Source organism: Sporomusa malonica (genome assembly GCF_900176355.1).
GTDB lineage: Bacteria > Bacillota > Negativicutes > Sporomusales > Sporomusaceae > Sporomusa > Sporomusa malonica.
The window spans coordinates 1-115,343 of the sequence record NZ_FWXI01000015.1 but is presented as its reverse complement, the minus strand read 5'-3'; the positions used below and the strand labels follow the sequence as shown (position 1 = coordinate 115,343).

Here is a 115,343-nt window from a genome sequence, read left to right as displayed (position 1 = left end):
AAACTGGTTATCCCGAAATAAGGTTAATTGTCTCCTTATAGATTTCGTCCCAGACACTGATAATTTTCCCTGACGCAGCATAGGCTTGCTGATACCGGGCAAAATTACTTGTCTCTTCATTCTCAGATACCCCAGATACGGAAGCGCGCCAGCCATCAACTGTTTTTATCATCCGGCCTTGTCTGTCGGCTGTATTTTGGGCATGAGAACTGTCGGTTGCCAGTGCCGCAATGATGGAGTTCATAAAATCTTCAGGGGTTCCTTTGTTGAACAAGTTACTATCCTTGCATAATTTAATTAACTGCTGGACATTTTCATTGTTGCCATTACCGCCGGTTGCTGAGGCGGCGGCAATCTTGTTAATATCATTTTCTACATCTGAAGATAGTGTCAGGCTTCCAGCCGTAATATGACTATATATTTCATCCTGATCACTACCGCTTGCCATTAGATCGGCAGATGACTCATGATTAAAGGAGAAAAAACGGATTTGTGTTGAACCGTCCAGTCCTTGTCCCCCTGCATGGCCTGGGTAAGCCGCAGTGCCGTCTTTAAGTACGCCTTCGTTAAATGCTTTGGCAAAGGTACGGGCAAATTCGTCAAGCTGGTTTTGGTAATAAGGAATTCCCTTAAATTGCGAACCAAGGCCTGATCCATCCCGCAATTCAAGATAGCTCTGCAATGAGCCGCCGCCTGGATCAAATTCATCGGCTGTGTCTTGCCAGCGGATACCATACATACCGTCCTTGCTGCCACCATCTGCTATTTGATAACACTCTAAACTCCGCGCCTTATTGTCGTTGACCAGGGTTGACCCATTGATACTAATTGACAGGGTTTTGAGTTCACTGCCGTCTGGCATCGTATCTGCTACTGTCACACTAACCTCAATTTTGGCGAGCTTTGAAAGTTTATCTATAAGGAGATCCCGTTGGTCTTCCAGGTCGTTGGCAGCAGCCCCTGCCAGTGTTGTTTGCCGGATACGCTGGTTGAGTTCGGCAATCTGTTTGCTATAGGAATTAATTTCATCAACTGCCACCCGTACTTCGCCGTTGGTATCCTGCCGCATTTGTTTAAAACGCTCGGCAGAGTTATTAAAATACTCACACAACGAAGAGGCGGCCTGACGAAAATTCGTTCGGGGCGAGGAATCCCCCGCAGCTTTCGATAAAGCTTCCATTGATGAATAAAACTGGTCAAAAGTTGTATTGAAGGCATTGCTGGAAGGTTCACCCAGAACCAGTTCGATTTCATTGAGTATCCCTTGCTTGGATTCCCATTCCCCCAGCGAGTCGTTCTCTTGCCAGTATTTCTGATCCAGCCGCAAATCCCGAATTCGTAACACTGTATCGACCTGGGTGCCAATACCCAGTCTGCTGCGCCCGTTATAAACGGCTGCCGGTCCTGCTGCCTGTTGCATAGGTGATTGCCGCGAATAGCCAGGTGTATTGACGTTGCTTAAATTATGGCTGGCTACTCCCAGGGAAGCTTGACTGGCATACAAACCGCGCGTAGCAATGGTCAGGCCCAGAAATGTTGACATCATGTTTGAATCACCTCCCGCCACCTATGTGATCTCAGCCTAGTTCACGTATCAAATCTCCCAACAGACTGTCAATGGTGTTTAAAACCTTGGCATTGGCACTGTAAATCCGCTGATACTGGATCATAGCCGCCGTTTCCTCGTCAATTGAAACCGAGGCGACAGACTGCCGCTGACTGTCAATTTGCTGCACTAGCTTATCCTGGGTATCAGCCGCGCCGTTGGCGTGTTCGCCTGTTGTTCCGAGCCAGGATACCATTGCCTGATAAAAGCTGTTTAAATCCAGGGATGTACCATCATACTTAAAACATTTTTCCTCAGTAAGCATTTTGTAGATGCTTTCGGCAGTTGTGCAGCCACCAGGTAAATCGCCGGCTGAGGCAGACGCTGCAATCTTATTAAGATCATCAAGGACCGGATTGACCTTAACGTTGCTGATACTCAGCGGCTTGGCTGGATCAGCGGCAACAAAGAAGTCTACACCGGTGCTGCCATCAAGCCCAAAGCCGGATTTGTGTAATGCGTTTATTTTGGCAACAACGGTGGTCAGCATGTCATTTAGCCCCTGACGTAAATCACTAATGGAATTGGTGGTTCCAGGTTTAAAGTCAAAAGGAATATTTACCGGGTCAAGGGCTTTGACCATGCCTTGGTCTGCATCCTGAATAAGGCCTAGCATGCTGCCGTTGGACAAAGCTACATCTTCGTTAGCCTCGACCCATTGTACTTTTAGCGGGCGCTGAGCAGAGCCATCGCCGACAGCTTGTAAACTATGTACTTGATCCCCGTTAATTAGCGAAACACCACCAATACTTACAGTAACTAAGTTGTTGGCTTGCTCGGTAACACTGATATCAGCCATGCCAGACATTTGATCAAGCAGTAGATTGCGCTGGTCTCTAAGGTCGCAAGCCTCCGCGCCTCCAAGCTCAGTTTGTAGAATCGCGGTATTGAGCTGTGCGACATTTTTGGCCATGTCATTAAGCTGTTCTACCGAATCCTGAAGGCGGTTGCAAGCATCTTGCTGCAGTTGTTTTAGTTGCTGATCAATATGGGTAAAGGTGTCAATCAAGGCTACGCCATATCCTCTTAAGGCACTGCGAGCGCTCTGGCTATCCGGATGTTTTTTAATTTCATCCCAGCCGTTGGCGAAACTTTGTAGCGATTGCTGCAGGCCGGCCTTTTTTGACCCATCATCAGAGACAAAATCGCCGAGTGTTTGCCCCATCTGCGCTAAGCTGGCGCTTTTTTGCTGCCAATATTCTACATTGGCATTCTGGCGCCGGTAAGTCTGATCAAGGAACTGGTTGCGCAATTGCCGTATTTCTGCCACGCCGACGCCCTTGCCGGTTGAAGTCTTCCCCATTTGCGGGATATTCCATTCCTCGCCGGTAATACGCTGGCGGGTAAACCCTGTAGTGTTTACATTAGAGATATTATGACTAGTCGACGCAAGTCCGGCCTGATTGACATACATGCCTGAAACGGCGACATTGTATAATCCAAAGAAGGAGCCCATATATTCACCACGTTCCCTTTCCTGGTTATTAGCTGCGCCAAGCGTGTTACCTTACCATACCGATTAAATCCTGCAGCAATTGATCAGAGGCTGTAATGATTTTGCTGTTTGCCTGAAACGCTCGTTGCGTGATCATCATTTCACTGAATTGTTCGGCTAAATCCACGTTAGACATCTCCAGATTACTGGAGCTTAACATACTCGCGCCACCTGTCCCTGGTTTGACACCGCCTTTATAATCACCTGAATTGACAGTAGGTACATACAAGTTACCGCCAATTTTTTCAAGGCCGGCCGGGTTGTCAAAGGTAGCTAACGCCAGCATTCCTAAAGGCTGTTTTTGTCCATTGCTATATACACCGGTAATGACACCGTCATCACCGATACTAATGTCATCCAGATCACCGGCAGCATAGCCGTCTACATCAGATGATTTGACTTCATTACTTCCGCTGCTGTTAAAAGTCGATACTCCGGAAAAGTCCAGGTTAACAGTAAACGGTGCGGCACCAGCGTTGGCTCCCTTCGGGGTTAGGGTGATTTGGGGTTTGGTGTTGAAATTAGTATCACCGCTCACGATTTTTCCGTTTTTGTCAAACTTGATGTAGCCACTGGCAGTTACATCAAGTTTTGCATCTGCAGATTTTGCTTCCCAATACCACGATGTGATTGGATTATCTGCGTCAGTGGAATCAACATAACATTTGGAGAATTTCGCCTGAACCTCATAACTATTGCCTAAAGCATCATATACTGTCATTGTGCCGGTATAATCTGCTGGTGAAGGCGGCGTACCGATAGCGTCCAGCGCCGTTCCTTTGGCGGTTTTAGCCGGGTCAAGGTTGCCAGATAGCGCACCCTTGGTCGTTGCCTTGGGGGAAATTATTCTCTTGTTGCCATTATAGGAGTCAGAAAACACGTTTATCGGTTCGGCCGGCTTTTGGGTGTCATATACATAAGAACCGTCAGGCTGCCGCTTACCGCCGTAATCCTGCCACCCGCAGACTTTCATTCCCCCAACTGTCAGATTACCGGCCTTATCTACCCCGAAGTTACCTGCCCGGGTAAACTGGTAATCCCCCCTTTGACCACCTTGAACAATAAAAAATCCACTGCCGCTGATGGAGAGGTCTAAGGGATTACCGGTAAACTGCGGGCCGCCGGGTGTCATGATCATATCTAGACTAGCCACCTGGGCGCCTAAGCCAACCTGTTTCGGGTTAACACCGCCGCGGTTCCCATCAGGCCCAGAGGCTCCGCTTAATACCTGACTAAATAGATCGCTAAAGGTGGCTCGCTGGGCTTTGTAGCCAACGGTGTTAACATTGGCAATATTGTTTCCAATAACATCCAGCTTGGTCTGTTGCGCTCTTAGGCCTGATACGGCTGAATACATTGACTTCATCATAAGGAATTACCTCCTGGTACAAAGTTTTATTTCCTCTATCAGTCAGAAATAAAAGTCAGCCTCCCACTTAGGGTCCAGCTGGGTAGTTTCAATTAAGGCTGGGAAACGCTATACAGCAGATTTGCCGGCACGTTTACGCCGTCAAGGACAACCTTGATTTTTCCATTTTCATTAGTTACTGACTCAACCTTCCCTTTGATGGTTGCTGTCTTGCCGCTCACCGGATCCTTGACAGTCATACTCACTTCTTGGCCTACATGGCTTTGCAGATATTCATACTTATCCTGGGAAGTAACATAATCTGTTGATTGAATTGAATCTACCTCGGCTGCCACATTATCCATAACAACATAGTCGCGGTCTGCATCTTTTCTCACAGATTTGACCACGCCGCCGACCGAAACAAACTCACCTGTCTTACTGTCCTGCACATAACCTTTGCCCTCAAGCCCAATCAGTTTTATTAGATCACCGATCGGTTTGGACGATGATTCTGCAACCTCTACGACATTGTCAAGACTGATGTCTTTACCGTTGATTGTTAGGTAGGACTGGCCATTTTTTGTATATACTGTCTGAACAGTCCCAAACTCTATTGTCTGTTTGCCACTATCATCGGTAGTTGTATAGCTTACGACTTTGCCGATCAGGCCATAGGCTCTGGTTGAATCCATGCTATTGCTGATGTCTTGTAATCGCTGCAGTGAATTAAACTGCGCCATTTGGGCAACAAATTCAGTATTACTTACCGGTTCAAGCGGATCCTGGTACTTCATTTGCGTCGCTAATAACTCTAAAAAGGAATTAGCATCAAGATCATTGCCTGTGCTGCGTTTCTTATCAGGAGTATTTGGGCTTTTCCACCAATCGACATCATTAACTGGGTTAGTACTCATTTCATTCATCCTTTCCTGGTTTCTTGTTAGAAGCTACTAAGATAGACAGGGACTAAATAAATACTAAACAAATATTTTGGAAATATTATGGGATAAATATGTTATTTTTGTGTGAGATTGTCGATTTTTAGTGTTTGCGTCAATTTAAATAAGGTTTATTCTAATAAAAAATACCTTGAACCCACTGCCGATAAAATTCGGCAGTGGGTTCAAGGCGCGTTTGGCTGAGTGTCTTACCGTCTGTGAGCAGGGAATAATATCAGATTAATGCCTCAACATCCCTAGTTCCCCGGCTAGCGGTTCAATAACAAATAAAAACCATTGTGCTATAATAATATAAGCGAACAATTGTCTAAGGGGTATTGTTAATGAGGTATTGGGAGAGTTACTGGCGAAAATATCGGATAAAATTTACTGGAGCAGTAGTTTTTGTGATATTGGAGGCGCTATGCGATTTATTGCAGCCGACCATTATGGCCAGTATTATTGATATAGGAGTGGCTGAACGGAATATTGATTATGTACTGTATATGGGCGGGGTTATGTTACTGGTTACGGCTGTAGGGGCCCTGGCGGCTACGGCCCGCAATATTATTTCCAGTACAGTCTCCCAGCAGGTGGGTACAGAACTGAGAAGCCAGGTATATGAAAAAATTCAGTCACTGCCATTTGCGGCTGTGGATAAGTTTGATCGGGCCGGGCTGGTAACCCGGCTGACTAATGATGTAACCCAGATTCAGTCACTGGTAAACGGGATGATGCGGATCTCCCTGAAAGCTCCGATCCTTGGTATTGGTGCACTAATTATGGCAGTGAGTTTAAATCCTCGCCTGGGCAGTGTGCTGGTTGTTGTCGTGCCGGTGGTGGGTGTGCTGATTTTTATCAATATGCGGGTAGGTTATCCCCGGTTTCTTCAGGTTCAGGCGGCGCTGGATCAGCTGAATCGGACGGTGCGTGAGGCGATTGCCGGAGTCAGGGTGGTAAGGGCATTTAATGGTTTTGTTTATGAGCAAACTAAGTTCAGGGACGTCAATGTCGGCTTTCAAGATAGGTCGGTCGCCGCTATGCGGACAATGACGGTTTTCGGGCCCAGTATTGCTCTGACCATGAATCTGGGAATTGTGGCTGTTCTCTGGCTTGGGGGCAATGGGGTACATAACGGTCAGATGCAGGTTGGTCATATTATTGCCTTTATAAATTATATGACCCAAATTTTGTTTGCCCTGGTCATAGTTTCTCTGGTGTTTAATGTATTTGTTAGAGCCCGGGTTTCTGTCCAGCGCATTGGTGAAGTATTGGCAGTGGAAGGTGTTCCTGATGAGCGGATAAACGTGGAAGATGATTGTTGTTTTCAGGGGAGGATTGATTTTGAGCGGGTTTCTTTCGCTTATGACAAGTCGAAACTGGTTCTCGACAATATTTCATTGACCTGCTTACCTGGAGAAACAATAGGGATTATCGGGCCGACAGGTGCGGGGAAAAGCAGTTTGGTTCAATTAATTCCCCGGATGTATGAGCCGACTGCCGGGAAGATAAAGCTGGATGGACAGGATATCAGCAGGATAAGCCCCTGGCGGCTGAGAGAAAAGATGGCGATTGTGCCCCAGAAAGCACTTTTGTTTTCTGGCAGTATTCGGGATAACCTTCACTGGGGCAAAGCCGAGGCGACCCAGGAAGAGATTGAAGAAGCCGCCCGCATTGCGCAGGCCCATGATTTTATCATGGAGTTTCCGGAAGGTTATGAAACCCGGATTGGCCAGGGCGGGGTAAATTTATCAGGCGGACAAAAACAACGACTGGCTATTGCCCGGGCGCTGGTACGCAAACCCGATATATTAATTCTTGATGATTCCACCAGTGCGGTGGATCTAGAGACGGAGGCCCGAATGAAACAAGCCTTGCAAGCCTACACGGCTGAATTGACTTGTTTCATTATTGCTCAGCGGATTACATCTGTAGTGGATGCAGATATGATTGTAGTACTGGATGGCGGAAGGCTGGTGGGGGCCGGGCGTCATGAGGAGCTGGTGGCAAGCTGCGCTGTTTACCGGGAAATCTGCCAATCCCAGTTAGGCAAGGAGGGCTGTTGATGGCAGATCAAAACCGGCAGGAGAATCCCAAGCAAAGTGCCTACAGCGGCTCCTTTCGCGGCGGTAAGAGACTGGGGTGGGGCAAGCGAGGAACTGTTGTCAAACCGCAGAATTTTTGGAAAACCATGGGCAGATTGTGGGGTTATCTGAGCCAAGAGAAAGGTCAGCTTGCTCTAATTTTTTGCCTGGTGCTGCTGGAGGCAGCGTTGGCATTATTAGGTCCGTATCTTATCGGTGTGGCAGTGGATGCAGTGGCCGCCTATGGTCGCGGTGAATTTCCAGGCCGGTTGGAGCAAGTTCTCTATCTGTTATTGGCTGTCTATACCGGTACGGCAGTGCTGGCCGCCGGTCAGGGCTGGCTCATTGTCGGCGTATCCCAGCGACTGGTGACTGGTTTGCGCCAGGAACTGTTTGCCAAACTGCAAAAAGTACCGCTGGTATATCTGGACACCCAGGGCCATGGCGAAGTCATGAGCCGGTTTACTAATGATATTGATCAAGTGAGCATGACTGTTTCTCATTCTTCCAGCCAGCTTATGGGCGGTTCCATTGCCATCATTGGCTCGCTGGTTATGATGCTGAGCCTTAGCCCGCTGCTAACACTGGCGGCCATGGTTACCGTGCCGCTCGTCATCTTGCTGACCAGGGTGATCTCCCAGCAAACCGGCCAGCTGTTTAAGGAGCAGCTGGCTGAGCTTGGTCGTTTAAATGCCCATGCTGAGGAGACTATCAGCGGCATTGAAGTGATTAAGGCCTATAATCATGAACCCAAAGCCATCGCGGAATTTAACCAGGTCAATGACCGGTTATGTCAGGTAGGTCTTAAGGCGCAAATCTGGTCCGGTTTTTTGATGCCGATCATGAATGTGATTAATAATGTTGGTTTTGCCGCCATCGCTATTGGCGGCGGCATCTTAGCCGTCTATCAGGGGATTACCGTCGGTATTATTGCCAGCTTTTTAGGGTATTCCCGCCAATTTGTCCGGCCGCTCAATGATCTGGGGAATACCTTTAATATGCTCCAGTCTGGGGTTGCCGGTGCAGAACGGGTGTTGGAACTGTTGGATATCGGTGAGGAACCGCCAGATCCGCCTCAGGCAGTAGTGCTAAACAAGCCCCGGGGACAGGTGCGCTTTGAAAAAGTTACTTTTGGCTATCGGCCAGATCAGCCGATTTTGCATGAGATCAGTTTTGTTGCCGAGGCTGGCAGCAGCGTTGCTCTCATCGGACCGACCGGTGCCGGCAAAACAACAATTGTCAACCTGTTAACCCGTTTTTATGATGTTACCGGTGGGGCTATTACCATTGACGGTCGCGATATCCGGGAATATACCAGGGACAGCGTGAGAAACTGCTTTGGTATTGTCCTGCAGGATACCTACCTGTTTTCCGGTACCATCAGGGATAACATCCGCTATGGCCGGCCGGAAGCATCAGATCAGGAAGTGGTGGCAGCGGCGGCAAAGGCGAATGCGGCAGGGTTTATTGAGCGCTTTCCCCAGGGATATGATACCGTGTTGATGGAAAATGGCAGCAATCTGAGCCAGGGTCAGAAGCAACTGCTAGCCATTGCCCGGGTGATACTAGCTGATCCTTCCATCCTGGTTTTGGATGAGGCTACCAGCAGTATTGACACCCGGACCGAGGGGCATATTCAGGCAGCCTTGCAGACGATTATGCAGGGGCGGACCACTTTTATTATCGCTCATCGGTTGAATACCATCAGGGATGTGGATATGGTACTGGAAATTCAAAACGGCAGGATTGTGAGAGGAGCGTGAAAAAAATTGGATATCTTATGCGAGCGCCGAACATATGAGGATAAGCCCATTGCTCACGCTCATTCATATGGTCAGTTGATTATACCGATCCACGGAACGTTGTCTATCTCTGTTGATCAGCGGACGGTAGAAAAACAGCAAAATATTGTATTTGTGCCGCCTGAGACAGCCCATTCCTTCTATGCTCATGCTTATAATCAGTTCTTTGTGTTTGATGCTCCGGTTTTTTACTTTCCTAGTGGGTTAGGCGGGGGGCTTAGATTTTATTCGCTCGACGGACGCTGGCAGGCGATACGGTGTTTATTGTCTGAAGAAGTGGGTAATAAACCTACTTCGGGCTATCGACTCACAGATTTGTTCCGCTATATCTCCGGCTTGTTGGCGCAAGATCAATATTCCTCTTCGATCGACTACATCAGACACAATTTTGATAAAGCGATTACGATTGATCAGCTAGCTGCCATGGAACATTTCAATCCAACCTATTATGCAGAATGGTTTAAACGAAAATATGGGGACTCGCCTATTTCTTATATAAGACATTTGCGTTTTGACAAGGCTAAAGAACTACTTGCGTCCACAGACTATACCATTATGCAGATTGCCCAACAAGTTGGTTACGAAAACCAATCAACATTGACAAAGCTTTTTCAGCAAGAAATGGGAATAACACCACGAGCGTATCGTGAAAAGAGCCGAAAGCGGGTTAAATAAAACACGAGTATTGGTCAAAACCGAGGATGCTTCTCCTGCTATACTGTTTTTCAATAGAATGTAGGAGGGTGTCAAATGCAGGCAAATTATAAAGGGGCACTTTATTTATCCACTGCAGCGAGCATTTGGGGAGGTATGTACGTTGCGAGTAAGTATGCCCTGGAAACAGTTCCTCCCTTTACGCTGCTCTTTATTCGTTACCTGATAGCTTCAGTAATTTTAGTGTTATGGTGCCGGTACAGCAAGGTTTCCATTATACCTAGAGAACATAAGTGGTTGATGTTCCAGATTGGCTTTTTCGGATATTTTTTATCTGTTGGCATGCAGTTTGTTGGCACAAGGCTTTCGAGTGCTCACTTGGGAGCGGCTATTACTACCCTCTCGCCAGTATTTCAGTCGATATTTGCTGTTTTTCTGCTTAAAAAGACAGCTTCAAGGCGCCAGCTTGCTTCAATTACCTTGTCTTTTATTGGTATACTTATCGTAACCGATGCGATTAACACCCTTAGAACAGATACGTTTAATGTAGGGAATCTATTTTTTTTGACGGCGGCAGCACTATGGGGCTACTATTCTGTTCTGTCTAAGAAAGTAGCTGATGCTCATCCAGTGCTGCGCATTACTACCTGGGGTATTTTGCTGGCGACCGTATTTGCTGCTTTTCCTGCCATGCTTGAATTGGGATCATGGGATACTGCTGTACTGGCTGACAGACTGGTCATGGTCAGCATTCTTTATCTTGCCGTAGTATCGACAGTGGTTGCTTATTATTGCTGGAATAAAGGATTAGCGCTGCTCAATCCTCATCAGGCTGGACTATTTATGTTCTTGCAGTCGATCGTGGGAAGCATCCTGGGGTATTTATTGCTGGGAGAAAGCTTGTCGAGTGCCTTTCTTGTCGGAACTGTGCTTATTTTAATAGCTGTTTATGTTAGTATTCGTTCGACCGAGTAAGTCAGTTGAAAACAAGTGGAAATTTTTTTATGTTTTGCCGATTTTTATGAATAGAGTGAGTTTAAACTGGCAATACTAGATATGTAATAGGTGTCCTCCGAGAATTGAGGGTTGCGAAAACATTGAATTGAATAACGCGCATACGTAAGCACCATATACCAAAACCCCTGCCAAGCTGGCAGGGGTTTTCTGCATATGCATCTGATAAAATACTTGACAAAGTCAAATAAAATACTTGATTTTGTCAAGTATTTTTACTATGATGTGTTTATAAGAAAGGTTGCTTACAGTGAATAGGAGGCGTTTCATGGATAAGGATTTGAAGTCGCGGGCAGTTACGATTAGGGATTTTAACCGGTTTTATACTAATTTTATTGGTCTGATTAATCAAAACATATTGGAAAGCCCGTATTCTTTGGCAGAGGCCAGGGTATTGCTGGAGATAGACAAGGCTGATCAATGTACTGCAAGTGATCTTACCAAGTTATTGCAAATTGATCCAGGCTATTTGAGCCGGATGCTTACCCGGCTTATTAGAGAGAAGTTGGTTATAAAATCAAGATCAGAGACAGATGGCAGGGCGCAGGAAATATCGCTAACTAACCTGGGAAAAGAAACCTTTAAGAATTTATCAGATACATCAACTCAGCAAATCGTTAATATACTGGAGACAATTCCAATAGAGCAGCAACAAGCGTTGATTAATTACATGGAAGGGATTCGGAACGTTTTATCCCATCAGAGCGGTAGCTCAATCACTATCCGTACAGGGAGACCGGGAGACTTGGGGTATATTGCTTACCGGCATAGTGTGCTATATCACCAGGAATATAATTTAGATCCAGTGGTGTTTGAGCGTTATGTACTGGGCAGTCTTTTAAAATACGCAGAAAATCAACAGGCTGGAGAAATATGGATAGCAGAGGTTAACGGTAAAATTGCCGGCTTCATTGGGATGGTTGCTTTAGACGAGGAAACGGCTCAGTTAAGATGGTTTCTAATAGAGCCCGAATTTCGAGGTATTGGTCTGGGACGGCGCTTGCTCAAAGTTGCTATGGCTTATTGCAATGAAAAAAAATATAAAAAAGTATTGTTATGGACATTCCAAGGTCTCGATGCTGCGTGTCATTTATATAAAAGCTTTGGCTTTACAGCAACCCAACAAGTTGAGAATAATACCTGGAAAAATGGTTTGTTAGAAGAACGGTGGGAGGTAACCTTATAAAGTAAGACTTAGCTTCAGGTGGGGTTTTAACCCCATCTGAAGTTTAGTCGACCTTATCCAGGGACTTAGCCGCTCTTAACTCCCACTTATAGAAGAGGGAGTCTTAGAGCGGCTTGGTCATCGGATAAAACGAAAATCCCAGCATATGCCGGGATCATCAGTTAGACGCTACTCCCTATATTTAATAAAAACCACATAGTAAGCCACTGCACAAGATATGACGGTTGTTATAAATGCAGGCAGCCAATTAACCAGGTTAACAGCTACGCTAATAATGCCGATGCTGACAAAGGATACAATTATTCCCCAGCGAGTAGAGTTGCGTCTATTAGCTATAATCTCGTGGCGTCTTTTTACATAGAGTGGTAGGTAAAGAGCTAAGCTGGTGATTACAATGCCATAATAGATATATTCATAAAAAGTTATATGCAAGCTGATTCATTCCTCCTTGGCTTCGTATTTCCTAATGTGAGGTATTAGGTGGTGCGGGTAGTTTATTCTTTTTTCTTACTATTCATATTCGTTACTACAAAAATAAAACCTGCCGAATTCGCATAAAATTCGGCAGGAAAGAAAAGAAGAGATTCGGATTAGGGCATTACATGCTGACGCAGCTTCTTTAACCAAGAGAATGCGGCAATCGGATGATACACTATCTTGTTTTGCGGATCGTAGTAAATAAGGTTATGTTTGAGTGCCCTGCTTACCAGCATTTTTACTAATTGCCCCCATTCCCGCTTTAATGGCAAAATGGCATAACAGTCTGATGTAGTGAAAGGGGCCTCCCAAGGGCATTTTTCCATATCGTCATTTTGCAGCTGTTCAAATGAGGGATACTTTTCCTGAAGTTCGCTGAGAAAAGTGGCAATATCGTTAGAGGGTTCCAAGTCTTCCAGATTGCCCTGTAATATTCTTTCATAAATTGTTGCGGCTTCCTGCTCATTCGGCATTTTCTTGCTGTGCCAGATGACTATATTATAGCTCGTGTCATGGATCATCATATACCTGCCTCCGTAGTTTTATTGCTTCCGCAGCACCTTAGCGTGTAATCCTATTGTAACATAGCGCGTAATACAACTGTGATATCTAAAAACCCCTTGGTTGTAGCCGTTGCGGTTAAACCAAGGGGTTTCTTTGGGATTCTGAAAGGAGTTCGACTTAATGAAGATAAGTGTCTTTATGCGGCCGTCTTTTCCTCGATAGTAGGCTTGAAGTTCCAGGTGAAAGCGAGGAAGCAAATTGCTATGACACTAGAGGCCATTAGCAGATAGAATCCAGCATTCCAGCCGTAAGCTTTTACCAGGTAGCCCATGCCGGAGCTAGCGCCTACTGTCCCCAGCAGATAACCAAACAAACCGGTAAAGCCGGCTGCAGTGCCTGAGGCTTTTTTGGGAACCATGTCTAGAGCGCTGACCCCGATTAGCATGACAGGTCCATAGATAAGGAAACCGATAGAGATCATACAGATGATATCAACAAGCGGGTTGCCTGCCGGATTTTGCCAGTAGATATAGGTGGCAATCAGCACACCTACCATAAAGATGATGCTGACAGGGGAGCGGCGTCCGTGGAAGAATTTGTCACTCATCCAACCAGCCAGCAAGGTTCCGGGGATACCAGCAAATTCATAAAGCAAATAGCCCCAGCCGCTATTTTTAAAGGACATAGCTTTGACCTGCATAAGATAGGTTGGCGACCAGTCGAGGATGCCGTAGCGAACACAGTATACGAAGGCATTAGCGATGGCAATCAGCCATACATATTTGTTGTTTAAAACGTACTTAAAGAGGATTTCTTTTACAGTCAGTTCTTTTTCAATGTCAACATCTTTAGCGACATAGGGATAATCGTTCTTATATTCCTCAATGGACGGCAAACCTACTGACTGTGGTGTATCCCGTAATGATACCATAATTCCAACACCCAGCAGGATGCAGATAAGGCCAGGTACATAAAATATTCCCTGCCAGCCATATGTGCTGAGAGCGAACAGCGCGATGGGGGCAATGAGACCGCCGCCGATATTATGTGCGCAGTTCCAGATGGCCATTTTGGTGCCACGTTCGCTTACTGAGAACCAATGAGTCATAGTACGGCCGCTTGGCGGCCAGCCCATGCCTTGGAACCAGCCATTCAGGAACATGAGCACCCACATCATGGAGACAGTAGTAGCCCAAGGAAAGAAAAAGTTTACAATGCCGGACATAATAAGACCGATAGCCATAAAGTACCGGGGATTGCATCGGTCAGACCAAGTAGCCATAACAAATTTACTTAGACCATAAGCCAGGCCAAGTGCAGCCCGTACGTTGCCGATATCGGCGACCGTAAATCCCAGATGTTTAATGAGATGAGGCGCGGCCAGGGGGAAATTACTGCGGGTTAGGTAATAGGCTGCATAGCCGAAAAAGATACTAAGAAATACCTGCAGTCGGTACTTGGGGTACTGCGAAGCAATTTCAGCGTCAGACAGCCGCTTGATATGAGGCGCCGGTTGCATAAAATCGAACATAATAATAGCTCCTTTTTTATCTTACTCTCCTGCGATAGTTACTCGCAGATTACTGGGAAAACTTTTTAAACATTCCCTCCTTTGTTGATGCGAATATGTTCACTCAAATTATCGCATAAACGCATTTTTCGCAGAAGCGGGAATAATCTGATTTATACGTAAGAAATAATCTGGGTTCATGTCTCAGAATTTTTCTTACTTCTATTTTTTTGAGTTAACTGCATGCAAGTATGCCCCAAGGGAACAATAGATCATAAAAACACCCAGGGGGCGAAGTGGTATGAGTCAGTATTACCGGCTTATCCGGCATAGCGGTAACCAGGATTTGTTTCGTGTGGTTGAGATGTCGGTGGCGGCGCTCTTAAGTGACCGCCCGTTTCATATTCAGGCTGAGGGTCTGCGCGGCACAGGCAAGACGACAATTATGCGAGCCGCACGGGAGCTGCTGCCCCCGATTAAACGCATAAAAAATTGTCTGTATAATTGCGATCCTGCGCAGCCGCATTGCCCGTTGCACCGTTTTTTGTCACCTGAGGAGGTTACGGCGATCGGTGTAGAGGAAGTTCCCCGCCCTTTTCTTGAAATATCGCAGGCCGCTAAAGTTGGCTCTGTTGTCGGCAGTATTGACCTTGCTAAGCTAACAGATCCGATTAACCCTTTGGCAGCTCTTTTACCGGGAACTATCCCGCAAGCGCACCGGGGTATTATATTTATTGACGAAATTAACCGGCTTGCAGATACGGCCCCCGAACTGGCCGATGTATTGCTCGATGTTATGGGTACAAGACAGGGGCGCATCCAAATTGAAGAACCTGGTCTACAAGTAGTTGAGCTGCCAGTCGCGGTAAGTATTTGGGCAGCTTCTAATCCGGATGAAGATCCAGGTCCGCTGAGCCGAATCAGGAAGCAGCTTGCGGACCGGTTTGATTTAACCGTGGTCATGGGGCGACCTGATGATTACCAGGCTGTAGTTGATATCTTGGCCGGTCAAAACAGCCGGATATCGCCTGAAGTCGCACCCGGGCAGAGGGGAGGTACTTTAGCTGACTGTATTGTGAGTCCAGACCTAAGACAGGCGTTAGCCCAAATCTATATTGATTTTGGCCTGGAGAGCTTACGCGGAGCTCAGGCTATGGAAATGGCAGCCTGCCTGAATGCCATACTGAGTCGGCGAAACATGGCTACGATTGCCGATTTGGTTCAGGTAGCACCATTGGCGCTGGCCCATCGGGCGAGCGGCGAAATCATTACGGCAATTATCGATTATCTCAATGGTTTACTACAAATCCCAGTTCAAGATCAGGCTCAAACAGCTGTTAGCAAGCGGCCGCTTGCCGCCCAAACGGGTTCTCGCTGGAAAGAATTTTGGAGAGTCTTTCATCGGTGGCTGGCAGCTGTGTTGGCGAAACGACCGCAGGTATCCTATAGCAGTAATACCGGGAGCGGTAGCCGGGGGCATGGAGCCGGCGCTCGTATTATAGACCCGCTGAACACAACCATCATTGCGCCGCCTAAGCCAGCTGCCCCAATTACCAGCCTGCCTGACGAGCAGCTTGTAACCAGGGATACAAACTCTCATGGCTAATAGTTTGATTTTTAGTCCTGACAACCTGCCGCTAATACGGCTGATAGAGCCGGCGGCCGTTGTCAGCCAGGCGCTTGCGCAAGGGCGTGGAGTACGGCTGGGACAAAGCGCTGTCCTTAGTACCAAAGTCCATGCCTTTAACGCTCACAGTCCTGAGCATGTTCAGATCATGGCCAATGCGGATGCTGGCCAGGTATTTTATCATCGGCAGGATTGCGGAGCTATCTATCATTTGGATACTTTCCACCAGTGCGGCAGCGTTGATCATAGGGTAGCGGCTAAGTATGTGTGTCAAGCTGTTGCACTTTATCATAAGCTAAGAGCTGAGCAGGCTGAACCCCTTTGTAGGGGGATGGTTAGTCCTGACTTGATCGATATCCAGACAGCATCAGGCGGTGGCAGAATAACAGGGCTGCTAACAGGCGGGCAAAAGCTATCTATGCGCCGGGTTCATGAAAATCATGTTCACCTGGCGCTATGTCTGCCGCCTGAACATGCAGTATGTCTATTTTATATTGTTGCTGCTGTGGAAGCAGCCATCCTTAACTCAGGCCTGGAGCTAAGGTGTAATGAAAGAATTTCTTGTGTTGATTCCACAGACAATCAGGTCGACCTTAGCCCCTATACCGATCATACAGATTCACTGCTTACTGGCCCGGAATCAAGTGAACAAACCTTTGAATTATCTAATGAATCAACCACTGGCAGTTCTCCGAAGGATGCTTCAGTGGCTTCTCCCTCTGACAACTCATTGCCTTCTACCAGCCGAAGGCGGGAAGAATGTGTTGGTAAAGGACAGACGCTTATCAGTGTTAAGGAAACAAACCTGAACTATAACAAGTCCGACAAAAAGGAGAGAAAGAGAGCGCCAGACGCAATAGCGCAGTATGGCAACTTCTATGCACCTGGCTTGTCGGAGAGCTTGAAGCAGGCCATGGTGGGCATAAAAAGTAAGCAATGTTTGTCAAGGAATAGTAGGAATATACAGAGTCAGTCTTCCTGTGGGAAGTTGAGTGTGGGAGACGACCGCTCTTTTACAGCTGGGCTGGATGTAGCTGCTACTGTCACGGCGGCAGCGTCACGCCTGTTAGCTGACGGTGGGGTAAGAAGCTTGCGGATTAGTCCTGCTGATATTCGGTTTATGACTCGCCGACCACGGCGTGGTTATGATGTTTGTCTTTTAACCGATAGCAGTGGCAGCATGGCCGGCCCCAGACTGGCAACCGCCAAGTATCTGGCAGGGGAAATCACGCGTAGTGGCTGTAACCAGGTTAGTGTGGTGACCTTTCAAGATAACCGGGCAGAGGTAGTTAAACCGTTTACACCCAGCAGGCAGGCAGCGCTTGGTACTTTTGATACGGTTATGCCTTACGGCGCCACACCACTGGCCTTGGGTATTCGGCGTTCGTTATCTTACATTAGGGAGCAGCAGACGGAAAAGTTGTTGCTGGTACTTATTACTGACGGCATACCCAGCCGTAAATATGAGGAAACAGCTAATCCGCTGACAGACGCGTTGGCCGCTGCTGCTGAGATCAAACAGTTACACTGCGGTTTCTTGTGTATTGGACTGGATACTGATGACGGATTTTTAAAAAAACTAACCACTGCGGCTGGCGGTGTACTCTATATGTTTACTGAGTATGAAAAGCAAGTTATGAGAGGATAAATAAATAGCCCAATATAGAAAAAAGACCTGCCAAGGAAAGTCGGCAGGTCTATATACAACGTGTTAAAGTTTTGCAGGCGGGTGGTGTGTTGGCAAAAGCGGAAGTCAAGCGCTAGCGGTGGAGCGTTGTCAATATACCACCCGCCTGCGCCTGCAAACTTCTTTAATGCAGAATATATAGCACAAAGTATATCGTTTGTTACAACCTTATTTTTACATTCATCTTAAGCGCGTCAGCCAGTTCACGGACAGGAACCATGATCTGACCGTTCTGTTTATAGGGGGCCTGAGGCAGTGGACGAGTTGCACCGTTAACGAACAGCTCTGTTTGCCCTACTGTAAGGGCTGCCTTATTTGAGCCATATGTAAAAGTAAGTTGGTTGCCTTGCTGACTAATTTCGGCCGACAGAGCATCAGCTGTAGAGATGGCTGGCAGAAAGAGGATTTGCGCTTTGCCTGATTTCGCAATTACCGCAGGTTCTGGCAGGAATAATTTGCGTTGGTTGACTGTGATAAAACTGGCATTTTTTTTGGCTTTTATCTGCTTGTGTTTATTAGTGTTTTTAGGGGCGAAGCTGTCAAATAGCGTTTCGGCGATGGCATTCTCCACACGGTAATATGGATTGGCATCTGTCAGCTTGGCACCATTCAGCATAAAAACTATACCAAATTTGCTGTCAGGGTCATAATAGGCATCACTTGACAGACCGTACGCCTCACCCGAGTGGCCGACCAGGCGTTTGCTTGGGACTAAGTCATCGGTGATGTGGAAGTTTAACCCCTTTTGTTTATAAAAGCCATCCATACTGTAGCCAAACCATTGCATACTATGCATAAGGTCGGAAGTATCAGCCTTGAGGATGCGGGTACGTTTATAGGCGCCGCCGTTCATGTGGGCCTGCATAAATTTGGAGAAGTCAGCCGTGCTGGAGCGTAATCCGCCTGCCGGAGAGCGGCCAAGGGCACTGCCTAGAGGGGCAGTGATTGCTGTTGGCTCAGGTTTGGTACCGTTGTAGGCATCTTTGGTTGGCCTGAAATTGGCTAGTTGTCGGTCTGGGCGATACAATACAGCAATGTTCTGCCAGTTTTTTATGTCTGCAGGCTCAAAGCTGGCATCCATATTGAGCGGCTTAAAGATGAATTTTGTGCAGTATTTGTCAAATGGCATGCCGGAAATTTTCTCAACAAGCGAGCCGGCAATCCCTGTGCCGAAGTTAGAATAACTGAACTGTGATCCAGGGGGATAATTGGCAAAGGTTGCTGATTGATAATATTGTCCTCCTGGAACAAGGATATCTTTAATATCTATGTCATGCAGCAGTGCTGGGTTTTCTGCGACGATACCATCATAGGCGCCGCAGTCGAGGATGCCTGAGGTATGGGTTAAGAGTTGCCGAAAGGTGATTTTTGTAGTGGGATAGTTGGGGTTTCTGACCTGATAGCCGAGATATTTGCTGATATCGTCATCAAGACCGAACTTGCCTTGGTCGTAAAGCTGCATAAGGGCGGTAGCGGTTACCATCTTAGAGAGTGAGGCCACTCTAAACAGCGTATCTGGTGTTACTGGGCGCTCAGTCTCAAGGTTAGCCCAGCCGTATCCACCGCTCCAGACAATTTTGTTATCGCGAAATACTGTGGCCGATAGACCGACCACCTTATATTCCTCCATGGCAGCCAGTAGTTTTTTATCAAGTGCTGTAGGTTTTGCAGGCACTTTATAGGGTTGTAAAGCAAAGCAACCTGGTGATGATTCAGGCTGGTTGGCCTGAGCTGGTTGGGTTAAAAAGCTTAATGCCAGTATTGTACCTGCCAATACCGCCGGTAAGTGTTTAGAGAAACTGGTAAAAGACATCAGAGATTCCTCCTTAGCGGGTAGCTAACAAGAACATCTTCGCTAAAAAGAATGCTCTTTCCTGCTTTTGGCAGATAGGCATTAAAGTCTTAAAAACAGGTGGTTATAATAAATGACATTATTTAAGACTGTGATCGGGAGCGGTCCAGCACCCAAATCACAAATCATTTGCCGGTTCTGTCCGGTTACGTTTATACGATATACGGCATGATTGGCCGAGGCATTGGTGTAGTAGATATTGCCGTTGGCAACAGTAATAAATCCTGCCTTGTCGTTAGCCAGTTTGACGCGATTCCGACCCTCTGTACTGATTGCATACAGCTTTTGGCTGTCATTATAGTTGCTATAATAGATGGTATTGCCGGCTGCTGCCATAAAAACTGCCTGGTCTTCGGCAATTTTGGTGCGGCCTGTACCGTCCAATTTTATTTTATATATTTTGTAGCCGTCAGAGGCGTTAAGATAATACACCCAATCGCCAATCACGCTAAGGTTTTCTGACTGGTCGCTGTTGATTTTTTGCGTTACCCTACCGTCCAGTGAGGTTTTATAAATATTATTGTCTTGTGCGGATTTGTTGTTAGTCCATTTAATATATACAAGCCAGTCGCCGGCTACAGTTACTTGGTTTGCGGGTTCGTCGGTTATTTTGATTTTTTCTGTGCCATCAAGATTCAATCTGTAGATGCGGTGTTTATCAGACCAATTGCTGTAGTAGAGGTATTTCCCGGAAATATTTAGGTTCCATGCCTCGTCGTCAGTGAGCATAGTTGGCGAATGTTCGTCTGGCTTAAGACGGTAGATTGCCTCACGGCCGCCAGCGTAGATGTCACCAGCTAAGTCCAGGTAGTAGCGGGTACCGGCTGGATCTGACACGGCAAGACTGTTGGTTGTTATCGTGGGAGGAGTAGCGGTTGCCAATGGAGCAGTATCACTGATTTTGAAGTATTTCTCGGTCGCCTGCACAATGGCTTGCGCAGCCTCGAGGCGGTAGACCCGCTGTGAGATCATCTTAGCGTCCTGGGGATGAGGCATCATGGCTACCTCGGCAATAACGGTGGGAACCCAGCTCGAATTGAGCACAACCAAACCTGGCCGGTCCTGTAGTGGGTATTGGTGGATTCGAAGTGTACCAGCCAGCTCATCAGCCAGTAGGGACGCCAGTTCTTTGCCTGGCTTGGGTGCAGACGAATTGTAGAGTGCGGTAGTGCCCCGGTATAATTTTTTTGCAGGGTCTGGCATATCCTCAGGCATCGAGTTGTTATGGATAGAGATGAGCGCGTCTGCGTTCAAGATGTTAGCCGTGTCAGCCCGGTCAAGCAAACTGGGATTGGAATCGTCAGTCCGGGTCATGATTACGTCATAGCCCAGATTTTGAAATAAATCGCGGGTTAACAGTGCAATGTCAAGATTGAGCTCTTTTTCAAAAAGAAAGTTACTGGTTGCGCCTAATGCTGCCCCGCCATGGCCTGGGTCAAGAACGATGGTTTTAGGCGGTGTGCCAGTTGTTGTGTCCTGTAAGAAAGTATAACTTTCTGTCTGGATAAGGGCAGCATCGGCTTTCGCTGTCGCCAAAGGCTCGGCGCAAGCCGTGCTTTCTTTATCAATAAAGCTTATAACAAGATATGTACGAAAGGTGATCGTATTATCTGGATTGGTTACACGCTTACGCTTAACTGTTGTTAACTGCGTTTTGGTGGTTTGGCTGTTATAAGCGGCGGTTATTTTAAGCTCATTTGTACTGGTTGCTGCCATTGTCAGCTGTCGTAAGCGAGGCGAGGCAAAGCTCTTGGTAAAGGTGATTTGCCCTGTTAACTCTGGGAGGAAAGGACGCGCTGCCAGGGTTATTTCTAATAAGTTGTCTTGCCGGTTTAGGTGGTATACCGGCTCAAGCTTATAGGCTAGCGGATCAGCTATGTCGGCTGCTGGTAACCGGGTTTCCGCAGCTATGGCAATAACATCTTTGTGTTCCAGGTGGAAGAGTTTCAGCTCAGTTGCCGCAGGTGTTTCTGATTTCGGCAGAAGCTCCGGCATGCTGGCAATCGCCGGTGCGGGGGAAAGTAACAATACAATAGCAACTAGCAGGGGGAACAAAGAAATAAATACTGGCATTGGTTACACCTCGCTGTTTTTAATGGAGCTAAGAAAGATTTCGCTTTCAAAATAAAAACCCCTGCTCAGTAATTTTATATTGACATATGTGCGTGTCCCTTGTTATGCTATATACAAAATATAAACAAATTGATCATCAATGACCAGGAAGAGTAAACATATGCAGGAAGCTGCAGCGAGCCAATGACAGTGAGAGTTTGGCGCCGTCCGGTATGTTGAATGGGCCTGGGAGATACAGTTCTGAGCCGCGTTGGCGGGGTAGGAGCTGTCGGGGTTCTTCCGCCGTTACCAGGAAGCGGGTATCGGATGTTTTATCCTGTACTTTGATAAGCCGGGTCATGTTAATCATGGCCAACGAGGGTGGCACCGCGGGTTATTCCCCGTCCCTTGAAGTATGCGAGAGCATTTCTTCAAGAGACGGGGTTTTTATATTTATTACTGCCATTTTATTTTAGAATTACAGATAAGCCGCCATCTGCGTTGTACCCGCAAGGGGTAGGCCGAAGTTCTAAGGCGCTAAAGCGCCAAGAACTTCGCACTCGCGTCTGCGGGCTTCACTCCAGCGTACCACCCCGTACGCTTGCGTTCCAGTCCTCGGCGCGCCTAGCAGCTGACGACTTCTCTGCAATTCCGGCGGTTCATTATTTTAAATTTGCGGGGAGGGTGTAACAATGGAAAACAAACAACCGGAAATGGTAACCATTACAACCGGGCAGGAGGGGCGGTTTCGCTGGGCGGCTGTCTCGGCTATGCTGCTGGCTATTGGGGCAATACTCAGGCTGGTTAGCCCAAGTATTGCGGGGGTTTCGCCTAACTGGATTATTGCTATGTATTGTCTGGCGATTGTACTGTTTCGGCCGTCTATTGGGCGGGCGATGAGCATTGGGCTGGTAGCTGGAGCGCTATGTTTAGCTACTTCTAAATCGGTTTTTCCTTACGGCAACCTGATCAGTGAGCCGATTGGCGCTTTAGTGTGTGCCCTTATTGTCAGCCTGCCGTTTAATATGAAAGTAGGACGTATGGATTTAAGGCCAGCGGTTGGGGCGCTTTGTGGAACTCTTGCTAGCGGCTTGACGTTTATAACACTGGCCAAACTTATTCTTGGGCTACCGCTTAAGGTATATCTTTACGGGATGATGCCTGTTGTATTTACCGTGGCGGCAGCCAATACTGTCATTGCTCAAGCGCTCTACTATCCGGTAACCGCGCTGCTGGGTGGGATGCATGGCAAATCTAAGGAAGAGGGAATTAGTAAATGACAATTTGGAATAAAGAAATAGAAACAATGCCAGTGGCAGCCATGCAAGAGCTGCAGCTCGGCCGGTTACAAGAGCTTGTGGCCAGGGTATATCGCAACGTTCCATTTTATCAGGAGAAAATGGACGCAGTGGGCGTCAAGCCAGCAGATATCAAGTCGCTTGCCGATATTACCAAACTACCGCTAATGACTAAACAAGATATGCGGGATAACTACCCCTACGGTCTGCTTGCCGTTCCTCTTAAGCAAATCGCCAGATTTCATTCATCAAGCGGCACTACCGGACGCCCTACCGCTGTGGCCTATACGAAAAACGATTTAGATATGTGGGCAGAATCGTTAGCTAGAACGCTGGTGGCAGGTGGCCTTGAGTCTGAGTCGGTATTTCAGGTTGCTGTTAACTATGGTATGTTTACCGGTGGTCTGGGGATGCATTATGCTGCTGAGAAAGCAGGTGCCGCTATTGTACCGGCTTCTTCAGGTAATCCTGTGCGCCAGGCCATGCTAATGCAGGATTTTGGTGTGACGGCCATTGTTGTTACACCATCTTACGCTTTACACTTGGCCGAAGCAATGCAGGCAAAGGGGATTGATCCCCGCGGTTTGTCATTAAAATCGATATTCTGTGGTGCTGAAGCCTGGTCAGATGGTATGCGGCTGGAGATTGAAAAAGCGTTTGGTGTTAACACCTATGATGTATATGGTTTAAGTGAGATTATTGGGCCAGGTGTAGCGACCGATTGCCGCTCTCAGGAGGGGCTCCATCTGCATGAAGATCTATTTTATCCGGAGATCATTGATCCAGAGACAGGAGAAACACTTCCTGACGGGCAGGTAGGAGAACTGGTGATTACCACTTTGACTAAAGAGGGGATGCCCATGCTGCGCTATCGCACCCGTGACCTTACCTCCATCGAGCGTAAGCCTTGTGCTTGTGGCCGTACCGGAATTACGATGAAACGGGTTACCGGGCGTAGTGACGACATGCTGATTATTCGCGGTGTTAACGTTTTTCCGTCCCAGATCGAGAGTGTGCTGCTGGAAATGGGGGCTACTGCACCTCATTATCAGTTGATCATTGAGCGGAAAAACAACCTGGATGAACTGACCGTTCTTGTGGAACCAACCGAAGAAGGTTATGCAGAATTGGGAGAAGCAGGGATGCGCAACCTGGAAAAAACAATCCAAAATCAGTTAAAGGCAGTGCTAAACATTAAAGCCAACGTCCGGATGGTGCTGCCTCGTACCATTGAACGGAGTGAAGGTAAGGCCAAACGAGTGGTGGATAATAGAAAGCTAGCATAGGTAAAAGGGCTATTCTGGAGTGATATCAATCACTTTCAGAACAGCCCTTTTTTCTTTTTCGGTGCTGCCGCCCAACTATTGTTTCTGGCCTTCTGTTCTTAGCTTGTTTAAATACGGATCATGTCTAAAGTTTCATCAGAAGACAGCAATTGCACTGGATCTAGAATAATGATCATTCGATCGTCCACTTTACCGATACCCTTTAGATAACTCAAGTTACCACGAGTAGATAAAGTGGGTGCCGGCTGTAAATCAGTTTCATCAAATCTGACGATATCTGTTACTTCATCAACAACACAACCAACTACCTGCGAACCTATATTGAGCATGACGAATTTGCTCTCATCAGCTAATTCTGCCTTTTTTAAGCCAAATTTGATTCGTAGATTATAAATATAATTTACATGACCTCGGAGATTTATCATACCTTCAATTACTTCTGAGACTCCGGGTATTTTTTGTACCGTAAATTTTTTTGACCGCAAAATTCCATTTACAGCCAAAGCATCAACTCCATACTCGCTGCCATTTATTTCAAAGACCACCAGCTGGATCGTTGCCACAAGGTTATTCCTCCTTTAATCCAGGTTATATCTCTCTTGCCAAAGCGCTTAACTGCTCAGTAATACTGGTTATTTCCTCCAAGCTGGCAGTTATTTCTTGAATAGCGGCAGCTTGCTGCTGAACTGTTGATGCCGTTTCGTTCCCCATTGAGACAGTCCGGTCGACGGAATCTCTAATAACATTTGTGAATTCTTTAATCTTTCCAACCGTAGCTTTAGAATCGGTGGATAACTTTCTGATTTCTTGAGCTACAACCCCGAAGCCCAGTCCTGCATCCCCAGCCCTAGCCGCTTCAATAGCAGCGTTTAAGCCTAAAAGACGAGTTTCGTCAGCGATTTCTTTGATTAAGTCCATAACGTCATTAATTTGGCCGGTAACCGAATTTACGTTACCAATCTCGCGGTTTAGATTCAACTGATTATCACTCACGGTTCCCGCTGACGCAGCTAACTGTTCCATGGTTGCAGAGATTTGGTGCAGACTATCATCAAGAACGTCTGCTACAACCCTAAGTTTTCTTTGTTGGTACGCGCTTTTAGACATGTTATTTGCAACAATAAACAAGACGTTTGCTGCCGCTTCTACAGCTTCCTTTGATAGTATTTTTGCTTCTTTAGTAGCTTCAACGTATTTATCTTCATCCACACCAATTTCTCTTGCAATTCTGCGATTTTTTTCTTCATCCATTGGTGAAAATAATACTTGTCCTCCCAGAATAGTTCCAATCAATTTTCCTTCCAATATAATAGGAGCTGCAAAATCGGTAAGTCCAGAATGACATTCAAAAACATATGGCTTACCCAATCTCACAGCTTCTTCTCCACCTTTTTTATGCGACGCCGCACATCTTTTGTCGCCACACTCGGTAGAATGAGTATAATTACACCTTTCAATGTAATAGCTAGGGTTGGTAATAGGGTTTCCCTCTGGGTCTACAGTTACGCTAGCTAAACCTACACCCTTGGCAAAATCATCCTGAAATTTTTGCAGAAAATTCAGATCAATCACATCTGTTAGCTTAATATTATCTAAATGTAATTCAGCAGTTTTTTTTATTTGATGTTGACTCATTTAACGTTCCTCCTAATTTCGTATGTAATCTAACGAACGATTACTTTACATCGATGACAATAGGGATAATTTAAGTGGCATAGTGAGTCAATTGTTAATAGAAGTTGTCTATTTAACTATACCTCCTTATGTTTAATTGATTTTGACATAGTGGAATGTTTTTCAAGAAAGTACAATCTTCTACAATGTTCTACATTTTTCGCACGATTCCTCTAAGAATTACAAATTATTACATTCACAATATACAGAGAATTCTACAGCTTTAGTCAGAATACCTCCTATTATCATAAAAATCAGACAATATAAATAAGCTGCCGAAAGATTACTCTTTCGGCAGCTTATTTATCCCGCTATAATGCTGTCAACAGACTCAATTAATTGGCATTGGCTAAATACTCCAGATTAACCAGGCGTTTAATAGAAATGTGTTTGGTAGCGGCGAGATCAATGATTGTGCCGCTATCGGTTTTAATGATTGGCTGATCTAGTTTATTGGTATTAAAGAAAATTACCTGGCCCGTGCGCTCATCGCTTAAGAGTACAGGAGAATTTATTAGACAATCGCGAACATGCCTAATAAATGGCTGACAGACGCCTTGGTCAAGCTTACTAAACATTTCTTTGGACATTGACTCTAGAACCGGGAAAGGATTGGCGTGTTCACCAGTATAGGCCTGTTGATGAAAATAGTCAGCAACAGCAATGATTCTTGCATAGAGGTGAATTTTATCTCCGACTGAGCCTAAGGGACAACCGCTGCCGTCCATGCATTCATGATGCTGGAGAACACTCATCAGCACTTCCTGTGGTAGAGACGGTACATGCTGGAGAAGTTTGCCGCCGTTGATGACATGAGAGTTGGGGTGATTGTCAGCCTCTTTGGCAATAACCAGTTTTCCTACGTCATGCAGGAGACCGGCCAGAATTAACACATGTAGCTGTTGGTCGGTCAGCTTAAGTTTACGCCCGATAATGCTGCTGATAAAGGCTACCATAACTGAATGGCGAGCTACCTTGTCGGCTAAATTATAGTCGCTTACCAAGAGATAATCCATGATAGCTGGGCCGGTGGAAAGTACGGTAGAGAAAATACTAAAAGAGGTATCCTTTAGTTCCTGTACCGGAATCCGATTGTTTTTGCGGATAAAATCAAAAGACTGGGCGGCCGTTGTTATCACACTGTCATATTCATTAAAGAAGGTGCTGAAATCTTCCATTACACTGCCGTGGCCAGCAATTGCAGCAGGCTGTGCCGGTGTATTTTCAGATGTCGGAATAGTACTTTCGTCGACTACAAGGATTGTGTGGACACCCCACATGAGTAATAATGAGATGGTTCGAGCGGTGATAACCACATCTTTCCCTAATAATATTTTGCCGCTAGCCGACAGGACTGGTTCGCCGATAATCATGCCGGAAACCAAATCTTTGACGGCGATCATCCTGGTTGACACACTACCAGCTCCCTTTTCATTAAGTAAAAAACTATATAATTGGCAATATAAGTATAAAGTTGATTTTTGTGGAATGCAATCAGCCTAAAGTCATGGTAAATAGTACCAAAGTCCTAGTGAGGAAAAAGAACCTTCCTATCAGGAAGAAAATCCCCGGCATCTGCGGGGATTTTAATTAGAGTTGAGTTAAAGGTGCTTATATGGTTTTTACGGAATGATTTTTATGATTATTTTTTCAGAGTTAGTGCTTAGTTTTACCTTGCTGCCTTCAGGGACCTCTCCCTTAATAATCATCTTACTGAGCTCGGTTTCAACCAGGCGGCTAATTAAGCGTTTTAAGGGTCTTGCGCCGAATTGCGGATCATAGCCGGCGCTAGCCAACAGTTCCAGAGCACTATCCTCCCAGGACAAGCTGATATTGAGCTGTTTTTGTAGACGTCGATTAAGGGTTTCCAGCATAATGGCGGCAATTGAACCAACTTGTTCTTGGGTAAGGGCGTTAAATACAATAATATCGTCAATGCGGTTTAAAAATTCGGGCCGGAAATTGTGTTTCAGTAATTCCAGTACGCGTTCTTTGGCGGCGGTAAACTCGTTGTTCAAAATCTCGTGTGAGCCGATGTTGGAGGTCATGATGATCACCGTGTTTTTGAAATCAACGGTACGGCCTTTGCTGTCGGTCAGGCGTCCATCATCCAGAATTTGCAGCAGAACATTGAACACGTCATGGTGCGCCTTTTCCACTTCGTCAAGCAGTAGCACGCTATAGGGGCGGCGGCGGACGGCTTCAGTCAGTTGGCCGCCCTCGTCGTAGCCGACATAACCAGGCGGTGCGCCGATAAGGCGGGCAACAGCATGTTTTTCCATATATTCGCTCATGTCCAGGCGGATCATGCTGCGCTCATCGTCAAACAGGACCTCAGCTAAAGTTTTGGCCAGCTCGGTTTTGCCGACACCGGTTGGTCCCAGGAAGATAAATGAGCCGATGGGTCGGTTAGGGTCTTTGATGCCCGCACGAGCCCTGATAATGGCTTCGCTGATGGCTGTTACGGCAGCGTCCTGGCCAACAACCCGGTGATGCAGGATGTCTTCAAGGTGGACTAATTTTTCACGCTCGCCCGTCATTAGCTTGGTTACCGGTACGCCGGTCCAGCGGCTGACCACCTTGGCAATGTCATCCTCGTCTACTTCTTCCTTGAGCATAGTTTTATGGGTGCGATTATGTGTTAATTGATCTTCTTCGGCTTTCAGTTTCCTCTCAAGTTCAGGCAGACGGCCATATTTAAGTTCGGCCAGCCGGTTTAAATCATAGGCCCGCTCGGCAGCTTCCATCTGAGTGCGGACAGTTTCAAGCTCCTCTTTTAGGTCGCGCAGACGGGTAATAGCCTGCTTCTCCAACTGCCACTGGGCCTTTAAAGCATCAGCCTGCTCCTTGAGGCCTGCCAGTTCTTGGCCGATACGCTCCAGTTTATCTTTTGAAGAGGAATCGGTTTCTTTTTTTAATGCTTGCTCTTCGATCTCAAGCTGCATAATGCGGCGGAGCGCATCGTCCAGTTCAGTGGGCATTGAATCAATCTCAGTGCGGAGTTTGGCGGCGGCTTCGTCGACTAAGTCGATGGCCTTGTCTGGCAGGAACCGGTCAGAGATATAGCGGTCAGATAGGATGGCGGCAGCAACTAAGGCCGCATCTTTTATTTTTACGCCATGATGTACTTCGTAGCGCTCTCTTAAGCCGCGCAGGATAGAAATGGTATCTTCGGCACTTGGCTGATCCACCATGACAGGCTGGAAGCGTCGCTCGAGTGCGGTGTCCTTTTCAATATGTTTGCGGTATTCATTCAGCGTGGTTGCGCCAATACACCTGAGTTCGCCTCTGGCCAGCATCGGCTTTAAGATATTACCAGCATCCATGGCGCCTTCGGCAGCCCCGGCACCAACAACGGTGTGCAATTCGTCAATGAATAGTACAATTTTACCTTCGGACTTGGCAATCTCTCCAAGTACTGTTTTTAGGCGTTCTTCAAATTCACCCCGGTATTTAGCCCCAGCCAGCATGGCTCCTAAATCAAGCGAATATACGGATTTATTTTTCAAGGTTTCAGGTATATCTCCGGCAATAATGCGCCTGGCCAAGCCTTCAACAATGGCGGTTTTGCCAACTCCCGGTTCACCGATAAGCACCGGATTGTTCTTGGTGCGGCGGGAGAGGATTTCGACAACCCGGCGGATTTCTTCATCACGGCCGATAACTGGGTCAAGTTTGCCCTGCTGAGCCAGTTCAGTCAAATCACGGCCATATTTTTTAAGTGCCTGCAGATTTTCATCCGGATTGTCGTTGGTGATAGTCTGGCCGCGTCGAAATTCAGTAATGACCTCCTGGATCCGGCTTTTTGTCAGGCCGAAATCGCGGCAGACTGTAACTAAATCGGTATCGCCGTCATCGGCAATCGCCATAAGTAAGTGTTCAACACTAATATAGTCATCTCTCATAGCTTTGGCGTGTTTTTCAGCTAAAGCCAACACACGTACCATGGCGGTATTCATCCGTAAGCCGCTGTCTTGACCGCGCACAGCTGGCAGGTTTTTTACCAGCTGCTCAAGTTTAGTGGTGAGCAGCCGGGCATCGATGTTTAACTGGGCCAGCAGATAGGCCATAATACCTTCGGCTTCTTTGATAAGTGCAAGGGCCAGGTGCTTGGCTGTTAGCTCCTGATGGTAGTGCAGGGCGGCTAATTGTTGCGCTTCCTGTAAGGCGGCTGCCGCTTTTTGGGTATATTTTTCATTGTTCATAATTTATACCTCCTTAAAAAAATTATGTCAGGTTAATGGGTGAGATATGCATTGGTAAAGTCTACAATTAAATACTATCAGAAAGTTGTTATTAATTGGAGCCGGAAAAATGGCAAAGCTAGGCCATTTTTGGCCGGATAGCCTGATTTTTAGCATAAAAAGTAAAGCGCACGCAGTCGGTCTAACTTTTACTGACTTTTTGACTTTAATTGACTTTATGGTTATATAAAAGAAATTTAATTACCTTAGCTAAAGAAATTTCCTAAACAAGATATGAATTGTTGTATAATGGTATCTGGAGCTATAATGCGACAAATTCACTGCATAATATTTACGGGAAGCTGGTGCGTAATGCATAGTAAGTTGTCAATCCAGGTAGTTGTAGCTGTTATTATCTGTTTGTCATTTGCCTCAATTCAGCCTGTACTCGCGCAAGGTTTGCCGGCTGACGGTGTTGTTAATAAACCTCTTTCTTTATTTGAACCATATAAAAATCTGGTTAACACCGCAAGCGTTACGATTATTGCTCTTATAATTACAGTAATTTACCTTTTGATAAATATCAATAAGCGCCGTCAGACAGAACGACTATTGCAGCGACGGAATGAAGATTTGATAGGTGTTCATGAAGAGTTATCTGCCCAAGAGGAAGAACTCAGGGAAAATTTTAATGAACTTTATCTGAATGAGGAACAAATTAGGCAGAACGAAGAAATATACCGATTGCTGGCTGAAGGCTCGAATGACGGTTTATGGGATATCGATTTGGTGAGCGGCATAGGAACAATGTCTGATCGGTGTGAGGAAATAAGTGGTTTTACTGGCAAGCGAGAGAATTTTTATAAGAAATGGCGGGCGAGTATTCATCCAGATGACTTCGCGCCAACAGTAGCAAAGCTGGAGGAACACTATCAAGGAAAAACCGCATATTTTTCTGCCGAATACAGGCTAAAAACAGCAGACGGGGGCTATAAGTGGGTTTTAGCCCGGGGAAGGGCATTGTTTGATCATGAAGGCAAGGCCATACGTATAGCAGGTTCGCTCACCGATACAACTGACAGCAAATTGCAGGAAGCCAGAATTCGGCAGCTGGCCTATTACGATCCCCTTACCGGTTTGGCCAATCGTACACTTTTGACAGACCTGATTACCTGTGAATTAGCCGCTGCCAGTGATTACGGCAGTAAGGGCGCGCTCATTTTTATTGATATTGATAACTTTAAGCTTGTTAATGATACTTATGGTCATTCCTGGGGTGATAAGCTGCTTGTTGATATCGGTGGCAAATTATCGGCATTAGTTGGTGCTGACGGCGTGGTAGCCCGCTTGGGCGGCGATGAGCTTATTGTCTTTTTTCCAGGGGGTGGTGACCGCGTTTTCATTACCGAATTTGCGGATAAGATAATGAAACTGTTTGAGCAATCAATTACAGTAAATCAACATAGCTTCCAGGTCACAGCCAGTGCAGGCGTTGTTATGTACCCTGATGATGGCAGTTGTATCGACGAACTTCTTAGAAATGCCGATACTGCAATGTATTCAGCAAAAAACTCCGGTAAACGTAATTATAAGTTTTTTGATAAATCAATGTTTGAGGCGGTTGTTGAAAAAGCAGGCATGGAAGCAAGTTTGCGTCAGGCTATCGTAAATAACGAGTTAATTGTGCATTACCAGCCACAGTTTAATCTGGCAACAGGCAGGGTGGAGGGATTTGAATCGCTGCTGCGATGGGCAAGTCCGGAATACGGTCTGGTGACACCGCTTAAGTTTATCCCATTGGCCGAGGAGACGGGAATGATTGTCAGCATCGGTAAATGGGTACTTCAAACAGCGTGTGTATTCAGCCAGACGCTGTTTGCTGCTGGTCATGGCCGGTTATGTACGGCTGTAAACATCTCGGTTATGCAGTTGATTGAGGATGATTTTGTCGAAATGGTCGCAGGTGTCCTGGCAGAGACTGGCTTGCCACCTGAATGCCTTGAACTGGAGATTACGGAAAGTGTGCTCATGGAGCGGTTTGAGGAAAATGTCCGGAAACTTGGGGAGTTGCGTCGCATGGGGGTGCGGATCGCGCTTGACGATTTTGGCAGTGGCTATTCTTCCTTAACATATCTGAAGAAGTTACCAATTACTATGCTGAAAATGGATAAAGCCTTTATTGATGATATTACTATCGGCGGCGTGGACGCTGCCATTACTGGCAGTATTATTGAGTTGGCACATCAGATGGGACTGACTGTGGTTGCTGAAGGCGTTGAGACAGAGATTCAGTTTAAATATCTTAGGCAGGAAAAATGCGATATTATTCAGGGATATTTTATCAGCCGGCCGCTGCCTCCAGCTGAATTTATAAATGAGTTACAGACTTGTTTTCAAAGGAGTGCTTATCATTTTGAACATGTTTAAAACAGTACCTAAGGCTGTGTTGCTAGTGGCCGCTGCCCACATGGTAACAGACTTCTCGCAGGGGGCGCTCCTGGTGGCGCTTCCTTATTTTAAGGCTAAGTTTGGTTTGACTTATACCCAGGTAAGCCTGATTGCATTAACGCAGAACCTTGCATCTTCGGTCATACAGCCGTTTTTCGGCTATGCGACTGACCGCAGTCCGCGCCCTTGGCTTATGGCGGCAGGCTGTTTGCTTTCTGGGGTGGGGATGCTGGCCTCGTTACTGCTGACAAACTACTGGCTACTTGTATTTACTACGGCGTTAACAGGTCTCGGGATTGCCGCCTTTCATCCGGAAGGCGCTAAAACGGTTAATCGCCTGAGTGGCGAGGCTAAAGGCAAGGGCGTTAGTATGTTTGTGGTAGGGGGAAATGCCGGGTTTGCTGGCGGCTCGCTCATGATGGGTGGGCTTCTAGCCAGTGGTTCTGATGCTATGTTATGGCTATATATTATTCCTTGCCTGATCATTGTTTGGCCGCTGTATAAATTGGCTATGAGCCTGCCGCTGCCCACTGGTAAACCGGCTCAGTCATTGGGAAGTCTTGCCGGGATAATCTCTTTGCCGCTGCTTGCCCTATTAGGGGTTACTCTGGTCAGGGCTACTGTAAGCGCCAGTATTGGCGCATTTATTCCGCTCTATTACGTATCATACCTTAATGGCAATCCCGTTTATGCCAGCTGGCTGCTTACGGTATTTTTAGCAGGTGGGGCTGCCGGTACGCTTGCTGGCGGCTTGTTGAGTGACAAATATGGGAGTAAGCGGGTTATGCTTTATTCAATTCTGCCAATTAGTTTATTATTAGCGCTGTTTAATATGAGTTCAGGTTCGATAGTTTTTGCCTTATTGGCCGTTGCCAGCGCGTTGCTCTCGGCCGCTTTTGCTGGTTGTCTTGTACTGACTCAGCGGATGATGCCTGGCAATGTTGGGATGGCGTCAGGCCTGACGCTGGGCTTTAGCGTTGGGCTAGGCTCATTAGGGGTACTGGCCTTGGGGCGTGTAGCGGATATCTGGACGCTGCCAATGGTATTTGATATTCTGGCAGTATTGCCGATAATCGGCTTTGCTCTGACTTTGTTTGTAAAAGAAGGGAAAGAGATTTTAAATAATTAAAAACTATATGGAATATTTATAAGAAACGGCATATACTAAAACAAATAAATATTCCTGGCAATGAAGCCTCTGCAGCAATGCAAAGGCTTCAAATTTTCTCAAGAAAAAAGGGGGATAACTATGGCTAACGAAAAGTTTGTTACTACACCGGACTATGTTTGGTTGTATCTTATGAGCGAAGCCCAGCAGGCTGGTCATGAGAGTTTTGCTGAACAGGCTTGGCAGTATGTTACCGAGTTTAGCCCTGATTATATGTCTGAGGGGTAGCTTGCTTATTCAGGGAAAATATGTTAATATTTTACTAACATAATAAGTTTAGGCTAGGGGGGCTGGATAGGCCAGCTGAGATAAAGACCCTTTGATGTCTTTGACCCTTGAACCTGATTCTGGGTAATACCAGCGTAGGGAAGCTCATTGATGTCATCAGGATTGAAGGCACAAGTATTCCTATACGGAAATACTTGTGCCTATTTTTTATGTGAGGTGATATTGTGAAAAATGTACTAACAATTGCCGGCTCAGATTCCAGTGGCGGTGCCGGCATTCAGGCTGACCTCAAAACGTTCGCCGCTCACGGCGTATTTGGTATGAGTGTCATTACCGCTGTTACTGCTCAAAATACCCAAGGGGTATTTGCTGTGCAGGATATAACGCCAGCAGTGATCGCCAAACAGCTTGATGCCATTTTTGAGGACATTGAGGTGGCGGCCGTTAAAATTGGCATGGTGTCCCAGGTAGACACAATCAAAACAATTGCGGCTAAGTTAAGAGAATATGGGGCCAGCAACATTGTTGCCGATCCAGTGATGGTGTCAAAAAGCGGGTATCGTCTATTGAATCCGGCAGCTGAGGTCACGCTAATTGAGGAACTGCTGCCGCTGGCTGCTATCGTGACCCCTAACATTCCTGAAGCTGAGGTTATCACCGGGCGGACAATTACCACTCTTGCCGCTATGGAAGTGGCAGCACGTGATATATTCGCGCTAGGTCCTAAGAGTGTGTTGATGAAAGGCGGACATCTGGACGGCGATTCGACTGATATCTTATTTGATGGAGAGGAATTTATCTATCTGCCGTCACGACGGATTGCCACCAAGAATACTCATGGCACTGGCTGCACACTCTCATCAGCCATTGCCGCTAATGTGGGCAGGGGATTGTCGATGAGAGATGCGGTTGCAGCAGCCAAAGAGTACATAACTGTGGCGATTGAACACTCACTGTCCATTGGCAAAGGCGTAGGGCCCACCAATCACTTTTATACTCTATATAAGAAGGCAGGGATGTTTAATGACTAGCATAAACTATATGCTGCTCTGGTTTGGGGCGGCAGTATCAATTGCTGAGATTATTACCGGAGGCCTGCTAGCACCACTGGGGTTTGCCAAAGGGGCCACTGCCATAGTGCTTGGCCATCTTGTTGGTACGACAATTTTGGTTTTGGGAGGCATTATCGGCAGTCAAACCAAGCTGCCAGCCATCATGACCACCAGAATTTCGTTTGGCATTTACGGCTCCTACCTGTTTGCTGCTTTAAACATTATGCAATTGATTGGCTGGACGGCTGTGATGATTGTGGCAGGGGGGCGGTCTGTCAACCAGATTACAAAGATGGTATGGTCGTTTGATAATATGACACTATGGAGCCTTGTTATCGGTGCGCTTATCTTCCTGTGGATTGCTGCCGGTAATGATGGGTTGAAAAAGATTAATTCGGCAGCTGTTGCGCTACTCTTTGTACTTACCGTCGTCTTAAGCGGGGTAGTGTTTACCGATAGCTCGCTTTTCACTAAGCAGCCGGCAGGCGATATGTCCTTTGGCGGGGCGCTGGAGTTAAGTGTAATAATGCCGCTGTCCTGGTTGCCGCTTATTGCCGATTATACTCGGTTTGCCAGGAAGACATCAGAGGGGGCGTGGGGCAGCTGGATTGGCTATTTTGCCGGTAGCTGTTGGATGTATCTGATTGGCTTAGGTGCAGCCATCGTGACTGGTGACTCAGATCCCGCAGCCATGATGCTGGCGGCTAACCTGGGGTTAGCGGCATTGGGCATTGTTGTATTGTCGACAGTTACGACTACCTTCCTTGATGCGTATTCTGCGGGGGTGTCCTGTACTAATCTGCTGCCTGATGTTAGTGAGCGCAAACTGGCACTGGCTATGGCTGTTGTTGGCACAGCGCTGGCGATTGTGATTAACATTGAACAATATGAAAGCTTCTTATACGCCATTGGCTCAGTGTTTGCACCGTTGTTTGCCGTACTCCTGACCGACTATTTCTTCTTAGGACGTCAGCAGGCTGACGCTAGGCTGCTGGTCAACTGGGGCGCAGTTATTGTCTGGGCTGTAGGTGTAGTTATGTATTACCAGTTTGTCAAACTAGACTTAGTTGTCGGGGCAACAGTACCGGTCATGGTCGTTACAGGTGTTATCTATGCGGTATCTGCCCGGTTTATGGTAGGTTGGAAATCTGTCAAAGCAGCCAAAGTAGTCAGTTAATGCTATATATGTTTTCGTGCCAGTGGGCTTTTGAATTTAGGAAGAATGATGCTCGCTTCTGTTTCTAGTTCCTCAGTTGTTTCAAGATCACTTTGGACGTCTACCGGCGGGGGCTTAGCTGCCGGCGGGGCGGCTGGCGGCGCAGGCGGGGGAGGTGGCTTTATTCCCGCGGGTGGTGGGCCGAAGCATGAGGCGTCGTTACAGCGGCGAAAGAGTGTCTGCCTGAGTGCTTCAAGTACTACTACTTGTTCAGCAGTGGTGCATTGATCTTCGGCACACGGAGAAATGCAATCAGTTAATAGTTTTACGATGTCAATGGGAGCACAGGTAATGCTTAAAAGCTCGGTGCTAAATGCTATTTTGCAGCATAACAGTTCATTGAGCATGTCGATAAGCGTGCCGGTCCGATCGTAGCGGATAACAGCCCGTTCAAATATTTCGAAGGGTACGCCAGGGGTGCGTTGAATTTCCTCGGCTGCGCCGACCAGCAGCCGGTATGAAGCAACAAGTGAGGCATAGTTGGGGATAACGGCACTGATATCAGCTAAAAGGGTATTGATGATCGAAATATTATCGGTAGTCGTAGTGGTTGTGCTAGTGTTTGTGGTATTAGTACCGCTGCTTGTACTGGTGCTTGTGGTGCTGGTTCCGTTTGGGCTGGCGCTTGTTGTACTTGTTTGCGTGCCAGGACTGGTCGTATTTTCGGTATTAGTACAAGTGGTGGTAATAACCGCCATGTAACCCCTCTCCTTCGCAGACTACTAGGGAACGTGATTCGTCCTCAAAAAAGTACTTATACTATATGCCGTATGTGATTCACTGGCTAATTATGACGGGATTAACAAAAAATATAATATATGTTAGAAGAAACCGCTATTTTAGTATAGCGGTTTCTTTTGTTTCGTATATCATTTTGTGATAGTAATTGATATAATATAAATCTGACCAGGTAGTCAAAAAGAAAAATAATGCGAAAGGATGATACCATGCTGTTTGAAAATAAGAAGCGAGTAGCCTTAGGTTTGGCTGTTGTGCTGTTGTTGACTGGTGTTGTCGGCTATCGCGTCTATACTAATATTGCTGGCAATAAAGCACGGGCCAGCCAAATGACTAAGTTACAGGCCGCGGCCGTTGAAGTAGCAGTTGTTAACAGGCGGGATATTACGCCGCTATTGGTGTTTCCTGCAAGCCTGGAACCGGTATGGAGTGCTGATATTTCGGCAAAGGTTGATGGCCGGATTAATGTGCTTACTGTAGGTGAGGGCGATGTGATTGAGGACGGCGCGGTTATTGCCGAACTTGACACCAGTGAGTTGGCCGCCCAAGTCATGCAGGCAGAGGGCAATCTGATGGCGGCAAAATCGAGCCTTGAGCAGGCTGAGCTTGATTACCGGCGTTATTCGGCGCTAGCCGGCCAGGGAGCTATTTCGGCTCAGGTATTAGATACCGCCCGTACCAAGCGTGACCTTGCCGCAGGTCAGGTCCGGTCTGCAGAAGGCAATAGTATGTTGCTGCAGGAAAAGCTGAATAACGCTACCGTGGCTGCGCCCAAACGTGGCGTAGTCACTAAGCGTTTCGTTCAGGCAGGCACCTTTGCACGGGCGGGTTCAGCCATTGTTACAGTGGCCGATACCACCACCCTTTTAGCCAAGGCAACTGTCGGCGAATCGCAGATCGATGACTTGATGGTAGGTTCGATGGTTAAAGTGAAAGTGGATGCCCTCGGTGGGCAGGAGTTTACCGGCACAGTTACCCGGTTGTCGCCGGTAGCGGCTACACCGGCCCGGACCTTTGCTGCCGAGGTTACTATTCCTAATGACCAGGGGATCCTTAAGGCTGGCATGTTTGCAAAAGTGGCTGCCCCCGCTAAGGTACATCAGGGCGTGGTAGCTGTCCCGGAAAGTGCTTTAGTGCTTAAAGAAGACCAAAAAACCGTATTTGTGGTAACAGCAGATAATAAAGTGCAGCAGCGGACACTCAGGCTGGGCTATATGGGTGACGGCTGGGCCGAAGTGCTTGACGGCGTCAGCGCTGGCGAAACCATTGTTATTGCCGGTCAAAACAAGATTAAGGACGGTATGGAAATTACGCCGGTGCAAGGCGGTGGTAAGTAATGAACGCTATTGCCACCTTTATCAGGAGGCCGGTATTTACTGTCATGCTGGTCATGCTGCTGGTGGTATTCGGGCTTAAAGCATACCCATCACTTGGCATTGACCTCAATCCGGATGTTGATTTTCCGATTGTTACGGTATCAGTAAGCTACAGTGGTGCTTCACCGGAAGAGATGGAAAGTCTTATCACTAAACCGGTCGAAGATGCTGTCAGCTCGCTGTCCGGGATTAAAAATCTTTCCTCAGTCACCCGTGAGGGTGTATCTCAGGTTGTTATTGAGTTTGAGTTTGGCACCAATCCCAAGCTGGCAGCCAACGAAGTCCGCGAAAAAGTGGCAACTGTCCGCAAGCGGCTGCCAGACCAGATTGATGAACCGGTCATTCAGCGGTTTGATATTGGCGCCCAAGCTGTTGTGTTTATGAGTATGTCATCTGACACCAAGAGCCCAGGTGAAGTCCGGAAATTAGCTGTTGATGTCGTAAAAGACGAACTACAGCGGATTGACGGCGTGGCCGATGTCAGTGTATATGGCGCAGCTGGCCGTGAGATTCAAATACAGCTTGATCCCAAGAAACTGGAAGCTTACAAGATTACTATGCCGCAGGTACTGGATGCCGTAAATACCCAAAACCTCAACGCCCCTGGCGGCCATGTCATTGAAAAAGACATGGATCTGACAGTACGTACTTTGGCTAAGTATAAAAGTATTGACGATATTAGAAACATTATTGTGGCCAACCAGGATGGACGACTGATTAAGCTTAGTGATGTTGCTCAGGTTGTTGACGGCTGGGAGGAAGTCCGGACAATTGCCAGGGCCAACGGCGCGCCCAGTGTACTGGTGTCAGTGCAGAAGCAGTCAGGCACCAATACTGTTGATGTTGCCACTAAAGTAAAAAAAGCTATCGACAATCTACAGACAACCCTGCCTGGCGATATTAAGGTACAGATTACCCGTGACAGCTCAACCTATATTAAGGACAGCGTGCATGACGTAATGATGTCGCTGGTTTTTGGTGGTCTCTTGGCGGTTGTTATCACCTTTTTATTTCTGCAAAATGTCCGTGCTACCATCATTGGTGCTATCGCCATTCCAACCTCGGTTATTGCTACCTTTTTCATGATAAAAACCATGGGCTTTACCCTCAATAACATGTCGCTCATGGGTCTTAGTCTGGCGGTTGGTATCCTCATTGACGACGCCATTGTTGTTATTGAAAACATCTACCGCCATATGGAGCAAGGTAAATCACCGATGGCGGCCGCTCGGGATGGCACCGCCGAGATTGGACTGGCTGTTATGGCCACTACGTTATCCATTTTGGCTGTATTTGTGCCGGTAGGCAGCATGACTGGCATTATCGGACAGTTCTTCAAGCAGTTTGGTTTGACTGTAGCCTTTGCGGTTGCGTTTTCGCTGTTTGTCGCCTTTACCTTAACGCCCACGTTGTCAGCCTATTGGCTCAAGTCAGGACATGGAACTGGCGCGGCTTCAGGCCCGGGGCGTTGGCTAGACGCCGGTTTGGCTAAGTTTGAGCAAGCATTTCTAGACCTTCAGGCCTGGTATAGCAGGACGCTGACCTGGGCTCTGGCACGTCCGAAAAAGCTAGTGGCTCTAGCTGTGCTGTCACTATTTATCAATGGGCTGCTGCTGCCGTTTTTAGGAACTGAGTTCCAGCCGACCTATGACTCTGGCGAGTTTAACGTTGTGCTGTCAGCGCCGCCAGGCACATCGCTTGATAAGATGAAAGAGCTGACAGTTCCCATAGAACAGGAAATAATTAGCATCGCCGAATTAGAAAGCTCATATATCACTATTGGTTCAGGTAATCAGACAAATAAAGCCAGCATAGGCATCCGGCTCAAACCGGCCAGTGAGCGTAAACGCTCGATGAACCAGATTATGGACGAGCTTCGTCTTAAGTTCCAGACTGTCGGCAATCTGAAAATTGCCGTACAAACAGGACAAGGGGTGGGCCGGGGTGACTCTCGCCCGGTGCAGGTGGCCTTGCGTGGTCCTGATTTGAATGTGCTGATGCAGAACGCCCAGGTACTTGTTGAAAAAATTAAAGCAATTCCAGGCACAACCGATGTGGACATCTCCACCGAGCAGTCGGTGCCTGAGGTAGAAGTTCAGCTTAACCCGACGCGGGTCAGTGATGCTGGCCTGGATGCATCCACTGTGGCCAGCACTGTCCAAATGGCTTTCATGGGCTCAACCACCCGTAACCGCTACAACGCCGGTGACAGTGACTACAACATCCGGGTGCAAGTTGCGGCCGAAGGCCGTATGAGTATGGATGATGTGGCTAACCTCCGGATTGCCAGCAAGACAGGCAGTTTTATCCGTCTGGGTGATGTTGCCGAGATTAAGCTGTCAGCCGGACCGAACGAGATTAACCGTGAAGCCCGTCAGCGGCAGGTTGTTGTCTATGCCAACGTCATCGGCGTAGCTGCCGGTGATGTGATCAATAAAGTAACGGCGCTTATGCCAAGCCTGAATTTGCCGACAGGTTATTCACACAAGTTTGTCGGCTCAGCCCAAACCATGCAGGATTCCTTTAAGGAGATTGGCAGTGCATTGCTCTTAGCCATCGTCCTGATCTACATGGTGTTGGCTGCCCAGTTCGAAAGCTTCATTCACCCATTGACCATTATGCTGTCTCTGCCATTCTCGTTTATCGGTGCTATTTTGGGTCTCCTAATCGCCGGACAAACCCTCAATATCATGTCCCTCATTGGGGTCATCATGCTCATGGGCCTGGTAACCAAGAATGCCATTCTGTTAGTTGACTATACTAACACCCTGCGTGAGCAGGGCATGGACATTAATGAGGCATTAATTGAGGCTGGCTCGGTGCGGCTGCGCCCGATTCTTATGACCACAGCCGCTATGATTTTTGGCATGATGCCCATTGCTCTTGGCATTGGTGCAGGCGCCGAACTGCGTCAGTCTATGGGCGTAGTCTTAGTCGGCGGTCTCATTACCTCGACGATACTGACACTGGTTATTGTGCCGCTGGTATATCTGTTGATTGATAGGTTGAAAAACAAGTGGAGCAGCAATAAGACAAAAATAGAAGCTATAGGCTAAAACCCAAAACGCCTGCTTGCCGGATTTCCGGTAAGCAGGCGTTTTTAATAATATAAAATACTATAAAAAAGAGGTGATTAAAGTTCCTGAAATAGTATTGAGGAAGGAATAAATGATGGGTTATCCGAACACAACAACATGTAGTTAATTACGATGGGAGATGAATTTTTGAAAGCCAATAAACCTGTTATTGGTTTGCAGACTAAAATTACGCTGCTTGTTTGTGGTGTTGTTGCCATGGCTTTATTAGTAACTAATGTGTTAATCAGCTCCAATGTCTTTGCCAGTACACAAAAAGCGTTAAACGAAAAAGCGACCGATATTGCTCAGATTATTGCCCGCTCTGAGGTGGTGATTGAAGCCTTATCTGGCCGGCGTGACGAAATGGAAATTCAGGCTTTTGCTGAAGAGATTCGTAGTGTTACAAAGGTAGAGTTTATCGTTGTTATAGACATGAATAGTATCCGGAAATCCCACCCTGACAGTAGTAAGGTCGGTCAACAGTTCGTAGGCGGCGACGAAAAAGCAGCCCTTTCCGGACAAAAATATACGTCCATGGCTTCAGGAACGCTGGGGCCTTCATTACGTGCCTTTGCACCAATAGTAACTCGTGATGGAAAACAGGTTGGGGCTGTTGCGGTAGGCATTTTGCTTAATGATGTACAACATGCGGTAGATAAGAGTAGAATGTTTATCTATCTTGCCGTTGTTTTTGGTTTGATGGTGGGTGCCGTCGGGGCACTGCTGTTGGCACGGAGCATAAAAAAGACACTGTTTGGGTTGGAGCCAATTGCTATTGCCAAATTGCTGGAGGAACGCAGCGCAATGTTGTTGTCGGTACGGGAGGGGATTATCGCTGTGGATAAAAACGCCCGGATCACACTTGTAAATGGTGAAGCAATCCGGTTGTTACAGCAGGCCGGAATCCAAGGAGATCCTGTGGGAAAAGATGTGGAGTCATTTGTGCCGAATACCCGATTGTCAGACGTATTAAAAACAGGATGCGCAGAATTAGATCAGGAGCAGGATTTAAAGGGGATAACGTTATTGACTAATCGCGTTCCTGTGTGTGTGGATGGTGAGATCGCGGGAGCTATTGCCACATTCCGTGATAAAACTGAGATTCGCCAACTTGCGGAACAGCTTACAGGTGTACGCAATTATGCCGAGGCGTTAAGGGCACAAGCCCATGAATTCATGAACAAACTGCATGTCATTCTCGGTATGGTGCGTTTGCAATGTTATGACCAGCTGGCTGACTATATAAAAAATGTTGCTCAGCATTATCAGAGTGAAGTTGGATTTGTAGTCCGGCGGATAAAGGATCAAGTATTAGCAGGATTTTTGTTGGGTAAACTGAGCCATGCCAGAGAAGCTGGTGTAGATTTAATTCTCTCAGAAGAAAGTTTCTTGCCTGAGCCCGCCGATACCGAGGTAGCCCAGGAATTAGTCACGGTGGTAGGTAATCTTGTGAACAATGCGTTGGAAGCTGTAGCTAGTTCTAATGTAAAACGTGTTGGGGTGGATTGTATATATAACGAGGGGATTTTGCACATAGCAGTAGCTGATACCGGGCCGGGAGTTACCAAAGAACAACAGCAGCTGCTGTTTGCTAAAGGGTATTCTACTAAAAATGGAAATCGCGGACTAGGGATGTTTTTAGTAAAACGCAGTCTCGAACGAATCGGTGGGACAATTGAGGTGTTTTCAGAAATAGGAGAAGGTACGCGGTTTGTTGTACGTGTACCATACCGAATTAAGGGTGATGCAGAATGATTAAAGTCTTAATTGTGGAAGATGACCCGATGGTAGCTGAATTGAATCGACGGTATCTAGAACAGATAGACGGATTTGTATTGATTGCTATGGCTCGTACTGTCGATGAAGCTTTGGGATTGCTCAATAAACATGATATTAACCTTGTTTTGCTGGACATATTCATGCCTGGGACAAGTGGGCTGGAATTATTAACTCAAATCAGGGACAAGGGCAAAGATATAGATGTAATTGTGGTTTCAGCCGCTTGTGATATGCAAACAATTAAGAAAGCCTTGCGTAACGGTGCTGTCGATTACTTGATTAAGCCGTTTGAATTTGAGCGGTTAAATACCGCTCTTTCTGAATACCGCAATCAGGCGGTATTTATGCGCAACCGCGATGTTATGAGTCAGACTGAACTAGATCGGCGCATTTTAGGCAGAGAGCAGCAAGGACAAGCGGAGTTAAACAAGGGTTTGTGCCGCAGCACGCTAAATGCAGTATGGGAAAACATACGATATGCAAAGGGGCAGTCTTTTACTACAGAGGAAATGGCGAACAGTGTAGGAATTTCGCGAGTGTCTATGCGCAAATATCTGGATTTTTTGAAACACATAGATATTTTAAGCATGGAAGTGGTATACGGAACTGTGGGGAGACCCGTATATAGATATCGATGTATAAATTCAGAAAGCACCATAATAAAACGCTACTTATAAAAACCGGCTGCCAGGCCGGTTTTTTTTACTTACTTTAGTTACAAAATGTTTTAATAAATTGAATAAGATATGCAATTCGAGCATGACAGTTTAGTATTAAGTCAAATAACTTAGGAGGTGTATTGGTGAATAGTAATAATTTGAACAAAGTACAGTTAACAGAGCCGGTATCAGACAACGCATTCATGAAAATTATTAATTTTAAAGTCGGAGTGATTCCTTTCCCTTTGTACCTTGTTTTGGCGGTTATCATCTATGCTGCGTCTATTTACGGCAAACTTCCAGCAGATATGATCGGCGGATTTGCTGTTATCATGATTATGGGGATACTTTTAGGCGATGTAGGACAAAAGATTCCGGTGTTAAAAGATATCGGCGGACCAGCTATTCTTTCCATATTTATTCCTTCAATTATGGTTTTCTATAATCTCATCAATCCTTCGGCAATGAAATCGATCACGGCACTAATGAAAGGATCTAATTTCCTGTATTTATATATTTCTTGCTTGGTGGCAGGCAGTATTCTCGGCATGGATAGAAAGGTTTTAGTTCAGGGATTTGTGCGCATGTTTATTCCGCTAGTCGTTGGGACTCTTGCCGCGATTGCTGCGGGGTTATTTGTAGGTTCGCTATTTGGTTATAGCATGTATCGTACGTTTTTTTATATCATTATCCCGATTGTAGGCGGAGGTATTGGCGAAGGTATCATTCCGCTGTCTATTGCTTATTCTGAAATCCTGGGGAAACCTCAGGAAACCTTTATCCCTCAGCTTATTCCAGCAGCTATGCTGGGAAATATTGTTGCAATCATGGTCGCCGGATTTTTGAAGCGTTTGGGAGAAAAGAGACCCGAACTTAGTGGTAATGGAGTACTTGTTCGAACAGGCAATGATAAAGACCAGTTAACGGCGCAAACTGCGGATAAGCCGATAGAGTTTCCGCTGATGGGAGCAGGGCTATTGATCGCTTGCAGCTTCTTTATTTGGGGTAAGTTCTCTGAGACCTTTATTGGGATTCCAGGAGCCATTATCATGATTTTCTCTGCCGCAATTGTTAAATATTCCAACCTCATGCCGACTAAAATGGAACAGGGTGCTTATCATATGTACCGGTTTATTTCAGCAAGTCTTACTTGGCCGTTATTAGTTGGCTTAGGTGTTTTGTATACTCCGTGGAAAGATGTTGTTCTCGTGCTGGCAGATCCCGGTTATATTGCAATCTGTGCATCTACCGTTCTAGCGATGATTTCTTCGGGATTTTTTATTGGTAAATATTTAAATATGTATCCCATTGAATCGGCAATTGTGACAGGCTGCCATAGTGGTCTAGGCGGTACTGGTGACGTAGCTATCTTATCTGCATCCAATCGGATGGAATTGATGCCGTTTGCCCAGATATCAACCAGAATTGGTGGCGCCTGCATGATAGTAATAGCCACGTTATTAATGAAGATGTCGCAGTAAAGACATTTGAAAAAAGGAGTGCGAACATGAGTATTCGGGAAGAAGCAATTCAATTACACAAAAAACACCAAGGAAAGCTGGCTGTGGCTAGCAAAGTGCCTCTTGCAAACAGGCATGACTTAAGTTTAGCCTATACGCCTGGTGTGGCTGAGCCATGTAAGGATATTAAAAATGACAAGGACTTATCGTTTGAATATACTTGTCGGGGAAATATGGTGGCAGTTGTAAGTGACGGAACCAGGGTACTTGGCTTGGGGGATATAGGGCCTGAGGCTGCCCTGCCAGTAATGGAAGGTAAGGCTGTTTTATTTAAAGTGTTTGGTGATGTTGATGCTGTTCCGATTTGTCTTGACACCAAAGATCCTGATAAAATTATTGAAGTGGTACGGTTGCTGCAGCCGACCTTTGCCGGAATTAATTTGGAAGATCTTTCTTCACCGAAATGCTATGACATTGAAGATGCGCTTAAAGCCCAAATGGACATCCCTGTATTTCATGATGACCAGCATGGTACGGCAATAGCAGCACTTTCGGCAGTTATCAATTCACTGCGATTAGTGAAGAAAGAATTAGCTAGTGCCAAGATTATTGTGAATGGAGCAGGGGCCGCCGGTACAGCTATTGCTCGTTTAATTGTTAACGCCGGGGCAAAAAATGTTATAGTGGTAGATATTAATGGAGCTTTGTATGCGGGAATGTCTGGGCTGAACCGAGTTCAGGAACGGTTGACCCAAGTAACCAATAGAGAAAAGCAGCAGGGCAGTTTGAGTGATGTGGCCAAAGGGGTTGATGTTATTATCGGTGTTTCGGCACCAGGAGCATTTACGCCAGCGATCATCGGTGCCATGAATCCGGATGCTGTTGTAGTGGCTATGGCTAATCCTGAGCCGGAAATAAGTTATGCTGAAGCCAAGGCTGCCGGGGCAAGGGTAGCAGGTACAGGGCGCTCAGATGCGCCTAACCAGGTTAATAATGTAACTGTTTTCCCAGGCGTTTTCCGGGGAGCTATTGATGTACGCGCTCGTCAGATTAATGAAGAAATGAAGATTGCTGCAGCTTATGCAATTGCAGATTTGGTTCCTCAGGCTGAATTAAGAGACGATTTTGTTGTGCCAGATGCATTTGATCCACGTGTTGCCCCGGCAGTTGCTGCCGCTGTAGCCCGGGTGGCAATGCAAACAGGAGTAGCAAGAATTCAGGTAGATCCTGAAGAAATCAGAGCAAAGACCGCTGCCCGTATTAAACTGGGGCGATAGCGGGACTACCCACTATTTGAGTGAATGAATTTATTGGAAAAGGCGCTGACGACGAGTCAGGGCCTTTTCTTTACCCTGAAGAATCAAACTATGTAAAAGCAGGCAGCTTTTCTTTTTTTTTCTCATCCACTATACTAAAGATAATTTAAGGAAATAATTACACTAGAAAACATGCGGCAGCGATAGCTGGTTATGTTGAAAAAAACGGAGGTGCATATGCAGCAAGGTCCTTCTTTATATGCAATGTTGTTTATATTTCTGCTTTTATTAGGATTGACGTGGCTAGGTGGGCGGATTCTGCCTAAATGGCACCCGGTCTATGCCGGGAAAGGGTTTAGGTATGGCTACTGGATTGCCACGTTTTTAGCGGTAGGTACTCTTATCTTTAGCCGCTGGCTGCGACCAGTCAGCGGTTTTCCCGGCGAGTGGTTTCGGTACCTTATTTACGCGGCCTATGTGTGGATGGTTGGTCTGGTTTTTATGCTGGTTTTACTATTGGCAGGCCATAGCGTACGATGGCTGGTGAGTAAGGTTAGCCAAATGACTGGGCAGGTGGGGACAGACCCCTCTCACACGGAGGTTATTCCAGCAGAGGGAATAACGCGCCGCCAGTTTCTGCAGGGGGCAATTGCCGCTGTTCCGGCAGTGCCGATGGCTGTTAGTGCGTATGGGGTAATTGGCGGAGACACCAATATTGTTGTTAACCGGCATACATTGCCCTTTCCCCAGCTGCCGCCAGCGCTGGACGGTTTTAAAATTGCCCAAATCAGTGATACTCATATTGGACCGTTTTTTGGTATGGACAAGCTTGATCGGGTGCTGGCTATGGTTAAGCAGGAAAACCCTGAGCTTTTGGCTGTCACCGGCGACTTAGTCGATGATCTAGATTTATTACCGCTAACGATGCAGCGACTGGCTGCTTTTCAAGCTGAGCTGGCTCAGGGTATTTTTTACTGCTGGGGTAATCATGAATACTTTCGGGATATTGGACGTATCCGCAGGGCGCTGGATGCTAGTCCGGTTACTGTTCTGGAAAACAGGAATCAGGCAGTAGGCAATGGCTTATACCTGGCTGGTGTCGATTATCCCTGGGGTAAGAATAAGGCTGAGGTGGAAGCAAAGCGGCAGGAGTTTTTTACTCAGGCTGTACGGGCAATACCGGCAGAGGCTTTTACCGTTCTTTTGACCCATCACCCGGATTTTTTTGATAACGCATTTGCCGCCAGGGTGCCGTTGTCGCTGGCCGGACATACGCATGGCGGCCAGGTAGCTATTTTTGGTAGGTCAATCTTACCTGTACAATATAAATATATGAGGGGAATGTTCCAACAGGACAGCTCCTTCGGCTATGTCAGCGTAGGTACAGGGCATTGGCTGCCGGTTAGGATTGGCTGTCCGGCAGAAATCAGTATTTTTACATTAAAGAGGAAATAGCCATGAATCAAGTTACGGACATTATTGACCATAACTTAAAAATCCTGTTTATTGGCTTCAATCCTGGGCGCAGGTCTGCCGAGACAGGGCATCATTTTGCCGGTCACTCGAATAAGTTTTGGAGGCTGTTGGCTGCGGCAGGGCTTACGCCCTATCAGTTTAAGCCGGAAGAAGATAGCAAACTGCTGACCGTTGGTATAGGCATTACTAATATCGTAGCTCGCCCCAGCCGGGCAGCCGAGGAAATAACCAAGGAGGAGTACCGGGCCGGGCGGGAAATTCTCAAAGAAAAGCTTATTGCCTACAAGCCACAGATTGCCTGCTTCGCTGGGGTGGGGGTATATAAGGAGTTTGCTGGGAGGACTCGCGTAACCTGCGGCATGCAGCCAATCAGCGTGATCAGCGGAGTAACAGATTTTGTTGTACCGTCGCCCAGCGGCCTGACTCGGATATTGTTTAATGATCAGTTAGCGTATTATCAGGAATTGGTGCAGTTACTATAGAAATTATAGCAAAAAATATCTGCCTGAGCCTATGGCGGCAGGAGGGTAGTGTCAGTTTTTTGACACAAATCTTAGTAAAAGGGATAAGACAGGCGCTTGCTGAAGCAAGCGCCTGCTTTTCTCTTAAATTGGACGGTTAGCGGAGTTGGCTGTAAATATAGGGTTGTGTATAATTATAAGAGAATTATGCATGTTGAAAGGGGTACATACTATGTCACGGAAATCGATGTCTTTTATTATCCTTACCTTATTTGTTTTGACTGTGGGTCTGACTGGATGCGGCGGAAGCCAGCAAGCTCAGCCAGCGGCTGTTAAAGTTCTGAAAGTGGGGGCCGAGGCTACCTTCCCGCCATTTGAATTCCAGGACGAAAAAAGCAAAGACTATGTAGGTTTTGATGTTGACCTGATGAAGGCTATTGGCAAACAAATGGGTACAGAAGTTCAAATTGTCAATACTGCTTTTGACGGACTGATTCCGGCGTTGGAAGGCGGCCAAATTGACGTAATTGCGTCAGCCATGACCATTACGGACGAACGTTCTAAAAAAGTTAATTTTTCCAAACCGTACTATAAGTCGGGCTTATCCATTATCGTGAAAGCCGACAACAATGCCATTAAAACCTTTAAAGACCTTGAAGGCAAGCGAATTGCTGTACAAATCGGAACTACCGGTGCTGAAGAAGCTAAAAAGATTAAGGATGCTAAGGTTCGTGAATTTAACAGTGCGTCTGAAGCCTTCCTTGAGCTCAAGGCTGGCGGCGCTGACGCTGTTGTTAACGACCTGCCGGTAAACGAGTACTACCTGACTAAAGGCGGCAGCAAAGATGCTAAATTAGTGGGTGAAGTGCTTAATGCTGAAGAATATGGTGTAGCAGTAGCCAAGAAAAACACCGAGCTTGCCGGAAAAATTAGCAAAGCGCTGGATGAGATCAAACAAAATGGCGAGTATGCTAAAGTTTACGAAAAGTGGTTTGGTAAAAAGCCGCAATAATATAGGGTAGAAAAAAAGACGTACCGGCCTTCGTGCTGGTACGTCTTTTCAGATCGTCGACAAAAAGGGACTTTACGCAAAGCATACGGTGCCTTTTTCGGTACAAGCCAATATCGGACCGCCCGTTGCTGAACCAATCCAAGTAGAGCAGCCGGAGCCAGAGCAAGAAACTGAGGAGGGTGAGCCTTCCGCAGGTGGTCCGATACACTTGGATTGGACCATATCGTGTGAGATTGCGGAATGGCGTAGGACTGAGATTGAGATTAGGGAGAGGGCGGGATGGAATGCAAAAAAGCCTGCCAAGAGGCCAGGCTGGATAACATCCTAAACTAAAAGGTCAAGCGTGCTTGATGAAGAAGCTGTAGTAGTAGAGGAAGCGGTGTCGGAGGAAACAACATAGTTTAATGAGTTAGATGATAGATTGTTGTAATAGTCGTACAAAAATAAATTGGAAATAGTGGAGCCCTGATATGAATCAAAAAGTTGTGAAGTATATGTGTTTTGAAGAGCAGCCTTTATTAAAGCAGGAGTTATTTCTAGTGAATAGGCTGCAGTATCAGATGTAGTGGATGAGGATGTAGCTGTAGTTGTTGTGCTGTCAGTTGTAGATTCAGTAGTATCCGCGCTTGAGGATTCCGAGGAAAGTAGTGACGAAGTGGTATACGTTGTAACTCCTGATACAGCTGACATTTGAATCGCATCCTGATTGGTTATTTTCTATAATGTTCGTGGGTAAATGTTAAAAAAATATTAGATAGTATCTCAACTTTCGCAGCACAAAATTGGCAGGTAAGCCTTGATATGGTCTGCGTCTTATTGTATAACACCCGTGATGCATACAATTGTCCTAAAAATATTTAGCAACTAAAATAAAATTGACAAAATAATTTAGTAACTATACAATAAAGAGAGACAGATGAATGGTGTATTAAATGAATTCAATAATTGGAGGCGGTCTTCTGTGAACAGGTAGAGTTTCTTTTTTTTGAGATTTTTGTTTAGTAGCTAAAAAATATGCGGGGTATGAGGGGGTAATAAAAATGGGAAAGCATAAGATTATTGATGTTCAATCGCATTTCCTTCCTGAAAAGTGGCTGAAAGAAATTTCCGGGCGCACTCAGTATCCGTTTCTTGAAAAGAAAAATGATGATATCTGGGTTATACATGGTTCTTCTTACGATAAGCTGCCTTATTATACGACCAAAAGTGGTATTAACATTCAAAGCAAATTAAGAGAGATGGATGACGCAGGAATAGAAACGAGTCTTTTAACGTTGAGTCCTGCCGGGCCGGACAATGGATTCTACACGGCTGACGCCGATAGGCTTGCGCAAATTGCTAATGATGGAATTGCGGAAATAGTAGCTTGTTATCCTAATCGCTTTCGCGGTATAGCGAGCCTTGGTTATGGAAATATTGAGGATGCTGTTGCGGAATTGAAAAGATGTATTGATGAGCTGGATTTCATAGGTCTGCAAGTATTCCCGTATATCGGAGGCAAAAAATCTGTAGCCCATCCTACTCTAAAGCCAATTTGGCGAGTGCTTGCGGAAAAGGACATTCCCCTTATTTTTCATCCAGGGTCTCCAATGAATACTGATTATGGAAATTATCTTATCGGGGGTTTAATGGGATATTGGTTTGATGATGCAATAGTTATGGTTAAATTCATTTTAAGCGGACTGCTTGATGAATTTCCCAATCTAAAGATTGTTTGTCCTCATACATGGTCGTTGCTTCCTTATCTAATAGACCGACTGGATTATCAAGTAACCCGGTTTTCAAAGCATTTCCCGGAGATGAAAAACAAAAAGGCTCCTAGTGAATACTTGAAAAATGTATATACGGATTGCAACAATTTCTCTGGGGATGATCTTCGATATGCCATTAAGAAAATGGGCGGGGTAAACTATGTGATGTATGGTAGTGACTCGCCATTTGTTCCAGCGGAGTTCATTGTGGATATGGTAGAAAAGTCAGGGCTGTCCTCAGCGGATATTGAAAGAATCTTCGCGGGAAATGCCCAAAGGTTGTTTGGCATTGATCTTTAATGACGGAGTGGCTATAGCAGCTAAAAAGTATTTGATATATTAGTTTAGCTGCTATATAATAAAGCTGGGTGATAGGGTATGGACAAAAAAGCTGCAATCATGGAAAAAATGTTTCGCGCCTTCAACGAAATGAATGAAAGCGCAAAACAACCGCGGGATTATGGAACCGGACAATTGCTTTACCAGTCGGAAATTCACACTGTGTCGACCATTTGCAATCACAAACAGGTGAATGCCAGTGAATTGGCACAAATAATGGGGATTACCAAAGGCGCGATCACACAAGTGGTAAACAAGCTGATACAAAAAGGGCTTGTGGAAAAATATAACCTCCCGGGTAATAAAAAGGAAGTTTATTTCAGTCCAACGGAATCCGGCAGAATAGCTAACAAAGCTCATTGCCGATATCATGAAGAAATACATGGTCATGTGATAGGATATCTGGGTGAATTGGATGAGGAAAAACTTGAAGCCATTGGGCAGTTTTTCGACATATTCTTTTCGAGTATGAAAAGATAGTTTTTTTTGAAAAAATAGTTTAGTTACTAAATAATAGGGGGCCTATATGATTGACCATAAAACAAAAGAGCGGGTTGCTAATGAAGTAAAACAATCACTATGGCTGATTCTGCAGGTATTGCCGCTTATTCTATTCGGGATTTTGATTTCAGCAGCCATTTCGTCGTTACTGCCACCGGAAATGGTAATGAAGTTTGTCGGTAATGAAGCCGGAATCAAGGGGATTTTTATCGGAGGCGTTGCTGGCGCACTTGTCCCCGGTGAACCGTTTTTCGGGTTGCCAATTGCGGAAGGTCTGGCGAAAGCTGGTGCGGGGTATGGAGCGTTGATTGCATTTATTTCATCGTGGGCACTGTTTTCCGTTACGCTTTATCCTGCCGAGATTGCATTTTTTGGGTGGCGATTTGTCCTGTTGCGAAGTTTACTTAATTTGTTTATCCCAGGACTTGCTGGCTTTATTGCCTATTTGATAGTGTGACGCAACTTTGGACTTAAAAGGAGATGCTTTTAGTGCAGAAAGATAAAATCGTAAATAGCCATGGGAACAATCTGAAGAATAACAGGCTAATGCTTGTTTACTGCGTTATGGCAGCACTGACTGCGGTCTTGCTGGGAGCGGCTTTTGTCGTGGCGCCGGATCGGATTGTTATGGAAATCAATAAATCGTACTCCGCAATATTGGAGGTTTTGCCGGTCGTTGCGGTCAGCATCCTTGCCGCAACTGCGATTACCGCTTTAATTTCGCCGCAGTTTATCGCTAAATGGGCAGGCGATAATAGTCGCATAACCGGGGTTCTTATTGCAAGCGCGGCTGGTGCACTCATTCCTTGTGAACCCATGCTGGGTTTGCCGATGATTTTGGGGATTGCGCGCGGCGGTGCCGGGATTGGTTTCATAGTCGCCCTTTTAACCTCCAGCAAGTTGTTTTCTTTTATGAGAATACCTGACTATTTCGCCTTTTTGAATTTCCAACTGGCGATGGTATTCCTGGCTTGCACATTGGCAATGCCCTTTTTGTCCGGTCTGCTGGCCAGATTTTACGCTGGGCACATTTACTGGAAAGATAATGAAAATACCACAGACGAACGGCCGGGATCGGTCATTAGCTGTAGGAAACAATAACAGCAGGGAAAAACAACACATGATTTAAGGGAAAAGAGGTATGGATTATGAATATTTGTATTATCGTGTTTAGCCCTTCTGGTCATACACTGCAAGCTGCGGAAATGATAAAGGCGGCGATGGAAGAACAGGCGATGCAGGTGCAGTTGTTAAATATTACTGGACAAAAGGAAGTTTTTAAGAACAACAATTTAAGAGGATTTCTGCTGGAAAACGTAAATCGACATGATGTGCTTTGTGTTGGCGGGCCGGTGTATGCCGGTCACCTGGAAGGTAATGCGCGAAAAGTGATAAAGACATTGCCTGATCCGGATGAGCATTGGGGGAAACTCGCCATTCCCTTTATCACATACGGCGGATTGCACAGCAGTGTATCGCTGCAAGAAGCCGGAGCGTTGTTTCACGCTGGCAGACGAATTAATATTATGGGAGTAAAAATGGCTTCTTTTCACTCGTTGTCGCAGAACCTGCTGCCTTACAAAATTAATGAAGGTAAACCCGGTTCGGAAGAAGAAATTGTTGCAAGGGAGATGGCGCGCCGGCTAAAGCAGTTGAGCAGCCAATGCAAGTGGGACGATGTCAGACGGTCATTTGGGTATGCTTCATTGCTGCATAAAGTCGTACTGAAGTTCTTAGACCAGGATTACTTTCACGGCAAGTATCGTACAGTTCGCGCCAATCCGGAAGTATGCAACGGTTGTGGAATTTGCCAAAAATTTTGTCCGGTCAACCTTATTGAAATTGTTGGGCAAAAAGCCGTCAGGGTAGATAACGGTAGCTATTGCCTGCTGTGCGCCGAATGCTATCACCACTGCCCGCGTAACGCCGTAGTGCACGACTTTGTTGAACAAAAGATAACTAAAAAACTAAACGACGAAAAAGATAAGTATCATGAAATTCCTCAGTCGGCAGTGTATCCTATTGTTTCGCTATGATCAGGTATGATCGGCGGTAGTTTACCATTGGAGAACATTTTACTATTTGAACGGTCTGAAAGGAATTGAGAAAAAAATAACGTTCACTAATCATGTGGTTTCACGACTGCATGATTTTTTGTGAGGTGAACTTGGCATTGGGTGGAGTGATAAAGGGACATTTTTGCACGCTACCAAAAGGATTGGCTAAGAGTATTATATCGTACAGATATCGGCCGAAGAGAAATCAATGAAGACTATAAAAATAAATTGTATTAAAAATTGAATGTGAGCCTTCGGGCTCTTTTTTCCTATGTTGTATAGTCATTGTTAGATTATTTCAAAAGGCATAATCTTCCCGAGGATACCTGTCAATTTACCTATAGGGCAGGTATTTTTCCCTTTTTGTCCAATACTTTAGATAAGAAAAGCGAGATTGCCTCACTGTGCTCATAATGACGGAATGTGAGAGGACGTAACCTTCTCCGGTCATTGCGAGCGCCAGTGTGGCAAGCTCACTCCCGCGAAAAGGAGAAGATAAAATGAAAAAACTAATGTTAGGCGGCCAGGCTATTATTACCGGTCGCGGCTCAATTGCTGAACTTAAAGAGATTAAGGCCAGCCGGGCTTTCATTGTCACTGGTGGCAGTGCTATGCAGACAAGTGGTGTTATCGCTAAAATAGAGTCAACTCTTGCTGATATAGGGTGCAGCACATCTGTTTATGGTGGCATTGGCAAAAATCCTGATACTCAGGCTGTACTTGACGGGCTGGCTAAAATGCGCGAATTTGCACCTGACTTATTGGTTGCCGTAGGGGGAGGATCGCCGATTGATGCCGCCAAAGTCATGGGCTTATTTTATGAATATCCTGAGCTGGATTTCGCCAAAGCGCAGGCAGGTGACTTGCCGACTGTTCGTAAAAGTTTAAAGTTTGTTGCCATTCCATCAACCTCAGGTACCGGGGCCGAGGTAACCAAGGCGGCTGTAATTACTTTCCGCGAGCTTGAACTCAAGATAGGTCTTAAGACTCCGGCCTTCATTCCTGATGTTGCCATCCTTGACGCAGATATTACTATGACAATGCCGGACAATGTTGTTGCCGAAACAGGGTTGGATGCACTTACTCATGCTGTCGAAGGCTATATGAATAACAATCTGGATGACTTTACCGAAGTGCTGGCTAAGGGGGCAGTCGTTGGACTTTTTACCTGGCTGCCTGTGTCGTATAACGACAAAACCATCGAGAGCAGGGAAAAGGTTCATCATTATCAGTGTATGGCCGGTCTGGCTTTTGACAATGCCGGCTTAGGCATGGCACATGGTATTTCTCACGCACTTGGCGGCCGGTTTGATCTGGGGCATGGTCTGCTAAACGCCATTGCGTTGCCCTATGCGCTTGAGTTTAATACTCAAAATCAGCAGGTAGCCGCTCGGCTGGACGAGCTGGCCCGGAGTATTGGGCGTAATGGCAGCCGAGAGTTTATTGCTGCTGTGAGAGAACTTAATCAAATGATGGATATTCCTGCTGGCCTTGAACAAGCTGGTGTTAGCCGCGCAGCATTAGATAGCGGTTTTACCAGTTTAATTGACAATTGTCTCAAAGGGTCTACTCGTGTTAATCCGGTACCGGTACAGGCTGAACAAATGGCTGAAGTACTTAACCGGATGTATCGCGGGGAGTAGCTTTTTGCAATTTTAACCAGCAGGAAGATTGTTAGCGGCAGCGAATTTATTAGGAATGCCACTTACTGCGTGGACATAACCATAGGAAAGGCAGGGGTGAACTATGTCTGATAAATACCGCCAGATTTTTCTTGCTGCTAATGATGCTATATTTATTGAAGCGCTGGATGGCCGGATACTTGATGCTAACCCTGCGGCTTGTGAGTTGTTAGGATATACGTATGATGAATTAACAAAAATGAAGGTTGCTGACATTGTACCACCTGAATTTATAGATAATATGCCAATTGAGCAGGTATCACTGAAAAAACGAAAACCTGGTGACCGCTGGTTTTGCTGCGAGAATCTCCGGAAAGACGGCACACGGGTAGCTGTCGATGTCAAGGTTCGTCCGTTTGAGATGAACGGCGAGCTGTGTGTTGTCGCTATTGTCAGGGATATCAGCGAGCTAAAACAGGCTGAGGCTAATATATTCCGCCAGAATATGTATTTGACAGCGCTGCATGATACAACGCTTACACTTATGAATCATCTTGATATTCGGGCATTGCTTGAAAGCATGGTGGGGCGAGCTGGCGAACTTGTGGGTACCAGGAACGGATTTGTTGCTCTTGTTGACGAAGTATCAGGAAATTTTATCCTGAAAGTGACTGCCGGGTTTTATAGCCGTCATGTCGGTATGGTTGTTATTCCAGGTGAAGGGGTTATGGGGCAGGTTGTCACTAGTGGAGAGCCCTGTATTGTCAATCAATATGCACTCTGGCCCTACCGCAAACAAGGGCGTGATTACGATATGCTTAACGCCGTGATTGGTATGCCGCTCAAGAATGGCGACAACCTAGTGGGCGTTATTGGGCTGGCCTATGATGAACCGAAAGAGTTTGGGGCAGCGGAAGTTGCTGTGCTGAGTCGTTTTGCTGATTTAGCGTCAATCGCCCTGGCTAACGCAACGCTGTATACCGCGTTGCAGCAGGAATTGGCTGAGCGCAGGCAGATTGAGAAAAAACTGAGATATATGAGTTACTATGATGGACTCACTGGGTTATATAATAGAACCTTCTTTAAACAGGAAATGAGGCGTCTTGAAGGTGCTGGTCAAAAGCCGGTAGCTATTATTTTGTGTGATGTGGATGGTCTTAAACTGATTAATGATACATTAGGCCATGAGATGGGCGATTTGCTCCTTGATGCCGTTGCCACTGTCCTTAAAGCCAGTGTGCGGTCCAGTGATGTTGTAGCTAGAATTGGCGGTGATGAATTTGCCATTCTATTACCACAGGCAGATGGCAAACAGGTTGGGAGTATTTGCTCACGGATACGCAGTGCTGTTGACATGTATAACGCCGAGCATCTGGAATTGCCGCTGAGTATGTCCATTGGGTATGCTGTAGCCGAGGCTGGTATGGCTAATGCTGCACCCATGAATGAGTTGTTCCGGGAAGCTGATGACAATATGTACAGGGAAAAACTGCACCGGAGTCGCACCACTCGCAGTGCCATTGTCAAAGCGCTGTTAAAAGCACTGGAGGCTCGTGATTTTATTACAGAGGGTCATGGCGACCGGATGCAGGAATGGATGGCGGAATTAGCTGCAGCGCTTAAGCTGTCTGAACGCCGGACAGGCGATCTCAAATTGCTGGCTCAATTTCATGATATCGGCAAAGTGGGTATTCCTGACCGGATATTATTTAAACCAGGCCAGCTGACACCTGAGGAGCATATCGAGGTACAGCGGCATGCCGATATTGGCTACCGGATTGCTCAGTCGATTTCTGACCTTATTCCTATTGCTGACTTCATACTGAAACACCATGAGCGGTGGGATGGCAGCGGTTACCCGATTGGACTCAGAGGCAGCGAAATCCCGCTGGAGTGCCGGATGTTGGCGATTGTCGACGCCTATGATGCTATGACCAGTGACCGGCCATATCGTAAAGCCCTGAACCCTGCCGTTGCTGCCGCTGAGCTAAAGCAGCAGGCTGGCAATCAGTTTGATCCTGATCTTACCGCTATATTTTGTGAGATCGTTGAAAGACGTTACAGGGGGGACTGCGCTTGACACTTAGACTGATTTTGGGCCGGGCTGGCTATGGCAAGACCTGGCAGTGCTTTGATGAAGTTTTATCCCGGCTGGCCAAATCGCCTGATGGCCGGCCTCTTATTTTTATTGTGCCAGAACAAGCTACCTATGAAGTAGAGCGGGCTTTGGCTTCTGCCTGCCACGCGGATGGTTTTGTCCGTGCTCATGTCCTGGGGTTTCGCCGACTGGCACACCGGGTGCTGAATGAGACTGGCGGTGCTGCCAGACCCCATATCTCTGAATTGGGTAAACGCATGGTATTTAGCCGTCTATTGATGGAGAACAAAAATAATCTAAAGCTATTGACGCGGGCTGCATCAGAAAGAAGCTTTGCCGAAACGATTGAAGGCGTGGTCAAAGAGTTTAAAGCGTACGGGATTGGGCCAGCGGCTCTTGCCGCTATGGCTGGCGATGAGGAGCAGCTGGGCAGCCTGGCGCTGGCTGGGAAAATCCACGACTTGGCTCTGCTCTACCAGGGGTTTGAAGACTTTCTGGCAGGGCGGTATATTGACCCTGAGGATTATCTCAGTCTATTGGCTGAAAAGATTGCTGAATCTGACCTATTGAGCCAAGCCGAGATATGGATAGACGGCTTTACCTGGTTTACACCCCAGGAATATGCCGTGGTGGAGGCCTTGCTGAAAGCGGCTTACGCCGTAACTGTCACTATCTGCCTGGAGCAGCCGGATAACCCCGTCAATGCCAGAGAGGAAGCGTTGTTTCACCGCCAGTGGGAAACCTATGTGAAGTTAAAAAAACTGGCTTCAGTGTTAAACGTTCCGGTTACTCAGCAAGAACTTGTGATCCCGCACCGCTTTGAAAAGCCTATATTGGCGGCCATTGAACAGCAGTTTTTTGGTGGCCGGAAACCCGGCTTCACGGAGGAAGACAAGAATACCGGGTTTACGCTGGCTGAGGCGGCCAACCGCCGGATAGAGGTTGAGGCTATCGCCCGCGAAATCATTCGGTTAAGCCGTGAAGAGAACTTACGGTGGCGGGATATGGCTATTCTAATTCGTGATGTGGACAGCTATGCCGAGTTAATGGCTACCGTTCTGGCTGACTATAATATCCCGTTTTTTAGCGATAATAACCGTCCGGCAGTGCATCATCCGCTGGCTGAGCTGGTGCGGTCTGCCCTTGAGGTTATATTGGAAAAATGGAGTTATGAGCCGGTGTTTCGCTGTCTTAAGACCGATTTGTTCCCCGTAACCAGGGATGAAGTCGATGTGTTGGAAAACTACTGCCTGGAATTTGGTATTCGCGGCTCACGGTGGACTAACCCCGAGGCCTGGGCTTTCCGCCGTCGCTATTCATTGGCTGAGGATGAATGGGCCGGTGATGAGCTCAGTGCAGCAGAGCAGGAGCAGTTAGGCCGCATCAACCACATTCGCCAGCAGAGTACTTGGGAACTGGTCAGACTAGCCGGCCGGTTGACGCCGGCTGTACGCCAGGGCCTGCAACCGATAGAATTGGTACAGCCGGTTTACGAGTTTCTGCTGCAGTTAGAGGTGCCGGATAAACTTGAGGCCTGGGCGGCTGCCGCCGAGGCAGCTGGTGACTTGGAACAGGCCCGCGAACACAGACAGATGTGGGCCAAGGTTGTTGAATTGTTAGACCAGATTGTCGATACCTTTGCTGAGCAGCCCTTGACGCTTGAGGATTTTACCGCTATTATCAGTGAAGGTCTGGAAGGAACCAAACTCAGCCTGATTCCGCCTGGCCTTGATTATGTTACAATCGCTGCGCTGGAACGAACCAGACGGCTTAAGATAAAAGCAGCCTTTGTTCCTGGTGCAAGTGATGGCAGTCTGCCGCGACGCAGGCGGGAAGAAGGGCTATTGACAGACAGTGAACGGGCGTTGTTAACCTCGCTGGGGCTTGAACTGGGCGGGGGGGCAGCAGCCGATACCTTTGCCGAGCAGTTTTTAGTATATACTGCGTTAACCCGAGCCAGCAGGAGTCTCTGGGTGAGTTATCCGCTGGCTGATGCTGAAGGCAAAGCCTTGGGGCCGTCTATGATCGTGAGACGGTTAAAAGAAATTACAGGTGCAAAAGTAAAGGCCTTACCGGTTGAACCGCCGCCAGGGCGGGAAGCCGAATATCTTGCCAGACCAAAGCGAGCTTTGGCGGCGCTTGCTGGTGCGCTTAGGCTGTACAAGCATACCGGACACATCAGTTCTGCTTGGTGGGATGTATATAACTGGGCACTGGCAGACGAAGGTCAACGTGTCCAGCTGCATGCTGCGCTAGCCGGATTGTTTCATCATAACCAGCTGGAGCCATTACAACCAGGCCTGCCAGGCCGTTTGTATCTAAAAAACGGCGTGCTGCGGGGCAGTGTCACCAGGTTTGAAGCCTTTCGCGCCTGTCCGTTTAAGCATTTCGCTCAGTATGGGCTGGGGCTCAAAGAGCGGGCTGTATATCAGCTGAAAGCGCCTGATTTAGGGCAGTTTCTGCATGCGGTGCTTAAGCAGTTTGGCGACAGACTGACAGAGGGCGGCCAAAGCTGGGGTGATGTTACTCAGTCGCAAATCGGCGATATGTGTACCGGTATTGTGGCTGAATTGGCACCTAAACTGCAAAATGAGATACTGCTGAGCAGCAAGCAGCACGAACACTTGGTTACAAGGCTGACTAGGCGGGCTGTCCGGGCGGTAAGCCGGTTGGCTGCCTGGGCGCAGGTGAGTAAGTTTAAGCCGCTGGCCTTAGAACAGGCCTTCGGGCGAGGCCAGGGAGCGCTGCCGCCGCTGTCATTTCCACTGCCTGCGGGGATGCTGGAAGTGGCCGGACAGATTGACCGCTTGGATGTAGGCGAGCATGAGGGGCACAAGTATGCGCTTGTTATTGACTACAAATCAGGCGGGGCCTGGCTTAGTCTGGCAGAGGTATACTATGGACTTAAACTGCAGCTCTTAACCTACCTGCTGGTAGCGGTCAGCAGACAGGAGGGGCCTAACGCCTGCCTGCCTGCCGGTGTGCTGTATTACTTTTTGAAAAACCCAATGGTATCAGGAGCCACCCTGAAAACCCCTGAACAAATCGAGAAAGAGCTAAATGGCAAGCTCAAAATGCCAGGTTGGCTGCTGGCTGATGTCAATCTGGCCGGACTGCTTGATGAAACAATTGACGGTTGGTCAGAGTTTTTCAGAATTGCCCTTGGCAAAAATGGCTTTTACGAAAGCTGTATGGATAAGCTCAAGACTGAGGAAGAGTTTGCACTGTTACTGAACCATGTTGAACAAGAGCTGGTGGCTGTAGCTGAGGCTATCCTGGCGGGAGAAACGGCCATAAGGCCCTTCAGACTGGATAAAGCGACTCCCTGCGGGTATTGTGCCTTTCGGCCAGTATGCCAGTTTGACCGCAATCTGCCAGAGAATGACTATCTATCACTGCCCAAAGTGGATGATCAGACTATTATGAGTGAACTGCGCCAGCGGAAAGGAGGCAAGAGTGGTGAAATGCTCCCCTGAACAGCTCTCAGCCATTGAAACCCGCGACCATAATCTCTTGGTAGCGGCCGCTGCTGGCTCAGGCAAGACGTGGGTACTTGTCGAACGCATTATCCGCCGGATCATCGATCCCCAGGAACGACTAAGTGTAGATCGTCTGCTTGTTGTTACCTTTACCAATGCCGCTGCCAACGAGATGCGCAGCCGCGTGGGTGAGGCTTTAACGGCTGCGCTCAGTCATCCTGAATTGACCGACCCAGAACTCAGGCGCCACGTGGAACGACAGCTGGTGCTGCTTAACGCAGCCAGCATCTCCACACTGCATGCCTTTTGTCAAAGCCTTGTTCGACAGTATTTTTATCTGCTGGATATTGAGCCTAACTTTCGTATAGCCAACGAAACAGAAATTACATTAATCAAAAGCGATGTACTTGAGTCTGTATTTGAAGAGGGATATACCCAGGCTGAACCTGAGTTTTTGACACTCATTGATCACTATGGTGACGAAGATGGCGACAATTCGCTGGCTGGTCTGGTACTCAAGCTGCATAATTTTTCGTGCAGCCACCCCTGGCCAGAGTACTGGCTTGACGGCTTAACGGCAGCGTTTAATTTACCGCCTGAAGCTGAATTTGATACTACCCCCTGGTCAGCGCTGGTGCGGGATAAAATCATGCTTGACTGGGAAGATGCCAGACAATCGCTGGCAGCACTGATGATCGAGGCTGGAAAGCCTGGTAATCCGGCAGCCTACGCCCGTACTTTTGCCGAAGATATCAACCTGATTGACAATCTGCTACTAGCTGCCAAGGAGTCTTGGCAAGCACTGGCGATGGCTTTGGCTGCCATAAGTTTTCCGCGCATTGCGCCTGTGGGCAAGGAAGTAACTAAGGAAGTCAAAGACTACTTTCAGGGTCAGCGCAATAAAGCAAAGAAGCGGGTGCTTGATGCCAGAGGGGCGTATTTTGAGCGCAGTCCTAGCGAGCTTGTGGGTGACTTGCGCCAGCTTGCGCCGCTGATTGCTGCTTTGGTCAATTTAGTTAAAAAATTCGCTGCAGGGTATGCGGCTGCCAAACAGGCCAAAGGCGTAGTTGATTTTAACGATCTTGAGCATCTATGCCTGGCAGTGCTCAGAGCTGGTGACGCTTCGCCCAGCGAGGCTAAGCCTTCGACTGTGGCTATGAAACTTAAGGCCAAGTTTAGTGAAATTATGGTAGATGAGTATCAGGATACCAACCGGGTACAGGAAGAGATTATCCGGCTTGTGGCCAGTGATGAGCAGCCTAACCTCTTTATGGTGGGTGATGTCAAACAAAGCATCTACCGCTTCCGGTTGGCCGAACCTGAGCTGTTTATGGACAAATACCACAGGTATCAGAGTGGTACAGTGCCTGGCTGTAAACGTATTGACCTTAGCCAGAACTTCCGCAGTCGCTCCGGGGTGCTCCATGCGGCCAATTTTCTGTTTTGCCAGCTGATGACCAAGCGAACGGCTGAGCTTGATTATGGTCAGGCTGAACAGCTGAATCCCGGGCCTGATTATCCGGCATCAGAACTGCCCAGCCTGAACGGCCCTGTTGAGCTTATCATAATTGACAGGGAAAAGAGTGATGATGAGGGCGACCACGCCGGAGAGTGCGGCACGTCTGATAGTCCGGTAAATGGAGATGGGCCGGAAGATGCAGGCGGTCAGTCTAGCGGTAGTCTGCTTGCAGAGGAAGAACTGAGCGCTTTTGAGCAGGAAGCTGTGCTGATTGCCAGGCGAATCAATGAATTAATGACTAGTGGTTATGCCGTGTTTGATAAACACAGTGGCGGCTACCGGCCGCTGATGTTTCGCGATATTGTTATTCTGCTCCGGTCGGTAAAGGGCAAGGCACAGGCTCTGCAGGATATGCTGCGCCAAAACGGTATTCCCTGCTACGCCGAGCTTGATTCCGGGTATTTTGCTGAAACCGAGATTGCCATTATGCTGGCACTCCTGCATGTGATTGATAATCCGCAGCAGGATATTCCGCTCGCTGCTGTACTCAGGTCGCCGCTGGTTGCTTTAGATGGGGACGAACTGGCAGGAATTAGGTTGTGTAAGGGCGAGGGCAGTCTTTGGGATGCTGTACTGGCCTATAGTGGTGCTGATGCGGCTTCTGGCAAGGTATTGCCGTTTCTTGAACAGATGTCAGCCTGGCGCAGCCTGGCGCGGCGTAAAGGCGTCGCCGAACTGATCTGGCACATTTTCCATGATACCGGTTACTATGATTATGTGGGTGGGATGCCTGGCGGTGTTTTGCGCCAGGCCAACCTGCGAGCACTCTATGATCGGGCCAGGCAGTATGAAGCAACTAACTTCCGGGGATTGTTCCGGTTTCTACGGTTTATTGAGCGGCTGAAAGACAAGAATTCGGATTTGTCGGTGGCGCGGGCTCTAGGTGAAAGTGAAGATGTTGTCCGGGTTATGAGTATTCATAAGAGTAAGGGGCTTGAGTTCCCGGTTGTAATTGTCGCTGATATCGGTAAAAATTTCAACCTGCAGGATATGACTGCCCTGGTATTGTGCCATAAAGAATTGGGTGTCGGTCCGTATGTTACGCTGCCAGAACTCCGGTTTCGCTACCCGACACCGGCACGTTGGGGAATTCAACATAAGCTGGAGCTTGAGACCAAGGCCGAGGAGCTTCGAATTCTTTATGTTGCTTTGACCCGCGCCCGGGAAAAGCTGATACTCATTGGTTCGGCAAAAAAACTACCGCAAAAATGCACCAGTTGGTGCCGTTCGGTTGGTGAGCCAGCCGAAAAGCTGCCTGCCAGCCAGGTTATTAAGGCCAAAAGCTACCTTGACTGGATCGGTATGGCAGTAGCCCGGCACGCTCACGGCGAGGTTATCAGGCAGTGTGGTGAGTGCCCTGATCTGCCAGCGCCAGAACTGGCTTGTCACGCTTCTTCCTGGGAGGTAAAAATATACCGGTCGCTAGATATTAAGCCACTGGAACAGTCTGGCCAGGCCGACGATGAGCTTCTTGACGCTGTGCGCCGGTTAGAACCGGTTGGCTGTGGTACAGGCACAAAATGGGTGGATACTATCCTGCGGTGGGAGTATGGCTGCACAGCCGCTGTCAGCAGGCCGGCCAAGCTAGCCGTGTCGGAGATTAAACGGCGGCTTGAACTGGTCGAACGGGAAGAAACAGAAGCCGAGCATGTATTTGCCCTGCCGGCCATTCACGCTCGCCCCCGGTTTCTTCAGGCTAAGTCTGGGCTGACGCCGGTGGAATATGGTATCATGATGCACACCGTTATGCAGCATGTCTCGCTTAATGGCCCCTATACGGCAGAGGCCATTGCTGCGCAGGTCAGGGAGTTAGAGGTTAGGCAGATTCTGCCGCCTGGTCAGGCTCAGGCGGTGGATGCCAATAGTGTTGCAGCCTTCTTTACTTCAAGCTTGGGACAGCGGCTGATTGAGGCCCGTCAAGTGTGGCGTGAACTACCGTTTAGCTTGATGCTGCCTGCTGAAAAGTTTTATTCGGATTTGAATGGCTGTGGTGAGCGGATTTTTGTGCAGGGGGTTATTGACTGTTTGTTTGCCGAAGACGATGGTCTGGTACTTGTGGATTTCAAGACAGATAAGGCTGCCTCAGCCGATGAATTGGCTGCCAAGTATGCGGCACAGCTAAGTATGTATGCGGTGGCTGTTGAGCGTATTCTTGGGCGGCCAGTTAAGGAGCAGGTTCTGTATGCGTTTGGATTGGGGCGGGAAGTTAAGTTAGAGGCATGGGGATGAGCAAAAGAAAATGGGGCTGTGCTGAAACCAAGGTTTCAACACAGCCCCATAATTATTTAAGTTTGTTAGAGTTTACTGTCTTACACAAACCATAGCCTTCGGCAAGAAATTGCCTTGTGCATTGGCAGCAAGTATCTTGTCAGCATCCGCTTGGCTGATAATAATGTTTACGTTATGGTCGCGCAGGCCAATTGCTTTAGCCATAATAGGAGTTGTGCCAGCGCGGGATTGGCCAAGCTCAAGCGCTCTGATGTCTTCCGGAGTGACCATGTAGTCAATCATGCCCTGCGATACTGCGAATTCAGGAATGATATTGACATGACCATAGATAGCGCGGCCGGTTTCGTCAAAGATGACCGGAGACATAGCGCGTTCCAGTGGCAGGCCGGTTACGTCAACAACCAGGCCGGTATACACTGGCAGGGAAACTGGGTGATAAGATGGCGACGGAGTAAGAAAAGGAACAGGCGTAGCCGGACTGGTAGCATCAGTAATTACCTCTGCCAGACTGCCTTTGCCATATAAGCCGATCCGCATGGTTACTTGATAAGTGCCATCAGCAAGCTGTTGCTCATTGACAATTTTTGCCCCTTTTACTATGCCAGAGACTTGGGTTTTAACGGTGTCATTGGTGGTTTCAAAGTTTTGCACAGTTGTTTCTGCTGTAACCTGTACACCCTCAACGCTCTCAAGCAGATTGCGTTGGGCGTCGACGATGGCAGCCCGTCTAGCCATAAGCCGGGCTTGGGCTGGAGATTTGGCAATACTTGAAGGCACGCCGGTACCGATGGCCTCAACAAAACCTTCATCCCAGTTAATTAAACCGTTCGCGCCTACCTGGTCAACTGCAGTAACTGATACGTTTACATTGGTGTTGACGGTAGCTGCGCTAGCTGCCAGTGGCAAACCAGCCAGAAGCAGAGTGCAGATGGTGAGGTAGACCAAAGACTTCTTTAACATGTGGTAGCCTCCTTAAATTAATATTTCATCATAGCCTGAATGCCACTATTACTGATATCAGTGATGCTCAGGTTGATGCCGCTAAGTTTCTCCAGCTCGCTGGCCAGAGTTTTGGGGGCGTATGTATAGTTGATGTCTATGGTGACAATGCCGCCATTATAGCCGCGGACATAGACATTTTTGACCCCGCGTAGCTGTTTGAGTTCGCTTTCTAGAATACTTATCTTGTTATAACTGGTAATACCCTTTACGATAAGCTGTACGCCTTTCTCAGGGTTGCTGGCAAACGCCATAAGTTGCTGTACCATATAGTCGCCCATTTTTTCGCCAGCTTCGTTAAGTGCCATTTTGGCAGCGATAAATTCTGATGAATGGACACCAGTACCATATAGACCATTTGTCGCAATAACCTCACCTGTGTCGGCCTTAATTATCTTGGCTTCCAGCCGCGCACCGCAGGAAACAAGACCATACAGGTAGCTGTTACGGGTGCTGAAGGCTTCCCCTATAATAATGTAATCAAGTCCTTGACTACTGGCAAAGGATATGGCATCGTCTCTATTGCCTTGCATAATGGACTTTACAGTATTGGTATAACGGATGTTTTGAATTTGCCTGGCATCAACCATCCGGCTGAATCCAGCTTCAATGAGTTTCTTTATGACAGCTGTTTCGCCTGCTGGGTCAGGTATTGGTGCAGAGATATGATATTCGGGGATGATTACGCCAATACGCGGGTCGCGCAAGCCTTGCTCGATAAGTTTAAGCCGCTGCAGCTGGCCCATAAGCCTGGAGTTCGGGTTTGTATCAACCTGCACGCGGGCAGTGATAACCGTTTGACCAGCGCTACGCTGTTCGCTGACAATTGTCCAGTCCTGGACAAAGCCACGGGATTTGGTATAAATTTCATCTTTTACTACTTCTGCATTTTGAACCAGTGTCTGTGAGTCTACCAGGGTGCCTACAGCCTGTTCAACGGCGTTACGGAGCGCATCATTAATGGCTTCATCCCGTGTTGTACCATAGCCTTGAACGGTAACCTCCCTGGCCAGTGTCACTGGTGTACACAAAAGCAGGGTCATAAAAGATATTGCCAGAATAAGGTAGATCCTTTTCAAATCTTCCACCACCTAACAAACATTGGGGTAAACTACTTCTTCCTTACTTTATCACCGGCTTGGAGGCCAAAAGCTGAGCCTTGAACCTCGCCAATCGCCATGTCGTTTTCAACACTAATAATCTTGATTGTTGCCACATCATGTTTTTCCGCTCCAAGAATTCTGCCAGTCACCGGATGGGTGATTACATTTCCTTCGCGGAAAATGGTGTAGGATTGACCAGCCTGTACACCTTGTTCACGGCCAAGATCAATATACACTTTTTTCCCAGAGCATTGTACAACAAAGCCTTCAAGTGGGTTTACCTGATTGATCTTATCAACAACTTTGGTAACTGCCTTGCGGGCAGCCTCAGAGAACGCTGAATTGCTTTGTCCCTCGGCGAAAATCGTGCGGCCACTGTTGTCATTGAGGGATCCCAGGTTTACAGCGCCTTCTGCCTGCTCTGCCCATAAAATGTTGCCACTGTTGGCATCGATCATGCGGACAGACAAGACTACCTTAACCTTAGTTTGCGTAGCCAAACCAAACAGGTTAACTTGCTGGGCTCCGGCTTCGACAATTTTGCCTACTACCAGATAATCCAGTCCCTCAAACTTAACATATTGCGAGGGGCCGGTGCTAAAACCGTCGATACCCAGCTTTTTCTCTCTCATCATCTGGGCTAATTGTTCGCGCTCGATAACCTGGTATGATTTGTTTTTTACAAGTTCGTTCACCAAGATATCAGAAATACCGCGCCCCATGGCACGATCGGAAACCTGAGAAGCGTTGTCAAAGTCCACGACGCCAATGCGCTTTTTTTCACCAGCCCACACCGTAGACGGACTGAACACCCCTACGAGGCAGGACAACAAAAAGAAACCAATAAGTACAATGCTAACGTGCTTTTTTGCCAAGGGAAACCATCTCCTCCTATTTTTGTATAGAAAGACTAATTTCGCGTAATAGGACTATTTTCCTGCTTTTGTCGGCACAAGAGTAAAAAAATAACGCTGTTCTTGTCGATTATTTTGGTAGCTGGGATGCATTAAAGTTCATAAAGAAAGCACGGCTTGCGCCGAGCCTTTGGCGACAGCGGAAGTCGATGCTGCCCTTATCCAGACGGAAAGTTATACTTTCTAACAGGATAACAAAAACCCCCAGGACTGCTCCTGAGGGTTACGTATTAAAGGAAAGGATCAAAACATGCCTTTTCGCCAAAGGCCAAAAGCACTAAGGATGGTAACAGCCAAGGCTACCAGCGATGTGTATAAAAACCCATGGCTCTGACCAAACGGAACGTCAACATTCATCCCCATAAAGCTCGACACCATGGTCGGAATGGCTAGGATAATTGTCATTGAAGCTAAGAATTTCATAACCCGGTTAAGGTTGTTAGATATAATCGAAGTAAAGGTATCCATCATGCCGTTTAAGATACGGCTATACATTTCAACCATCTCAATGGCCTGTTTGTTTTCGATGATAACATCTTCTAAGAGGTCTTCATCTTCTTCATAAATCTTAATTAGATGCTGAACCTGGCTGGTTGAACGAAGGCGTAGAAGCTTCTCTAGCACAATACCGTTAGAACGCAGGGAAGCTGCGAAGTAGGTTAAGCCTTTTTGCAGCTGTAAGAGCTGGAAAATCTCTTCGTTTTGCATGGATCGTCTTAGGTCACGTTCGATTTCATCGGTGCGGCGGTTAATTTGTTTTAAGTGCTTTAAATACAAGGTCGCCGATTTATAGAGGGTCTGAAATAAAAACCTGGTCTTTTTAAAAGTACTGAAAGCTCGTGCATTTTCCGAGCTAAATTCTGCCAGAACTTCATTAGCTTCCAGGCAGACAGTAATAATATATTCGGGGGTAAGAACAATGCCTAATGGCAAGGCATCATAATTATCATGACCGCGCATAACAGGGATATTGGTAATAACAAGCATGTGGTTTTCGTCAAGCTCAATCCGGGAACGTTCTTCTTCGTCCAGGGCTGCCTTGAGAAAATCAAGAGGGCTGCCGGTTGCGGCTGCCACCAGTTCAAGTTCTTCCGGTGTAGGATTTATGAGTTTAAACCAAGCGCCCTTTTCCAGCGTTTGGAGGTCTAATTCATATAGGCGTGTACAGTTGCTGCGATAAATGTTAAGCATGATTGTTCCCCCTTTCTGATTTTAGGGGAATACAAATCCAAGCCTGAGTTATCAGTGCGGCACCGGCAAAAATGTAACAGCGTTAGAACAGCGCGCGCAGACAGAATTAGGCGAGAAAAAATGGAATATTCCCCTGATTTCTATTAAATTAAGCAAAACAGGCCAACTAGGTCGGTCTACGTCCATCTATCTCACCTGCCTTTTGAATCTTATTGATTATCTTTAAATAGCTCTATAAAGAATATAATTCTGTTTACGTTAATAGTCAACCTTTTTGTAAAAAATTTAACCTGTTTTTTACCTGGCTTTAGCATAGACGTTAGGCTTATATGTTAGAATGTTACCAAAGATCCTGTTCTATGTATTAGTGTATTAAGTATGCCAGCTGAGTGTGTGCTAAGAATTAGAGCGGAGGTGGAGAATATGGAGTGTTTAGCTGATGTAACTTTGACTCAAGAGGAGTTGGATGAGCTGCTGCGCGATTTGCCCCAGCTTGTCTTAGAGCTTGAAGCTAGCCGTGACTATAGTGCTAGCGAGGAATAGGATTAGCAAAGCATGCAAAAAATACCTGCAATAGCTTGGTTGACAAGATCTCACGCTGTTTGCTATAATACTAAATGTGCCAGATGCGGAGGGGTGTCCGAGCGGTTTATGGAGCTGGTCTTGAAAACCAGTGATCCCGCAAGGGACCGTGGGTTCGAATCCCACCCCCTCCGCCATTTAAATCAATTGACTTAAGTCAGGGCATCTGCTATAATCTAACCAGCCAAAAGACACGGAGTGGTACTCAAGTGGCTGAAGAGGACGGTTTGCTAAATCGTTAGAGGTCGTGAGGCCTGCCAGGGTTCAAATCCCTGCCACTCCGCCATAAAAAAAGAACAGTTGCTAGCCGAAAGGCTAACAACTGTTCTTTTTTTATGGCCCTGGTACTACTGTACTGGGCCTGGTCGATACTAGAAGTTACTCAGCCAATCAGATATAGTTGCGCCAGCTTGCTTGGTATTCAAGGCCAGATGATGGTCTCCGTCCTGGTATAGCACCAGTTCTGTACCACGGAAGTCGTATTTATGTTTAGGTTATAATAATAAGGAAACAATATTTTAAGACTGAGGAGAGAATGAAATGCTGTTACTGATTATTGCGGTGGTCATTGGAGTTGCTGCTTTCGCGATACTGCGTCCGCATCAGATAGCTTCTTGTCGACCGGATTTACCGCAGAAGGATGAGGGGATAGAAAGCGCGAAGGGAGGTATGGGTAGTATGATGGCAGGGGTGATATTAAGCTATCTTGTCAGCAACTTTCTAATTGATAGTCACCAGTATAACGCGTGGCGCGGGTTAAGTACAGATAAGCTTAAGGCTACGCTGGCAGCCGAGGGAATAATGAGTGAGACTGATTTTGTGGGCTTAAGTGACCAGCTTACTGCTAACGCTGAGCTAACTGAAGCTCAAAGCCAATTTGGAGATTAACGGCCTAACCCAGGAAGAAATCAAAAAAATCTGCTGGGGAACGCGCTGCGGCTGATTAGGGATACACCTACATAGAATGGTGCCATTGTGAACGTACAGCTGTAATCGGGGAGGAGACAGATGGCGTTTTTGTAACCCTGGTAGAGACGCCGGTAATATGACCAGGTAATAAAGAAAGGCAACCATATCGGGGAAGTAAACAGATAGAAACAGCTAATAATTATACATGCTTACAGGTAAAGGATAGAATCCTATACCTGTTTTTTGTTTGTAAAAATGTCTATCAAGGTATTAATTTCAGGGAATAAATAGAAATATAGACAGAATAAAGGATAAAAAGCAGGCAGGCTAAGGATGTATACAATATTTTGTGGGCTTAAGGACTTGCACATTTTGAAAACGCTTGGTACAATAAACTTAATTCAACGCCATTAATATCTGGTATTAAAACTTGGTATAATAGTTGAGTGCCTGCTGGTATAAGGCTGACTGTGTGTTGAATGAGTCCGAATTTACAATAAAAAGGAGTGCAGTAAATGGAGTTTTTAGTAGCGCTAGCTAGTATCATGATGGTGAACATCGTGCTTAGCGGCGACAATGCAGTGGTCATTGCTATGGCCAGCCGTTGTTTGCCCCCGAAGCAGCAGAAGATGGCCATCTTGTGGGGTAGCGCGGGGGCGATTGGGCTGCGGGTTATTTTAACGCTTGTAGCTGTTGTACTCTTGCAAATACCCTATGTACAGTTTATCGGCGGGTTGCTCCTTATTTGGATCGCGGCCAAATTACTGATGGAGGAGCAAGGTGAAGAGTGTGTTGAAGCAGGTACCTCCTTCGGGGCAGCCATCAAGACAATCATTGTCGCCGACCTGGTAATGAGCCTCGACAATACCCTGGCAATTGCGGCTGTCGCCAAAGGCGACTATTTGCTTTTGGGTCTTGGTTTGGCGATTAGTATTCCGCTTATTGTTTTTGGCAGCCAAATTATCATCAAGATCATGGATAAATACCCGGTGGTTGTTTATGCTGGTGCCGCCCTGATTGCTTGGACGGCTGGCGAGATGATGATTAGCGATCACAAAATTGGTCCTGTCATTCATGATCTTTTCCCGGCATGGTTAATCCCGGCGGCTATAACTCTTGGTGTGGTGGCTGTGGGCTATTGGATGAAGAAAAGCCATAAAGAACAAGCGGATAATAGCCCTGCTAAGGCAAGTCATCCGGCCCAATAATATAGTAGCTAAGTAAATGAACGAGACATCGCTTTTGCAGCGATGTCTTTTTTCCTGTTGGAAAGTATTTCTTTTCGTCTGGATAAGGGTACATCGGATTGCGCTTTCGCCAGAGGCTTGGCGCAATCCGTGTTTTCTTTAGCAGGGTAATCGCCTTGAAGCAGCGAATAATCTATAGGTGAAATCTGTAATCCAAGGAAGGGTTGACTACCATGGCGGCAATGCCTTTACATATTCATAAACGTCTGGCCTTATTTCTGATGCTGACTCTCCTGGCGCTAGCTGGTTTGGCAGGGCGAATTGCCTGGATCCAGTTTGGTGAGGGTCAGCGGTTAAGCGCTAAGGTGCGGGAGCAGCTCCGGGAAAGCCGGGTGATGCAGTCGCCGCGCGGCACCATTTATGACCGCAATGGGCGGGAGCTGGCAGTGAGCACGATGACGAAATCATTATATGCTAATCCGCACGAAATAAAAGACGTTGATGCGTTAGCTGGCTTGCTGGCTCCTATTCTCGGTATTAGTCAGGCAGACCTCAAGGAGCGGCTGGTGACAGGCGCCAGTTTTATTTGGCTAAAGCGGACACTTGAGCCTGCGCAGGCCAAGGCTGTAGCAGGTCTTATCAAAGAGCATGAGCTCACAGGCCTTGGTTTTGTCGAGGAAAGTAAGCGTTATTACCCTAATGACAGCTTAGCTGCACAGGTACTCGGCTTTGTCGGCACAGATGATATTGGGCTTGAGGGGATCGAGATGGTTCTAGATAAGACCATTAAAGGCCAGAAGCTCAAGCAGGTCATTGATACCGATAGTCATGGCACACCAATATTTAAGTCGGTTTTTTCGTTTATTCCGGAAAAGCAGGGTAAATCAGTATATTTGACCATAGATGCCACAATACAATATATTGTGGAGCGCGCGCTTGATAATGCGATGGCCAAGACCGGCGCTCAGGCAGCTACTGTGATCATCATGCAGCCTAAGACGGGAGAAATTCTGGCAATGGCCAGTCGGCCAAGTTATAATCCCAACCAGTTTGAGCGTTTCAGCTCTGAACAATGGAAAAACCGGGCAATCTCTATTGTGTATGAGCCTGGCTCTACCTTTAAGGCAGTTATTGCTGCTGCCGCGCTTGAGGATGGCAAAGTGAGGCCGGACGAACGGTTTGTTGACAAAGGCTTTGTCGAGATATCAGGCCGGAGAATCAAAAACTGGAGTGACGAAAGCTACGGTGACGTATCTTTTATGGATATTATTAAAAACTCTATCAATACAGGGTTTGTCGAGGTTGGTATGCGGGTTGGGGCTGCTAAATTGACAAGCTATGTACGTGGTTTTGGCTTTGGTAAAGCAACCGGTATTGGGTTGCCGGGTGAAGAGGCAGGGATTTTGTTTGACCCAGAAAAGATGAGGGACAGCGATACCGCTACCATGTCGATCGGTCAGAGTATTGCTGTTACCCCGCTGCAACTGACGGCGGCCATTGCAGCCATTGCCAATGATGGTGTATTACTAAAACCACGTATTATCAAGGAATATCATTATGATGACGGTACACTGGCAGATACATTTGATCCAGTAGTTATCAGGCAGGCCATTAGTCCGGAAACAGCTCGCACACTTTCGGTTATGTTGGAGAAGGTTGTTAGTGAGGGAGGCGGCAAAAAGGCGGCTGTTAAGGGCTACCACTTTGCCGGTAAAACTGGTACAGCTGAAAAACTAAAACCAGGGGGTTATGGTTATTTGGCTGGGCATTATATTGCCTCTTTTGGTGGCTTTGGCCCTGTGGAAGACCCGCAGGTTGCCGCACTAATTGTCCTTGACGATCCAGCAGGCATCTATTACGGCGGTGAGATTGCGGCACCGGTATTTAACGAAATTATGTCCCAGGTTATGCGGTATATGAGTGTCCGTCCCCAAGACGGTAATCCGTTGCTGCCGCCGATCAAACCAGAAGCAGCAAATGCCACGGCCACCTATACGTCGCCGATTGTCGAGGGACCGCCGGTGACTCCGCCGACTGGGCACGTATTGGTGCCGGTGTTAAGTGGAAAAACGATTAGGGAGGCGGCCGAATCTCTCCACAATTTGGGGCTTACTTTTGTGCCGGTTGGCACAGGTACAGCTGTAAAACAAAATGTTGCTCCCCATACGGCAGTCAAGCCTGGGGTGGAAATCATTGTCTACTTTGAGCCAAGATAAGGAAAGATATCTGCGAATACATTGTTACAGGCAGGATAACCTAATATAGGGATCGTGAGAGTAAAAGGATTTTACAAAGGTTTGAAGATATGAAAAAAAATCACAGTCAATTCATTCTCGGTGACGCGTGGCCGGTTGCCGAACTTGTTGTTGAATACATTAAATTACAGCCTGGAGTAAAGCAAGCTGCTGTGGCCGGTACTATCCGGCGCGGACTCGAAATAATCCGGGATATCGATATTGTAGTCGCCGCTTCGTCGCCTGACAGCCTGGTTGCTGCTATGCTGGCGATGCAAGGGATTAATCATGTTATTAGCCAAGAGGTTGGCAGGCTTACTGTCAGTTTGATAAATAGTCTTGTTTGTACTGTGTACATTGTCAGTCCTCACGAATACTCTGTAGCGCTGCTTTATTATACAGGCAGCGCCGGTTATGTAGCTAAATTGGCTGAGCAGGCTACGCGGCAGGGTTTGACACTCGATTCTGCCGGTCTTACGAATCAGCAAGGCGAACAAGTCGCTGTGAAGGATGAACGCAGTTTGTATGCAATGCTGAAGCTAAGCTATGTCGAGCCTGAAGGTAGAGAAGACGAGACAGAACTAAGGCCTGCAGGGGATGCCGCTGAGCCACTGGTAGCCGTGTCAGATATTCGCGGCGTTTTCCATGTTCACACTACATATTCGGACGGAGTGGGCAGTCTGGCCGATATGGCGGCAGCAGCCAGGCAGCGAGGCTGGCAGTACCTGGGGATAGCTGACCATAGCCGCACCGCTGTCTATGCTAGGGGGCTTAGAACAGAAACCGTCATGGCCCAGCGGCGGGAAATTGACAAATTGAATGCTGCCTATCCTGATTTCGCTATTTTAGCTGGGATTGAAAGTGACATACTGCCTAATGGTTCACTGGATTATCCTGATGAAATATTAGCAAGCTTTGATTTTGTCGTAGCATCTGTTCATTCAGCTTTCCGGCAGAACGAAACCGACATGACCCGCCGGATTGTGCGGGCTGTTAATAATCGTTATGTAACTATGTTGGGGCATCCAACAGGACGGATCCTGCTGAGGCGCAAAGGCTATGCTGTCAGCCTGCCTGAGGTAATCCGGGCCGCCGCTCATAGCGGTACAATTATTGAGATTAACGCCAGTCCCTACCGGCTTGATCTGGATTGGCGCTGGTGCCGTATCGCCAAAGAGCAGGGGGTTGTATTTGCCATCAATCCGGACGCACATGCTGTGGGCGAGCTCGAGCACCTGCGCTATGGCTTGGCTTCAGCCCGCAAAGCCGGTCTGACTGCTAATGACATCATCAATACCTGCTCTCTTTCTGAGATAATCGAAATACTCAAACGCAAGCGCCAATAGCTCTCGTTGAGGCTTAAAGAATAAGAGGCGGCTGTAGGCCGCCTCTTATTCTTTAAGCTCATTAGTTGCTGCTATTAATATCAAACTGGGAAGTCATAGTGCCAGCAGTAGTGCTGGTTGTAGTGGCAGTTGCGGTTTGTCCGCCCATTGAAGATTCATACTGCTCGATCATACGGCGAACCATATGGCCGCCAACTCGGCCGCAGTCAGCTGAGGTCATGGTACTCCAACCTTGGCTGCGTACGCGTTCGGTAATACCTAATTCAGTAGCAACCTCCATTTTCATGCGGTCAAGGGCATTTTCTGCACCAGGATTAACAGGTTTTCTGCTTCTTGCCATGTAATAAAGCACCTCCTGAGATTTTTCTAGTTCTAGTATCTGCGGCGAGAATGTAGGTTATCCTATAAATATTATGTTAATTAAGTAAAATGATGCCAATCACCGGATCATAGGGTTTTGTGGAAGAAAATAGTCAGAATTATTATGGAAGGAATTTACAAAACGGCAGAGAATAATTATATGCACAAGGCATCAATAGTAGAATGATTATGTTTTAATGGAGTGTTGTAATGCATGAATTGACAATTGCGCAAGGCATCTTGGATATTGTGCTGAATACAGCTGACAGCCATGGTGCTGGCAAGGTGACTGGTGTTAAGGTGCTGGCAGGTGAGTTGGCAGGTATTGTGCCTGAAGCGCTGGAATTTGGCTTTGCAGCTCTGTCTGAGGGAACGATAGCTGCTGGCGCCTGCTTGGCAATTCACGTCACACCGCTGATTGGCCGTTGCCGGGACTGTGGGGATGAACGCCGGGTTGATAAATATCGCTTTGTTTGTTTAACCTGTGGCTCATCTGCCATCGAGATTACTTCAGGACGGGAACTCAAAGTCGAAAGTGTGGAGGTGGAGTAGGGGTGGAGATACCTGTAATGAGCAATATTCTTGATAAAAATGATCAGATTGCTGCCGAGTTAAACTCCGTGCTAACAAGCCGGGGGATTTTCGTGGTTAATCTTCTGGGGTCGCCTGGGTGCGGCAAAACCTCGCTGCTGGAACAAACGGTAAGTTTATTGAACAATGAACTTAAGCTGGCTATTATTGAAGGCGACTTGTATACCTCAAAAGATGCGGACAGGTTAGCTGCATACGGAACACCTGTTGTTCAAATAAATACCCAGGGGGGCTGCCACCTTGATGCAGCTATGGTAAAAGCGGCTTTATCCCAACTGGATTTGGACCCTATTGATATTCTGATTGTTGAGAATGTCGGCAATTTAGTGTGTCCTGCTGAATTTAATGTAGGAGAACACGCGAAGGTCGTTGTACTTAGCACTACTGAGGGCGAGGACAAGCCGCTTAAATATCCTCTTGTTTTTCGGCAGTCTGAAGCCGTTATTTTAAATAAAATTGATTTGTTGCCTTATACGAGTTTTGCCATGGACGATGCTATTCGCGACATCAAAGGATTAAATCCGCAAGCAGAGCTATTACAAACCTCCTGCAGAACTGGGGAAGGATTAACTACCTGGATTGAATGGCTTAAAATGAGGGCATCCCAAACGCGCGAGATGAGGAAACTCTAATTTAGGGGGAACTATGATAAACCTGGCGGAAAAAGAACGGGAAATTGAGATTGCGCGCGCGCGGCTGCACCTTCTGGTTGAACAAAAAAATGGTGATTTTTCTAACAAGGATGTAGCAGAGCAGAGTATTTACCTTGATAAACTGATTGTCGCGTATGAGCTGGCCAATGGCCGTCGGCCCAGTAAAAACTAATCTTAGTAGGTGGGAAAGAAAAAAACCGAGGTCTAATCCTGCCGCTGTCATTATAAATTGTACTAGTGGGTATTTACCTACTCTTACTTTAGCGCAGCGGAGGGAAGGGTATTGAATAAATCAGGAAACCGGCAGCAACTTAGGCGCGGTCTTAAAGAACGGCATATTCAGCTCATAGCGCTTGGTGGTTCTATTGGGGTTGGGCTGTTTTTGGGATCGTCAGCAGCTATCCAGATTGCCGGTCCCGCACTCCTGGTGGCCTATCTTATTGGTGGGGCGGTCGTGTTTTGTCTGTTAAGGGCGCTGGGAGAGGTAGCTGTTGCCTACCCGGTAGCCGGTTCGTTCAGCACCTATGCCCATACCTTTTTGGGGCCGCTGGCTGGGTACCTGACCGGTTGGACGTATTGGTTTATGTGGGTTGTGACCGGTATGGCCGAGATTACTGCTGTCGGGGTATATGTACATTATTGGCTGCCTGAGCTGCCGCAATGGATTCCCGCTTTAGCGGCTGTGGTTATTATGACTGGTGTTAATCTGATTGCTGTCGAGGCTTATGGCGAGTTTGAGTTTTGGTTTGCATTAATTAAAGTTATCGCCATCGTCCTTTTGATCCTGGGTGGTTTAGGGATGATACTTTTTGGTATTGGTAATAACGGGGTTCCTGTGGGGATAACGCACCTCTGGCAGCATGGCGGTTTTTTTCCGCATGGCATCAGTGGTGTGGTCATGGCGTTAGCTATGGTGCTGTTTTCTTATGTCGGCATTGAGGTAATTGGTATTACGGCCGGTGAGGTTAAAGATCCTGGCAAAGCGCTGCCTGCTGCCATTGATAAGGTGTTTTGGCGGATCATCCTGTTCTATATCGGATCACTATATGTAATTATGTCTATCTACCCTTGGACAGAGATTGGTAGTGTGGGCAGTCCGTTTGTTTCCGTCTTTGAAAAGCTGGGAGTGGGGGATGCTGCTGGTATTATGAATTTCGTCGTGTTAACGGCAGCCCTGTCTTCGTGTAATAGCGGTATTTTCAGTACAGGCCGCATGCTGTACGCTCTGGCAGAGCAAGGAGAAGCGCCGGCATTTTTGCGGAAGCTGGGCGGCAGTCAGGTCCCTGTTAACGGTGTGCTTGTTTCAGCGGCCTGCCTACTGGCAGGAGTTGTGCTCAATTATTTTATTCCGGCCAAGGTGTTTACCTATGTAATAAGTATTGGGACCTTTGCTTGTTTATGGGTGTGGGCGACTATTGTCGTTGTACAGATAAAGTTTCGTCGAAGCCGGCTGCCGGCTGAGACGGCAAAGCTGGCATATCCTATGCCCTGGTATCCTGTATCAGGTGTTTTTTGTCTGATGATGCTTGCTTTGGTAGTCGCGGTTATGAGTCAGGATGCCGACACGGCACTGGCGCTGTTTGTTGGGCCATTATGGCTGCTGGGGCTGACGCTGTCTTACATAATCAGCAGATAACTCTTCGTAAATAACTACAAACAGCTATGTCTACTATAGATACCCTGATCCTCTTTTGGAAATTAATAGTTACGAGATGTAAGGAATAGTTTCCGCATCTGTAAATAAATGGTTCCTAGTGACTAGAATCAGCAATAAAAATCAGACTATTTAGAATGGCATGATTTTTGCGAAATACTTCCATGGACAGGGAATTTCTGTAAAGGAGGTGACTGCAAACAAGTGATGCTGTAGCAGATGCGCGTACTAGCGAAAAGAAGGGGGATTCTTATGCAGGGATTTCATGATCTGATTAACTGGGCCAACGGTTATCTTTGGGGCGCTCCGATGCTTATGCTATTATTTGGAACTCATCTCTTTCTAACATTCCGGCTACGGTTTATTCAGAAGTATGTATGGAAGGCCATCAAGTTATCGGTCAGTAAAGACCGCAGCGGCGAGGGGGATGTCAGCCAGTTTGGCGCTTTGACAACTGCGCTGGCAGCCACGATTGGCACCGGCAATATCGTAGGGGTAGCTACTGCCGTTGGTCTTGGCGGCCCTGGGGCAGTATTATGGTGCTGGCTTACTGGTGTATTTGGTATGGCTACCAAATATGCTGAGGCATTATTGTCTGTTCGCTACCGGGTTAAAACCTCGGACGGCACAATGCTGGGCGGACCGATGTATGCACTGGAAAATGGCTTGAATATGAAGTGGCTGGCTATTTTATTCTGTATCTTTACCTCGATAGCCGCCTTTGGTATTGGCAACATGGTGCAGGCCAACTCAATCGCTACCATGCTGCAAGAAACCATGGATATAAGTCCCTATGTGTCAGGCGGTATCCTGTCTGTACTGACAGCTGTGGTGATTTTAGGCGGTGTTAAGTCGATTGCCAACGTATGCGAAAAGCTGGTTCCATTTATGGCTATTTTTTATGTTATCGGCTGCGCGATAATTCTGATGATGAACATCAGCTATATCTCGCCAGCCATTTCGCTCATCATCCAGTCGGCGTTTACGCCTCAGGCGGCTGGTGGCGGCTTTGTCGGTGCCTCTGTTATGATGGCTATGCGTTATGGTATTGCCCGAGGTTTATTCTCCAATGAATCGGGCTTAGGTTCAGCCCCAATCGTGGCGGCTGCTGCTAAAACAAAAAATCCGGTGCGTCAGGCGCTGGTGTCCATGACCGGAACCTTCTGGGATACGGTAGTGGTATGCGCTATGACCGGTTTGGTTCTTGTAACAAGTGTTCTTGAAAATCCAGTAGGCCTTGACAAGCTGACAGGTGCGGCCCTGACTAAAGGTGCTTTTGCCCAAATTCCAGTAATTGGCCCTATCGTACTGAGTGTAGGTCTGCTAACCTTCGTGTTTTCCACTATCCTGGGTTGGTCATACTATGGCGAGCGGGCAGTAGAGTATCTTTTAGGAAAAAAATCAATTATGCCGTATCGTTTTGCCTGGGTAATTGCAGTTTTCCTAGGTTCGGTTACATCTCTTACCTTGGTATGGGATCTGGCTGATGCCATGAATGCCTTGATGGCTATCCCCAATCTGGTATCGCTGATTGCACTTAGTGGTGTCATTGTTGCCGATACAAAAAAATATTTGTGGGAAGAAGGCGGGCTTGAGCGCGAAGCCAGTCAGCAGTATACTAAGAATATCAGTGGTTGACAGATAGGGATGCTGTTATGCAGTAACATGCAGGGAAGTTCCTTTAGGGCTTCCCTCGTGTTAAACCCTTAAGGATACAGGGGGATTGCTTGTGTTTGAACGTCCTGTTTGGGCAGAGATTGACCTAGCTGCCATAAAAAACAATGTTAGGGAAATAAAAAAAGGCCTTAAACCTAATGTAAAATTTTGTGCTGTGGTTAAGGCTGACGCGTATGGGCATGGGGCGGTTGCGGTAGCCAGGGCAGTATTGTCTGCCGGTGCCGACCGCTTAGCAGTCGCGATTTTGACCGAGGCAATTGAGCTGCGGCGGGCAGGCTTTCTAACTCCCATCCAGGTGCTTGGCTATACGCCGCTACACCAAGCCAGGACGGTTGCTGCGTATGATGTTGCCCAGACAGTCTATTCAATAGAGGCTATTCGCGCGTTAGCTGCTGTGGGGGTAGAGACAAGAAAAAAAGTAAAAATCCATATAAAAATTGATACAGGCATGGGACGAATCGGTATCTTGCCTAATGAGGCTGGAGATTTTGCTGAAGTTGTGGCAGGTATGGAAGGTGTGGAGATTGAAGGGGTATTCTCGCATTTTGCTACAGCCGATGATGAGGACAAGACCTATGCCAAAGAACAGTTTGCCAGCTTTGAGGAGGCGCTGAACCGTATCAGTGCCAGAGGGATAACTGTTCCCATACGCCATATGGCCAACAGTGCCGCAACCTTAGATCTGCCGGAAACACACCTTGATATGGTGCGCCCGGGGATTATTCTCTATGGACTATGGCCATCACCTGAAGTAAAACGGAGGATTACACTGACTCCAGCTATGCGGCTGCAGGCGCAAATTGTGCATATTAAAGAGGTGCCGGTTGGAACCGCCATTAGCTATGGCAGGACATATCGGACTGAAACACCTCGGGGTATTGCTACCCTGCCAATTGGTTATGCAGATGGCTGGACGCGGTTATTGTCCGGTAAGACCAGCGTGATAGTCCATGGGCAACGCGCTCCTGTAGTGGGGAGAATTTGTATGGATCAGTGTATGGCCGATATTAGCGATATCGCTGGGGTTAAGGTTGGCGACACAGCGACACTTTTTGGTATACCTGAGTTAACTACCGACGAGGTCGCTGGTATTTTAGGCACAATTAATTACGAGCTGGTGTGTATGATTGGTAAGCGTGTTCCGCGAGTCTATATAAATACGTAGCCGAGAGAGACTTCCCCCAGAGGGAGTCTTTTGTTTTTGGAAATATAAGTTTACAAATGGAAACGAAAAACACCAGATAGTTGGAACGTAAAGTTTACAAAGTTACAAATTAGTGTAAAATCGCTGATTGCTAAAATAATATTGTAAGCTGAAAGTTTTAGTAATGACGGGGGAAGAAAAAGATTATAATAATATTTGTGTAGCTTTAAGAGTTTGGCACAATAATTGCAAATAGATAATAGTAAGAATAGACGGCGCTAATAGTGTCGAGCGTATATCTTAAAGGAGGCAAAAACAATGATTATTGGTGTAGCTAAGGAAATTAAAAACAATGAAAACAGGGTGGCCCTAACTCCGGCAGGTACTGAGACACTAAAAAAAGCCGGACATACAGTGCTTGTTGAACAAAGCGCCGGTGTCGGCAGCGGCTTTTCTGATGAAAGTTATGTAAAAGCTGGGGCACAAATTATAGCTGACAAGAAAGAGCTGTTTGATAAATCGGAAATGATTATGAAGGTCAAAGAGCCACTGGCTCCAGAATACGCTTTGTTTCATGAAGGACAGATTCTCTTCACCTATCTGCACCTGGCCCCTGAGCCTGAACTGACAGAGGCGCTGCTCGCTAAAAAGGTGATTGGTATTGCTTATGAAACGATCGAACGCCATCACACGCTGCCGCTCTTAACCCCAATGAGCGAAGTTGCCGGACGCATGGCCGTACAAGTCGGTGCACATTGTCTTGAAAAACCGTTTGGTGGCAAGGGTATTCTGCTAGGTGGTGTACCTGGTGTTGAATCGGCCCAAGTCGTTATTGTCGGCGGCGGTGTTGTTGGGACTAACGCCGCTAAAATGGCTGTCGGCATGGGTGCTCGTGTTGCGATTATTGATAAATCGGTTGAGCGGTTGGCGTACCTTGATGATATCTTCGGCGGCCGGGTAACTACTGTCATGTCCAATAGCTATAATATTGCCAATTGGGTTAAGAAAGCTGATTTGCTTGTGGGTGCTGTGCTGCTGCCTGGTGCTAAAGCTCCCAAACTGGTTACTGAAGAAATGGTTAAGACCATGGAAGCCGGTTCAGTTATTGTTGACGTGGCTATCGACCAAGGTGGCTCAGTGGAAACCATTGACCGCGTAACCACCCATAGCGATCCCACTTATGTGAAACACGGTGTTGTTCACTACTCTGTTGCTAATATGCCTGGCGCAGTTGCCCGGACGTCAACCCTTGCGTTGACAAATGCAACTATCGAATATGCTGTGCAAATTGCCAATAAGGGCTGGAAAGAAGCGCTCAAGGCTGATCCTGGCCTGGCTAAAGGCCTCAACGTCTATAATGGTAAAGTTACCTTTAAAGGCGTGGCTGAAGCCCATAAGCTTCCGTTTACTGCAGTAGAAGAAGTATTGGCTTAAATAAGGAACTTAATAAGTAGCATAAAAACCGGCAGACATGCCGGTTTTTTATTATCTAGATTGTGCATAGGTAGGAGAACTGCTGCGGTCTGTCGAACTTCACAATCATAGAATAAGGGCAAATACGCGATAGGTTAACAATAATAACAGGGGGCTACTCATGAGCGACAAAGACTGGGAGCTATTTAAGCAAAAGCTTCACTCCAAATCAGGTATTAACCTTAACGATTATAAACCAGCGCAAATGCAGCGACGTATCGGAAATATGATGAGCCGCCATGGTGCTAACGGATACCTCGATTTTTTCAGCAAGCTGGAGACCAATCAAAAGCTGTACAAAGATTTTATTGATTTCCTTACAATTAACGTTACTGAATTTTTTCGAACTCCGGAAAAGTTTGACGAGCTTGAGAAAAGGGTTATTCCTGACCTGCTGAAACAGAGTTCTAAGCTTAGTATCTGGAGTGCTGGCTGTTCGATTGGCGCTGAACCCTATTCGCTGGCCATTATGCTAAACGAGATTACACCTCAAGTCAGACACCGTATTCTGGCAACAGACCTTGACGTTGAGATGCTGGCCAAAGCCAAGCAGGGGGCCTATACAACGAACGAGCTCAAAAATATACCGCCTGCAAGGCTTAATAAATACTTTAAGCAGGCAGACGGCATTGCGACCATTGGTGATGATATGAAAGCACGGGTCGATTTTCAACGGCACAATTTGTTAGTTGATAAGTTTGAATCAAATTTTGACCTCATTTTGTGCCGTAATGTTGTTATCTATTTTACTGAAGAAGCCAAGGACGGGCTATACCGGCGTTTCTTTGCCGCCCTCAAACCAGGCGGTGTACTGTTTGTCGGTGGCACTGAGGCCATATTGAACTTCCGCGATATTGGATTCCAGCATTATCTGCCGTTTTTTTACCGGAAACCGTTATAGTTCAAGACCGTTCAGAAGGTCCCAGATGCTAGGCGGACCGAGGAGGCGAGCGAAGACAGTACTGTGGGAGGTACGGCGAGCGAGCCCACGCAGGGACAACAACGCAGATGGGGCCTTATCAACGGTCTGCTCTGTTATAGAATTCCCCAGTTGGATAATCTGCGCATGGTATCCATCCAGTGTCTGAGTAGGAGCTTGCTCATGGTACTTTCCTCAACGGCATTACCGGCAACAAGATCCACTGTTTTTACAGCTTTATCTTTCACGTAAAATATGATCTCACCAATTTTTTGGCCCTGGTATACCGGGGCCTTTAGTTTTTCCGGCAAATCGACCTCAACTGTTACGTCAGGGTAATCAGCAGTACTCACCACCAGTGAGCCAGGGCTGTCCACAATAGCATCAACTATTCCGGTCATACCACTTTCTACCGGCAATGAGGCAAACACTACTCCTTGCTCAACATATTCGTATAAGTCATAGGTATCAAAACCGTATTTTAGCAGCTGCATCGAATCATACCAGCGGGAGTGGTCATTTAATACGACAGCGATCAGCTTCTGATTGTTGCGGGTTGCACTTGATACTAAGCAAGGACCGGCCCGGTTTGTTGTGCCGGTTTTTACGCCATCAGCGTCTTCGAGCATCCAGAGCAGTTTATTGGTATTGCGAAGGTTGCGCTCGTGGCCGTTGCCCTTGCGATCAAGCCATTCGATATTGGTCTCCTTAGTACTGACAATTTCAGCGAACGTAGGGTTAGTCAAGGCATAGCGGGTGATCGAGGCTAAATCAAAAGCTGTGGACAAATGGCTGGGAGAATTAAGGCCGTGGGGATTGTTGAAATGAGTGTGGATAGCGCCGACGCTGGCGGCTTTTTTGTTCATGATCTCAACAAATGCATCCACCGAACCTGCCAGATGCTCAGCAATAGCGACTGCGGCATCGTTGCCAGAACGAAGGAGCAGGCCGGTAACCAGTTCTCGAAGCAGGATGCTTTGCCCAGGATAGAGATTCAGCGATGATCCGCCTGTTGCAGCAGCATGGGCGCTGACGCGCACTGTTTCTTCCAAGCGTCCGCTCTCAATGGCGATTATGGCTGTCAAGATTTTGGTAGTGCTGGCTGGTGCCAGCTTTTTATTCATATTTCGGTCATAGAGTACTTGCCCGGTTTTGGCATCCATTAGAATCGCCCCTTGGGCAGACATAGCTGGCGGTGCAGCGCAAGCCACACTAGCAGCTAGCCAGAGGAACATTATACTTAAGGCGGCTAAGCGGAATAACAGGCGCCCCATAGAATCCCCCCTTTTTATCCTGTTAGAAAGGTTAACCTTCCGTCTGGATAAGGCAACATCGGCTTTCGCTGTCGCCAGAGGCTCGGCGCAAGTCGTGTTTTCTTTATCAGCAATATTATTATATTGCCCATCTGGTCAGGTCATAACCACTTACTGTCATATCTTGCTTCCCGCTGGCGTAATATCAACAAGAACCTTTACACAGGGGGCGTTAATATGAGCAGAAATACGATGTATCGCCGCAGCTTTTTTAATATTACCGTGCTTGCTGTCGGGTTAGTATGCAGTATGCTTTATCAAGTGGTTCATGTATTTGACGATAAAGAACAAGTAATAAGAAAAATACCAACTACACATAAGGTAGTTGCGATTACTATTGATGATGGGCCACATTATAAAACGACCTCTGAAATATTAATGGTGCTAACAGAAAAGCAGGCCAAGGCGACTTTTTTTGTTTTAGGAGCAAATGCTGAGGCTCATCCGGAAATTGTGGCTCAAGCCGCTAGAGACGGGCATGAAATCGCATCACATGCATACAGCCACAAACGCTTGAATAGGCTAACTAACGCTGAAGTAGTAGCCGAATTTGAACGCCTCGAAACTGTACTTCAGCCATATGCCCCGAAGCCGACGTTGTTCAGACCTCCTGACGGGGCATATAACGACGGAATAGTGCAGCTGGCGCGTGAAAGGGGCTATACCACAGTACTGTGGTCAGTTGATTCTGGCGATTGGCGGCAGCCGCCGGTAGAACAGGTTGTAAAAACAACGCTTAACAATGTGCGGCCAGGCAGTATTATTCTCATGCATGATGGCCAGTATCCATTGCCTACACCCCAGGCAATCGCCCTAATTATTGATAATCTCCGTAGTCAGGGATATCAACTGGTAACTGTAAGTGAACTGCTGCAGTACTACGAAAAGCGGCAGTGAAAATGACCGAAGCCTAACTGTCATTGCGAATTAATGTTCATGTGGCTTCAGATTCTGCCAATGGGCTTGGATTAGCTGGTCATATCGATACATGGTGGCAGTGCGTTCATTTCTGAGCGCCTGAATCGCGCCCAAAATTTTCGGATCAAAGGTATACACCTTGACTTTAGGGACTGTTAAGGGCTTCGAATAGTCTTTAAGCTTAGTAGCCACTTTGCAGTTGGTTTTTGTTTCTTTAAGGATAACAGCTGGTTCTAGTAGATCGGAGCCCTCATAACGGTGGATAAGACAATTGGGCTGCAACCGGTCGATCACGTTTTTGTTGTCACCGTCTAAGAAAATTTCACTGCCGCAGCCTGGACAAGAGGATAAATTTGCCGGAAGGCAATTATGGCAGCTCATACAAACGATATCATTCATTTTGACATCCCTCCGCCCCTATTGTGTCCGGAAAACAAGCCGGTTATAATCTGTATCAAAAAAATGGAATTTTATACAGGAAACAGGCGAGCGATGGCGAATCTTTCTGATTACTACCTATTTGATAACAATCACATTTGGATGGTTTAGGAGGGGCGCGGTTTGAGACAGTACCAGCGCTGGCTTGTTGCTATAACCGTAGTAGTGCTTACAACTGGTTGGCTGGGAGCCGGCTTGGCTGTAAAAGTAGCTGAAGATGAGCTGCGCAGCAAGCTTTTACTCAGAACGGCAACTGCAGCCGCAATTGTCAATCAGGAACGGGTGGGGCGTTTAACGGCAACGCCGGCAGACACAGGCACTGCTGATTATGAATATCTGAGACAGCAGCTCACTGCGGCCCGGTCCCTAAATCCCGACTGCCGGTTTGTTTACCTGCTGAAAATGGTTAACGGACAAGTAGTGTTTCTTATGGATTCTGAGCCTGAGACCTCTACTGATTATTCACCGCCTGGCTCCCCTTACAATGCCGCGTCAGAAGCGTTAAGGCATATATTTTTGGGCAGTAAGCCGTTTGTTGAAGGTCCCTTGGCTGATGAATGGGGCGTTTGGGTATCAGGGATTGCTGCTGTGCGTGATCCTGCCGACGGACGGGTGATTGCCGTTCTTGGCATGGATATTGATGCCCGCGAATGGCAAAGCGGCGTTCAGAACGCACGGCTGATCGTCTTTGGCGTTACCGCTGCTGTGCTTAGTGTTATCTTTATCGTATTTTATGCTTTGCATATTTCGGCCGTTGCTGCTAGAAAGGTGTATCTGGCAGAAAAGCAGGCGAAAGAGACTGCTGAATCCATGAGTCAAGCCAAAAGCCAATTCTTAGCTTATCTGAGCCACGAAGTCCGTACACCAGTTACCGGTATTCTCGGATTAGGGGAGCTGTTAGAATCAACGCGACTGGACGGCCAGCAGCGCGATTATGTCAGAGCTATTGCCTATTCGGCCCGGTCGCTGTTAACTGTTCTGAATGATGTCCTGGATTTTTCTAAAATCCAGGCAGGTAAAATGACAGTAGAGAGTGTTAATTTTGAATTCTGGAAAGTACTTACCGGTGTGAATACAATTCTGCAAGCCACAGCCGCTAATAAAGGTATTAGCTTGACAATAACCATTGATCCGGCCATACCGCTGGTAGTCTGTGGGGACCCTGTCAGGCTGCAGCAGGTGCTTTTGAATATTGCTGGGAATGCCATAAAGTTTACTGATGCCGGAGGTGTTGACATCAAGGCTGAATGCCTCAGGCTGGATGAGACCGCAGTCAACGTCAAAGTAACGGTTAGAGACACCGGTATAGGTCTTACCCAAGATGAAATAAATAAGCTGTTTCAGCCATTCGCTCAGACTGAAGGCGCCAATACCAGGAAATATTTAGGTTCAGGCTTGGGCTTGTCCATTTCATCTAGCCTGATAAAAATAATGGGCGGCGAATTTGGCGTGGACAGTGCTAAAGGCATTGGCTCGTCTTTCTGGTTCACCGTTACCTTACAGACTGCGCAGGGGAATGACGTTATTAATGACATTATGCTACCTGACGCGCGCAATGAGGCAAATCTACTTCCCCGCTGGGCAAGTGAGCCGGTTGATAGAGCGCCGGACAGGGCAGGTGATGTGCTGATTGTGGAAGATAACTCAGTCAATCAGCAGGTATTTAAACTGCAGCTTAAGCACCTTGGTTTAACAGCTGATTTGGCAGCCACTGGCCAGGAAGCTGTTTTGATGGCGGCAAAAGCCAACTACAAACTTATATTAATGGACTGCGGTCTGCCGCTCATGGATGGATTTGCGACCACCCAGGCGATCAGAGAGTATGAATCTCTGACTGGACGGCATACCCCGATTATCGCCCTGACGGCCAACTCTTTGGCTGGTGACAGGGAAAAATGCCTGGCAGCCGGTATGGACGATTATCTGGCAAAGCCCGTATCAGGCAAAGAACTGAGACATATAATCGAACGATGGCTAACCCTTGAGTCTGAAGACGGGATTGACAGGGTCGTGCTTGGGCAGCTTAAGGAGCTGGCTGATAGTGGCCAGGCAGATATTAGCTTATTCATTGACGCTTTTTTAGAAGAGTTACCCTTGCTTATGGCTAAGCTAAAGCAGGCTGTTCTACAGGAGGATACCCGACAGGTGAGCGATGCTGCTCATGGCTTAAAGTCGATGAGTGCGACTATTGGCGCTAAACGGCTTGCCGAACTATTTTCCCATCTGGAGCAGCAGGCCCAGCGGGGTAAGATGGAAGCGGCTAAGGCTCTTATGGCCAAGGTCGAGGATGAATGCAGGCAGGTGGGCTCAGCCCTTAAAAACGCTGCCAGCCGATTATGAGTTAAAGAGTGGTGAAGAACTGTGGCATATACTGTGCTGTTAGTTGATGATGTGCTTTTAAACCGGAAAGTTGTTAAGATCGCACTAAGCGGATTGCCTGAGTTTAGCTTTTTGGAGGCCGCTGACGGCGTTAATGCTCTGGAGCTTATTAATAATCAACACATTGATTTGGTGATACTAGATCTTGTTATGCCAGGAAGTATTTCTGGCTTTGAGGTCTTGCGGCAGATTAAGACCAGTGTTCTCTATAAGCAGATACCTGTCATCGTTTATTCGGCGGTGTCTGACACTACCAGCATAAAGCAGGCGCTTGAAATGGGTGCGTACGATTACCTGATCAAGCCGCTAAAACCGCAAGAACTGCAAACAATATTACCGGAAAAGGTTCGTGATGCTCTTCGGCCTGTGGAGGTTGCAGCAATTGCTGATCGTGAAGCAGCACCCTTGTCACTGAGTTTTCCGGCAAGTGCTAAGCTGCGTGAACAAGTAACCATCGGCCGTGTAACCAATGAGGAAGCCGCGTCAATCAAGTATCTGACAAGCCGTAAGGCTGAGCTCAAGCTGCTGTTAAAAAGACTTATGGATATGGACAAGGAAGAGCTGTATTGCTGCCTGTATGATATTCTTATCCGGGAAATGGGAGAAGTGTCAACAGCATGCGAACAGTGGTGGGACGAGAAGTATAACAAATATCAATGGGACAATATTGTCGGTGATGAGATTGAAATTGATTATGATAGCGGCGAGGTGCTTGTAAAGCGGGAACAAGAAAGTGCTGCAGCAACCAAACATCAGGATTCAGAAGATTAAAAAGTACCACAAAGGGGAAAGTGATTGAAATTACTCTTAAAAAAACACTGCTAATTGTTGTCTGGTTGTTAGTGTTGAATGTAGCAGTTTTCTCTGCAGCTGCCAAAGAAATTCCCTTTGAATTAAAAACACCGCCTTATATTGATTTGTCAATCATGGGGCCGCCGCTAGCCACTGAGGAGGAATGCATAGCCTATCTGCGCAAAAGAGGCCGGATGCCATTGCTCACAGTATCTATTGAGCAGCTGGTCCATCATTTTTACCAGGAAGGGCGGTTAGAAGGAATCAGGCCGGATGTGATTTTTGCCCAGGCCATCCATGAGACCGGCCATTTCCGCTATGGGGGTGATGTTGTGCCGCTGCAGAACAATTTTTGCGGACTTGGTACAACCGGTGGCGGTGTTAAGGGGGCGTGGTTTCCCACAGCGCAAATTGGTGTTAGAGCGCAGGTACAGCACCTCTTGGTCTATACCTCGACTAAGCCACCTGAGCATGCAATTGTTGACCCGCGCTATGACCTGGTCAAGCGTTCACCCAAGTTTGGACAAGCCCGTACCTGGACTGACCTGAATGGTAAATGGGCTGTTCCAGGAAAAACATATGGCCAAATGATCCTGCGGATCCATCAAAAGATATTGAGCGGCGAGTAGGGTGACAGATTAATAGATCGGTAAAGTGAGCTGTAGGATAACTTAGAAATAAGTTGTCCTACAGCTCACTTTATTTACTTTTTTATTCAACCTGGTTATTAGTTCTATATGTGTCCTTCCTGGCATAGCTTAGTTATAACTGCCATAAAAGGCCTACTTTCAAGGAGGGAACACATTGGGGGATAAGGAATGGATTGCTATGGTATTGGCTGGGGGGCAAGGTACTCGGCTGGGAGCGTTAACTAAGGATTTGGCTAAGCCTGCCGTACCGTTTGGCGGTCAATACCGCATTATTGATTTTACTTTGAGTAACTGCCGCAATTCAGGGATTGATACAGTGGGCATTATGACTCAGTATCAGCCGCTGGCACTTCATTCATATATCGGCATTGGCAGTGCCTGGGATCTTGACAGACGTGGTGGTGGAGTGCATATTTTGCCGCCCTATGCACGGGAGAAAGGCGGCGAATGGTATAAAGGCACAGCTGATGCCGTGTATCAAAACATCGAGTTTATCGAGCATTTCGAGCCAAAATATGTGGTAGTGCTGTCAGGTGACCATATCTATAAGATGGATTATGCTGAAATGCTTGACTATCATAAGGTGTGTCAGGCAGATGTCACAATCGGCGTTAGGGAAGTACCCTGGAGTGAGGCCAGCCGGTTTGGGATTATGGATACGGCTGCCAGCGGCCGTATCACCGATTTTTCTGAAAAACCCCGTCAGCCTAAGAGCAACCAAGCCTCCATGGGTGTGTATATTTTTACTTGGAAAGTGTTAAAACAATACTTGGCAAGTGATGCTAGCAGCAAGGAATCCAGTCATGATTTTGGTAAAGATATTATTCCCAGCTTGCTGGCTGCAAAGCAGCGTTTGTTCGCCTATCGGTTTAACGGCTACTGGAAGGATGTTGGTACAGTAGATAGTTATTGGGAGGCGAATATGGATTTGTTAGGTGATGAGCCGAGCCTGGTATTAACCGGTGATGAGTGGCCTGTTTATTCGCCTGAATTAAGTCTGCCGCCTCATTATCATGGCGCTGAAGCCAAAGTGAGCTGCTCGTTAATTTCCGGCGGCTCAATCATCTTGGGTGAAGTAGAAAGATCGGTCATTTTTCCTGGGGTCTATATCGGGCCTGGGGCTAAGGTCAAGGATGCTGTCGTTATGCCTCAGGCGCGGATTGAGAGCGGCGCCGTCGTCTGCGGGGCTATCGTTACAGAAAATGCCGTACTTACTAAAGCGGCTGCCGATGATGAGGCGAACGGCCTTATTGCGGTTGCTGCCAGCCGGCAGTCAGCAGCCGACAAATCCCAGGAACAGGTTTGCCTGGCAGGTTAAATTTTCTAAACACAGGAAATCTGCTATTATTTAACAGGAATTTTTCGTGCCGATAGCGAACAATACAGTACGAATATTACCATCAATTTACAATTAGTAATAAAGGATGGAATGCAATGGCTAAGGCATGGTTTACTGATCAAGAGTTATATTTATTCCACGAAGGCAGTAATCATCGCAGTTACAATATGCTGGGAGCCCATGTGGCTTCAGTAAATGGACTGCCAGGCGTACGGTTTGCCGTATGTGCGCCTAATGCCCAAAAAGTACGGATTATTGGCGATTTTAACAACTGGGATGGCAGCGGCCATGATATGGAAAAAGTAAGCACTTGTGGCATTTGGGGGCTGTTTATTCCTGGGCTTAAGGCTGGTGACATCTATAAGTACGAGATTGTTACCGCCTGGGGTGAGACGCTCCATAAAGCCGATCCCTATGCCTTTGCTGCTGAAGTCAGGCCCAAAACAGCGTCAAAAGTAGCCTGCTTGGATGGGTATGTTTGGCAGGATACTCAGTGGCGCGAAGGTAAAGCCAAGCAGACTGCCTATGAACAACCGATGAATATTTATGAAGTTGATTTAGGGTCCTGGAAACGGGGCAGTGACAAGTCACGCCTATCTTACCGTGAGCTGGCCCCAGACTTAGCTGAATATGCAGCAAGTATGGGCTATACTCATATTGAACTTTTACCGGTGGCCGAACACCCTTTTGACGGTTCATGGGGTTATCAGGCTACAGGCTATTATGCGGTGACCAGCCGTTATGGATCGCCTGAGGACTTTATGTATTTTGTTGACTGCTGTCATCAGCAAGGGATTGGTGTTATCCTGGACTGGGTGCCTGGCCATTTTTGCAAAGACGCGCATGGCCTGGCCCGTTTTGACGGTACAGCGTTCTATGAATATGCTGATTCTTGCCGCAGTGAAAACCACGGTTGGGGGACGCTTAATTTTGATCTTGGACGGCCTGAGGTTATGAGTTTTCTCATCTCCAATGCAGTATTCTGGATGGACGTATATCATATAGATGGCCTCAGAATTGATGCGGTTGCCAATATGCTGTGCTTGAATTATGGACGGGAAGAAGGCGATTGGGCGCCCAACCGTTATGGCGGTACTGAGAACATTGAGGCCATCCACTTCCTGCGGAAGCTGAATGAAGCAGTTTTTGCCAACTACCCGGAGGCCTTAGTTATTGCCGAGGACTCGACCGCGTGGCCGTTGGTGACTCATCCGACGTATGCAGGTGGTCTAGGCTTTAATTTTAAATGGAATATGGGCTGGATGAACGACATGCTTCGCTATATGGAGTTTGAACCCATACATCGTCAGTACCAGCATAGTCTGGTGACATTCTCTTTTATGTATGCTTTTTCGGAAAACTTTGTCCTACCATTATCCCATGATGAGGTAGTCCACGGGAAAAAGTCGCTGTTAGATAAAATGCCTGGTGATTACTGGCAGAAGTTTGCCAATCTCCGTGCGTTTTATGCCTATATGATGGCTCACCCTGGAAAGAAGCTGCTCTTTATGGGTGGTGAATTCGGCCAGTTTATTGAATGGAACTATCAAGATAGTCTGGATTGGCATCTGTTAGACTATGAGATGCATGGTAAGATGCACGGCTATGTTCGTGCGCTTAACCACTTTTATCTGGACAACCCGGCTATGTGGCAAAATGACCGGGACTGGCACGGATTTTCCTGGATTGATTGTCAAGATTACCAGCAGAGTGTCATTGTTTTCAAGCGGCAAGGCAAAAAGGCTGACGACATTATGATTGTGGCGTTAAACTTTACGCCTGTTGTCAGGCACGGGTACCGGATCGGCGTACCTGCTGCCGATTATTACCTTGAGGCATTTAATAGCGACAATCCGGACTACGGCGGTTCCGGGCAGGGCAACCCAGGGGAGCTGAGCCCAGAGCTTGTGCCGTGGCAGAATCAATCCCATTCGCTTGTCATTACGCTGCCGCCCTTGGCTGCCGTGTATTTAAAGCCGATTCGTTCTAAACGCAAAATTCAAAGCAGAAGGTTAAACAGGAATACTAGGGGGAGAGTGGAGCACTTTGCGCAACAAAGAGTGTGTGGCCATGATTTTAGCGGGGGGGCAGGGAAGCCGACTGGGGACTCTGACCAAAAAACTGGCAAAACCCGCCGTGCCGTTCGGCGGTAAATACCGGATTATTGATTTTCCCCTAAGTAACTGCTACAACTCGGGGATTGATACTGTTGGCGTGCTTACTCAGTATCAGCCGTTAGCCCTTCATTCATATATTGGTATCGGCAGTGCCTGGGATCTTGACAGGAGAAACGGCGGCGTTTATGTGCTGCCGCCCTATGTCCGGGAAAAAGGCGGTGAATGGTACAAAGGCACAGCAGACGCCATTTACCAGAACTTTAACTTTATTGAGATGTTTGACCCGGAATTTGTCCTGGTGCTATCAGGGGATCATATCTATAAAATGGATTATTCGCTGATGCTTGACTATCATAAGACCAAGCAGGCTGACGCCACTATCGCCGTGATTGAGGTGCCCTGGGAGGAAGCCAGCCGCTTCGGCATTATGAATACGGCTGATGAGGAACGGATTATCGAGTTTGAGGAAAAGCCCAAGAATCCTAAGAACAATCTGGCTTCCATGGGCGTATATATATTCAGCTGGCCAGCACTGAGGGCCTATTTAGCAGCCGATGCAGTCGATGATAAGTCCAGCCATGATTTTGGCAAAAATGTCATTCCGAAGATGCTTGCTGGCAGCGAGCGACTCTATGCCTACCGGTTTGCTGGCTACTGGAAGGATGTTGGCACAGTGGAGAGCTACTGGGAGGCCAATATGGATCTCTTAGGTGATGAACCAGCACTCGATTTATATGATACCAGTTGGCGGATCTATTCTGTTAACCCCACGCAGCCGCCCCAATTTGTGGCAGATACCGCCCGGATTGCTTGCTCGATGGTTACTGAGGGCTGCCAGGTTTTTGGCGAGGTGGAAAACTCGGTGTTATTTCCTGGTGTCTATATTGGCGAAGGGGCAAAAGTCAAAGATTCGATCATTATGCCTTATGCCTCTGTGGGGGCCAACGCTGTGATTACCAAAGCCATTATCGGGCGCAAATCAGTTGTTGAGGACGGTGCGCAGCTTGGGCTTGAAGCAGTGGCAGAGCCGGAAGCCAGCCGCTGGTTTTCGGGGATTACTTTAATTGGTGACAACATGACCATTAACAGCGAGACTAAGATTAGGCGCAATGCCTTGCTTGCCCGTCCATAATACTCCCGGTGCGAAACAAACGCATACCATTAGGAGGAGAAGTTTATTGAAGAATATAATGGGGCTTATTAATTTACATGAAAGCGATGACTTGCTCCGGGAGATCACCAGATACCGGCCGCTGGCCGCTATTCCTTTTGCCGGGCGCTATCGTTTGATTGACTTTGCTTTGTCTAACCTAATCAATTCAGGTATAACCAATGTGGGTATTTTATCTGCCGGCAACTCCCGTTCGCTCATGGATCATATCCGTTCAGGCAAAGAGTGGGATTTAGCCCGGAAACGGGATGGTTTGTTCATACTGCCCTCACTGCAGACCGGCAATGTCCAGGGCGCGTTTCCTAATGATCTGGCTGACGTTTTTGCCAATCTTGACTATATCAGAAGCAGCCGCCAGCGCTTTATTCTCTTAACCGGTACCCGGATGGTTTGTAATATCAACTATGAGGCTGTGTACCAGTTTCATCTTGAGAAAAAGGCCGATATCACTGTACTATATAAAGAATACAGCGGCGGCGATATCCGTCGATTTACCAATGCGACTATGGTGGAAACAGACGACTGCAGCCGGATTGTTGATATGGAGATTTGTCCTGTCCACCCGCGCAGCACCAAGATGTCGATGGGGATGTGTCTTATTGACCGTCAGCTCTTGGTTGACTTAATTGATGCCAGCATGTCGCGGGGCGGGACTAACGTGGCTCGCGACTGTTTTGCTAAAAACCTTGGGACTCTCAAAATGTACGGGTTTTCCTTTGGTGGGTATTTAGCTCGTATAAGCTCAGTCCAGAGTTATTTCGACCATAGCAGGGAACTCTTAAGTCCTGAGGTATGGCAGGAACTCTTTTTTGCTAACGGCTCAATCTATACCAAGGTTAAAGATGAAGCGCCGGCTAAATACCAGCAGGATGCTGCTGTGACGCGATCCTTGGTAGCTAACGGCTCGGTTATCGCAGGTAAGGTTGAGAATAGCATTCTATTTCGCGGTGTAAAAGTGCATAAAGACGCTCAGGTTATCAATAGCATTATTATGCAAAAGAGTGAAATCGGCCCAGGAGTAGTACTGGAGAATGTTATCTGTGACAAAGACGTAAAAATTACGGCAGGTAAAAAGCTCAAAGGCGAGTTAAATCACCCGATCGTAATCGAAAAAGGGACAGTGATTTAATATGCTAAAAGTATTGTTTGTGGCTTCAGAAGCAGCCCCCTTTGCCAAGACCGGCGGTCTTGGTGATGTGGTGGGCTCCCTGCCCAAAGAACTGAAGAATCAGGGGATTGATATCCGGGTAATTCTGCCTAAATATAGCTCGATTCCGCAGGAATATGTCAAGCAAATGACGCAAATAGCCTCGCTGACGGTACCTGTTGGCTGGCGCCGGCAGTACTGCGGGCTGTATGAGCTGAAACACCAGGGGATTACCTGGTATTTTACCGATAATGAATACTACTTTAAACGTGACGGTCTTTATGGTTATTACGATGAGGCTGAACGGTTTGCCTATTTTAACCGGGCCGTTCTGAAGGCAATCCCTCAGCTGGATTTTATTCCTGATATTGTTCACTGTCATGACTGGCAGACAGGGCCATTGCCGGTCATGCTTAAACAGCAGTACCTCGTTCGAAACGAGTATTCACGTATTAAGACCGTGTTTACTATTCATAATCTAATGTATCAAGGCATTTTTCCTGGTGACATTTTAGGTGACCTTTTGGGTCTCCCAGCCAGCGTATTTACGGAAGCCGGTCTAGAATTTTATGGCCAGGTCAATTTCCTAAAAGGCGGTCTGGCTTATAGTGATCTTATTACAACTGTCAGTAAGTCGTATGTCCAGGAAATCCAGCAGCCATACTTTGGTGAAAAGCTTGATGGCTTTTTAGTCAAGCGCCAGGCTGATCTGTACGGCATCATCAACGGTATTGACTATGAAATCTATAATCCGGCAAATGACCCGGAAATTCATACAAACTATACCTGGCGGGCTACCACCAAACGGCTTGAAAACAAGCTGCACTTGCAGGCTGAGCTGGGGTTGCCTGTTGGCAAGCAGATACCGCTCATTGGCATTGTCTCGCGACTGGTTAATTCAAAGGGGCTGGATTTGGTATCCCATATTATGGAGGAGTTATTAACGCTTGATGTACAGCTGGTTGTGCTGGGAACAGGTGAGCAGCGCTTTGAGCAAATGTTTATTGACGCGGCGCACCGCCATCCCAATAAAGTGTCAGCTAATATCACTTTTTCTGATCGCTTAGCCCATAGAATCTACGCCGGCTCTGATTTGTTTCTTATGCCGTCACGATTTGAGCCCTGCGGCATTGGTCAACTGATTGGTCTAAGGTATGGCAGTATTCCAATTGTGCGCGAAGTAGGCGGTCTTAAAGATACAGTTACACAATTTAATCCTGCGACCGGTCAGGGTAATGGCTTTACCTTTAACAATTACAATGCGCATGAGATGCTGAATGTAATTGAGGGAGCTTTAGCTTTATATAAAGACCGGACACAGTGGGCCAAAGTGATTAAAAATGCTATGCGTGCCGAAAATAGCTGGAAACAATCAGCAGCAGAGTACCGGGAACTCTATGAAAAGTTAGTGTGCGAATAAAGATATCCGGGCGGGGCCTGGTTTTGAAATAGTTATAATGGGGGAGGGGGATGGTTATGTTTAAATCTAAAGAGCAATTTAAAGAAGCCTTTATTGATAAGATGCAGACCCTGTTCGGTCAAAGTCTTGATGAATCGTCAACGACTGATAAATATGTAGCCTTGAGTACCCTGCTCCGTGAGGTCATCAGTAAGCGCTGGTATCAGTCGAACAAACAGTACCGTGCCACGAAAGAAAAGCAGGTCTATTACTTCTCGATGGAGTTTTTGCTGGGGCGGCTCTTAGGGAGTAATCTGTTTAATCTGGGGCTGACTGAACTATGCAGCGAGGGGCTTAGTGAGCTCGGTATTGAATTAGACCAGCTTGAGGCTGTGGAGCATGATGCTGGTCTGGGAAACGGGGGACTAGGCCGCCTGGCAGCCTGCTTCCTTGATTCAATGGCATCGTTGCAACTCCCTGGCCATGGCACTGGCATTCGTTACCGCCATGGAATGTTTGAACAAAAGATTGTGGATGGCTACCAAATAGAGCTGCCAGATAACTGGCTCAGGGATGGCTATGTCTGGGAGATGCGCAAAGCAGACCGGGCGGTTACAGTAAAATTTGGCGGTCATGTCCGGTTAGAGGAACAAGGGGGACGGCTTATCGCTGTTCACGAAAATTATGAACCGGTGCTTGCTGTGCCCTATGATGTTCCTGTTGTTGGCGCGAACTGCAATACTGTCAATACCTTGCGTTTATGGAGTGCTGAGACCAATCATTTCGACTTTTCCTCCTTCAGTAAGGGCGACTTTTTAAAAGCCGTTGAGCACAAATATTCACTGGAAGCGACTTCGCAAATCCTTTACCCAGATGACAACTATCCGGAAGGCAAGACACTGAGGCTCAAGCAGCAGTATTTCTTCGTATCTGCCGGGCTGCAGAGTATAGTTAGGCGGTATAAGCGGACACATGGTGCAGCTCCTGCTGCTTTGGCCAGAATACATGAGAAAGTCGCCATCCATATTAATGACACCCATCCGGCTTTGGCCGTGCCAGAACTGATGCGGATTCTGATGGATGAAGAGGGCTTAGGCTGGGATGAGGCCTGGTATACTACGAGGAAGACCATTTCCTACACCAATCATACCATTTTGCCTGAGGCCCTGGAGAAATGGCCGATTGATTTGGTTCAGGCTCTGCTGCCACGGATGTATATGATCATCCACGAAATCAATGAGCGCTTTTGTGCCGATCTCTGGAAAAAATACCCTAATCAATGGGAACGTATTCGGGATATGGCCATTATTGGCGATTGCTATGTCCGGATGGCTAATCTGGCTGTTGTTGGCAGTCATAGTGTCAACGGTGTAGCCGCAGTGCACAGTGAGATATTGAAAAAAGAGGTTATGGCCAATTTCCACCAGTTTTACCCGCACCGCTTTAATAACAAGACGAACGGCGTGACCCACCGGCGGTGGCTGGCCAAAGCTAACCCAAAGCTGGCAACTTTGATTACCGAAACCATTGGGTCAGGCTGGCTGGCTCATCCAAATGAACTGGCTAGCCTACACCGCTATGCCCATGATCCGGCCTTCCAAGCCGGTATTAAGGCTGTCAAGCAGGCCAATAAAGAGAAGTTAGCTCATTATATACAAAATAAAATGAATATAGCCGTTGATGTTAACTCGATTTTTGATGTGCAGGTAAAACGCATTCACGCCTATAAACGTCAGACACTGAACGCGCTGCATATCCTGGATCTCTATAACCGCCTTAAGGCAGATCCTAACCTTGATATTGAGCCACGCACCTTTATTTTTGGCGGTAAATCGGCTACCGGCTATTATCTGGCCAAACGTATCATTAAGTTTATTAACACCTTAGCCCATGTAATTAACAATGACCGGGCGATTGGTGGCAAGATCAAAGTGGCTTTTCTGGAAAATTACAGTGTTTCGTTAGCTGAGCTCATTATGCCGGCCGCTGATGTCAGTGAGCAGATATCAACCGCCAGCCGTGAGGCATCAGGCACCGGTAATATGAAATTTATGATGAATGGTGCTGTTACTATTGGTACCTTGGATGGGGCCAATATAGAGATTCGCGACGAGGTTGGCGATGATAATATTGTCATCTTTGGTCTGACAGCAGATGAAGTTCTCAGTTATTACAAACATGGCGGCTATAATGCGCTGGACATATACCACGGCAATCCGCGGGTAAGAACAGTGGTTGACCAGTTGATGAACGGCTTCTTGCCAGTTAGTCCGGATGAATTTCATAGCATCCACCACTCGCTGATGCGTACCAATGATGAGTACTTTGTCTTAAAGGACTTTCCGGATTACGCGGCTGCCCAGGAAACAGTGGCAAGTCTGTATCGGGACCAAAGCCGTTGGCAGGCCATGGCGATCAACAATATTGCTTTTTCTGGCCGGTTTGCCAGTGATCGTACTGTATCTGAATATGCTATTGGTATCTGGGGTACTAAGCCGGTTGTGATTCGGGAAAGCTAATACGGGAGGTGGACCGGCATGAACCAATATTGGATACTGCACGATTCCCACAATAACGATTTTCGCAGCCCCTTTGGGGCTGTTTCTTGTAATACTGAGGTAACCTTACGCCTACTCATTGCCACACCGCAGCACTATCGAGTGCCGCCGGTAGAGGCCGTAGTTCTCCGGCAGTGGCAAGACGGGTTTGGCGAGACCCTGACAGATATGCGTCTTGTTCAGGATCAGGGTGGCCAGCATCTCTATCAGGCTGTGATTGCCACTCCTAAAGAACCGGGTGTTATTTGGTACTACTTTATTGTCAAACAGGGTGGGCAGACCTATTATTACGGTAACAACGCCGAAGAAACAGGGGGCGTGGGTCGGATTCTTGATGATCCGCCGCCTTCCTATCAAATCAGCACCTATCGTCAAGGTGCGGTTACCCCTAGCTGGTTTAAACATGCCATTGTCTATCAAATATTTGTTGACAGGTTTTGTAACGGTCAGTCTGACGATAAGATATTGAATCCTCGGCCAGGCAGTCTGCTTCACGCCGATTGGCAGGATACGCCTGTCTATACCCGGGACATGGATACAGGCGCTATTTTGGCCTATGACTTCTTTGGCGGCAACCTGGCCGGTGTGATTGCTAAGCTGCCATACCTCGAAGAGCTGGGCGTAACCGCGATCTATCTTAATCCGGTGTTTGCTGCACCATCAAACCATAAGTATGACACGGCAGACTATAAGACCATTGATCCCATGTTTGGTGATAATGAGCTGTTTGCCGACTTGTGCGCTAAGGCCAAGGAACGTGGCATTGCCGTTATTCTTGACGGGGTGTTTAGCCACACCGGCAGTGACAGTATCTATTTCAATCAGGATGGCACTTATGACAGTATTGGAGCTTACCAGTCCAAAGATTCTCCGTACTACTCCTGGTACAAGTTTACCGAATATCCGGATCAATTTGAGTCTTGGTGGGGGGTTGGCAATCTTCCCAATGTCCAGGAAGAAGATCCATCCTACCAACGCTTCATTATTGACGGGCCAGACAGTGTACTCAAGCATTGGCACAGCCTAGGCATCAAAGGTTGGCGTCTGGATGTGGCAGATGAGCTGCCTGAGAGTTTTTTGCGAAATTTTTATAAAGCACTAAAAGAGACTGACCCTGAGGCTGTATTAATCGGCGAAGTGTGGGAAGATGCATCAAAAAAAATCGCATATAGCTATCTCCGGCAGTATTTTGACGGCACTGAGCTTGACGCTGTGATGAATTATCCGTTCAGGAAGCTTGTCCTTGACTTCATGCTGGGCTGGCGCGATGCCCAGGCGGTGCACCGCGACCTGTACAGCCTGTATGAAAATTACCCGAAGGAAAACTTTTATGCCAACCTAAATGTTATTGGCAGTCATGATGTGCCACGCATTTTGACGCTGCTAGGCGAAGCGCCGCCTGAAAGCTCGCATACCAAAATTGCGGCCTTTAAGCATAAGCTCTCGTCTGAACAGCGCGCGCTGGGGCTGGCGCGGCTCAAGCTGGTCGTATTGTGGCAGATGACTTTTCCAGGTGCTCCCTGTATCTATTATGGTGATGAGGCCGGTGTCGAAGGCTACAGTGACCCGTTAAACCGGCGCACCTATCCGTGGGGGCGGGAAGAGGCAGCTCTGCAGGAGTGGTACAAAAAGCTTACAGGTTTACGCCAGAATAATCCTGTGCTTAGAACTGGGGAATGGCTGCCGCTTCTGGCTGAAGGCCATGTGTATGGCTATGTACGCCGCATTCGGGGCGGTAAGGATGTCTTTGGCGGTCTGGAGGCCGATAACACTGCGGCCATTATTTTCAATCGTAGTACTGAGGAGCAAGCAAGTATTAACGTTGACACCAGTACCTGGTTTGCGGACCAGGACTATGTGACAGATGCGCTTACCGGCGAAACTATTAAGCTGCCTGATCATGGCCGTCTGGAACTAACGCTGTCGCCGCTTACCGGCAGGCTGCTGTTCGCCCAATCTGCCCCGACTGGGCAGAAACAGGCGCGTACCAGCGGCGTGCTGCTGCACCCGACTTCGCTGTCCTCGCCGTTTGGTATTGGCGACCTAGGGCAGGAAGCGTATAAGTTTGTTGATTTTCTGGCTGCTGCAGGTCAGACATTGTGGCAGTTTTTGCCGCTCAATCCGGTGGGTTTTGGTGAATCGCCCTACCAGTGTCTATCAGCATTTGCGGGCAATCCCCTGCTGATTTCTCCGGAAAAGCTGGTAGCAGCCGGCTGGCTGGCTGAAAATGAGCTGCCGTTTGGCGTCTTTCGCCGTCAGAGCGAGGTTATTATTGATTTCCCGCGGGTGAAGCTGTGGAAAGAGAAGATCTTCCGGCTGGCATTTGACCGTTTTAGGCACCAGGGGAGGACTGAGGCCTATACGGAGTTTCTTGAGACTACAGCTAGTTGGCTGCCCGATTATGTGCTGTTTGTTGCGCTAAAGAAACACTTCCGGGGACTGGCTTGGAACAAGTGGGATAGTGATGCCCGGACGCGTGAGCATGAAGCGCTTGACTATTACCGGCAGGCACTGGATGAAGAGATTGAGTACCAAACTTTTCTGCAATTTGTTTTTTGGCAGCAATGGCAGGAGCTTAAAGTCTATGCCAATAACCGGGGAGTACGTCTCTTCGGTGACCTGCCGCTCTTTGTTGCTCATGACAGCGCAGATGTCTGGGCCAATCCTAATTTATTTGAGCTGGATGAGGCAGGCAACCCAGTCAAAGTGGCCGGTGTACCGCCCGATTATTTCAGTGCCACTGGGCAGTTTTGGGGTAACCCGCTCTATAAATGGGGTGAAATGGAAAAAGACGACTATCGCTGGTGGCGTCGTCGTCTGGAAGTGCTGCTGCAGTTTGTGGATCTTATTCGTATTGACCATTTCCGGGGGTTTGAAGCATATTGGGAAATCCCGGCCAGTGAAACAACCGCAGTCAATGGCCGCTGGGTAGCTGGGCCGGGCGCTAAGTTCTTTGCCGTAATTGAAAAGCATCTGGGCAAGCTGCCGCTGGTAGCCGAGGATTTGGGGGTTATCACCCCAGGTGTCAATCGGCTTAAACACCGGTTTGGCTACCCCGGTATGAAGGTGCTGCCGTTCAGCTTTGGCGACGGCTGGTCAGCACCCGACTTTCCTCATAATACCGGCAGTAATACTATTGCCTATACCGGAACCCATGACAATGACACGCTGTTAGGCTGGTACCAAAAGCTTGACAGCACTGAACCACATCTCAAGCACATTGTGCTGGAACATCTAAAACGGCTGGATCTCAGCAGTGATTGGAGTAATGCCGGTGTGTGCGAACAACTCATTAAGCTCACTTATCTCAGCCAGGCCAACACGGTTATCTTACCGCTGCAGGATGTGCTTGGTCTTGATACCCAGGCGCGGATGAATACCCCTGGAACAGTTGGCGGTAACTGGATCTGGCGGCTGACGCCGGGGCTGATTACGCCAGAGGCTGCTGAACGGTTAGCTAAGTGGACGCGGCTGAGCGGGCGGGGATAGAAATGAGTACCTTAAGAATTAGATAATGCAGTTGCTCTTGGCTGAGTTAGTTTTACGAAGGGTGGGTGAGAAAATGTTAGTAGATTTGAGTATTAAAGATTTTGCTAAGCGGGTTGCTGCTGATGAACCAGTAGTTCCTGCTGGTGGCAGTGTGATAGCACTTTCGGGACTAATGGGTGTTTGCTTAGTAGAAATGTCAGTAGACTCTGCTTATGGACGTCCGGAAGGAGAGCAATATAAAGATTTTTTTAAAAAAGCAAAGACACAGCTAGCCAAGTTACATAATGAATTATTAACTTATATCGAAAGCGATGCTGCGGCTTATGGTGGAGTACTTGCTGCCTATAAAATACAGAAGTCAACCCCTCAGGAAATAGAGCACCGCAAGGCAGAAATTCAATTAGCTGCGTTATCGGCTATCGATGTACCTCTGAGAATAAGCGAAGCCTGCATAGCGGCATTGGAGCCAGCCGTAATATTGTTGCCGAAAGTTAAGCATGGTGTATTAGGTGATTTGAAGATCGGTTTATTGGTGCTGAAAACAGGCATTGAAGGTTCTCTTGCTGCTGCAAAAATAAACCTGTCACTAATCAAGGAAGAGCTACTTGTCAAGGAATTTCAGGCCCGAATTGATGAGCTGCAGGGCAGGTTTGAAATATTAATGACTAGTTTACGGTAGAGTCATAAGAGAGCCGTTACCAGTGAAATAACTACTCTAAAATAGCCATAACTTACTATGTGGAAGTTATGGCTATTTTCTATATGAATCATAAGTCAGAGTGGACCAGGGCGTAAAATAGTGGTTGCTGAATTTAATTAAACGATTCTACAGAACCATCCTGTTGGAGTAAGTCCTTTTATGTAAATCCTAACGAGGAGATGAGGTTATGAACAAAGCGAAGCTCAAAGAAGCCGAAAAAATTTTTGTCATGCGATTTCCCGGTGGATTTTCTAATCCCCAGATGCTCGAATTGACGAAAAAGCACAAAGTGGAAAAAATGAAAAAAATGGCCCAGGACAGCTTTGCAGTTGGACAGTTTGAAAGTGCCGACAATATCATAGATTCCATGGGGAAGATTGTCAGCCAGTCCTCTTTGATTTCTCTTTTTGAAAAGCCAAAGTTTAGAGATTTAGTGAAAGTCTTGAGCGACGGTGAGAAAAAGCATTTAGCCCATGGCCTGAAGGAGTTTTTACATGGAGATCAGGCGTTTGGCTTTGGGTTGATGACGGGACTACTTCATGAGTACAAGCTGGCGAAATGGCCGCTGTTAACAGTCTATCCTATATATTACCGGCCAAGTGTGGAAGTTTTCATCAAACCGACCACAGCGAAAGGCATAATAGAGTATTTTGAATTAACAGGACTCAAGTACAATTCCAACCCAACCTTTGAATTTTATAAGGCCTTTCGAGAACAAATCATGCAGATGAAACAAGAAGTTCATGCTTCACTGCAAGTAGATAATGCCGCTTTTTGTGGGTTCCTTATGATGACTTTGGAAAATCATTTGCATACTGAATTAAGGCGGTAATAGTCTGAAATGGGCTTAGCACCGGAAAAAATCATTATGAGGTCATAATAACGACCATAGCCTATAATAATAGGTGATGGTTGTTTTTTTGTTGGTACGGACGCAGGGACGGTGGTTCTGTCTTGAATATCTTCGAGGACACTACCACCGCCCCCGTGACATCCCCTGACGCAACAAAGAAGCGCAGCGCCCCGACTTCGGGCCAAGTTAGCCCGAAGTGGCAGGGTTTGGGGCTACAGTTGCCCGGCTTGCCGTTTAGCGGAATGCCGAAATTCTCGTTCAGTACAATGCCATTTTTGTTAAACCTATTGACAAGTGAACGAACGTTGACTAAAATAATAGTGAACTATCGTTTACTGCATGGGGAGGATTTTTAGATGGCCGCCACAAAAGAAAATATTTTGCATACTGCGCTTCGTTTATTTGCGCAGGATGGATATGAGGCTGCTTCGGTCAGCGACATCGCCGGAGAGCTTGGCATGACAAAAGGGGCTTTATACAAGCACTATAAGAATAAGCGGGATATATTCGATAGCATTGTGGAGCGTATATATCAGATGGATGTTGATAGAGCGAAAAAGTATGAAGTACCGGAGGAAACATTTGATAAATCACCATCGGCTTACCGCAATACTGCTGTGGATAAAATCAAGGTTTTCATTGAGGCGCAGTTTCATTTTTGGACGGAGGACGAATTTTTCAGTAATTTCCGAAAAATGTTGACTTTGGAGCAATACAGAAACCCGGAAATAATGGAACTGTATCAAAAATGCCTTGTAAGCGGGCCGGTCAGCTATATGGAAGATTTATTCCGTGAAATGATGGAACAAGGCATTTGGAGCAAAAGCAACCCAAAACAGCTTGCGCTTGAGTTTTACGCGCCGTTTTATTTGTTGGTAAGCATTTCAGATACAACGCCTGACAAGAAAGAGGCCGCTAAACTATTAGCGGAGCACATTGAGCGCTTTATAGAAAAGAACGCCTCCCCACGGAAGCAAAAGGAGTAAACCAAAGGTATAATTAGAAGATAAGGAGTATAAACAATGGAAGAAATAACAATCCACGAATTTGATTTTGCCCTCATCAATGAATTTTTCACAGAGCTTGAACGGCAGGGACCCGGTAGCTCCGAAGAAACCATCAGGGCATTAGGTTTTATCGACAATCTTTCAAACAAAACAAAAATTGCCGATTTAGGTTGCGGCACAGGCGCTCAAACAATGGTTCTGGCACAAAATACAGAAGCAACCATCACCGCCCTCGACCTTTACGCCGGCTCGATTGATAAGCTTAATGCAACAGCCGTAAAACTTGGTTTGCAGAACAGGGTAAAAGGTATTGTCGGTTCAATGGATAATTTGCCGTTTCAGAATGACGAATTTGACCTTATATGGTCTGAGGGGGCTATTGCCAATATAGGTTTTGAAAAAGGCTTGAATCACTGGAAGGGGTTCCTCAAAAAAGATGGTTATGTTGCCGTAACATATGAGTCATGGTTTACTGATGAGCGCCCCGCTGAAATTGAGAAGTGGTGGTTAGACGCAGTTCCTGAAATTAGCACAATAGGGCATAATATTTCCATCATGCAAAAAACAGGTTATATTCCTGTTGCCGCATTTACGTTGCCTGAGAATTGTTGGATAGACAATTATCTTATTCCGCAAAAAGCAAGGCAAGAGGAATTTTTGAAAAAACATACGGGGAATAAAACCGCTGAGGATCTGATTGCACTTATGAGGCGTGAGGCAGACTTATATTCAAAATACAAACAGTATTATGGATATGTATTTTATATTGGGAAAAAGATGTAAATTCATATTCCTCAGCCTTGATCAAACTCAAGAATAATTCAGCCAGTGAGCTTATATAAAGTAGGCCTTGTGCAAAGGAATCATTCCTATACGTCATTCAGGGCATTTGGTAACGGCGAAAAAAGGCCTCGACCCATAATGTTATGAAGTGCTCCCTGTCAAGTAGACAGTAGAAAAAATTAAAGTTTTTTGATGTCAACTTTACGTAAAAGTTGGCATCATTTTTTTATGCAGCTGTATGACTCCGATATCGTCTGTACTCTATCGGAGTCATACAGTTGAGCCGTTTTTGATATCGATGATTATTGTAGTACTCTATATATTCACTGACTGCAGCTTCCAGCTCATCGTATGAACTAAACTTTTTGAGATAATACATCTCTGATTTCATCATTCCCCAGAATGCTTCCATGGGACCGTTATCGATACATCTTGAGACCCTGGACATGCTTTGTGTCATTCCGGCATCAACAAGCTTTTTATGAAAGATCTTACTTGTATATTGAAATCCCCTGTCACTATGGAAGAGGGGATTTGCATCAGGATATTCTTTATGAGCTATGTCAAAGGTCTCAAAAACAAGTTCATTATTGTTCGAATGGCCAAGCACAAAAGCGACAATGCTTTTATCTGCTAGATCCAGTATTGCGCTTAAATGTGCTTTCTGTTCAAGACCATACTTCATCTCTGTCACATCAGTAAGCCATTTTTTCCCAAAGTAATCTGCTGTAAACTCTCTATTCAGGATATTTTCAGCAGTGATTTCAGGTGTGGACTGGATATATTTCCTTCTTTTTTTGCGACATACAGATTGAAGCTGTAAAATCTTCATTAATCGGTAAATCCTCTTATGATTTACCGTAATGCTGTATTCACGATTGAGTTTAATAGTCATTTGGCGGTATCCAAGAATACCATTACGTTCTTGATAGGCATCTTTGATCAGTGGAATCAACGCTTTATTTATCTGCTCATTAGCATTCTCGTTTCTACTTAGCCATTTGTAATAAGAAGATCTTTGTATACCTGCAATTTCACAGAGCTTCTGTATTGGATAGGTTGCTGTATCATGAAGCTCTTGGATTGCAAGATAAATGGTTTCATGTTTTACCTGACTTAGAACCGCCGCCTTTCTATTTCCTCGAGCTTTTTTAAGAAGTCTATCTCCATTTGCTGCCTTTTATTTTTGGCTTCAAGAAGTTTATTCTCAGCTTTTAGCTGCTCGATCTCAGACATTTTATCCAAGGTCTTTCTTTTGCCACGTTTATCTTGTAATGCCTCGACACCATTCGTTTCATACTTGGTTGTCCAACTATAGACCTGCTGATAAGAGACCCGGTATTTTTGTGCCGTTTTAGCATAGTCATTCTGTTGTTCGATACAATATTTAACGATTTCAACTCTTTCCTCATAACTTGTTTTGCGTCCTTTGGTCATGATGGGTACTCCTCCCGTTCCAGAAGATTTTAACTTCTCATGACCATTATACTTTGAAACCCAGTTTCGTAGTTGACGGGTTGATTTAATTCCGTATTTTTTGCAAAGCTCTATGTAAGAACCAGCACCCGCCAAATAATCCATTACAGCTGCTTCTTTCATACTCGACGAATAACGCATGTTTCTTGATGTTTCCATTAAGCCCGCTGGCCCCAAAGACTGATACGTTATTAACCACTGCTTAATGGCTCCATGGCTAACTTTCAATTGCTTTGCCAGATGATTTAATGAAGCTTCGTGCCGCAAATACTTTTCAATCGCACGGACGCGTTCCTCATAAGAAACGGAAAAATTTTTACTCATAAAAACATGCTCCTCCTTGTGGCAGACAGTTTTTTTATTTCATCTGTCTACCACAAGGGGAGCATATCATTAGGGGTGAGGCCTTTACAGTTATTTTTTTGTGATCGGTATCCATATTTCGCTCTTAAAATTCGGCGAGGTTACATCTTTATGCTCATTCCATAAGATTTCGGGGCCTTCTGCTAACTCATAATTTGAGGAAGGTAACCATTCGGAATAGATACGTCCCCAAACATCTTGAAGCGTTTCTGGAAATGGTCCAACTGCTGTAAATACGGCCCATGTTAAAGTCGGAACTTCAAGTTGAGATAAATTATCTGGACAATTATTAGTTGTTGCAACACCGATATAATGGTCAAGCTTGCCTTTTTCCTCCATCCGCCCTTCGGAAAAGTTCGCGGAAGCGCTAATCAGTCCATATGGTTCGAGATTCGAAAGGGTTTTTAGTTTAGTTATAGTCTCCATATCTAATGATTGCCACATAGCAGCAATATCAGGGTTAACTCCGTTGAAAACTATTGGAACTCTCTTCTTGATACCGATGATATGAAAAGCCTCTTTTTCTACGATGCGATAGTTCATTTCAATACCTCCGTTAATTGATAGATGAAAGGTCATGCGGGGATAGGCTTTTAGTGTCTGGCCAGTATTTTTAGCTTCGGACGGAGTTATCCCGTGCAAGCTCTCAAAGGCTCTTGTAAATGCATCTGGTGAGTTGTATCCGTATTTAATAGCGACATCAATAACGCGGATATTACTATTAGTAAGCTCAAATGCCGCAAGCGTGAGTCGTCTGCGTCGGATGTATTCCGATAAAGTAACGCCTGCAAGGAAAGAAAACATTCTTTTGAAATGATACTCCGAACAACAAGCCAGTCTGGAAACTTCTTTAAAGTTAATATTATCAGTTAGGTTTTCTTCAATATGATGCAAGGCCGCATTCAATTTTTCAAGTGTACCCATTTGCTATGACCACCTCCACTGATAGATTAACAGAAAGTTGATGTGTCTATCCGACATTACGTGCACAGTTCTGCAGGGTCAGAACTTAATTATGTAGGCTTTATTGATTCTCTTTAGGGCGATCAGGGCATAACCCTAAATTTATTGCACCGTTGACCGATACGCGCGATCTGTTTCCATACAATCTGCACCGGAAAGGTACAAAAAATGGAGGGTCTTCCACGACGACATTGTTGAAAACTGATGCGTAACCCAGTATAATTTAAATACTATGGCTAAGTAATCAAGCTCAACTACTGATTTTTAAATGGTATTTATACTTGGCGAATCATGTGAAGTATTAGATTAAGTAGATAGGCGGATACGTTATGAAAATTTCCAAAAAAGATGCGTTGATATGGTTCGATTTTTTTTCACAATTGCCAGAGGAAGAGGAAATTAGTATAAAACATGAAGAAATCATTTACTCTACTTTTGCGCAAATTGAGGCAGCAATTGATCATAGAAATGATACGTTGATGTCAGAAATTGGAAATTTGAAAACTTTGGAAAAAAGAACTTTTTTTGTAGGAAATGAAAGCAAATTCCCCCGAGGATGTCGTTCTTGTCTGTTGGGTACTGGTTTGAGTGCAATTAGGAAAACGAACAAATGTAATTTAGAGTGTAAGTTCTGTTACAATTATGGCGAACTAGAAGATATTCATCCAGTTGGAGAAGGCATGTGGGAAATAGGAGGCACGAAATTTTACGAGAAGGATATTGATTTGCTTCTTTCCATTCACCAAAAACCCACTGGCATTTCCTACGTTTTTTTAGAGCCCTTCATGGAAATTGAAGAATACTATTCGGTTATAAAAAAATTTAGTGATGCTCAAATTCATCAACATTTATACACAAATGGCACTTTAGCTACAGAAGAGACATTGAAAGCATTGGGTGAAGCCGGTCTTGATGAGATACGTTTCAACCTAGGTGCTTCTAATTGTTCGGACAAAGTAATTGAAAATATTGGATTAGCGAAAAAACATATTAGAAGTGTAGGTATTGAAACTCCAATGACGCCTGAGTTTTTCGAAGTATTTTTTAAGAAAAAGCAGGCAATCTTCGAGACAAAACTCGATTTTATCAATTGTGCGGAGTTGCATTTAAATGAGAATAACATAGACAATTATTATGGGGAAAATATGTATATTTGCCGACAGGGCTATATATCTCCAATTTGGAGTAGGGAATTAACTTTGAAATTCATGAAAATAGCTGATGAAGAAAACTGGGATTTAGCAGTTCATGATTGCTCAAACTACACAAAGTTTGCAAGAGGTTTAAATTTGAGCAGCAAAGCGGGTATGTGGTTCGGTTCCAGTAACTATGCCTGTGAATTTTCTATGATTCCATACGAAATATTTATACCAATACTGAATGATGATAATTTCAAATTTTTAAATGAAGAAGAGTTGCCTGATGACTATAAACCAGAAATTATAGATTTTTAGTGGGTATGTCATGTAGGAATACAGGAATACTCTTAACTGAACAGAAGGTATGATGTGTGGTGAGTCGGGATGCAATACAATGAGTCAAAACCGTTGATAAGGTATTATATGATCCGCAAATCACGAGTTCATTATATAGGGCGTTCTATCACAATGAAATAGTTTAAATAGGGCTTGGCTCTATGCCTGCTTTGACAATGAAGATTGGGGAGGTAAGTATGCAATATCGAATTCAAAGAAACTGTGATAAGATTGATTGGCAGACGGTTTGTAGGGTATTGCAGGAAGCAGGGTTGGCAATACATCCTATAGAGTTGACGAGAAAAGCTTTTGAAAATAGCTACTGCGTAGTATTTGTATTTGATAATGACTTACTGATTGGGGTAGGTCGTGCGATTTCCGACGGTGCATATCAGGCGGCAATCTACGACATTGCTGTTTTGCCTATATATCAGGGAAAAAAAGTTGGTAGACTGATTGTTGATGAAATTCACAAAGATTTGCAGAAGATTAACATTATCTTGTATGCGAGTCCAGGGAAAGAACCATTTTATAGTAATTTTGGGTACTATAGAATGCTTACTGGAATGGCAAGATTCAATAATGAAAGCAAAATGCGTGAAAAAGGATTTACTGAGTGATTTGTTTTGTACCAAAGTATAGAATGACATATCGGTTGTTGTTGTTATGCGGACGATGGTGCCATTGACATGCAGACTGGGAGGTGAAGGGGTGAAAATTGGGGCACGGGTTATTAAAACGGGTATAGCTGTTGCAATGACAATGTTTTTCTGCAAGTATCTTGGGCTGGAACCTGCCTTTTTTGGTGCTGTTTCTGCGGTGATAAATATGCAGCCGTCAATTTTTTTAACACTAAGGGCAGCGCGGGATCAGATTTTGATTCACATTTTAGGTGTCGTTGCTGGCTTTTTTATTGGCTATTTTCTCGGTGTTAATCCTTTATCGGCAGGTCTGATTGTTATTCTACTTATCCCGATTTACATAAAATTAAGACTGCATAGCGGCATAACAATGGGAATAGTTGCTGCGCTCTTTGTCCTAAGTTCCAGTACTGAAGAATTCTTGTTTCATGCTCTTGCTAGAACGGGCGTTATCTTTGTTGGCCTTGGTTCGGCTATGCTTGTCAACGTATTGTTATGGCCGCCGCGATACAATAAACTGCTTAAGGAGAAACTCAGGCAGAGTAACGAGGCATCTGTTCTTTACTTCTGCCGTGCGGTGCAAGATTACGTCGGACTTGACGGCAAGGAATTTTGTATAGATGAAGAACAAAGAAACAGAGTCTACAAACTAAATAAGGAAGCGCGAATGCTGCTTGATTTGTTAAGTAGAGAACGACACGTTGTCGCTGATTCAGCTGAGCATAAAGAATGGATTTATCTGGCGGAAAAGCTGATTGATTACAACGAGTCTATTATAAAAAAGGGCGACCGTATTTTTGATATTTTGCCTACAAGATTGGAACGAAGGATAAAGTCTGGTGTGCCACCTATTAGCGATGAATTTAGAGCTATTCTTGATATATTAGAAAGTGGATGTACAATCGTTATTCGCTTGAATGGAAAGCTTAGGTCTGTTATTGCCGATGGGGGTACGGCAGAACCAGAAAAAATTAGTGAAGATTATTGGGATAGTCTTACAAAGGCAATTGATCAGTGGCAGCCAAGACTTAAAGACAGTTATTATCTCCATGGGTTACTGGAAGTTGCTCTAACTGCGAATGAAATTAAGTGGGCTACACGGCAAGCCAAGAAATTGCTGTATGAAAGTGTTGAGAACCGGTGACAAACAATAGGGACGGTTTTTCTTTTTCCTTTAGAAAATAGCTTTAACGTCATGGCTAAACAAGGGATAAGAGAACTGTCCTTTTTGTATCCCCTAAATGAATAGCCCTCCGTGGCGGCTGATAAATATTATTTTAAAGGAGGCAGCTATGGATATTATATTAGCGATTCGGCATGATGTAGAAGGAATAATTAATCTCATACATGAATGTATAATAGACATGGAATCCAAAGATATTTTTCAATGGAATCAATATTATCCAAACATTGATGTAGTTACTGAGGATATTCAACAAAGAGCATTATTTCTGATCAAGGATGATAATGACTATGTTGGAATTATTACAGTAAATGAAGATCAACCAACAGAATATTCAAAAATACAATGGCTTAGCGAAACAGGAAGAAATCTTATAATACACAGATTAGCAATACATCCAAATTGGCAAGGTAAAGGAATTGCCATGAAGTTGATGGATTTTGCAGAAGAATATGCAAAGAAAAATGATTACAGATCAGTAAGGTTGGATGCATATACAGCAAATCCAAAATCAAACAGATTATATGAAAAACGAGGATACAAAAAAGTTGGCCAAATATTTATTCCAATGCGAGAACTACCCTTTAATTGTTATGAGAAAGTAATGCTTGATATTTAAAGGGGGCTGTCAATGGCGACCTCTAAACGAAAAACCGTCATACGTCAGTTAACAATGCACTCATTCTTATTTTTTTTGTTACTTTACTGGGGATGTAGAGCCAATTGAATATGCCGCCGTAGAATGAGCACCTTGACCGCATGGATTGTGCACACTGACCGCTGAAATTGTGCATGTTTGCCGCCCGGAAATGTCAACAACCCCGTCCCCTGTGACATCTAAGAATAAAATGATATGCATAGGATCTGAATTAGTTTATTCCAGTGTTGATCCTTCGACAGCAGCAGACATGCATAAAAACATCATCAGCGAAGCCGAAAAACTGTTTCCGGCAAAACCGGTAAAGCCGGCGAAAGAAACGGAGCAGATTTTTTACACGGAAATTCAACTGCCATAAGCACCAACTGCTATTTAGATGCTTCATGACAATATGCTTTTAGTTTTGTCAATGCTGAAGAGCTACTTTTATGTTAGCAAATACAGATTAGGTAAACTTGCAAATTTACTCGACCTATGTTATTATTTAGTTAAGCACCATCCGTATAGTGGGCTAGAGATCAACCCAAGTATTTCAGAGTTGAAGTTTTCTGAAGTGGTCGAGTGGTTAGTATTCTGGATCAGGATAGTGTTTTTTGTTTACCATTAATCGGTTTTAACCCTCTCACCCCAAAAAGCATTGATGTCGTGGAATTAGGGACTGTTTGAAACAAGTTTTTTCAGTTCAATTAGGAGTCTGTTCAGGCGAATCAAATCCATTAAGATTGGAATAGGTTGTTTGAGATTGTCGTGTACCGAATGCTATAGGGATGGTGCGAAAATAGGTAGGAGGTTTAATCTTCCTATCTATTTTTATTTTTTTGTGACAGAACATGGTTAGCGCAGCGGCTGTCATTATCTGATACCAACGATATATAGTTTTTGGGCCTAGTTCGAGTCTACGGGCAACCTGAGCTACGTCATTGCAGGGGTACAGTATTATTTATTACAGTACCTTTATTAGTCAACTAACTAAAAGAAAGTCGCTCCCCAAAGATCTACGAGCTTTTGGTAAAACCATACGGTGGGATCAAGAATGGAAGCATAGGATACAGTTAGAACCGTCCTACTGTATCCTGTATCCCCGCTGTATCCATAGAGGAATATAATAACCCCTTTACATTGATGGCCGTTTAGGATATTCTCTGCACAAAAAGGAAAAGTCCCGACAGACAACCCCTTTTGGCTTACCTTCTAAGACGTCACAGGAAACAAAGGGAAACAAAGGGACGGTTCTGTGCGCCAAGAAGTGCACAGAGTATAGCGGGTGGGAATCCCGCCTGAGAAGGCTTAGCCAGCCACTCTGTATCTAGCCT

The 115,343-nt window shown here is 46.5% G+C and carries 88 protein-coding genes, 2 tRNA genes, 1 pseudogene, 1 riboswitch and 1 other annotated feature; of the genes and pseudogenes, 67 read left to right on the top strand and 24 right to left on the bottom strand.

Translation table 11 applies throughout. The features are described 5' to 3' along the window. Positions 1-7: 7 nt before the first annotated feature. From flgK (B9A22_RS16460) to B9A22_RS16445, 4 genes are all read right to left on the bottom strand, one after another. Positions 8-1,546, bottom strand: coding sequence for a flagellar hook-associated protein FlgK (gene flgK / locus B9A22_RS16460; protein ID WP_084577040.1), 1,539 nt, complete (start codon positions 1,544-1,546; stop codon positions 8-10). Positions 1,547-1,577: 31 nt separating this feature from the next. Next, entirely contained in the window at positions 1,578-3,062 is a 1,485-nt protein-coding gene (gene flgK, locus B9A22_RS16455) for a flagellar hook-associated protein FlgK (RefSeq protein ID WP_084577039.1), read from the bottom strand. Between the two features lie 46 nt (positions 3,063-3,108). Continuing rightward, the gene (locus B9A22_RS16450) at positions 3,109-4,470 is read right to left on the bottom strand and encodes a flagellar hook protein FlgE (RefSeq protein WP_084577038.1); all 1,362 of its coding nucleotides are present in this window, start codon (positions 4,468-4,470) and stop codon (positions 3,109-3,111) included. A gap of 92 nt (positions 4,471-4,562) precedes the next feature. After that, on the bottom strand, positions 4,563-5,366 hold the full coding sequence (locus tag B9A22_RS16445; RefSeq protein WP_176215559.1) for a flagellar hook capping FlgD N-terminal domain-containing protein: 804 nt from the start codon (positions 5,364-5,366) through the stop codon (positions 4,563-4,565). 368 nt (positions 5,367-5,734) lie between these two features. Between B9A22_RS16445 and B9A22_RS16440 the strand changes: the two genes are divergently transcribed. The 5 genes from B9A22_RS16440 to B9A22_RS16420 all read left to right on the top strand — a co-directional run bounded on the left by B9A22_RS16440 (position 5,735) and on the right by B9A22_RS16420 (position 12,130). Further along, positions 5,735-7,456 (top strand): ABC transporter ATP-binding protein, encoded by a 1,722-nt coding sequence (locus tag B9A22_RS16440; RefSeq protein WP_084577036.1) that lies wholly within the window; start codon positions 5,735-5,737, stop codon positions 7,454-7,456. After that, positions 7,456-9,237 (top strand): ABC transporter ATP-binding protein, encoded by a 1,782-nt coding sequence (locus B9A22_RS16435; protein ID WP_084577035.1) that lies wholly within the window; start codon positions 7,456-7,458, stop codon positions 9,235-9,237. The genes B9A22_RS16440 and B9A22_RS16435 overlap by 1 nt, the downstream gene beginning before the upstream one ends. Before the next feature lie 6 nt (positions 9,238-9,243). Then, on the top strand, positions 9,244-9,951 hold the full coding sequence (locus B9A22_RS16430; protein ID WP_084577034.1) for a helix-turn-helix domain-containing protein: 708 nt from the start codon (positions 9,244-9,246) through the stop codon (positions 9,949-9,951). A 75-nt stretch (positions 9,952-10,026) separates the two neighbouring features. Next, positions 10,027-10,905, top strand: coding sequence for a DMT family transporter (locus B9A22_RS16425; RefSeq protein ID WP_084577033.1), 879 nt, complete (start codon positions 10,027-10,029; stop codon positions 10,903-10,905). Between the two features lie 307 nt (positions 10,906-11,212). Continuing rightward, positions 11,213-12,130 (top strand): bifunctional helix-turn-helix transcriptional regulator/GNAT family N-acetyltransferase, encoded by a 918-nt coding sequence (locus B9A22_RS16420; RefSeq protein WP_084577032.1) that lies wholly within the window; start codon positions 11,213-11,215, stop codon positions 12,128-12,130. 168 nt (positions 12,131-12,298) lie between these two features. Here the strand turns inward: B9A22_RS16420 and B9A22_RS16415 are convergent, their stop codons facing one another. The 3 genes from B9A22_RS16415 to glpT form a co-directional block, all read right to left on the bottom strand. Continuing rightward, the gene (locus B9A22_RS16415) at positions 12,299-12,562 is read right to left on the bottom strand and encodes a hypothetical protein (protein ID WP_084577031.1); all 264 of its coding nucleotides are present in this window, start codon (positions 12,560-12,562) and stop codon (positions 12,299-12,301) included. 158 nt (positions 12,563-12,720) lie between these two features. Continuing rightward, positions 12,721-13,131, bottom strand: coding sequence for a hypothetical protein (locus tag B9A22_RS16410; protein ID WP_084577030.1), 411 nt, complete (start codon positions 13,129-13,131; stop codon positions 12,721-12,723). A 176-nt stretch (positions 13,132-13,307) separates the two neighbouring features. Beyond that, positions 13,308-14,642 carry a glycerol-3-phosphate transporter gene (gene glpT / locus B9A22_RS16405; protein WP_084577029.1) on the bottom strand — a complete coding sequence of 445 codons (1,335 nt, stop codon included), beginning with the start codon at positions 14,640-14,642 and terminating at the stop codon, positions 13,308-13,310. Positions 14,643-14,922: 280 nt separating this feature from the next. Here glpT and B9A22_RS16400 point away from each other — a divergent pair, with 280 nt between their 5' ends. Further along, complete coding sequence (locus B9A22_RS16400) at positions 14,923-16,227, top strand: magnesium chelatase ATPase subunit I (RefSeq protein ID WP_084577028.1); 1,305 nt, start codon at positions 14,923-14,925, stop codon at positions 16,225-16,227. Then, the gene (locus tag B9A22_RS16395) at positions 16,220-17,896 is read left to right on the top strand and encodes a vWA domain-containing protein (RefSeq protein WP_084577027.1); all 1,677 of its coding nucleotides are present in this window, start codon (positions 16,220-16,222) and stop codon (positions 17,894-17,896) included. Before B9A22_RS16400 ends, B9A22_RS16395 begins: the two co-directional genes overlap by 8 nt. 199 nt (positions 17,897-18,095) lie before the next feature. Here B9A22_RS16395 and B9A22_RS16390 read toward each other — a convergent pair whose 3' ends face one another. After that, positions 18,096-19,748 (bottom strand): serine hydrolase, encoded by a 1,653-nt coding sequence (locus tag B9A22_RS16390; RefSeq protein WP_084577026.1) that lies wholly within the window; start codon positions 19,746-19,748, stop codon positions 18,096-18,098. A gap of 81 nt (positions 19,749-19,829) precedes the next feature. After that, the gene (locus B9A22_RS16385) at positions 19,830-21,860 is read right to left on the bottom strand and encodes a DUF5050 domain-containing protein (protein ID WP_084577025.1); all 2,031 of its coding nucleotides are present in this window, start codon (positions 21,858-21,860) and stop codon (positions 19,830-19,832) included. A 130-nt stretch (positions 21,861-21,990) separates the two neighbouring features. Further along, positions 21,991-22,251 (top strand) — a binding site (T-box leader). A gap of 280 nt (positions 22,252-22,531) precedes the next feature. Between B9A22_RS16385 and B9A22_RS16380 the strand changes: the two genes are divergently transcribed. Both B9A22_RS16380 and B9A22_RS16375 read left to right on the top strand, forming a co-directional pair. After that, entirely contained in the window at positions 22,532-23,119 is a 588-nt protein-coding gene (locus tag B9A22_RS16380) for a tryptophan transporter (protein WP_084577024.1), read from the top strand. Then, positions 23,116-24,423 (top strand): phenylacetate--CoA ligase family protein, encoded by a 1,308-nt coding sequence (locus B9A22_RS16375; protein WP_084577023.1) that lies wholly within the window; start codon positions 23,116-23,118, stop codon positions 24,421-24,423. Before B9A22_RS16380 ends, B9A22_RS16375 begins: the two co-directional genes overlap by 4 nt. 107 nt (positions 24,424-24,530) lie before the next feature. On the opposite strand, the gene B9A22_RS16370 is transcribed toward B9A22_RS16375, so the two are convergent. The 4 genes from B9A22_RS16370 to clpB all read right to left on the bottom strand — a co-directional run bounded on the left by B9A22_RS16370 (position 24,531) and on the right by clpB (position 30,302). After that, positions 24,531-24,986 carry a chemotaxis protein CheW gene (locus B9A22_RS16370; RefSeq protein ID WP_084577022.1) on the bottom strand — a complete coding sequence of 152 codons (456 nt, stop codon included), beginning with the start codon at positions 24,984-24,986 and terminating at the stop codon, positions 24,531-24,533. Between the two features lie 25 nt (positions 24,987-25,011). Further along, positions 25,012-26,058: a PocR ligand-binding domain-containing protein gene (locus B9A22_RS16365; RefSeq protein WP_084577021.1), complete on the bottom strand. Its 1,047-nt coding sequence runs from the start codon at positions 26,056-26,058 to the stop codon at positions 25,012-25,014. Positions 26,059-26,432: 374 nt separating this feature from the next. After that, complete coding sequence (locus B9A22_RS16360) at positions 26,433-27,512, bottom strand: HD-GYP domain-containing protein (RefSeq protein WP_084577020.1); 1,080 nt, start codon at positions 27,510-27,512, stop codon at positions 26,433-26,435. Positions 27,513-27,719: 207 nt separating this feature from the next. Next, the gene (clpB, locus tag B9A22_RS16355; RefSeq protein ID WP_084577019.1) at positions 27,720-30,302 is read right to left on the bottom strand and encodes an ATP-dependent chaperone ClpB; all 2,583 of its coding nucleotides are present in this window, start codon (positions 30,300-30,302) and stop codon (positions 27,720-27,722) included. 351 nt (positions 30,303-30,653) lie between these two features. On the opposite strand from clpB, the gene B9A22_RS16350 reads away from it, so the two are divergent. From B9A22_RS16350 to cytX, 5 genes are all read left to right on the top strand, one after another. Further along, positions 30,654-32,708: a putative bifunctional diguanylate cyclase/phosphodiesterase gene (locus tag B9A22_RS16350; protein WP_176215558.1), complete on the top strand. Its 2,055-nt coding sequence runs from the start codon at positions 30,654-30,656 to the stop codon at positions 32,706-32,708. Further along, a complete protein-coding gene (locus B9A22_RS16345; RefSeq protein ID WP_245824028.1) occupies positions 32,656-33,858 on the top strand; it encodes an MFS transporter in 1,203 nt (400 codons plus the stop codon). Before B9A22_RS16350 ends, B9A22_RS16345 begins: the two co-directional genes overlap by 53 nt. A gap of 120 nt (positions 33,859-33,978) precedes the next feature. Then, entirely contained in the window at positions 33,979-34,125 is a 147-nt protein-coding gene (locus tag B9A22_RS25525; protein WP_176215557.1) for a hypothetical protein, read from the top strand. A 45-nt stretch (positions 34,126-34,170) separates the two neighbouring features. Continuing rightward, positions 34,171-34,283, top strand: a riboswitch (TPP riboswitch). A 66-nt stretch (positions 34,284-34,349) separates the two neighbouring features. Continuing rightward, complete coding sequence (thiD, locus tag B9A22_RS16340) at positions 34,350-35,156, top strand: bifunctional hydroxymethylpyrimidine kinase/phosphomethylpyrimidine kinase (RefSeq protein ID WP_084577017.1); 807 nt, start codon at positions 34,350-34,352, stop codon at positions 35,154-35,156. Next, entirely contained in the window at positions 35,149-36,354 is a 1,206-nt protein-coding gene (cytX, locus tag B9A22_RS16335; protein ID WP_084577016.1) for a putative hydroxymethylpyrimidine transporter CytX, read from the top strand. Before thiD ends, cytX begins: the two co-directional genes overlap by 8 nt. Positions 36,355-36,356: 2 nt before the next feature. Here the strand turns inward: cytX and B9A22_RS16330 are convergent, their stop codons facing one another. Beyond that, positions 36,357-37,091, bottom strand: a complete 735-nt coding sequence (locus B9A22_RS16330) for a hypothetical protein (protein ID WP_084577015.1) — start codon at positions 37,089-37,091, stop codon at positions 36,357-36,359. Positions 37,092-37,322: 231 nt separating this feature from the next. On the opposite strand from B9A22_RS16330, the gene B9A22_RS16325 reads away from it, so the two are divergent. From B9A22_RS16325 to B9A22_RS16235, 19 genes are all read left to right on the top strand, one after another. Then, a complete protein-coding gene (locus B9A22_RS16325) occupies positions 37,323-38,468 on the top strand; it encodes an efflux RND transporter periplasmic adaptor subunit (protein ID WP_245824027.1) in 1,146 nt (381 codons plus the stop codon). Then, positions 38,468-41,563 (top strand): efflux RND transporter permease subunit, encoded by a 3,096-nt coding sequence (locus B9A22_RS16320; protein WP_084577013.1) that lies wholly within the window; start codon positions 38,468-38,470, stop codon positions 41,561-41,563. The genes B9A22_RS16325 and B9A22_RS16320 overlap by 1 nt, the downstream gene beginning before the upstream one ends. Before the next feature lie 168 nt (positions 41,564-41,731). Further along, complete coding sequence (dcuS, locus tag B9A22_RS16315) at positions 41,732-43,339, top strand: DcuS/MalK family sensor histidine kinase (protein WP_084577012.1); 1,608 nt, start codon at positions 41,732-41,734, stop codon at positions 43,337-43,339. Continuing rightward, positions 43,336-44,040: a response regulator gene (locus B9A22_RS16310; protein ID WP_084577011.1), complete on the top strand. Its 705-nt coding sequence runs from the start codon at positions 43,336-43,338 to the stop codon at positions 44,038-44,040. Before dcuS ends, B9A22_RS16310 begins: the two co-directional genes overlap by 4 nt. A gap of 125 nt (positions 44,041-44,165) precedes the next feature. After that, a complete protein-coding gene (locus tag B9A22_RS16305; protein ID WP_281252402.1) occupies positions 44,166-45,503 on the top strand; it encodes a 2-hydroxycarboxylate transporter family protein in 1,338 nt (445 codons plus the stop codon). 26 nt (positions 45,504-45,529) lie between these two features. Further along, positions 45,530-46,759: an NAD(P)-dependent malic enzyme gene (locus B9A22_RS16300; protein ID WP_084577010.1), complete on the top strand. Its 1,230-nt coding sequence runs from the start codon at positions 45,530-45,532 to the stop codon at positions 46,757-46,759. Positions 46,760-46,951: 192 nt separating this feature from the next. Further along, positions 46,952-48,193, top strand: coding sequence for a metallophosphoesterase (locus B9A22_RS16295; RefSeq protein WP_084577009.1), 1,242 nt, complete (start codon positions 46,952-46,954; stop codon positions 48,191-48,193). Positions 48,194-48,195: 2 nt separating this feature from the next. After that, positions 48,196-48,696: a mismatch-specific DNA-glycosylase gene (locus tag B9A22_RS16290; protein ID WP_084577008.1), complete on the top strand. Its 501-nt coding sequence runs from the start codon at positions 48,196-48,198 to the stop codon at positions 48,694-48,696. Between the two features lie 211 nt (positions 48,697-48,907). Next, on the top strand, positions 48,908-49,687 hold the full coding sequence (locus B9A22_RS16285; RefSeq protein ID WP_084577007.1) for a basic amino acid ABC transporter substrate-binding protein: 780 nt from the start codon (positions 48,908-48,910) through the stop codon (positions 49,685-49,687). A gap of 565 nt (positions 49,688-50,252) precedes the next feature. Then, entirely contained in the window at positions 50,253-50,381 is a 129-nt protein-coding gene (locus B9A22_RS26350; RefSeq protein WP_281252401.1) for a hypothetical protein, read from the top strand. Positions 50,382-50,727: 346 nt separating this feature from the next. Continuing rightward, entirely contained in the window at positions 50,728-51,738 is a 1,011-nt protein-coding gene (locus B9A22_RS16275; protein WP_084577005.1) for an amidohydrolase family protein, read from the top strand. 78 nt (positions 51,739-51,816) lie between these two features. Beyond that, positions 51,817-52,257 (top strand): MarR family winged helix-turn-helix transcriptional regulator, encoded by a 441-nt coding sequence (locus B9A22_RS16270; RefSeq protein WP_084577004.1) that lies wholly within the window; start codon positions 51,817-51,819, stop codon positions 52,255-52,257. Positions 52,258-52,303: 46 nt separating this feature from the next. Continuing rightward, positions 52,304-52,735: a permease gene (locus tag B9A22_RS16265; RefSeq protein WP_084577003.1), complete on the top strand. Its 432-nt coding sequence runs from the start codon at positions 52,304-52,306 to the stop codon at positions 52,733-52,735. Between the two features lie 32 nt (positions 52,736-52,767). Beyond that, on the top strand, positions 52,768-53,379 hold the full coding sequence (locus tag B9A22_RS16260) for a hypothetical protein (protein WP_084577002.1): 612 nt from the start codon (positions 52,768-52,770) through the stop codon (positions 53,377-53,379). Between the two features lie 47 nt (positions 53,380-53,426). Beyond that, on the top strand, positions 53,427-54,314 hold the full coding sequence (locus tag B9A22_RS16255; protein WP_084577001.1) for a 4Fe-4S dicluster domain-containing protein: 888 nt from the start codon (positions 53,427-53,429) through the stop codon (positions 54,312-54,314). Between the two features lie 521 nt (positions 54,315-54,835). Next, positions 54,836-55,978: an iron-containing alcohol dehydrogenase gene (locus B9A22_RS16250; RefSeq protein ID WP_084577000.1), complete on the top strand. Its 1,143-nt coding sequence runs from the start codon at positions 54,836-54,838 to the stop codon at positions 55,976-55,978. Between the two features lie 103 nt (positions 55,979-56,081). Continuing rightward, complete coding sequence (locus B9A22_RS16245) at positions 56,082-58,037, top strand: diguanylate cyclase domain-containing protein (protein ID WP_084576999.1); 1,956 nt, start codon at positions 56,082-56,084, stop codon at positions 58,035-58,037. Further along, on the top strand, positions 58,034-61,531 hold the full coding sequence (gene addB / locus B9A22_RS16240) for a helicase-exonuclease AddAB subunit AddB (protein ID WP_084576998.1): 3,498 nt from the start codon (positions 58,034-58,036) through the stop codon (positions 61,529-61,531). The genes B9A22_RS16245 and addB overlap by 4 nt, the downstream gene beginning before the upstream one ends. Continuing rightward, positions 61,512-65,282: a UvrD-helicase domain-containing protein gene (locus B9A22_RS16235; RefSeq protein WP_245824026.1), complete on the top strand. Its 3,771-nt coding sequence runs from the start codon at positions 61,512-61,514 to the stop codon at positions 65,280-65,282. Before addB ends, B9A22_RS16235 begins: the two co-directional genes overlap by 20 nt. 72 nt (positions 65,283-65,354) lie before the next feature. On the opposite strand, the gene B9A22_RS16230 is transcribed toward B9A22_RS16235, so the two are convergent. From B9A22_RS16230 to B9A22_RS16215, 4 genes are all read right to left on the bottom strand, one after another. After that, positions 65,355-66,242 (bottom strand): LPP20 family lipoprotein, encoded by an 888-nt coding sequence (locus B9A22_RS16230; RefSeq protein WP_084576996.1) that lies wholly within the window; start codon positions 66,240-66,242, stop codon positions 65,355-65,357. A 17-nt stretch (positions 66,243-66,259) separates the two neighbouring features. Further along, entirely contained in the window at positions 66,260-67,360 is a 1,101-nt protein-coding gene (locus B9A22_RS16225) for a hypothetical protein (protein ID WP_084576995.1), read from the bottom strand. A gap of 32 nt (positions 67,361-67,392) precedes the next feature. Continuing rightward, the gene (locus B9A22_RS16220) at positions 67,393-68,259 is read right to left on the bottom strand and encodes a CsgG/HfaB family protein (RefSeq protein WP_084576994.1); all 867 of its coding nucleotides are present in this window, start codon (positions 68,257-68,259) and stop codon (positions 67,393-67,395) included. Positions 68,260-68,541: 282 nt separating this feature from the next. Next, the gene (locus B9A22_RS16215) at positions 68,542-69,489 is read right to left on the bottom strand and encodes a magnesium transporter CorA family protein (protein WP_084576993.1); all 948 of its coding nucleotides are present in this window, start codon (positions 69,487-69,489) and stop codon (positions 68,542-68,544) included. 630 nt (positions 69,490-70,119) lie between these two features. Here B9A22_RS16215 and B9A22_RS16210 point away from each other — a divergent pair. The 6 genes from B9A22_RS16210 to B9A22_RS16185 all read left to right on the top strand — a co-directional run bounded on the left by B9A22_RS16210 (position 70,120) and on the right by B9A22_RS16185 (position 75,747). Further along, positions 70,120-70,208, top strand: a tRNA-Ser gene (locus B9A22_RS16210). Between the two features lie 58 nt (positions 70,209-70,266). Further along, positions 70,267-70,357: transfer RNA gene (locus B9A22_RS16205), tRNA-Ser, on the top strand. A gap of 254 nt (positions 70,358-70,611) precedes the next feature. Next, entirely contained in the window at positions 70,612-70,959 is a 348-nt protein-coding gene (locus tag B9A22_RS16200) for a hypothetical protein (protein ID WP_084576992.1), read from the top strand. A gap of 536 nt (positions 70,960-71,495) precedes the next feature. Next, a complete protein-coding gene (locus tag B9A22_RS16195) occupies positions 71,496-72,188 on the top strand; it encodes a TerC family protein (RefSeq protein ID WP_084576991.1) in 693 nt (230 codons plus the stop codon). Between the two features lie 212 nt (positions 72,189-72,400). Beyond that, positions 72,401-74,383, top strand: a complete 1,983-nt coding sequence (locus tag B9A22_RS16190) for a penicillin-binding protein (protein ID WP_084576990.1) — start codon at positions 72,401-72,403, stop codon at positions 74,381-74,383. An 89-nt stretch (positions 74,384-74,472) separates the two neighbouring features. After that, positions 74,473-75,747: a DNA polymerase/3'-5' exonuclease PolX gene (locus B9A22_RS16185; RefSeq protein ID WP_084576989.1), complete on the top strand. Its 1,275-nt coding sequence runs from the start codon at positions 74,473-74,475 to the stop codon at positions 75,745-75,747. Positions 75,748-75,808: 61 nt separating this feature from the next. On the opposite strand, the gene B9A22_RS16180 is transcribed toward B9A22_RS16185, so the two are convergent. Then, positions 75,809-76,087 (bottom strand): alpha/beta-type small acid-soluble spore protein, encoded by a 279-nt coding sequence (locus B9A22_RS16180; protein WP_084576988.1) that lies wholly within the window; start codon positions 76,085-76,087, stop codon positions 75,809-75,811. 230 nt (positions 76,088-76,317) lie between these two features. Here B9A22_RS16180 and hypA point away from each other — a divergent pair, with 230 nt between their 5' ends. The 8 genes from hypA to B9A22_RS16140 all read left to right on the top strand — a co-directional run bounded on the left by hypA (position 76,318) and on the right by B9A22_RS16140 (position 84,200). Further along, on the top strand, positions 76,318-76,659 hold the full coding sequence (gene hypA, locus B9A22_RS16175; RefSeq protein WP_084576987.1) for a hydrogenase maturation nickel metallochaperone HypA: 342 nt from the start codon (positions 76,318-76,320) through the stop codon (positions 76,657-76,659). 2 nt (positions 76,660-76,661) lie between these two features. Then, on the top strand, positions 76,662-77,330 hold the full coding sequence (gene hypB / locus B9A22_RS16170; protein WP_084576986.1) for a hydrogenase nickel incorporation protein HypB: 669 nt from the start codon (positions 76,662-76,664) through the stop codon (positions 77,328-77,330). A 13-nt stretch (positions 77,331-77,343) separates the two neighbouring features. After that, positions 77,344-77,523 carry an aspartyl-phosphate phosphatase Spo0E family protein gene (locus B9A22_RS16165; protein WP_084576985.1) on the top strand — a complete coding sequence of 60 codons (180 nt, stop codon included), beginning with the start codon at positions 77,344-77,346 and terminating at the stop codon, positions 77,521-77,523. Between the two features lie 111 nt (positions 77,524-77,634). Further along, entirely contained in the window at positions 77,635-78,987 is a 1,353-nt protein-coding gene (locus tag B9A22_RS16160) for an amino acid permease (protein ID WP_084576984.1), read from the top strand. A gap of 270 nt (positions 78,988-79,257) precedes the next feature. Beyond that, positions 79,258-80,643, top strand: a complete 1,386-nt coding sequence (locus B9A22_RS16155) for an alanine/glycine:cation symporter family protein (RefSeq protein ID WP_084576983.1) — start codon at positions 79,258-79,260, stop codon at positions 80,641-80,643. Between the two features lie 91 nt (positions 80,644-80,734). Beyond that, positions 80,735-81,847 (top strand): alanine racemase, encoded by a 1,113-nt coding sequence (gene alr / locus B9A22_RS16150; RefSeq protein WP_084576982.1) that lies wholly within the window; start codon positions 80,735-80,737, stop codon positions 81,845-81,847. A gap of 297 nt (positions 81,848-82,144) precedes the next feature. Next, complete coding sequence (gene ald / locus B9A22_RS16145) at positions 82,145-83,260, top strand: alanine dehydrogenase (RefSeq protein ID WP_084576981.1); 1,116 nt, start codon at positions 82,145-82,147, stop codon at positions 83,258-83,260. Positions 83,261-83,420: 160 nt separating this feature from the next. Further along, a complete protein-coding gene (locus B9A22_RS16140) occupies positions 83,421-84,200 on the top strand; it encodes a CheR family methyltransferase (protein ID WP_084576980.1) in 780 nt (259 codons plus the stop codon). 134 nt (positions 84,201-84,334) lie between these two features. On the opposite strand, the gene B9A22_RS16135 is transcribed toward B9A22_RS16140, so the two are convergent. Continuing rightward, positions 84,335-85,492, bottom strand: coding sequence for a D-alanyl-D-alanine carboxypeptidase family protein (locus B9A22_RS16135; RefSeq protein WP_084576979.1), 1,158 nt, complete (start codon positions 85,490-85,492; stop codon positions 84,335-84,337). 216 nt (positions 85,493-85,708) lie between these two features. On the opposite strand from B9A22_RS16135, the gene B9A22_RS16130 reads away from it, so the two are divergent. After that, positions 85,709-86,428 carry a polysaccharide deacetylase family protein gene (locus tag B9A22_RS16130; RefSeq protein ID WP_245824025.1) on the top strand — a complete coding sequence of 240 codons (720 nt, stop codon included), beginning with the start codon at positions 85,709-85,711 and terminating at the stop codon, positions 86,426-86,428. A 30-nt stretch (positions 86,429-86,458) separates the two neighbouring features. On the opposite strand, the gene B9A22_RS16125 is transcribed toward B9A22_RS16130, so the two are convergent. Next, a complete protein-coding gene (locus tag B9A22_RS16125) occupies positions 86,459-86,848 on the bottom strand; it encodes a hypothetical protein (protein ID WP_084576978.1) in 390 nt (129 codons plus the stop codon). Between the two features lie 162 nt (positions 86,849-87,010). On the opposite strand from B9A22_RS16125, the gene B9A22_RS16120 reads away from it, so the two are divergent. The 14 genes from B9A22_RS16120 (at position 87,011) to B9A22_RS16050 (ending at position 107,271) form a co-directional block, all read left to right on the top strand. Continuing rightward, positions 87,011-89,227: an ATP-binding protein gene (locus B9A22_RS16120; protein ID WP_084576977.1), complete on the top strand. Its 2,217-nt coding sequence runs from the start codon at positions 87,011-87,013 to the stop codon at positions 89,225-89,227. A gap of 21 nt (positions 89,228-89,248) precedes the next feature. Beyond that, the gene (locus tag B9A22_RS16115; protein ID WP_084576976.1) at positions 89,249-90,037 is read left to right on the top strand and encodes a CXXX repeat peptide modification system protein; all 789 of its coding nucleotides are present in this window, start codon (positions 89,249-89,251) and stop codon (positions 90,035-90,037) included. 20 nt (positions 90,038-90,057) lie between these two features. Further along, positions 90,058-90,687, top strand: coding sequence for a glucosaminidase domain-containing protein (locus B9A22_RS16110; RefSeq protein WP_245824024.1), 630 nt, complete (start codon positions 90,058-90,060; stop codon positions 90,685-90,687). Between the two features lie 175 nt (positions 90,688-90,862). Next, the gene (locus B9A22_RS16105) at positions 90,863-92,026 is read left to right on the top strand and encodes a glucose-1-phosphate adenylyltransferase (protein ID WP_281252400.1); all 1,164 of its coding nucleotides are present in this window, start codon (positions 90,863-90,865) and stop codon (positions 92,024-92,026) included. 116 nt (positions 92,027-92,142) lie between these two features. Beyond that, on the top strand, positions 92,143-94,200 hold the full coding sequence (gene glgB, locus B9A22_RS16100) for a 1,4-alpha-glucan branching protein GlgB (RefSeq protein ID WP_084576975.1): 2,058 nt from the start codon (positions 92,143-92,145) through the stop codon (positions 94,198-94,200). Continuing rightward, positions 94,094-95,296 carry a glucose-1-phosphate adenylyltransferase gene (locus B9A22_RS16095; protein ID WP_084576974.1) on the top strand — a complete coding sequence of 401 codons (1,203 nt, stop codon included), beginning with the start codon at positions 94,094-94,096 and terminating at the stop codon, positions 95,294-95,296. Before glgB ends, B9A22_RS16095 begins: the two co-directional genes overlap by 107 nt. A 46-nt stretch (positions 95,297-95,342) precedes the next feature. Then, positions 95,343-96,464, top strand: coding sequence for a glucose-1-phosphate adenylyltransferase subunit GlgD (gene glgD / locus B9A22_RS16090; RefSeq protein WP_084576973.1), 1,122 nt, complete (start codon positions 95,343-95,345; stop codon positions 96,462-96,464). 1 nt (position 96,465) lies between these two features. Beyond that, positions 96,466-97,902: a glycogen synthase GlgA gene (gene glgA, locus B9A22_RS16085; RefSeq protein WP_084576972.1), complete on the top strand. Its 1,437-nt coding sequence runs from the start codon at positions 96,466-96,468 to the stop codon at positions 97,900-97,902. 56 nt (positions 97,903-97,958) lie between these two features. Further along, positions 97,959-100,400 carry a glycogen/starch/alpha-glucan phosphorylase gene (locus tag B9A22_RS16080; RefSeq protein ID WP_084576971.1) on the top strand — a complete coding sequence of 814 codons (2,442 nt, stop codon included), beginning with the start codon at positions 97,959-97,961 and terminating at the stop codon, positions 100,398-100,400. Between the two features lie 18 nt (positions 100,401-100,418). After that, entirely contained in the window at positions 100,419-103,928 is a 3,510-nt protein-coding gene (locus B9A22_RS16075) for a bifunctional glycogen debranching protein GlgX/4-alpha-glucanotransferase (protein WP_084576970.1), read from the top strand. Between the two features lie 73 nt (positions 103,929-104,001). Beyond that, complete coding sequence (locus B9A22_RS16070) at positions 104,002-104,607, top strand: cyclodeaminase/cyclohydrolase family protein (RefSeq protein WP_176215556.1); 606 nt, start codon at positions 104,002-104,004, stop codon at positions 104,605-104,607. Between the two features lie 208 nt (positions 104,608-104,815). Further along, positions 104,816-105,460 (top strand): hypothetical protein, encoded by a 645-nt coding sequence (locus B9A22_RS16065; RefSeq protein WP_084576968.1) that lies wholly within the window; start codon positions 104,816-104,818, stop codon positions 105,458-105,460. A 377-nt stretch (positions 105,461-105,837) separates the two neighbouring features. Further along, positions 105,838-106,467 (top strand): TetR/AcrR family transcriptional regulator, encoded by a 630-nt coding sequence (locus B9A22_RS16055; RefSeq protein ID WP_084576966.1) that lies wholly within the window; start codon positions 105,838-105,840, stop codon positions 106,465-106,467. 36 nt (positions 106,468-106,503) lie between these two features. Continuing rightward, on the top strand, positions 106,504-107,271 hold the full coding sequence (locus B9A22_RS16050; RefSeq protein ID WP_084576965.1) for a class I SAM-dependent methyltransferase: 768 nt from the start codon (positions 106,504-106,506) through the stop codon (positions 107,269-107,271). 226 nt (positions 107,272-107,497) lie between these two features. Here the strand turns inward: B9A22_RS16050 and B9A22_RS25520 are convergent. The 3 genes and pseudogenes from B9A22_RS25520 to B9A22_RS16035 all read right to left on the bottom strand — a co-directional run. Continuing rightward, positions 107,498-108,370 (bottom strand): annotated as a pseudogene (locus B9A22_RS25520) (IS3 family transposase); the annotation flags it as partial. A gap of 17 nt (positions 108,371-108,387) precedes the next feature. After that, positions 108,388-109,071 (bottom strand): helix-turn-helix domain-containing protein, encoded by a 684-nt coding sequence (locus B9A22_RS16040; protein ID WP_084576963.1) that lies wholly within the window; start codon positions 109,069-109,071, stop codon positions 108,388-108,390. Between the two features lie 90 nt (positions 109,072-109,161). Further along, entirely contained in the window at positions 109,162-110,034 is an 873-nt protein-coding gene (locus B9A22_RS16035; protein WP_084576962.1) for an AraC family transcriptional regulator, read from the bottom strand. 368 nt (positions 110,035-110,402) lie between these two features. On the opposite strand from B9A22_RS16035, the gene B9A22_RS16030 reads away from it, so the two are divergent. The 5 genes from B9A22_RS16030 (at position 110,403) to B9A22_RS16010 (ending at position 114,388) form a co-directional block, all read left to right on the top strand. After that, complete coding sequence (locus B9A22_RS16030) at positions 110,403-111,527, top strand: radical SAM protein (protein WP_084576961.1); 1,125 nt, start codon at positions 110,403-110,405, stop codon at positions 111,525-111,527. A gap of 218 nt (positions 111,528-111,745) precedes the next feature. Continuing rightward, complete coding sequence (locus B9A22_RS16025; RefSeq protein ID WP_084576960.1) at positions 111,746-112,168, top strand: GNAT family N-acetyltransferase; 423 nt, start codon at positions 111,746-111,748, stop codon at positions 112,166-112,168. A gap of 91 nt (positions 112,169-112,259) precedes the next feature. Next, positions 112,260-113,333, top strand: a complete 1,074-nt coding sequence (locus tag B9A22_RS16020; protein WP_084576959.1) for an FUSC family protein — start codon at positions 112,260-112,262, stop codon at positions 113,331-113,333. 148 nt (positions 113,334-113,481) lie between these two features. Further along, complete coding sequence (locus B9A22_RS16015) at positions 113,482-113,991, top strand: GNAT family N-acetyltransferase (protein ID WP_176215555.1); 510 nt, start codon at positions 113,482-113,484, stop codon at positions 113,989-113,991. Positions 113,992-114,202: 211 nt separating this feature from the next. Next, on the top strand, positions 114,203-114,388 hold the full coding sequence (locus B9A22_RS16010) for a hypothetical protein (protein ID WP_176215554.1): 186 nt from the start codon (positions 114,203-114,205) through the stop codon (positions 114,386-114,388). Positions 114,389-115,343: the final 955 nt, after the last annotated feature.

Excerpts from the sequence above, each read along its gene's own strand:
- flgK (WP_084577040.1), bottom strand. The coding sequence starts at position 1,546 with ATGATGTCAACATTTCTGGGCCTGACCATTGCTACGCGCGGTTTGTAT.
- flgK (WP_084577039.1), bottom strand. The coding sequence starts at position 3,062 with ATGGGCTCCTTCTTTGGATTATACAATGTCGCCGTTTCAGGCATGTAT.
- B9A22_RS16450 (WP_084577038.1), bottom strand. The coding sequence starts at position 4,470 with ATGATGAAGTCAATGTATTCAGCCGTATCAGGCCTAAGAGCGCAACAG.
- B9A22_RS16445 (WP_176215559.1), bottom strand. The coding sequence starts at position 5,366 with ATGAGTACTAACCCAGTTAATGATGTCGATTGGTGGAAAAGCCCAAAT.
- B9A22_RS16440 (WP_084577036.1), top strand. The coding sequence starts at position 5,735 with ATGAGGTATTGGGAGAGTTACTGGCGAAAATATCGGATAAAATTTACT.
- B9A22_RS16435 (WP_084577035.1), top strand. The coding sequence starts at position 7,456 with ATGGCAGATCAAAACCGGCAGGAGAATCCCAAGCAAAGTGCCTACAGC.
- B9A22_RS16425 (WP_084577033.1), top strand. The coding sequence starts at position 10,027 with ATGCAGGCAAATTATAAAGGGGCACTTTATTTATCCACTGCAGCGAGC.
- B9A22_RS16420 (WP_084577032.1), top strand. The coding sequence starts at position 11,213 with ATGGATAAGGATTTGAAGTCGCGGGCAGTTACGATTAGGGATTTTAAC.
- B9A22_RS16410 (WP_084577030.1), bottom strand. The coding sequence starts at position 13,131 with ATGATGATCCATGACACGAGCTATAATATAGTCATCTGGCACAGCAAG.
- glpT (WP_084577029.1), bottom strand. The coding sequence starts at position 14,642 with ATGTTCGATTTTATGCAACCGGCGCCTCATATCAAGCGGCTGTCTGAC.
- B9A22_RS16400 (WP_084577028.1), top strand. The coding sequence starts at position 14,923 with ATGAGTCAGTATTACCGGCTTATCCGGCATAGCGGTAACCAGGATTTG.
- B9A22_RS16395 (WP_084577027.1), top strand. The coding sequence starts at position 16,220 with ATGGCTAATAGTTTGATTTTTAGTCCTGACAACCTGCCGCTAATACGG.
- B9A22_RS16390 (WP_084577026.1), bottom strand. The coding sequence starts at position 19,748 with ATGTCTTTTACCAGTTTCTCTAAACACTTACCGGCGGTATTGGCAGGT.
- B9A22_RS16385 (WP_084577025.1), bottom strand. The coding sequence starts at position 21,860 with ATGCCAGTATTTATTTCTTTGTTCCCCCTGCTAGTTGCTATTGTATTG.
- B9A22_RS16380 (WP_084577024.1), top strand. The coding sequence starts at position 22,532 with ATGGAAAACAAACAACCGGAAATGGTAACCATTACAACCGGGCAGGAG.
- B9A22_RS16375 (WP_084577023.1), top strand. The coding sequence starts at position 23,116 with ATGACAATTTGGAATAAAGAAATAGAAACAATGCCAGTGGCAGCCATG.
- B9A22_RS16365 (WP_084577021.1), bottom strand. The coding sequence starts at position 26,058 with ATGAGTCAACATCAAATAAAAAAAACTGCTGAATTACATTTAGATAAT.
- clpB (WP_084577019.1), bottom strand. The coding sequence starts at position 30,302 with ATGAACAATGAAAAATATACCCAAAAAGCGGCAGCCGCCTTACAGGAA.
- B9A22_RS16350 (WP_176215558.1), top strand. The coding sequence starts at position 30,654 with ATGCATAGTAAGTTGTCAATCCAGGTAGTTGTAGCTGTTATTATCTGT.
- B9A22_RS16345 (WP_245824028.1), top strand. The coding sequence starts at position 32,656 with ATGAGTTACAGACTTGTTTTCAAAGGAGTGCTTATCATTTTGAACATG.
- B9A22_RS25525 (WP_176215557.1), top strand. The coding sequence starts at position 33,979 with ATGGCTAACGAAAAGTTTGTTACTACACCGGACTATGTTTGGTTGTAT.
- cytX (WP_084577016.1), top strand. The coding sequence starts at position 35,149 with ATGACTAGCATAAACTATATGCTGCTCTGGTTTGGGGCGGCAGTATCA.
- B9A22_RS16330 (WP_084577015.1), bottom strand. The coding sequence starts at position 37,091 with ATGGCGGTTATTACCACCACTTGTACTAATACCGAAAATACGACCAGT.
- B9A22_RS16325 (WP_245824027.1), top strand. The coding sequence starts at position 37,323 with ATGCGAAAGGATGATACCATGCTGTTTGAAAATAAGAAGCGAGTAGCC.
- B9A22_RS16320 (WP_084577013.1), top strand. The coding sequence starts at position 38,468 with ATGAACGCTATTGCCACCTTTATCAGGAGGCCGGTATTTACTGTCATG.
- B9A22_RS16310 (WP_084577011.1), top strand. The coding sequence starts at position 43,336 with ATGATTAAAGTCTTAATTGTGGAAGATGACCCGATGGTAGCTGAATTG.
- B9A22_RS16300 (WP_084577010.1), top strand. The coding sequence starts at position 45,530 with ATGAGTATTCGGGAAGAAGCAATTCAATTACACAAAAAACACCAAGGA.
- B9A22_RS16295 (WP_084577009.1), top strand. The coding sequence starts at position 46,952 with ATGTTGAAAAAAACGGAGGTGCATATGCAGCAAGGTCCTTCTTTATAT.
- B9A22_RS16290 (WP_084577008.1), top strand. The coding sequence starts at position 48,196 with ATGAATCAAGTTACGGACATTATTGACCATAACTTAAAAATCCTGTTT.
- B9A22_RS16285 (WP_084577007.1), top strand. The coding sequence starts at position 48,908 with ATGTCACGGAAATCGATGTCTTTTATTATCCTTACCTTATTTGTTTTG.
- B9A22_RS16275 (WP_084577005.1), top strand. The coding sequence starts at position 50,728 with ATGGGAAAGCATAAGATTATTGATGTTCAATCGCATTTCCTTCCTGAA.
- B9A22_RS16270 (WP_084577004.1), top strand. The coding sequence starts at position 51,817 with ATGGACAAAAAAGCTGCAATCATGGAAAAAATGTTTCGCGCCTTCAAC.
- B9A22_RS16265 (WP_084577003.1), top strand. The coding sequence starts at position 52,304 with ATGATTGACCATAAAACAAAAGAGCGGGTTGCTAATGAAGTAAAACAA.
- B9A22_RS16255 (WP_084577001.1), top strand. The coding sequence starts at position 53,427 with ATGAATATTTGTATTATCGTGTTTAGCCCTTCTGGTCATACACTGCAA.
- B9A22_RS16250 (WP_084577000.1), top strand. The coding sequence starts at position 54,836 with ATGAAAAAACTAATGTTAGGCGGCCAGGCTATTATTACCGGTCGCGGC.
- B9A22_RS16245 (WP_084576999.1), top strand. The coding sequence starts at position 56,082 with ATGTCTGATAAATACCGCCAGATTTTTCTTGCTGCTAATGATGCTATA.
- B9A22_RS16230 (WP_084576996.1), bottom strand. The coding sequence starts at position 66,242 with ATGTTAAAGAAGTCTTTGGTCTACCTCACCATCTGCACTCTGCTTCTG.
- B9A22_RS16215 (WP_084576993.1), bottom strand. The coding sequence starts at position 69,489 with ATGCTTAACATTTATCGCAGCAACTGTACACGCCTATATGAATTAGAC.
- B9A22_RS16200 (WP_084576992.1), top strand. The coding sequence starts at position 70,612 with ATGCTGTTACTGATTATTGCGGTGGTCATTGGAGTTGCTGCTTTCGCG.
- B9A22_RS16195 (WP_084576991.1), top strand. The coding sequence starts at position 71,496 with ATGGAGTTTTTAGTAGCGCTAGCTAGTATCATGATGGTGAACATCGTG.
- B9A22_RS16190 (WP_084576990.1), top strand. The coding sequence starts at position 72,401 with ATGGCGGCAATGCCTTTACATATTCATAAACGTCTGGCCTTATTTCTG.
- B9A22_RS16185 (WP_084576989.1), top strand. The coding sequence starts at position 74,473 with ATGAAAAAAAATCACAGTCAATTCATTCTCGGTGACGCGTGGCCGGTT.
- B9A22_RS16180 (WP_084576988.1), bottom strand. The coding sequence starts at position 76,087 with ATGGCAAGAAGCAGAAAACCTGTTAATCCTGGTGCAGAAAATGCCCTT.
- hypA (WP_084576987.1), top strand. The coding sequence starts at position 76,318 with ATGCATGAATTGACAATTGCGCAAGGCATCTTGGATATTGTGCTGAAT.
- B9A22_RS16165 (WP_084576985.1), top strand. The coding sequence starts at position 77,344 with ATGATAAACCTGGCGGAAAAAGAACGGGAAATTGAGATTGCGCGCGCG.
- B9A22_RS16155 (WP_084576983.1), top strand. The coding sequence starts at position 79,258 with ATGCAGGGATTTCATGATCTGATTAACTGGGCCAACGGTTATCTTTGG.
- ald (WP_084576981.1), top strand. The coding sequence starts at position 82,145 with ATGATTATTGGTGTAGCTAAGGAAATTAAAAACAATGAAAACAGGGTG.
- B9A22_RS16140 (WP_084576980.1), top strand. The coding sequence starts at position 83,421 with ATGAGCGACAAAGACTGGGAGCTATTTAAGCAAAAGCTTCACTCCAAA.
- B9A22_RS16135 (WP_084576979.1), bottom strand. The coding sequence starts at position 85,492 with ATGGGGCGCCTGTTATTCCGCTTAGCCGCCTTAAGTATAATGTTCCTC.
- B9A22_RS16130 (WP_245824025.1), top strand. The coding sequence starts at position 85,709 with ATGAGCAGAAATACGATGTATCGCCGCAGCTTTTTTAATATTACCGTG.
- B9A22_RS16125 (WP_084576978.1), bottom strand. The coding sequence starts at position 86,848 with ATGAATGATATCGTTTGTATGAGCTGCCATAATTGCCTTCCGGCAAAT.
- glgB (WP_084576975.1), top strand. The coding sequence starts at position 92,143 with ATGGCTAAGGCATGGTTTACTGATCAAGAGTTATATTTATTCCACGAA.
- glgA (WP_084576972.1), top strand. The coding sequence starts at position 96,466 with ATGCTAAAAGTATTGTTTGTGGCTTCAGAAGCAGCCCCCTTTGCCAAG.
- B9A22_RS16080 (WP_084576971.1), top strand. The coding sequence starts at position 97,959 with ATGTTTAAATCTAAAGAGCAATTTAAAGAAGCCTTTATTGATAAGATG.
- B9A22_RS16075 (WP_084576970.1), top strand. The coding sequence starts at position 100,419 with ATGAACCAATATTGGATACTGCACGATTCCCACAATAACGATTTTCGC.
- B9A22_RS16070 (WP_176215556.1), top strand. The coding sequence starts at position 104,002 with ATGTTAGTAGATTTGAGTATTAAAGATTTTGCTAAGCGGGTTGCTGCT.
- B9A22_RS16065 (WP_084576968.1), top strand. The coding sequence starts at position 104,816 with ATGAACAAAGCGAAGCTCAAAGAAGCCGAAAAAATTTTTGTCATGCGA.
- B9A22_RS16055 (WP_084576966.1), top strand. The coding sequence starts at position 105,838 with ATGGCCGCCACAAAAGAAAATATTTTGCATACTGCGCTTCGTTTATTT.
- B9A22_RS16050 (WP_084576965.1), top strand. The coding sequence starts at position 106,504 with ATGGAAGAAATAACAATCCACGAATTTGATTTTGCCCTCATCAATGAA.
- B9A22_RS16040 (WP_084576963.1), bottom strand. The coding sequence starts at position 109,071 with ATGAGTAAAAATTTTTCCGTTTCTTATGAGGAACGCGTCCGTGCGATT.
- B9A22_RS16035 (WP_084576962.1), bottom strand. The coding sequence starts at position 110,034 with ATGGGTACACTTGAAAAATTGAATGCGGCCTTGCATCATATTGAAGAA.
- B9A22_RS16030 (WP_084576961.1), top strand. The coding sequence starts at position 110,403 with ATGAAAATTTCCAAAAAAGATGCGTTGATATGGTTCGATTTTTTTTCA.
- B9A22_RS16025 (WP_084576960.1), top strand. The coding sequence starts at position 111,746 with ATGCAATATCGAATTCAAAGAAACTGTGATAAGATTGATTGGCAGACG.
- B9A22_RS16015 (WP_176215555.1), top strand. The coding sequence starts at position 113,482 with ATGGATATTATATTAGCGATTCGGCATGATGTAGAAGGAATAATTAAT.